At 66.2% G+C, this 114682-nt stretch carries 115 protein-coding genes and 2 tRNA genes (2 of these 117 running past the window's edge); 41 read left to right on the forward strand and 76 right to left on the reverse strand.

The window, feature by feature from the left end; translation table 11 throughout:
- A protein-coding gene (gene guaA / locus C935_RS0107585; protein WP_018861914.1) for a glutamine-hydrolyzing GMP synthase crosses the window boundary here: on the reverse strand, positions 1-520 show its beginning. 1058 nt of this gene lie to the left of the window's left edge; the window shows 520 of its 1578 coding nt (coding positions 1-520); it begins with the start codon at positions 518-520; its stop codon lies beyond the left edge, outside the window.
- Between the two features lie 62 nt (positions 521-582).
- A complete protein-coding gene (gene guaB / locus C935_RS0107590) occupies positions 583-2043 on the reverse strand; it encodes an IMP dehydrogenase (RefSeq protein ID WP_018861915.1) in 1461 nt (486 codons plus the stop codon).
- A 201-nt stretch (positions 2044-2244) separates the two neighbouring features.
- Here guaB and C935_RS0107595 point away from each other — a divergent pair, with 201 nt between their 5' ends.
- On the forward strand, positions 2245-3000 hold the full coding sequence (locus tag C935_RS0107595; protein ID WP_018861916.1) for a DUF4197 domain-containing protein: 756 nt from the start codon (positions 2245-2247) through the stop codon (positions 2998-3000).
- Between the two features lie 37 nt (positions 3001-3037).
- Entirely contained in the window at positions 3038-4453 is a 1416-nt protein-coding gene (gene xseA / locus C935_RS0107600; protein ID WP_018861917.1) for an exodeoxyribonuclease VII large subunit, read from the forward strand.
- 9 nt (positions 4454-4462) lie between these two features.
- Here xseA and gltX read toward each other — a convergent pair whose 3' ends face one another.
- Complete coding sequence (gltX, locus tag C935_RS0107605; protein WP_018861918.1) at positions 4463-5890, reverse strand: glutamate--tRNA ligase; 1428 nt, start codon at positions 5888-5890, stop codon at positions 4463-4465.
- 510 nt (positions 5891-6400) lie between these two features.
- On the opposite strand from gltX, the gene C935_RS0107610 reads away from it, so the two are divergent.
- Complete coding sequence (locus C935_RS0107610) at positions 6401-6916, forward strand: peptidylprolyl isomerase (RefSeq protein WP_018861919.1); 516 nt, start codon at positions 6401-6403, stop codon at positions 6914-6916.
- An 8-nt stretch (positions 6917-6924) separates the two neighbouring features.
- Positions 6925-7680, forward strand: coding sequence for a UDP-2,3-diacylglucosamine diphosphatase (locus C935_RS0107615; RefSeq protein ID WP_018861920.1), 756 nt, complete (start codon positions 6925-6927; stop codon positions 7678-7680).
- Between the two features lie 925 nt (positions 7681-8605).
- Here C935_RS0107615 and C935_RS0107620 read toward each other — a convergent pair.
- From C935_RS0107620 to rnr, 16 genes are all read right to left on the reverse strand, one after another.
- Positions 8606-9442: a ferritin-like domain-containing protein gene (locus C935_RS0107620; protein WP_018861921.1), complete on the reverse strand. Its 837-nt coding sequence runs from the start codon at positions 9440-9442 to the stop codon at positions 8606-8608.
- A 29-nt stretch (positions 9443-9471) separates the two neighbouring features.
- A complete protein-coding gene (locus tag C935_RS0107625) occupies positions 9472-11058 on the reverse strand; it encodes a multicopper oxidase family protein (protein ID WP_018861922.1) in 1587 nt (528 codons plus the stop codon).
- Positions 11055-13562: a heavy metal translocating P-type ATPase gene (locus C935_RS0107630; protein WP_018861923.1), complete on the reverse strand. Its 2508-nt coding sequence runs from the start codon at positions 13560-13562 to the stop codon at positions 11055-11057. The genes C935_RS0107625 and C935_RS0107630 overlap by 4 nt, the downstream gene beginning before the upstream one ends.
- 12 nt (positions 13563-13574) lie before the next feature.
- Positions 13575-13706, reverse strand: a complete 132-nt coding sequence (locus C935_RS13430) for a hypothetical protein (RefSeq protein WP_018861924.1) — start codon at positions 13704-13706, stop codon at positions 13575-13577.
- Positions 13707-13823: 117 nt separating this feature from the next.
- A complete protein-coding gene (locus C935_RS0107640; RefSeq protein ID WP_018861925.1) occupies positions 13824-14192 on the reverse strand; it encodes a hypothetical protein in 369 nt (122 codons plus the stop codon).
- A gap of 160 nt (positions 14193-14352) precedes the next feature.
- The gene (cls, locus tag C935_RS0107645) at positions 14353-15825 is read right to left on the reverse strand and encodes a cardiolipin synthase (protein WP_018861926.1); all 1473 of its coding nucleotides are present in this window, start codon (positions 15823-15825) and stop codon (positions 14353-14355) included.
- A 27-nt stretch (positions 15826-15852) separates the two neighbouring features.
- Positions 15853-17088, reverse strand: a complete 1236-nt coding sequence (locus C935_RS0107650; RefSeq protein WP_018861927.1) for an O-succinylhomoserine sulfhydrylase — start codon at positions 17086-17088, stop codon at positions 15853-15855.
- 333 nt (positions 17089-17421) lie between these two features.
- Positions 17422-18531 (reverse strand): alanine racemase, encoded by a 1110-nt coding sequence (gene alr, locus C935_RS0107655; protein WP_018861928.1) that lies wholly within the window; start codon positions 18529-18531, stop codon positions 17422-17424.
- Between the two features lie 8 nt (positions 18532-18539).
- A complete protein-coding gene (gene dnaB / locus C935_RS0107660) occupies positions 18540-19901 on the reverse strand; it encodes a replicative DNA helicase (RefSeq protein ID WP_018861929.1) in 1362 nt (453 codons plus the stop codon).
- A gap of 85 nt (positions 19902-19986) precedes the next feature.
- A complete protein-coding gene (gene rplI / locus C935_RS0107665) occupies positions 19987-20436 on the reverse strand; it encodes a 50S ribosomal protein L9 (RefSeq protein WP_018861930.1) in 450 nt (149 codons plus the stop codon).
- Between the two features lie 67 nt (positions 20437-20503).
- A complete protein-coding gene (locus C935_RS0107670; RefSeq protein WP_018861931.1) occupies positions 20504-21451 on the reverse strand; it encodes a hypothetical protein in 948 nt (315 codons plus the stop codon).
- Positions 21452-21482: 31 nt separating this feature from the next.
- Positions 21483-21707 (reverse strand): 30S ribosomal protein S18, encoded by a 225-nt coding sequence (gene rpsR, locus C935_RS0107675; protein WP_012983300.1) that lies wholly within the window; start codon positions 21705-21707, stop codon positions 21483-21485.
- Positions 21708-21749: 42 nt separating this feature from the next.
- On the reverse strand, positions 21750-22154 hold the full coding sequence (rpsF, locus tag C935_RS0107680) for a 30S ribosomal protein S6 (protein ID WP_012983301.1): 405 nt from the start codon (positions 22152-22154) through the stop codon (positions 21750-21752).
- 166 nt (positions 22155-22320) lie between these two features.
- The gene (locus tag C935_RS0107685) at positions 22321-22836 is read right to left on the reverse strand and encodes a cytochrome c (protein ID WP_018861932.1); all 516 of its coding nucleotides are present in this window, start codon (positions 22834-22836) and stop codon (positions 22321-22323) included.
- Between the two features lie 404 nt (positions 22837-23240).
- The gene (gene rlmB, locus C935_RS0107695) at positions 23241-23996 is read right to left on the reverse strand and encodes a 23S rRNA (guanosine(2251)-2'-O)-methyltransferase RlmB (RefSeq protein WP_018861934.1); all 756 of its coding nucleotides are present in this window, start codon (positions 23994-23996) and stop codon (positions 23241-23243) included.
- Between the two features lie 11 nt (positions 23997-24007).
- On the reverse strand, positions 24008-26488 hold the full coding sequence (rnr, locus tag C935_RS0107700; protein ID WP_018861935.1) for a ribonuclease R: 2481 nt from the start codon (positions 26486-26488) through the stop codon (positions 24008-24010).
- 241 nt (positions 26489-26729) lie between these two features.
- Between rnr and C935_RS0107705 the strand changes: the two genes are divergently transcribed.
- Positions 26730-26816, forward strand: a tRNA-Leu gene (locus C935_RS0107705).
- A gap of 134 nt (positions 26817-26950) precedes the next feature.
- Here the strand turns inward: C935_RS0107705 and C935_RS0107710 are convergent.
- From C935_RS0107710 to rpoE, 18 genes are all read right to left on the reverse strand, one after another.
- Entirely contained in the window at positions 26951-28246 is a 1296-nt protein-coding gene (locus C935_RS0107710) for an adenylosuccinate synthase (protein WP_018861936.1), read from the reverse strand.
- Between the two features lie 4 nt (positions 28247-28250).
- Positions 28251-29435, reverse strand: a complete 1185-nt coding sequence (locus tag C935_RS0107715; protein WP_018861937.1) for an ATP phosphoribosyltransferase regulatory subunit — start codon at positions 29433-29435, stop codon at positions 28251-28253.
- 129 nt (positions 29436-29564) lie between these two features.
- Complete coding sequence (gene hflC / locus C935_RS0107720; protein WP_018861938.1) at positions 29565-30449, reverse strand: protease modulator HflC; 885 nt, start codon at positions 30447-30449, stop codon at positions 29565-29567.
- Positions 30449-31669 (reverse strand): FtsH protease activity modulator HflK, encoded by a 1221-nt coding sequence (hflK, locus tag C935_RS0107725; RefSeq protein ID WP_018861939.1) that lies wholly within the window; start codon positions 31667-31669, stop codon positions 30449-30451. The genes hflC and hflK overlap by 1 nt, the downstream gene beginning before the upstream one ends.
- Before the next feature lie 124 nt (positions 31670-31793).
- Positions 31794-32174 (reverse strand): holo-ACP synthase, encoded by a 381-nt coding sequence (acpS, locus tag C935_RS0107730; RefSeq protein WP_018868424.1) that lies wholly within the window; start codon positions 32172-32174, stop codon positions 31794-31796.
- A gap of 7 nt (positions 32175-32181) precedes the next feature.
- Positions 32182-32949, reverse strand: a complete 768-nt coding sequence (locus C935_RS0107735) for a pyridoxine 5'-phosphate synthase (protein ID WP_018861941.1) — start codon at positions 32947-32949, stop codon at positions 32182-32184.
- Positions 32950-32985: 36 nt separating this feature from the next.
- Positions 32986-33645, reverse strand: a complete 660-nt coding sequence (locus C935_RS0107740; protein WP_018861942.1) for a DNA repair protein RecO — start codon at positions 33643-33645, stop codon at positions 32986-32988.
- Between the two features lie 16 nt (positions 33646-33661).
- Positions 33662-34573: a GTPase Era gene (gene era, locus C935_RS0107745; RefSeq protein WP_018861943.1), complete on the reverse strand. Its 912-nt coding sequence runs from the start codon at positions 34571-34573 to the stop codon at positions 33662-33664.
- A gap of 5 nt (positions 34574-34578) precedes the next feature.
- Entirely contained in the window at positions 34579-35289 is a 711-nt protein-coding gene (gene rnc / locus C935_RS0107750) for a ribonuclease III (protein WP_018861944.1), read from the reverse strand.
- Positions 35290-35314: 25 nt separating this feature from the next.
- Entirely contained in the window at positions 35315-35671 is a 357-nt protein-coding gene (locus C935_RS0107755; protein ID WP_018861945.1) for a DUF4845 domain-containing protein, read from the reverse strand.
- A gap of 79 nt (positions 35672-35750) precedes the next feature.
- Entirely contained in the window at positions 35751-36521 is a 771-nt protein-coding gene (gene lepB, locus C935_RS0107760) for a signal peptidase I (protein ID WP_018861946.1), read from the reverse strand.
- A gap of 48 nt (positions 36522-36569) precedes the next feature.
- Complete coding sequence (lepA, locus tag C935_RS0107765; protein ID WP_018861947.1) at positions 36570-38375, reverse strand: translation elongation factor 4; 1806 nt, start codon at positions 38373-38375, stop codon at positions 36570-36572.
- Positions 38372-38611, reverse strand: a complete 240-nt coding sequence (locus tag C935_RS0107770) for a glutaredoxin family protein (protein WP_026278721.1) — start codon at positions 38609-38611, stop codon at positions 38372-38374. The genes lepA and C935_RS0107770 overlap by 4 nt, the downstream gene beginning before the upstream one ends.
- Before the next feature lie 49 nt (positions 38612-38660).
- Positions 38661-40079, reverse strand: a complete 1419-nt coding sequence (locus C935_RS0107775; RefSeq protein ID WP_018861949.1) for a DegQ family serine endoprotease — start codon at positions 40077-40079, stop codon at positions 38661-38663.
- Between the two features lie 92 nt (positions 40080-40171).
- Positions 40172-40651, reverse strand: coding sequence for a SoxR reducing system RseC family protein (locus C935_RS0107780; RefSeq protein WP_018861950.1), 480 nt, complete (start codon positions 40649-40651; stop codon positions 40172-40174).
- 5 nt (positions 40652-40656) lie between these two features.
- On the reverse strand, positions 40657-41640 hold the full coding sequence (locus C935_RS0107785) for a MucB/RseB C-terminal domain-containing protein (protein ID WP_018861951.1): 984 nt from the start codon (positions 41638-41640) through the stop codon (positions 40657-40659).
- A 6-nt stretch (positions 41641-41646) separates the two neighbouring features.
- A complete protein-coding gene (locus C935_RS0107790) occupies positions 41647-42216 on the reverse strand; it encodes a sigma-E factor negative regulatory protein (RefSeq protein ID WP_018861952.1) in 570 nt (189 codons plus the stop codon).
- Positions 42217-42227: 11 nt separating this feature from the next.
- Positions 42228-42809, reverse strand: a complete 582-nt coding sequence (gene rpoE, locus C935_RS0107795; protein ID WP_018861953.1) for an RNA polymerase sigma factor RpoE — start codon at positions 42807-42809, stop codon at positions 42228-42230.
- Between the two features lie 144 nt (positions 42810-42953).
- Between rpoE and nadB the strand changes: the two genes are divergently transcribed.
- The gene (gene nadB, locus C935_RS0107800; RefSeq protein ID WP_018861954.1) at positions 42954-44594 is read left to right on the forward strand and encodes an L-aspartate oxidase; all 1641 of its coding nucleotides are present in this window, start codon (positions 42954-42956) and stop codon (positions 44592-44594) included.
- A gap of 357 nt (positions 44595-44951) precedes the next feature.
- Here the strand turns inward: nadB and C935_RS0107805 are convergent, their stop codons facing one another.
- The 3 genes from C935_RS0107805 to C935_RS0107815 all read right to left on the reverse strand — a co-directional run bounded on the left by C935_RS0107805 (position 44952) and on the right by C935_RS0107815 (position 47353).
- Positions 44952-45680: a ferredoxin--NADP reductase gene (locus tag C935_RS0107805; RefSeq protein ID WP_018861955.1), complete on the reverse strand. Its 729-nt coding sequence runs from the start codon at positions 45678-45680 to the stop codon at positions 44952-44954.
- The gene (gene mazG, locus C935_RS0107810; protein WP_026278722.1) at positions 45677-46504 is read right to left on the reverse strand and encodes a nucleoside triphosphate pyrophosphohydrolase; all 828 of its coding nucleotides are present in this window, start codon (positions 46502-46504) and stop codon (positions 45677-45679) included. The genes C935_RS0107805 and mazG overlap by 4 nt, the downstream gene beginning before the upstream one ends.
- Positions 46505-46600: 96 nt before the next feature.
- Positions 46601-47353 (reverse strand): MBL fold metallo-hydrolase, encoded by a 753-nt coding sequence (locus C935_RS0107815; RefSeq protein ID WP_018861957.1) that lies wholly within the window; start codon positions 47351-47353, stop codon positions 46601-46603.
- A 221-nt stretch (positions 47354-47574) separates the two neighbouring features.
- Here C935_RS0107815 and C935_RS0107820 point away from each other — a divergent pair, with 221 nt between their 5' ends.
- From C935_RS0107820 to lipA, 6 genes are all read left to right on the forward strand, one after another.
- A complete protein-coding gene (locus tag C935_RS0107820; RefSeq protein ID WP_017925704.1) occupies positions 47575-47814 on the forward strand; it encodes a BolA family protein in 240 nt (79 codons plus the stop codon).
- Positions 47815-47827: 13 nt separating this feature from the next.
- Positions 47828-48232, forward strand: a complete 405-nt coding sequence (locus tag C935_RS0107825; RefSeq protein WP_018861958.1) for a hypothetical protein — start codon at positions 47828-47830, stop codon at positions 48230-48232.
- The gene (locus tag C935_RS0107830) at positions 48229-48813 is read left to right on the forward strand and encodes a hypothetical protein (RefSeq protein ID WP_018861959.1); all 585 of its coding nucleotides are present in this window, start codon (positions 48229-48231) and stop codon (positions 48811-48813) included. The genes C935_RS0107825 and C935_RS0107830 overlap by 4 nt, the downstream gene beginning before the upstream one ends.
- A 95-nt stretch (positions 48814-48908) precedes the next feature.
- Positions 48909-50120 (forward strand): HDOD domain-containing protein, encoded by a 1212-nt coding sequence (locus C935_RS0107835; protein ID WP_018861960.1) that lies wholly within the window; start codon positions 48909-48911, stop codon positions 50118-50120.
- 13 nt (positions 50121-50133) lie between these two features.
- On the forward strand, positions 50134-51333 hold the full coding sequence (locus C935_RS0107840; RefSeq protein ID WP_018861961.1) for an HDOD domain-containing protein: 1200 nt from the start codon (positions 50134-50136) through the stop codon (positions 51331-51333).
- Positions 51334-51398: 65 nt separating this feature from the next.
- On the forward strand, positions 51399-52355 hold the full coding sequence (lipA, locus tag C935_RS0107845) for a lipoyl synthase (RefSeq protein WP_018861962.1): 957 nt from the start codon (positions 51399-51401) through the stop codon (positions 52353-52355).
- Between the two features lie 876 nt (positions 52356-53231).
- On the opposite strand, the gene lipB is transcribed toward lipA, so the two are convergent.
- The 9 genes from lipB to ppa form a co-directional block, all read right to left on the reverse strand.
- On the reverse strand, positions 53232-53945 hold the full coding sequence (lipB, locus tag C935_RS0107850) for a lipoyl(octanoyl) transferase LipB (protein WP_018861963.1): 714 nt from the start codon (positions 53943-53945) through the stop codon (positions 53232-53234).
- Complete coding sequence (locus C935_RS0107855; RefSeq protein ID WP_018861964.1) at positions 53942-54211, reverse strand: YbeD family protein; 270 nt, start codon at positions 54209-54211, stop codon at positions 53942-53944. The genes lipB and C935_RS0107855 overlap by 4 nt, the downstream gene beginning before the upstream one ends.
- Positions 54208-55092, reverse strand: coding sequence for a D-amino acid aminotransferase (locus C935_RS0107860; RefSeq protein WP_018861965.1), 885 nt, complete (start codon positions 55090-55092; stop codon positions 54208-54210). Before C935_RS0107860 ends, C935_RS0107855 begins: the two co-directional genes overlap by 4 nt.
- Before the next feature lie 12 nt (positions 55093-55104).
- Positions 55105-56352: a serine hydrolase gene (locus tag C935_RS0107865; RefSeq protein ID WP_018861966.1), complete on the reverse strand. Its 1248-nt coding sequence runs from the start codon at positions 56350-56352 to the stop codon at positions 55105-55107.
- Between the two features lie 107 nt (positions 56353-56459).
- Positions 56460-57464 (reverse strand): septal ring lytic transglycosylase RlpA family protein, encoded by a 1005-nt coding sequence (locus C935_RS0107870; protein WP_026278723.1) that lies wholly within the window; start codon positions 57462-57464, stop codon positions 56460-56462.
- A complete protein-coding gene (gene mltB, locus C935_RS0107875) occupies positions 57421-58446 on the reverse strand; it encodes a lytic murein transglycosylase B (protein WP_018861968.1) in 1026 nt (341 codons plus the stop codon). Before mltB ends, C935_RS0107870 begins: the two co-directional genes overlap by 44 nt.
- Complete coding sequence (rodA, locus tag C935_RS0107880; protein WP_018861969.1) at positions 58443-59561, reverse strand: rod shape-determining protein RodA; 1119 nt, start codon at positions 59559-59561, stop codon at positions 58443-58445. The genes mltB and rodA overlap by 4 nt, the downstream gene beginning before the upstream one ends.
- A complete protein-coding gene (gene mrdA, locus C935_RS0107885) occupies positions 59558-61438 on the reverse strand; it encodes a penicillin-binding protein 2 (protein WP_018861970.1) in 1881 nt (626 codons plus the stop codon). The genes rodA and mrdA overlap by 4 nt, the downstream gene beginning before the upstream one ends.
- A gap of 101 nt (positions 61439-61539) precedes the next feature.
- Positions 61540-62076: an inorganic diphosphatase gene (gene ppa / locus C935_RS0107890; protein WP_018861971.1), complete on the reverse strand. Its 537-nt coding sequence runs from the start codon at positions 62074-62076 to the stop codon at positions 61540-61542.
- Positions 62077-62338: 262 nt separating this feature from the next.
- Here ppa and C935_RS0107895 point away from each other — a divergent pair, with 262 nt between their 5' ends.
- The 8 genes from C935_RS0107895 to C935_RS0107930 are packed head-to-tail and all read left to right on the forward strand — an operon-like array spanning position 62339 to position 70785.
- Positions 62339-62986, forward strand: coding sequence for an adenylate kinase (locus C935_RS0107895; protein WP_018861972.1), 648 nt, complete (start codon positions 62339-62341; stop codon positions 62984-62986).
- Between the two features lie 36 nt (positions 62987-63022).
- The gene (locus tag C935_RS0107900; RefSeq protein WP_026278724.1) at positions 63023-65278 is read left to right on the forward strand and encodes an LPS-assembly protein LptD; all 2256 of its coding nucleotides are present in this window, start codon (positions 63023-63025) and stop codon (positions 65276-65278) included.
- Positions 65262-66689 carry a peptidylprolyl isomerase gene (locus C935_RS0107905; protein ID WP_018868418.1) on the forward strand — a complete coding sequence of 476 codons (1428 nt, stop codon included), beginning with the start codon at positions 65262-65264 and terminating at the stop codon, positions 66687-66689. Before C935_RS0107900 ends, C935_RS0107905 begins: the two co-directional genes overlap by 17 nt.
- Positions 66655-67719: a 4-hydroxythreonine-4-phosphate dehydrogenase PdxA gene (pdxA, locus tag C935_RS0107910; protein WP_018861975.1), complete on the forward strand. Its 1065-nt coding sequence runs from the start codon at positions 66655-66657 to the stop codon at positions 67717-67719. Before C935_RS0107905 ends, pdxA begins: the two co-directional genes overlap by 35 nt.
- A complete protein-coding gene (rsmA, locus tag C935_RS0107915) occupies positions 67712-68503 on the forward strand; it encodes a 16S rRNA (adenine(1518)-N(6)/adenine(1519)-N(6))-dimethyltransferase RsmA (RefSeq protein ID WP_018861976.1) in 792 nt (263 codons plus the stop codon). The genes pdxA and rsmA overlap by 8 nt, the downstream gene beginning before the upstream one ends.
- A 40-nt stretch (positions 68504-68543) precedes the next feature.
- Complete coding sequence (locus C935_RS0107920; RefSeq protein WP_018861977.1) at positions 68544-69521, forward strand: ROK family protein; 978 nt, start codon at positions 68544-68546, stop codon at positions 69519-69521.
- A gap of 34 nt (positions 69522-69555) precedes the next feature.
- Positions 69556-69948, forward strand: coding sequence for a Co2+/Mg2+ efflux protein ApaG (apaG, locus tag C935_RS0107925; RefSeq protein ID WP_018861978.1), 393 nt, complete (start codon positions 69556-69558; stop codon positions 69946-69948).
- A gap of 9 nt (positions 69949-69957) precedes the next feature.
- Positions 69958-70785, forward strand: coding sequence for a symmetrical bis(5'-nucleosyl)-tetraphosphatase (locus tag C935_RS0107930; protein ID WP_018861979.1), 828 nt, complete (start codon positions 69958-69960; stop codon positions 70783-70785).
- A 4-nt stretch (positions 70786-70789) separates the two neighbouring features.
- Here the strand turns inward: C935_RS0107930 and pmbA are convergent, their stop codons facing one another.
- From pmbA to C935_RS0107980, 10 genes are all read right to left on the reverse strand, one after another.
- A complete protein-coding gene (gene pmbA, locus C935_RS0107935; protein WP_018861980.1) occupies positions 70790-72163 on the reverse strand; it encodes a metalloprotease PmbA in 1374 nt (457 codons plus the stop codon).
- A gap of 86 nt (positions 72164-72249) precedes the next feature.
- Positions 72250-72513 carry a hypothetical protein gene (locus C935_RS0107940; protein WP_018861981.1) on the reverse strand — a complete coding sequence of 88 codons (264 nt, stop codon included), beginning with the start codon at positions 72511-72513 and terminating at the stop codon, positions 72250-72252.
- A gap of 35 nt (positions 72514-72548) precedes the next feature.
- Positions 72549-73991, reverse strand: a complete 1443-nt coding sequence (gene tldD, locus C935_RS0107945) for a metalloprotease TldD (protein WP_018861982.1) — start codon at positions 73989-73991, stop codon at positions 72549-72551.
- 115 nt (positions 73992-74106) lie between these two features.
- A complete protein-coding gene (locus C935_RS0107950; RefSeq protein ID WP_026278725.1) occupies positions 74107-74937 on the reverse strand; it encodes a carbon-nitrogen hydrolase family protein in 831 nt (276 codons plus the stop codon).
- Between the two features lie 11 nt (positions 74938-74948).
- Positions 74949-78851 carry a YhdP family protein gene (locus C935_RS0107955; protein WP_026278726.1) on the reverse strand — a complete coding sequence of 1301 codons (3903 nt, stop codon included), beginning with the start codon at positions 78849-78851 and terminating at the stop codon, positions 74949-74951.
- Between the two features lie 138 nt (positions 78852-78989).
- Positions 78990-80492 carry a ribonuclease G gene (gene rng, locus C935_RS0107960; protein ID WP_018861985.1) on the reverse strand — a complete coding sequence of 501 codons (1503 nt, stop codon included), beginning with the start codon at positions 80490-80492 and terminating at the stop codon, positions 78990-78992.
- An 81-nt stretch (positions 80493-80573) separates the two neighbouring features.
- Complete coding sequence (locus C935_RS0107965) at positions 80574-81692, reverse strand: AI-2E family transporter (RefSeq protein ID WP_018861986.1); 1119 nt, start codon at positions 81690-81692, stop codon at positions 80574-80576.
- Complete coding sequence (locus C935_RS0107970) at positions 81689-82177, reverse strand: hypothetical protein (RefSeq protein WP_018861987.1); 489 nt, start codon at positions 82175-82177, stop codon at positions 81689-81691. Before C935_RS0107970 ends, C935_RS0107965 begins: the two co-directional genes overlap by 4 nt.
- A 2-nt stretch (positions 82178-82179) precedes the next feature.
- Positions 82180-82923 carry a type 1 glutamine amidotransferase gene (locus tag C935_RS0107975; protein ID WP_018861988.1) on the reverse strand — a complete coding sequence of 248 codons (744 nt, stop codon included), beginning with the start codon at positions 82921-82923 and terminating at the stop codon, positions 82180-82182.
- Entirely contained in the window at positions 82920-83879 is a 960-nt protein-coding gene (locus C935_RS0107980; RefSeq protein WP_018861989.1) for a LysR family transcriptional regulator, read from the reverse strand. Before C935_RS0107980 ends, C935_RS0107975 begins: the two co-directional genes overlap by 4 nt.
- Positions 83880-84106: 227 nt before the next feature.
- On the opposite strand from C935_RS0107980, the gene C935_RS0107985 reads away from it, so the two are divergent.
- From C935_RS0107985 to rpmG, 3 genes are all read left to right on the forward strand, one after another.
- Entirely contained in the window at positions 84107-85843 is a 1737-nt protein-coding gene (locus C935_RS0107985; protein ID WP_018861990.1) for a bifunctional diguanylate cyclase/phosphodiesterase, read from the forward strand.
- Positions 85844-85917: 74 nt separating this feature from the next.
- Entirely contained in the window at positions 85918-86154 is a 237-nt protein-coding gene (rpmB, locus tag C935_RS0107990; protein ID WP_012983361.1) for a 50S ribosomal protein L28, read from the forward strand.
- A gap of 10 nt (positions 86155-86164) precedes the next feature.
- On the forward strand, positions 86165-86335 hold the full coding sequence (rpmG, locus tag C935_RS0107995) for a 50S ribosomal protein L33 (RefSeq protein WP_012983362.1): 171 nt from the start codon (positions 86165-86167) through the stop codon (positions 86333-86335).
- A gap of 89 nt (positions 86336-86424) precedes the next feature.
- On the opposite strand, the gene C935_RS0108000 is transcribed toward rpmG, so the two are convergent.
- Positions 86425-86658, reverse strand: coding sequence for a hypothetical protein (locus tag C935_RS0108000; RefSeq protein ID WP_018861991.1), 234 nt, complete (start codon positions 86656-86658; stop codon positions 86425-86427).
- Positions 86659-86732: 74 nt separating this feature from the next.
- Here C935_RS0108000 and C935_RS0108005 point away from each other — a divergent pair, with 74 nt between their 5' ends.
- Genes C935_RS0108005 through mutM form a run of 3 tightly spaced genes read left to right on the forward strand, consistent with a single transcriptional unit; the run spans position 86733 to position 89703 of the window.
- Positions 86733-87947: an EAL and HDOD domain-containing protein gene (locus tag C935_RS0108005; protein ID WP_018861992.1), complete on the forward strand. Its 1215-nt coding sequence runs from the start codon at positions 86733-86735 to the stop codon at positions 87945-87947.
- 3 nt (positions 87948-87950) lie between these two features.
- Entirely contained in the window at positions 87951-88895 is a 945-nt protein-coding gene (locus C935_RS0108010) for a hypothetical protein (RefSeq protein ID WP_026278728.1), read from the forward strand.
- A complete protein-coding gene (gene mutM, locus C935_RS0108015) occupies positions 88888-89703 on the forward strand; it encodes a bifunctional DNA-formamidopyrimidine glycosylase/DNA-(apurinic or apyrimidinic site) lyase (protein WP_018861994.1) in 816 nt (271 codons plus the stop codon). Before C935_RS0108010 ends, mutM begins: the two co-directional genes overlap by 8 nt.
- A gap of 11 nt (positions 89704-89714) precedes the next feature.
- Here the strand turns inward: mutM and spoT are convergent, their stop codons facing one another.
- The 5 genes from spoT to ispB form a co-directional block, all read right to left on the reverse strand.
- Positions 89715-91886 carry a bifunctional GTP diphosphokinase/guanosine-3',5'-bis pyrophosphate 3'-pyrophosphohydrolase gene (gene spoT / locus C935_RS0108020; protein ID WP_018861995.1) on the reverse strand — a complete coding sequence of 724 codons (2172 nt, stop codon included), beginning with the start codon at positions 91884-91886 and terminating at the stop codon, positions 89715-89717.
- Positions 91887-91899: 13 nt separating this feature from the next.
- Positions 91900-92175 carry a DNA-directed RNA polymerase subunit omega gene (gene rpoZ, locus C935_RS0108025; protein ID WP_018861996.1) on the reverse strand — a complete coding sequence of 92 codons (276 nt, stop codon included), beginning with the start codon at positions 92173-92175 and terminating at the stop codon, positions 91900-91902.
- Between the two features lie 34 nt (positions 92176-92209).
- Positions 92210-92860, reverse strand: a complete 651-nt coding sequence (gene gmk / locus C935_RS0108030; RefSeq protein ID WP_012983369.1) for a guanylate kinase — start codon at positions 92858-92860, stop codon at positions 92210-92212.
- Positions 92861-92945: 85 nt separating this feature from the next.
- Positions 92946-93022 (reverse strand) — tRNA-Pro (locus C935_RS0108035).
- A gap of 83 nt (positions 93023-93105) precedes the next feature.
- Positions 93106-94074, reverse strand: a complete 969-nt coding sequence (ispB, locus tag C935_RS0108040; protein ID WP_018861997.1) for an octaprenyl diphosphate synthase — start codon at positions 94072-94074, stop codon at positions 93106-93108.
- A 187-nt stretch (positions 94075-94261) separates the two neighbouring features.
- Between ispB and rplU the strand changes: the two genes are divergently transcribed.
- The 8 genes from rplU to C935_RS0108080 all read left to right on the forward strand — a co-directional run bounded on the left by rplU (position 94262) and on the right by C935_RS0108080 (position 100243).
- Positions 94262-94573 carry a 50S ribosomal protein L21 gene (rplU, locus tag C935_RS0108045; protein WP_012983371.1) on the forward strand — a complete coding sequence of 104 codons (312 nt, stop codon included), beginning with the start codon at positions 94262-94264 and terminating at the stop codon, positions 94571-94573.
- A 33-nt stretch (positions 94574-94606) separates the two neighbouring features.
- A complete protein-coding gene (rpmA, locus tag C935_RS0108050) occupies positions 94607-94867 on the forward strand; it encodes a 50S ribosomal protein L27 (RefSeq protein ID WP_017925741.1) in 261 nt (86 codons plus the stop codon).
- Positions 94868-94955: 88 nt separating this feature from the next.
- The gene (gene cgtA, locus C935_RS0108055) at positions 94956-96023 is read left to right on the forward strand and encodes an Obg family GTPase CgtA (protein ID WP_018861998.1); all 1068 of its coding nucleotides are present in this window, start codon (positions 94956-94958) and stop codon (positions 96021-96023) included.
- Positions 96020-97150 carry a glutamate 5-kinase gene (proB, locus tag C935_RS0108060; protein WP_018861999.1) on the forward strand — a complete coding sequence of 377 codons (1131 nt, stop codon included), beginning with the start codon at positions 96020-96022 and terminating at the stop codon, positions 97148-97150. Before cgtA ends, proB begins: the two co-directional genes overlap by 4 nt.
- Positions 97151-97236: 86 nt before the next feature.
- The gene (locus tag C935_RS0108065; protein WP_018862000.1) at positions 97237-97626 is read left to right on the forward strand and encodes a RidA family protein; all 390 of its coding nucleotides are present in this window, start codon (positions 97237-97239) and stop codon (positions 97624-97626) included.
- Between the two features lies 1 nt (position 97627).
- The gene (recG, locus tag C935_RS0108070) at positions 97628-99709 is read left to right on the forward strand and encodes an ATP-dependent DNA helicase RecG (protein ID WP_255349366.1); all 2082 of its coding nucleotides are present in this window, start codon (positions 97628-97630) and stop codon (positions 99707-99709) included.
- Between the two features lie 63 nt (positions 99710-99772).
- A complete protein-coding gene (locus C935_RS0108075; RefSeq protein ID WP_018862002.1) occupies positions 99773-100030 on the forward strand; it encodes a GlsB/YeaQ/YmgE family stress response membrane protein in 258 nt (85 codons plus the stop codon).
- Positions 100031-100054: 24 nt separating this feature from the next.
- Positions 100055-100243 carry a DUF3185 family protein gene (locus C935_RS0108080; protein WP_018862003.1) on the forward strand — a complete coding sequence of 63 codons (189 nt, stop codon included), beginning with the start codon at positions 100055-100057 and terminating at the stop codon, positions 100241-100243.
- 49 nt (positions 100244-100292) lie between these two features.
- On the opposite strand, the gene C935_RS0108085 is transcribed toward C935_RS0108080, so the two are convergent.
- Positions 100293-101252 (reverse strand): matrixin family metalloprotease, encoded by a 960-nt coding sequence (locus C935_RS0108085; protein WP_018862004.1) that lies wholly within the window; start codon positions 101250-101252, stop codon positions 100293-100295.
- A gap of 118 nt (positions 101253-101370) precedes the next feature.
- On the opposite strand from C935_RS0108085, the gene C935_RS0108090 reads away from it, so the two are divergent.
- Positions 101371-101811: a DUF3617 family protein gene (locus C935_RS0108090; RefSeq protein ID WP_018862005.1), complete on the forward strand. Its 441-nt coding sequence runs from the start codon at positions 101371-101373 to the stop codon at positions 101809-101811.
- A 44-nt stretch (positions 101812-101855) separates the two neighbouring features.
- Here the strand turns inward: C935_RS0108090 and ruvA are convergent, their stop codons facing one another.
- The 6 genes from ruvA to C935_RS0108120 form a co-directional block, all read right to left on the reverse strand.
- A complete protein-coding gene (gene ruvA, locus C935_RS0108095; RefSeq protein ID WP_018862006.1) occupies positions 101856-102461 on the reverse strand; it encodes a Holliday junction branch migration protein RuvA in 606 nt (201 codons plus the stop codon).
- Positions 102458-102973, reverse strand: a complete 516-nt coding sequence (ruvC, locus tag C935_RS0108100; RefSeq protein WP_018862007.1) for a crossover junction endodeoxyribonuclease RuvC — start codon at positions 102971-102973, stop codon at positions 102458-102460. Before ruvC ends, ruvA begins: the two co-directional genes overlap by 4 nt.
- A gap of 20 nt (positions 102974-102993) precedes the next feature.
- Positions 102994-103731 carry a YebC/PmpR family DNA-binding transcriptional regulator gene (locus C935_RS0108105; RefSeq protein WP_018862008.1) on the reverse strand — a complete coding sequence of 246 codons (738 nt, stop codon included), beginning with the start codon at positions 103729-103731 and terminating at the stop codon, positions 102994-102996.
- 146 nt (positions 103732-103877) lie between these two features.
- Positions 103878-104432: a DJ-1 family glyoxalase III gene (locus C935_RS0108110; protein WP_018862009.1), complete on the reverse strand. Its 555-nt coding sequence runs from the start codon at positions 104430-104432 to the stop codon at positions 103878-103880.
- Between the two features lie 12 nt (positions 104433-104444).
- Positions 104445-105731 carry a S41 family peptidase gene (locus tag C935_RS0108115; RefSeq protein WP_018862010.1) on the reverse strand — a complete coding sequence of 429 codons (1287 nt, stop codon included), beginning with the start codon at positions 105729-105731 and terminating at the stop codon, positions 104445-104447.
- 141 nt (positions 105732-105872) lie between these two features.
- Positions 105873-107072 (reverse strand): murein hydrolase activator EnvC, encoded by a 1200-nt coding sequence (locus tag C935_RS0108120; RefSeq protein ID WP_038040426.1) that lies wholly within the window; start codon positions 107070-107072, stop codon positions 105873-105875.
- Between the two features lie 77 nt (positions 107073-107149).
- On the opposite strand from C935_RS0108120, the gene C935_RS0108125 reads away from it, so the two are divergent.
- From C935_RS0108125 to C935_RS0108150, 6 genes are all read left to right on the forward strand, one after another.
- Complete coding sequence (locus tag C935_RS0108125) at positions 107150-107485, forward strand: helix-turn-helix transcriptional regulator (protein ID WP_018862012.1); 336 nt, start codon at positions 107150-107152, stop codon at positions 107483-107485.
- 17 nt (positions 107486-107502) lie between these two features.
- Entirely contained in the window at positions 107503-107931 is a 429-nt protein-coding gene (locus C935_RS0108130) for a rhodanese-like domain-containing protein (protein ID WP_018862013.1), read from the forward strand.
- On the forward strand, positions 107931-108209 hold the full coding sequence (locus C935_RS0108135; protein WP_018862014.1) for a glutaredoxin domain-containing protein: 279 nt from the start codon (positions 107931-107933) through the stop codon (positions 108207-108209). The genes C935_RS0108130 and C935_RS0108135 overlap by 1 nt, the downstream gene beginning before the upstream one ends.
- 101 nt (positions 108210-108310) lie before the next feature.
- Positions 108311-108847, forward strand: coding sequence for a protein-export chaperone SecB (gene secB / locus C935_RS0108140; protein ID WP_018862015.1), 537 nt, complete (start codon positions 108311-108313; stop codon positions 108845-108847).
- 16 nt (positions 108848-108863) lie between these two features.
- Positions 108864-109862, forward strand: coding sequence for an NAD(P)H-dependent glycerol-3-phosphate dehydrogenase (locus C935_RS0108145; protein ID WP_018862016.1), 999 nt, complete (start codon positions 108864-108866; stop codon positions 109860-109862).
- A gap of 106 nt (positions 109863-109968) precedes the next feature.
- Entirely contained in the window at positions 109969-110547 is a 579-nt protein-coding gene (locus C935_RS0108150; RefSeq protein WP_018862017.1) for a TM2 domain-containing protein, read from the forward strand.
- Between the two features lie 40 nt (positions 110548-110587).
- Here the strand turns inward: C935_RS0108150 and C935_RS0108155 are convergent, their stop codons facing one another.
- The 4 genes from C935_RS0108155 to C935_RS0108170 all read right to left on the reverse strand — a co-directional run.
- Positions 110588-110878: a hypothetical protein gene (locus C935_RS0108155; protein ID WP_018862018.1), complete on the reverse strand. Its 291-nt coding sequence runs from the start codon at positions 110876-110878 to the stop codon at positions 110588-110590.
- A gap of 113 nt (positions 110879-110991) precedes the next feature.
- Complete coding sequence (locus tag C935_RS0108160; RefSeq protein ID WP_018862019.1) at positions 110992-112665, reverse strand: BCCT family transporter; 1674 nt, start codon at positions 112663-112665, stop codon at positions 110992-110994.
- Between the two features lie 27 nt (positions 112666-112692).
- Positions 112693-113856 (reverse strand): putative zinc-binding metallopeptidase, encoded by a 1164-nt coding sequence (locus tag C935_RS0108165; RefSeq protein WP_018862020.1) that lies wholly within the window; start codon positions 113854-113856, stop codon positions 112693-112695.
- A 102-nt stretch (positions 113857-113958) separates the two neighbouring features.
- Positions 113959-114682, reverse strand: partial view of a triacylglycerol lipase gene (locus C935_RS0108170; protein ID WP_026278730.1) — the 3' portion only. The gene runs 545 nt beyond the window's last position; only the last 724 of its 1269 coding nucleotides appear in the window; its start codon lies beyond the right edge, outside the window — the gene reads right to left on this strand; its stop codon occupies positions 113959-113961.

A 114682-nucleotide genomic window follows, 5' to 3' on the forward strand; every position in this document is an offset into this window, starting at 1 on the left:
CGCGATCCGGGTCGGCCATACCGGCGATCGGCGCGGAATCGGTGGAGGCCATCAGGCGAAAGCCCTCCGGCAGTTCGGTCACGTGGTCGCCATGCGACATCCACACGTCCAGCAGGCCGTAGCCCTCCGGTGTGGTGTGATCCTCGATGTCGCGCAACAGCGGCGTATGGCCGCGGGCGCGCACCTGGGCATAGCCAAACTCGCGGCGTTCGGACGGCTCGACTCGGCCACCCAGCTGCGCGGCCATGGTCTGCATGCCGTAGCAGATTCCCAGCACCGGCGAACCCAGCTCGAACACCGCATCCTCGGCGCGTGGCGGGTGGTCAACATTCACCGACTCCGGGCCGCCGGACAGAATGATACCGGTGGCGTTGAACGCGCGAATGTCCGCCGCCGGCATGTCCCAGGCGTGCACCTCGGAGTAGACCCCGGCCTCGCGTACGCGACGGGCGATCAGCTGGGTGTACTGGGAGCCGAAATCCAGCACCAGAATGCGGTGGGCGTGAAGATCCTGGGTCATGAGGTCATCCGGTATCCCGGCCGGACGGCCGGGGGGCTGTCGGGGATCCGGCCGGGGCCGGGTCAGTCCATTCGGTAATTCGGGGCTTCCTTGGTGATCGCCACGTCGTGCACATGGCTCTCGCGCATGCCGGCGGCGGTCACGCGCACGAAGTGCGGCTTGCTGCGCATCTCATCGATGTCATGTGCGCCAACATAACCCATGGACGAACGCAGCCCACCCATCAGCTGGTAGATGATCGCGACGATCGAGCCCTTGTACGGCACGCGGCCCTCGATACCCTCGGGCACGAACTTGTCCGCCGAACTGTTGGGGTCCTGGAAATAGCGATCCGAGGAGCCCTGCTGCATCGCACCCAGGGAGCCCATGCCGCGATAGATCTTGTAGGAGCGTCCCTGGTAGAGCTCGACCTCGCCCGGGGCCTCCTCGGTCCCGGCGAACATCGAACCCAGCATCACGCAGTTGGCGCCAGCGGCGATGGCCTTGGCCAGGTCGCCGGAGAAGCGCACCCCGCCGTCGGCGATCATCGGCACGCCGGTGCCCTTCAGCGCCTCGGCCACATCCGAGATCGCCGTGATCTGCGGAACGCCCACGCCGGCCACGATACGGGTGGTGCAGATCGACCCTGGCCCGATCCCGACCTTCACACCGTCGGCGCCGGCCGCCACCAGGTCCTTCGCAGCGGCGGCGGTGGCGATGTTGCCGCCGATCACCTGCACGTCCGGATAGTGCTTCTTCACCCAGGCCACGCGATCCAGCACGCCCTGCGAGTGACCGTGAGCGGTATCCACCACCAAGACGTCCACCCCGGCCTCGACCAGCGCGGCCACCCGCTCGTCGGTACCGGCGCCCACGCCAACCGCCGCGCCCACGCGCAGTCGGCCGCGATCGTCCTTGCAGGCGTTCGGGTGTTCAGTGGACTTCTGGATGTCCTTAACGGTGATCATCCCGCGCAGCTGGAAGTCGTCGTTAACCACCAGCACCTTCTCGATGCGGTGCTTGTGCAGCAGCTCCAGCACGTGGGCCCTTTCCGCGCCCTCGGGAACGGTCACCAGGCGCTCGCGCGGGGTCATGATCTCGGTGACCGGGGCTTCCATGCGGGTCTCGAAGCGCAGGTCGCGGGACGTCACGATGCCGACCAGGTCATTGCCGTCCACCACCGGCACCCCGGAGATGTGATTGGCCTGGGTCAGCTCCACGACCTCGCCGATCGTCGCGCTCGGGCCGATCGTGATCGGTTCGCTGATCACCCCGCTCTCGTACTTCTTGACCTGCTGGACCTCGGCGGCCTGGGCCTCGAACGACATGTTCTTGTGCACGATCCCGAGCCCGCCTTCCTGCGCCATGGCGATCGCCAGACGCGCCTCGGTCACCGTATCCATCGCGGCGGAGACGACCGGCGCGCTCAACTGGATCTCGCGGGTGATGTTCGTGGTCAGATCGACATCGCGGGGGACGACGTTCGAATGCCCCGGGATCAGCAGCACGTCATCGAAGGTCAGGGCTTCACCGAGTATCCGCATGCATCGCTCCAGGACAGTCCAGCCGGGGAAAGAATCGATTCTTCTCCCGGCATGATAAATAGCCGGTCAGTATAAATTTTCCGGCCACCTCCCGACAAGCAGACCGGGCAAGCACCGTGCATCCCGACCGGCAGCACGGCAGACGCAACGTCAGCGCCCTGCTACGATGGCTATCCTCGTTTCAAGCCACCGAGCCCGTTCATGCCCCGCCTGAGCCGCCGCCGCCTGCTTGCCCTGATGCTTGCGCCCGGATTGATGGCGGTCACCGCGGCACCGGTGGCCCGCGCCAGTTGGTGGCCCTTCAGCCCGGAGGTACTGCGTTCGCTGACCCGCCGCCCCGACGCCTCGGATCTCAGTACGGCCGAGATCATCGAGGCAGTACACGAGGCCTTGATCATCGCCTCTCATTCGGCCACGGAGACCCTGGCCCAGCGCAACGGCTTCTTCGGCAACCCGGACGTACGCATCCCGCTACCGGAGGTGCTCGCGACCGCTCGGCGCTCGCTGGACCGCATCGGCATGGCAACGCCGCTGACCCAGCTTGAGGAGGGGATGAACCGGGCCGCCGAGGCCGCCATACCCGAGGCCCGCGAGCCGCTGGTGCGGGCCGTGTTCGCGCTGGATCTGGACAACGCCCGCGAAATCCTGGTCGGCGATGACGACGCCGCCACCCGGCATCTCGAATACCACGCACGCGTCGGCATCACCGAGGCCATGCGCCCGGCCATCCAGCAGAGTCTGGAGCAGGTACAGGCCCTGGACACCTACGGCGAGCTGAAGGAACGCATGCGCGACATCCCCTTCCTCTCACGCGTGCGCTTCGACCCGGTCGAGCACGTCTTGGAGCATGCGATGGACGGCCTATTCTTCATGCTGGCCGAGGAGGAGGCCCGCCTGCGCGCCAATCCGCAGGGACGCGGCACCGATGTCTTGCACCGCGTGTTCCGGCGCCAGTAGCCCCTTGCCACGCACATCCTTAGAAAAACACTGATTCATGAGCGACGCCCCCGTACTGACCGTCACCGAACTCAACCAGTGCGCGGACGGCCTGCTGCGCGACGGCCTGGGCCGGGTACGCGTGGAGGGAGAGGTCTCCAACCTGCGCCAGTACGCCTCCGGCCACCAGTACTTCTCGCTGAAAGACGAGAACAGCTCGGTGAGCTGCGTGCTCTTTCGCGGCAATGCCCGCAACGCCGCCCGCTTCGCCGATGGCGACGCCGTGCAGATCCAGGGCCGCGCCGGGATCTATGCCGCACGCGGCCAGTTCCAGATCATCGTCGAGCAGCTGCAGCCGGCCGGCGAGGGCCAGCTCCTGGCGGCCTTCCAGCGCCTGAAGGAAAAGCTCGCCGCCGAGGGCCTGTTCGACCCCGGCCGGAAGAAGCCCCTCCCCGCCTGGACCCATCGCCTCGGCGTAATCACCTCCACCCAGGGCGATGTGCGGCACGATATCGAACGCACCCTGGCGCGGCGCTTCCCGCTGCTGCTGCCCTTCACCCTCTACCCCACCGCGGTACAGGGCGCGCAGGCCGCCAGCCAGATCGTCGCGGCCCTGGAGCAGGCCGCCCGCGAGGGCGCCGTAGACGTGATCATCCTCGCGCGCGGCGGCGGTTCGCTGGAGGACCTGCAGGCGTTCAACGAGGAGAGCGTGGCCCGCGCCATCGCGGCCTCGCCGATCCCGGTCGTGACGGGTGTCGGGCACGAGACCGACACCACCATTGCGGACTTCGTCGCCGACCTGCGCGCCTCCACACCAACCGCGGCCGCCGAGGCGGTCAGCCCGGATGGCGCCACCCTGCGCCACCGGATCGAACGGGCGCGCGACCGGATGACTACACTCGCGGCCCAGCGCGTTTCCCAGCACCGGCAGACGCTGAACGCCCTGTGGACCCGACTCGAACGGCGCCACCCGCGCCAGCTGATGGAACGCAACGCGCAGCGCCTGGACGACCAGAACGAGCGCCTGCAACGCGCCTGGCAGCGCCGGCACGAGCAGGCCGGCCAGCGCCTGCAGCATCTACGCCTGCGCCTGGCCGGGGCCTCGCCCGGCAACCGCATCGCCTCCGCGCGAATGCGCCTTGACCACCTGCACCAGCGTCTCGCGCGCGCCGCCCCGGCACACGACATCCCCACGCACCGCGAACGCCTCGCGCGCCTGCACCGGGATCTCGAATACCAGATGCGCCAGGCGCTGACGATCCGCCAGCAGCGGCTGCAGGCGACCCAGCGCCAGCTGAACGCCCTCGGCCCCCAGGCGGTCCTGGAACGCGGCTATGCGATCCTGCAGACGGAAGAAGGACAGGTCCTGCGCGACGCCGCGCGCACCGAGATCGGCGCGCCGCTGAAGGCCCGCCTGGCTCGCGGCGCACTGGAACTGAAGGTGACGGCGACGAAATCGCCCGAGGGAGACTGAAAAAGCGCTTCAGCCCGCCTGTTCGAGCGCGACCTGCAGGCGCGCACGTACACGCTCGCGCCCCAGATACTCGAAGATACGCGGCAGCTCGGGCCCATGCGTCTGGCCGGACAGCGCTGCGCGCAGCGGCATGAACAGCTTGCGTCCCTTCGCACCCGTCGCCGCGCTGACGGCCTTTGCCAGAGCCGGGAAATCCTCGGCCTCGTCCAGGGCGTCCAGGGCGGCACGGTAGAAATCCGCGCCCGCCTGCTGCAGCTCGGCGGCGGCTGTCTCGCTCACCGGCGCCGGATCGGTCGCAAAGGCCTCCACCCAGATCCGGGCGTCCTCGGCACGGGTGATGTTGTCGCGCAACAGCCCCGCCAGTGCCGGGCGCTGGTCCTCTGACACCTGCCCGAACACATCGAAGTCCTCGAGATAGGCCAGCAGGTCGGCATCGGACAGCTGGCGCAGGGCCTCGGTCTGCCAGTGTTCCAGCTGCTGCGCATCGTGGCGCGCGGCGCTGTGACCAATGCGCTCCGGGCTGAACCCGGCCGCGAGTTCCTGCGCACTCAGTAACTCGTCCGACTCGTAGCGATGCCCGAGGCGTGCCAGGTGATTAAGGATCGCGAGCGGCAAGTAACCCGCACTACGCAGATCCTCCACGCTGGCCGAGCCATTGCGCTTGGACAGCGGTGCACCGTCGTGCCCCATTACCAGCGGCAGATGGTGATAGGCCGGCGCCGCCAGCCCCAGCGCCTCCAGCAGCAGCATCTGGCGCGGGGTGTTGGCGATATGGTCCTCGCCGCGCACCACGTCGGTTACGCCCATCAGGGCATCGTCGATCGCATTGGAGAAGAAGAAGGCGGGTGTGCCGTCGGAGCGACGGATCACGAAATCGCCGATCTCGTCGGTGCGAAAGCTCACCGGCCCGCGCACCCCGTCCTCGAAACGGACCGTGCGGCCCAGCGGCACACGAAAGCGCAGGGTCGGTTTCTGCCCTTCGGCCGCGCGCCGCTCGGCCTCTTCCACGCTCAGATGGGCACAGGTCCCCGGGTAGCGCGGCGGCTTGCCCTGGGCGCGCATGCGCTTGCGCCCCCGTTCCAGCTCGGCGGGCGAACAGAAGCAGGGGTAGGCCTGACCGGCATCGATCAACTGCTGGTAATACCCATCGAAGATCCCGCCACGTTCGGACTGGGCATACGGTCCGGCATCGCCACCGGCGTCAACGCCCTCGTCCCAGTCCAGCTTCAGCCAGCGCAGGTCGCGCATCAGCGCGGCCACGAACTCCGGGCGCGAGCGCTCGGCGTCGGTGTCCTCGATCCGCAGCAGAAAATGCCCGCCGCGCGAGCGGGCGAACAGCGCGCTGAACAACGCGGTGCGCACGTTGCCCAGATGGAGGAGCCCCGTGGGACTGGGCGCGAAACGGGTCTTGGTCGGCGGTGTCGTCATCGCGCGCATGGTAGCGGAGCACCTCGCGGGCCACCAGCCGGGCTGGCCGTGGCCCTAGGGAGACGCTGATTGAATCGCACGTCCGCGTTGGTGCCCCCTGTTTTCCGAGACAAGGCGCGTTGTGCAGCGGGTAGTGGTTCTACCCGCCCGTTGCTGATTGATTCGGGGCGCAACGCAGGATCGGGGAACAGGGGGCACCAACCCCACAAGCCATTGAAAGCAGGGGCTCGGCCGTCCGTTGTTGATCAAAAACGGGCGCGGGAACGGCGTTGCGGTTCCCTTGTGCAGAATGACTGCACGGCAGTCGCCGCGCCTTGTTCGCACGCAAAAGCGACTTGAGCGCGGACGCGCGATTCAATCAGCGTCTCCCTAGCAGCGTTGCTGGCAGGCACCCCGCCTGCCGGGTACCATGGCCGCCCGACATTCATCCGGAGGGCCAGTCCCGTGCAGCAATCCCGTTTCCGGCTTGGCATTGTGCTGGCCACCGCCCTTCTTGCCCTACTGCTTTCAGGAGCCCCCATGGCCGATACCAATCCGCAGGTCGCGATCGAAACCAACCATGGCCGCATCGTGCTGGAACTCAACGCCGAAGCCGCCCCGGAGACGGTCGCCAACTTCCTGTCCTACGTGGATGACGGCTTCTACGACGGTACGATCTTTCACCGCGTGATCCCGGGCTTCATGGTCCAGGGCGGCGGCTTCGACAAGAACATGAGCCAGAAGTCCGCCGGCGAACCGATCCGCAACGAGGCGGACAATGGCCTGAAGAATGAAGTCGGTGCGATCTCGATGGCCCGCACCCAGGATCCGCACTCGGCCACCGCGCAGTTCTTCATCAACGTGAACGACAACGACTTCCTTAACCACACGGCCCCGAATGCGCAGGGCTGGGGTTATGCGGTGTTCGGCAAGGTGACCGAGGGCATGGACGTCGTGCGCCAGATCGAGTCCGTGCCCACCGGGCGTTCCGGCATGCACCAGGATGTGCCGCAGGAGCCGGTCGTGATGGAAAGCGTGAAACGCGTCGAGGACTGAGCCACCCCGTGGCTTCGAGCGCGCCGGCCCTGGTCATTTCCGACCTGCATCTGGATCGCGAGCCCGGCCCCCTGCTGGAGGCCGCACTCGCCTTCCTGGAGGGACCGGCGCGCGGTGCCTCGGCGCTGTACATCCTCGGCGACCTGTTCGAATACTGGGTCGGCGATGACGCCGGATTCCCGGCCGCCGAACAGCTGGCCAACGCCCTCAAGTCACTCGATATCCCGGTCGTCTTCATCCATGGCAACCGGGATTTTCTCGTGGGCCCGGACTATGCCACGCGCGCCGGGATGCAGCTGGCGCCCGAGCCGCTGCACGCGGCCCTGCCCTGCGGGCCCGCCGTGCTGCTGCATGGCGATTCCCTGTGCACCGACGACACCGAGCACATGGCCTTTCGCCAGCAGGTACGCGGCGGCGAATGGCAGCGGGCCTTCCTGGCCCAGCCGCTGGAGGAACGCATCCGGCAGGCCGAGTCCATGCGCGCCACCAGTCGTGACAACAGCCGGATAAAGGCCGACGCCATCATGGACGTGAATGCGAACGCCGTGGCGGATACCTTCCGCGACGCCGATGTCCCGCTGATGATCCATGGCCACACCCACCGCCCCGCGATCCACGACCTGACGGTCGACGGTCAGCCCCGCCAGCGCTGCGTCCTCCCGGCCTGGGACGAGCACCCGGGCTATCTGGAGGTCGCGGCGACCGGCCCCGTCCTGCGCGAGTTGGACGGCTCGCCCTACCCCGCGCACCTGCTGCACGCCTGAACCACGCGCTTCGCGCCGTTGTACGGCTGGGCCTGGTTCGTCGTCGGTGTTTATGGTGGGTTCGTCGGACTACCTACCTTGTTGTGGCTGGCCCTGGTTCGGCATCCGGTGTTTACGGTGCCTTCGGTCCGCCGCCTGCCAGGCGCTGTCTCGCCAGCGCGCCGCGAGGTACTTCTTTGCTCGTGCAAAGAAGTACCCAAGAAACACGCCCGACTGCCGCGACCCCGGCCCGCATAGCGGGCCGGGGTTTCCCTCGCTCCGAGACTTTTCGCGGGCGGCGCTGAAACTCGCTGCGCTACGCTCCGCTCAGACAGTCAGCGCCTCTCTTCCCGCGAAAATCCTCTCCACTCGGCGCGACGACAACGGGGGTGAAGGTCCAAACAACGGCTGTCCCAGCGACGTAGCACATAGATGGAGGCTGGGTTTTCCGACATCTTAGGCACGCGCGGCCTTCGGCCATGGCGTGCCGCGCCCGCCAGCGGGCGCCAAACCCCATCGTAGGATGCCGATGAGCGCAGCGAATCGCATCAGGGTTGCCCCGACGTCGGACCGGTGCATTTTGCTGCGCTCAACCGCACCCTATGGCGTTGGAGCCAAGCATAAGCGCGGGGAGGCCTTCTGTTTTGACCTTCCTCCCCCGTATGAAGCCCCTTGCGGAAGGGTCCTCGGGACGGAAGAGAGGCGCTGACTGTCTGAGCGAAGCGTAGCGTAGCGAGTTTCAGCGCCGCCGGCCCGAGGGCCCTGGAGCAAGGTTCCCGGGCGGAATCTGGGTGCCCTTCTTTGGGTACTTTCTTGGGCAAGCAAGAAAGTACCTCGCGGCGCGCTGGCGAGACAGCGCAGGCAGGCGGCCGGACGAAGCCATCGTAAACACCGGATGCCGAACCAGGTCCAGCCACAGAACGGCACAGAGCCGATCCACTGGAGTCTAGGGCGATGGTTCGCCGATGGCCTGGGCCTCCAGTTGCGCCATCTCGGTATCGGTGAAGCCGGCGGCGCGGCGGGCGGCGTGGGCGAAGGGCGGGCGTACGCGGCCGGGCATGTACTCGGCCAGCAGCTCGAGGAAGAGCGGCTCGGGATCGAGTCCGCGTGCATCGGCCAGCTCGCGGAACCAGCGCGTGCCAATCGCCACGTGGGCGACCTCCTCGCGCTGGATGATCTCGAGAAGCGCCACGGTCACGTGATCGCCCGCCGCCGTCAGGCGCTCGATCATGCCCGGGGTCACGTCCAGCCCGCGCGCCTCCAGCACGCGCGGCACCAGAGCCATACGGATCATCACGTCGTGGTCGGTCGCGAGTGCGGCCTCCCACAGCCCATTGTGGGCCGGCAAGTCGCCGTAGTCCGCCCCCAGCTCGTTGAGCCGCGCACGCAACAGCTGGAAATGGCGCGCCTCCTCGGCCGCCACCTGCAGCCAGTCGCTGACAAAGGGTGCCGGCATGTCGCGAAAGCGATAGACGGCGTCCAGCGCCAGGTTGATCGCGTTGAACTCGATATGCGCGACGGCATGCACCAGGGCCACCCGCCCGGCCGTGGTGTGCAGCCCGCGCCGCGGCAGCTCGCGCGGATGCACGAGCACCGGACGCTCGGGGCGCCCGGGCACCTCCAGGCGCCGCGGGGGTGGCGCCGCTTCCGGTGCCGTCGCGCCGGACCACCAGGCGTCCATCAGCGTCAGCACCTGCTCGCACTTGGCCTCCGGGTCGGATTCCAGCAGGGCGGCCTGGGCCACCCGGTAGAGGTCCGCCTCCGGTCGCGGTGTCGTCTTCATGGATCTCCCTGTACGTGCAGGCGTGCCCCTCAGGCACGCACGCGGACGTTCACCATCATGTCGTTGTCCTCGTGCTCCAGGTTGTGGCAGTGGAACACGTAGAGCTGGTCGCCATCGTAATCGTGCGTGAAGTCGATGGCGATGCGCACGGTCTCGCCGGGCCACAGCAGGACCGTGTCCTTCCAGCCGAGATCCGCGACCGTGAGCCCGTCGTCGTTGACCGCCTGTTCGCGCACGAAGTCCGGGCCACCGGAGCGCGACAGCACCTGGAACGAGAAACCATGGATATGCATTGGGTGCGGCATGCTGTGGTCCGCATTGCGGATGACCCACACCTCCTGCGTATTGGCATCCACCTCGATCGGCACCCGGTCCGGGTCATAGACCTCGCCGTTGATGCGCCATTGCATCGGGGCCATGTCCAGGCGGATGTCCCGCTCCCTGGCATCGGTGACGTCGATGGGCTCGATCCGTGACAGGCGCTCGGGCACCCGGGCAGTCACGGCCTCGCCCTCGCGGACGACGAATTCGAGCAGCGCGAGCGGGTCGCCGTCGTGCATCGCGCCGCCCATCATCCGGCCCATGCCACCGCCGCCCATGCCTCCTCCAATGCCACCGCGGCCCATCATGCCGCCGCCGGCCATCGGGTCGAATTCGAGGCTGTGCAGTTCCACCCGGTCGCCCCCGGCAAAGGCCGCGAAGTCGACCAGCACCTCCAGACGCTCGCCCGGTGACAGGAAGGCCTCTTTCACCTCCCGGGGCGACTCCAGCAGACCCGCGTCCGTGCCGATGACCTGGAACGGGACCACGTCGCCATCGGCCCGCAGGGCGAGGCGATAGATCCGGGCGGTGGATCCGTTCAGCAGGCGCAGGCGATGGATGCGACGCTCGACCTCGTGGCTGGCGGACGGTGTCATGTTCACCAGCACCTCGTCCCCGAGATACCCCATCATCCCCTGCATCGGATTCGGCCGGTACACCAGATGCCCGAGCCGGTCGAAGCGCTTGTCCTGCAGCACCAGCGGCAGATCGGTGCTGCCCAGCTCCAGATCCAGTGCCTCGTTCAGAGCGTCGTTGTCGTCATCCCCGACCAGCAGGAAGCTGGCCAGCCCCTGGTGGGCCTGGCGCGCGGTCCGGTGGTGGGCATGGGTGTGATACCAGTAGGTACCGCCGCGGTTGGTCACCTTGAAGCGGTATTCGTACTGCTCCCCGGGGTCGACCGTATGGATCGGGTGGCCGTCCTCCCGTCCCGGCACATGCAGGCCGTGCCAGTGGATGATGGTGCCCTCGTCGAGCTGGTTGTCCAGGGTCACGTCCAGTTCGTCACCCGTACGCAGCAGCAGGATCGGATTCTGATAGTCGGCGCCGTTCACCTGCGTGCGGTACCACAGGAATGGGGTCTCGCTACGGCCCGGCACCGGCAACCACCCCTGTTCGGCCACCAAGGTGAACGGCGCATCGGGCGCCAGTACTGCAAACGGCCCGTCACTCCCGGGCAGGAACAGCGTATTGTCGAAACGCGGGGCGGAGACCGCATGGTTGAACAGGGTCCAGCCGCCAAACGTGGTGACCACGGGCAGCGCCGCGGCCAGCCCGAGAAACTGACGTCGTTTCATGATTGTTCTCCTTTGGGCATGCTGCGGCGCAGCAGAATGGAGTTGCCGATCACCGAGAGCGAGCTGGCGGTCATCGCGATCACGCCGATCATCGGGTGCAGCAGACCGACCGCGGCGATGGGGATCGCGGCGGTGTTGTAGCCCCAGGCCCAGAACAGGTTCTGCACGATCTTGCGGAACGTCATGCGCGAGAGTTGCACGGCCTCGACGACCTTGGTCAGCTCGCCACGCACCAGAGTGACGTCGGCGGCCTCGATGGCCACGTCCGCCCCGGCCCCGATCGCGATGCCCACGTTTGCCTGCTGCAGCGCAGGGGCATCGTTGATGCCGTCACCGACCATCGCCACGTGATCACCGTACTCGGCCTGCAGTTCGCGGATCGCCTCGACCTTGCCCTCCGGCAGCACGCCGGCGCGGACCTCGTCGATCCCGACCTGCGCGGCCACGGCCTTGGCGGTGCGCTCGTTGTCGCCGGTCACCATCACGCAGCGGATGCCGAGGGCATGCAACTGTTCGATGGCGGCCTGTGACTCTTCCTTGAGCGTGTCGGCGACCGCGACGATGCCGGCCGGTCGATCGCCAATGGCCACCAGCATCGCGGTCTTGCCGGCATCCTCGAGCTGCCGCAGCGATTCCAGAAGGCCGGACGGATCCAGGCCATGTTCCTCCAGCAGCCGCTCGCTGCCCACCAGAACGCGTTCTCCGTCGAGGCGGGCCTCCACCCCGCGCGCGGTGTGCGACTGGAACTGTTCGACCTCGGCGATCGCCAGTTCCTGGTCGCGCGCGCCCTGCACAATGGCCTCGGCCAGCGGGTGCGCGGAGCCGGCCTCCACGGCCGCGGCCGCGCGCAGCACGCGCGACTCGTCAAAGTCCTCGGACGCGATCACGTCGGTCAGTGCCGGCTGCCCGCGGGTGATGGTGCCGGTCTTGTCGAGCACGATCACGCGGATGTCCTTCAGCGTCTGGATCGCGGCGCCCGACCGGATCAGCACGCCGCGCTCGGCCCCCATGCCGGAGCCCACCATCAGGGCGGTGGGCGTGGCCAGCCCCAGCGCACAGGGACAAGCAATGACCAGCACGGCAATGGCCGCGAGGATGGCCAGCACGATCGGCGGCCGCTCCGAGTCGACCCAAGGCAGGAACCCCTCGCCCCAGATCAGGATCGGCTGCAGCGCCCCGGAGAACGCCAGCCAGGCCGCGAACGCCGCCAGCGCGATGACCAGCACCGCCGGCACGAAGCGCGCAGTGATGCGGTCCGCCAGCTCCTGCACCGGCACCCGCGAACCCTGCGCCTCGTTCACCAGACGGATCACCTGCGACAGGAAGGTGTCGGCCCCCACGCGGGTCGCACGCACCTTCAGCCGCCCCTGCTGGTTCAGGGTCGCGCCGAGCACGGTATCGCCCTCGCCCTTGTCCACCGGTACCGACTCGCCGGTGGCGATGGATTCGTCTACGGTGCTCTCGCCAGAGACCACCTCGCCATCGGTGGGGACCTTTTCGCCCGGGCGCACGATCATCACCTCGCCCACCTGCAGCGATTTCACCGGCACCTCGACCTCTTCGCCATCACGTTCGACCCGGGCCGTCTTCGCGCCCAGATCCAGCAGCTTGCGGATCGCAGAGGAGGCTTCGCCCTTGGCGCGGTACTCCAGGTACCGCCCGAGCATGTGGAAGGCCATGATGGTCGCGGCCATCTCGATGAACGAGGTCATCGGATAGACGAAGCCGATCAGCCCGATCAGATAGGGCGGCAGCGAGCCCATGGAAATCAGCACGTCCATGTTGAGGCTGCCGCTTTTCAGCGCGCGCCAGGACGAACGGTGGGTCGCCGCACCGCCCGCCATGAACACCACCGGGAAGGCCAGCACGGCGATGATCAGGAGATAGCCGGGGATCTCCTGCCAGAACATGTGCGGCATCATCAGCACCATGATCGCGATGGTCGGGATCATCGCGATCCACAGCCGGCGCCAGGCCTGCTTCAGGTAGGCGGCGTCGATCTCGGCGTCGTCCGCCTCGCTGCCGGCCTCCTCGGTCTCCACCGCCGCCACGTCATATCCGGCCCCCTCGACCGCGGCGCGCAGGGCCTCGGCGTCGGGGCCTCCGGGACCGGGTTCCACGGTCACACGGTGATCGCCGATGTTGGTGCTCACCGCCTGGATGCCGTCCAGCTTCTCGATCGCACCGCGCACAATCCCCGCGCAGTGATCCGAACCCATGCCGGGTACCACCAGACGCACCGCACCGGCACCGCCCGCCGCGCCCTCGACCTGAGCAACATCGTAGCCGGCCCCTTCCACGGCGGCCCGCAACCCCTGCGGGTCCACCTGCTCGGGATCGTATCCCACGGTGACCCGGTGGCGGGCGATATTGGTCCCCACCGACGCCACGCCCGGCATCTTCTCCAGCGCCGCGCGCACAATCCCCGCGCAATGGTCCGACCCCATACCGGGGACGATCACTACTGCCTCGCGGGCATCCGCTGGCTTCGTTTCCGTCGTCATTGCACGATTCCTTTAGCGATTGCTGAACAGATATTTGATCAGGGCCGCGATCCCGAGGATCAGCAGCACCAGAATCAGGAGACCAATCCAGCCATGGCCGAAGCCGAGGCCCGTCATCCAGCCAAAACCTTGTTCATGCATCATGGTGTAGTCCTCCCGGGGACAGAGTGAAAAACGCAGTGCGCGTAGTGCGCGTAAAGACGCATTGCACGGGTGGTCCACGACCACCCGGCGCCGGGCGGAACCCCGGCCAGGGAGGAATCAGAGCGGTGGGCGCAGATCCGGTGCTGCAGGGATACCGGGGCCCATGGCCACGGGAAGGGAGGCAAGAACGGGTGCCGCCGCGGTGACCGGCGTACCGGCGGGCGAAGGCAGGGCCGAGATCCCGCAGACGCCACAGACCGCGCAGGGCATCTCGCAGGCCGAAGGCTCGGCCTGGATCACGAGGTCCGAGGAAGGGTCCAACGACACGGGTTCCGAAAGCGATCCGGTACCCTGGTCCGGGCAGTGGCCCGCCGCCGTCATGCCACCGCGGGCATCGCCGTGCATCATCCCCGCACCGGCGATCGGCGCCAGCAACAAGGCGGCGACGATCAACAGGTTCAGCAGATGGTGCAGGGCTCGCGACACGGCAGGCCTCTAAGCGGCATGTTCTGTGCAAGTCTAGCACTGGCGCTGCGCCTGCACATGACACAGATCAAGCCTACCGGTCACTGCCTTGAACGCTAGTTGAAATCCCTCATTAGATTGTCCCCGCGTAGGCCGAGGACAACCTTGTGAGACGCCACATCTACAGCACCGGCGCCAGCAGATAGGCAGCCCGCGCGGCCACGCGGCGCCACAGCGGCAGGTCGTCCACGTCCTGCCGGGTCATCTCGCGCGAGCGGGCGAAATCGGCCTCGAACATGCGCGCCGTCTCGTGGGCAAACCCCGGGTCCATCACCAGCGCGGTGACCTCGAAATTCAGCCGGAACGAACGGTTGTCCAGGTTCACGGTCCCCACCGCCGCGCCCATGTCGTCCACCACGAAGGCCTTGCCGTGCAGGAAGCCCTCCTGATAGCGGTAGACGCGCACGCCGGCGTCCAGCAGCGGGCCCAGGAAAGCGTAGGCCGCATGCGTGGTCAACGGGTTGTCGGTGACCTCGGGGATCAGCACGCGCACGTCGACGCCACTGAGCGCGGCCAGCTTGAGCATGCCCTGCACACCCTCGTCCGGCACGAAGTACGGGCTGGCGATCCAGATGCGTCGCTCGGCCGCGTGGATCGCCTGCTGCATCATCAGGCTGGCGGTCTCGAACTCGTCGGCCGGGCCGGAGGGCAGGATCAGCACCGGGACACCATCGTCCGCCATGGTTGCCGGCTGCCATTCCAGCTCCGGGATCTCTTCGGTGGCCCAGTGCCAGTCCTCCAGGAAAACCGACTGCAGGGCCAGGGCGGACGGCCCCTCGATACGCAGGTGGGTGTCGCGCCAGGGCCCGATCTTCGGGTCCCGCCCGAGGTACTCGTCCCCCACGTTCAGGCCACCGACCCAGCCCTGTTCGCCATCGGCCACCACGATCTTGCGGTGGTTGCGGAAATTCAGCTGAAAGCGATTGCCCCGCCCGCGGGTGGAGTGGAAGTGCTGCACATGCACCCCCGCCTCGCGCAGGGTGTCCAGATAGTTCCCGGGCAGACGGTAGCTGCCGATCTCGTCATACAGGAAGTAGACCTCGACCCCGTCCTGCGCCCGCTCCACCAGCCGCCGCTGGAGTTCGCGCCCGATCGCGTCGTCGCGCACGATATAGAACTGCACCAGCAGGTAGCGCTCGGCCTCCTCGATCCCCTGAAAGATACTGTCGAAGGTCGCTTCGCCATCCACCAGGAGCTCGACCTCGTTGCCGTGCAGGAACGGCCAGCGGGCGAGCCGCTGTACGCCGTCCAGGTGCTTGCTCGGCTCTTGTGCGATGTACTGGTGCGACCACAGCTCCTCGGTCTTCGGCTGCAGGGCCCGAGCCAGGCTGGAATCCTCGTCGCGGCGCGCCACCACGTAGCCGCGAAACTCGCTGGCGCCGAATACCCAGTAGGCCGGGACGGCCACATAGGGGACGGTGTTGAGCGACACGATCCAGGCCACCGCGCCCTGCGGCGTCCGGGTGGACATCAGCGCATCCAGCGACGACAGGAATCCCAGCAGGTGGAAGCCAATAACAACCGTCAGCAGGATCCGCCAGCGCGGGCGTCGCCGCGGCTTCGGATGGACATCACCGGATCTAGGATTGGACATACCCGTGCGGTCGATCCGGCTCCGGCGTCAGAGCGCGTCGAGCCCGCGGGCCAGGTCGCGCTGGATGTCGGCGACCGCCTCCAGCCCCACGGCAACCCGCACCAGGGCCTCGGTAATGCCCTGGGCCTCGCGCTTGTCCGGGTCCACGCGGCCGTGGGTGGTGGTGGCCGGGTGCGTGATGGTGCTCTTGGTATCGCCCAGATTCGCAGTGATCGACAGGAACCTCGTGGCGTCGATCACCGACCAGGCGGCCTCGCGTCCGCCGGCGACCTCGAAGCTCAGCACGCCGCCGAACCCGCATTGCTGGCGCTTCGCGATCGCGTGCTGCGGATGGTCCGCCAGCCCCGGATAATGCACCGCGGTGACCTTCGGGTGGGCCTGTAGCCACTGCGCCAGGGTCAGGGCGTTGTCGCTGTGGGCGCGCATGCGCAGGGCCAGGGTCTCCAGCCCCTTCAGGAACACCCAGGCGTTGAACGGCGACAGCGTCGGGCCGGCCGTGCGCAGGAAGCCGTAGACGTCCTTTCCGACGCGCTCGGCGTCGCCCACCACCGCGCCGCCCAGGCAGCGGCCCTGACCGTCGAGGAACTTGGTCGCCGAGTGGATGATGATGTCGGCGCCCAGATCCAGCGGACGCTGCAGGATCGGCGTGCAGAAGCAGTTGTCCACCGCCAGCAGCGCGTCATGCCGATGCGCGATCTCCGCCAGCGCGGCGATGTCCACCACCTCGCCCAGCGGGTTGGACGGCGTCTCGCAGAAATACAGCCGGGTGTTCGGCTGTGTGGCGGCCTCCCAGGCCTCGAGGTTCGACAACTCGACGTAGGTGACCTCCACGCCGAAACGGCCGAGGTAATTGTTGAACAGCACGGTCGTCGTGCCGAACACCGAACGCGAGCAGACCACGTGATCGCCGGCCTTCAACAGCCCCATCATGGTCGCGAGGATCGCGGACATGCCGGAAGCGGTGGCCACGCAGGCCTCGCCCCCCTCCAGCGCGGCCAGTCGGTCCTGGAAGGTGCGCACGGTCGGGTTGGTGAAGCGCGAGTAGATGTTGCCGGGGACCTCCCCACCGAAGCGCGCGGCGGCCTCCGCGGCCGAACCGAACACGAAGCTGGAGGTCGGGAAGATCGCCTCGGAGTGCTCGCCCTCCGGCGTGCGCTGGTAGCCATGCCGGATGGCCACGGTCTGCGGGTCGTAGTCCCGAGGGTCGAAAGGATCCCCGTCGAAAGGCGCGGGGTCGAACGGGTCGTGATCGAAGTCGGTCATCGCGGCATCCTAGGGAAACACTGATTAATGTACACGCTCGCTGCTTCGTCGCTTTTGCGTGCGAACAAGGCGCGGTGACTGCCATGCAGTCATTCTGCACAAGGGAACCGCAACGCCGTTCCCGCGCCCGTTGTTATCAAAAACGGGCGACCGAGCCCCTGCTTTCAATGATTTGTGGGGTTAGCACCCCAGGTTCCCCGATCCTGCGTTGCGGCCCTTGCCGGTAGAACCACTACCGGCTGCGCACCGCGCCTGCTCTCGGAAAATCTGGGGTGCCAACGCGAGTGTATACATTAATCAGTGTTTCCCTGGAATCCGGGATGCGACAGTGTATCAGCGCGCCGGCTGCAGGCGGTCCGCCACGCGCGTCAGCAGCTCGTAGCTGATGGTGCCCGCCGCGCGCGCGACCCGTTCCACCGGCAGCCCTTCGCCCCACAGCGTGGCAAGATCACCGACCCCGGCCTGGGGGCAATCCGTCAGGTCCACCGCCAGCATGTCCATGGACACGCGTCCGATCAACGGGCAGATCCGGTCGCGCACCCGCACGGGCGTGCCGGAGGGGGCGTGGCGCGGATAACCATCGGCGTAGCCCATGGCCACGATGCCGGCGCGACCGGGCGCATCGGCGGTCCAGGTCGCGCCGTAGCCAACCATGCTGCCCGGCTCCAAGGGCTGGATCGCGATGATTGGGGCCTGCACGGTCATCGCCGGACGCAGGTCGGCCTGTGGCCCTTCCGGCGGGGCATCTGCGGGGACCGAGGCCGGATGGGCCCCGTAGAGCATGATCCCGGGTCGCGCCCAGCAGACGCGCTCGGGGTCCAGACCCGGCGCACGCCCCCAGCCCGCGAACAGCGCCGCGGAGTTGGCCACGCTGGCCTGGCCCGGCAGGGGCGACACGGCGGCAGCGAACCCCTCCAGCTGCCGGGCGTTCTGCGGGTGTTCGGGCTCGTCCGCGCAGGCCAGGTGGGTCATCCAGTGCACACCCCAGGACCCGTGCCCGGCCGCGCGCAGGCGGCGGGCCACGCCTTCGGCATCCGGCGGGCCGAAGCCGAGACGGTTCATGCCGGTGTTGAGCTTGACCCATACGGTGGGGAGCCGGACCGGGACCGCATCCAGGTGATCGAGCTGGGCAGTCTCGTGAATCACCGGCTCCAGGCGCAGCTGGTGGCAGGCACGCAGCTCGCCCACATCGTGCGGCCCCTGCAGCACCAGCAGTGGGCCGTCAAAGCCCGCCTCGCGCAGCGCCCGGGCCTCGCCGATTTGCGAGACGGCCAGCCCGTCGCTGGCCCCCGCCAGCACCTCGGCCGCCCACAGCAGGCCGTGGCCGTAGCCTTCGGCCTTGATCACGGTCCACATGGAGACACCCGGTGCGAGGCCGCGCGCCACGGCCAGGTTGTGCCGCAGGGCCTCGGGATGGAGCTGGATGCTGGCCGCGCGTCTCACGCCCTGCCTCAGGCCTGACCGATCTCGCCGTAGACATCGGGGGCGTAGTTCTCGAAGCGGGTGAACTGCCCGCGGAAGGTCAGGCGCACCGTGCCGATCGGGCCGTTACGCTGCTTGGCAATGATGATCTCGGCTGTGCCCTTGTCCGGCGATTCTTCGTTGTAGACCTCGTCCCGGTAGACGAAGGCGATGATGTCCGCGTCCTGTTCGATGGCCCCGGATTCGCGCAGGTCGGACATCACCGGGCGCTTGTTCGGGCGCTGTTCCAGCGAACGGTTGAGCTGGGAGAGCGCGATCATCGGCACGTTCAGCTCCTTGGCCAGGGCCTTCAACGAACGCGAGATCTCGGAGATCTCGTGGGCACGGCTCTCGCCACTGCCGGGAAACTGCATCAACTGTAGATAGTCGACCACGATCAGCTTGAGCCCCTTGTGCTCGCGCATCAGCCGACGCGTACGGGCACGCAGCTCGGTGGGTGACAGTGCCGGGGTGTCGTCGATAAAAAGCGGCGCCGAGGACAACATCTGTACCGCGCTGGTCAGCCGCGGCCAGTCGCCGTCCTCCAGGCGACCGGAACGCAGCTTCTGCTGGTTGATCCGCCCCATCGACGAGAGCAGACGCATCGCCAGCTGCTCGCCGGGCATCTCCATGGAAAAGATCGCCACCGGTTCCGCGTTCTTCATCGCCACGTACTCGGCGATGTTCATCGCGAACGAGGTCTTGCCCATCGAGGGTCGGCCAGCGACGATCACCAGGTCACCGGGGTTAAGCCCGGAGGTCAGGCGGTCCAGGTCGTCATATCCGGTGGCGACCCCGGTGATCGGGTTCTGGGTCTCGTAGAGATGCTCGATCTGCTCGACCGCGGCGGTCAGCAGCGGCTTCATACCACGAAAGCCCTGGGACCCGCGCGCGCCCTGCTCGGCGATGCGGAAAACCTTCTGCTCCGCCAGATCCAGGAGTTCCTTGGATTCCCGGCCATCGGGGACAAAGGCCGAGTCGGCGATCTCGGTGCCCACCGAAATCAGGGAGCGCAGGATGGAGCGCTCGCGAACGATATCCGCGTAGGCAACGATGTTGGCGGCACTCGGGGTTTCGGACGCCAGGCGCCCGAGATAGGCCATGCCGCCCGCGTCCTCCAGCTCGGAGGTGCGCTCGAGCTGCTCCGAGACGGTCACCATGTCGAACGGGGCGTTGCGTTCGGCCAGGGCGGCCACCGCCCGGAAGATCAGGCGATGGTCGTGGCGATAGAAATCTTCATCGGTAATGCGGTCCGCCACCCGGTCCCAGGCGGCGTTGTCCAGCATCAGCCCGCCGAGGACCGACTGTTCGGCCTCCTCGGAATGCGGCGGGATGCGCGGATTCGGCGTCATGGGCCGGTTCATGCCCGGGGGCACCCGAACCGGCCGGCCTGCCGGGCATCAGCGACCTGCGGCCACTCTCCCGACATGGAGAGGATCACTCCTCGCCGATGACCACGACGTGGATCTCGACGTCCACGCCCGAGTGCAGGTGCAGCCCCACCTCGAACTCGCCAGTGGTGCGCAGCGGGCCTTCCGGCATGCGCACTTCCTTCTTCTCCACGTCGGTACCCTTGGCGGTCAGGGCATCGGCGATATCGGCGGGGCCGATGGAACCGAACAGCTTGCCCTCGCCACCGGCCTTCGCGGTGATTTCCAGCACGGTGCCTTCCAGCTGTGCCTTGCGCGCCTCGGCAGCAGCCAGCGCCTCGGCGGCAGCCTTTTCCAGCTCCGCACGGCGAGCCTCGAACTCGGCAATGTTCTCCGCGGTGGCGAACTTGGCCTTGCCCTGCGGCAGCAGGTAGTTGCGGGCGAAGCCGGAGCGCACGTTCACGCGGTCACCCAGACCACCCAGGTTATCGATTTTTTCCAGCAGAATGACTTCCATCTTCGGTATTCCTGTAACGTTGGGTCAGCCCCAAAACGAGGCATTTTACACCGGTCGCGGACCGGCCTCACGAATTGTTGTCACCGCCCGGTCCGTCACCCGGACCCTTGCGCTCGCCCAGCGCGCCCAGACGCGAGCGGATGTCCGCCCAGGCATCGATCACCCCGATCGTCGCCAGCAGCAGAAACACCTGGGGCAGGGCCAGCACCATCAGCACATACATGCCTACCAGCCAGAAGCTGCTCATGTTCTGGTGATGCGTCAGCGCATGCACCAGCGCGATCCCCTGGAGGAAGAACAGCACCCCCAGGATGAACGCCAGCTCGGTGGCCAGCGGCACCGGACCGAGATGCCCGATCAGCCCCAGCGCGACGGTCACGCCGCTCATGGCGCGACCGAACTGCAGTGCCCGGAACTCCTCGCCAAACGCCCCCGGGTTGTACAGAAGCGCCTGCCAATAGCGGCCGATCAGCAGACTCAGCGTCAGGCTCAGCAGCACAATCCCGGCGAAAAGCCCCGTCAGGTAGGGCGCCGCACGGCGCAGCGCGGCCTCCAGTTCCTGCGGCCCGGTATCCGTACCCTCGACCAGCGGTCCCAGCAGGGCCATGCCCGCCTCGGACCAGGCCGTCTGCACGTCCGGTACCAGGGCATGCACTGCCAGCACGCCGAGCCCGGCGACCATCGCGCCGGCCTTCAGCGTCATGCGCCAGGACACCGTACGGCGCAGGACCTCGGCCAGCAGGACCACAGGTGCCCACTGCACAAACCCCGCGGCCACGCCCGCCATCGGCGGGGCCTCCGGGATCAGCACGAACATCGCGGCCCCGAGCACCAGCGCCGACAGCGCGGCGACGAGCAGAGCCTGCCCCAGGCCGACACGCAGACCGACCAGTGCAATCAGGGCACTGCTGACGATCGCGATCGGCGGCAGGAAGAGCCCCGCAACGCCAAAACCGGAGACCGCACCCACGGCGCGGCCCCGGCTTTTCATCGCGAATTCGGCCAGTACACGCATGGCCGTGCGTCCGGGCGAACCGGAGCGCGGATCAGTGGTTGTCGCTGTACGGCAGCAGCGCGAGGTAGCGCGCGCGCTTCACGGCCGTGGCCAGCTGGCGCTGATACTTCGCGCTGGTACCGGTGACGCGGCTGGGCACGATCTTGCCGGTCTCGGTTACAAAACCCTTCAGCAGGTTCAGGTCCTTGTAATCGATGTAATCGATGCCTTCGGCGGTGAACTTGCAGTATTTGCGACGACGCGGGAAACGGGCCATTTCAGATCTCCTTCGAAAATTCGGTCAACGGACGGGCGGGGCTTACTCGGCGGAGGCCGAGTCGTCGGAGGCGGCCTGGCCACCTTCGTCGTCACGCTCGCGGCGACGGCCCTTGGCACCTTCCTCTTCCTGGCCCTTGGCCAGCGGGGAGGTTTCGGTGACGGCCTCTTCCATGCGCATGGCCAGGTGGCGCAGCACGGCATCGTTGAACCGGAAGGCACTGACCAGTTCTTCCAGCGCCTCTTCCGAGGCCTCGATGTTCATCAGCACGTAGTGGGCCTTGACCAGCTTCTGGATCGGGTAGGCCAGCTGACGACGGCCCCAGTCTTCCAGACGGTGGATCTTGCCCTCGTGACCTTCGACCAGGCCCTTGTAGCGCTCGATCATCGCCGGGACCTGCTCGCTCTGGTCCGGGTGGACCAGGAACACAACTTCGTAATGACGCATTTTCGACTCCTTGCGGGTATCAGCCTCCCGTCCACGCGGTGAGGCAAGGATGCCGCCCGCCGGAAAAACCGGCAGACGGAAAGGCGCGATACCTTAAACGAACTGGGCTGCGGCAACAAGCCCGATGGCCCTCGCCGGCAGCACCGCGCCACGCGCGGCGGTGGGCTCACTCCTCGTTCACCGGCCACTCGTCGTCCGGGATGATCCCGTCGTCGCGCTGCTCGTGCCGCACCCAGGCGACGATATCCGCCACATCCTGGTGATCCAGCCCGGGGACCGGCGGCATGTCGCCATACTCCCAGTGGTGCGCGATCACCCCGCGCTCGACCGCGATGAAGAACGTGACATCGGCATGATGGGACGGCTCGTAGATCCGGTGGATCAGCGCGGGCCCCTGCTCGGTACCGCGGGCATCGGCGCCATGACACTCCGCACAGCTCTGTGCGAAGCGCTCCCGCCCGACCTGTGGATCCCCCACCAGTTCGATATTAATGCCCTGGATGGGATAGGGCGCGCGCTCCTGCTGTGCCGCATCCGAGGCTTCATCGCCACATCCCGCGAGGACCAGGCTCAGCCCCACGACCACGGTGGCCAGGGTGGACCGGGTGATAATGAACGCTCCTCTTCCCGCGCCCTTCCGGTCAAGCGCCGGGTGCGGACGGCCCGCCAGGGCACGGACCATGGTTCGGTTTTTCTTTGGCATGTTGAATCCCTCTCACTCGAAAACGAAAACGGATGCCCGCCAGGACATCCTGGACGCACAACGCGTCAGGTCTTCGGCGGGGGATTGGGGGGTTCGGCGGGCGTTCTCGCGCTCAAAGGCCCAAACACTGCGGTTGCCGCCAATGGGCCGGAGACCACGGACGGGCTGACGGACGGAGGCGCCACGCAACAGCCATGACCGAGGCATTCGGCCGTCTCCGAGCCATGCTCACCGTGGAGGTCCACACACAACACGCCCGAATCGCTATCGTTCATGGTCGCCGCCGCGGCTGGCTGCACGAAGGCGAGAACCAGGGCCACCACCAAGGCCAACAGCAACCGCCACTGCACTGAACCGGATCGCACGCACATTCCAGGAGCATATCAGCGCTGACGCTGACGCCGGACCTCGAACAGCGTGATACCGGTCGCCACCGAGACGTTCAGACTCTCCACCGTGCCAGCCATCGGGATCCTGGCGAGATGATCGCAGGCCTCGCGGGTCAGGCGCCGCATGCCCTCGCCCTCGGCCCCCATCACGATCGCGGTCGGCGGCCGCAGATCCACCGCATAGAGGTCCTCGCGCGCGGCACCGTCCAGGCCCACGGTCCACATGCCGGCCTCCTTCAATGCCGCCAGGGTCCGCGCGAGGTTGCCGACGGCGACCACCGGCACGGTTTCCGCCGCGCCCGAGGCGACCTTGATCGCCGCCGGCGTGAGCGCCGCGCTGTGGTGTCGGGGTGTCACGATCGCACCCGCGCCGGCCGCGTCCGCGGTGCGCAGGCAGGCGCCCAGGTTGTGCGGATCGGTCACCCCGTCCAGCACCAGCACGAGGTCCAGCCCGTCCTGTACCCGCCGGACCAGGGTCTTTTCCTCCATCACCGGGCGCGGGGCGCAATGCACGATCACGCCCTGATGCTGGAAACCGGGGTGGTGCTGGTCGAGCTTGTCGCGCCCCGCCCGCTCGATCGAAATCCCGCACGCCTGAGCCTGCTCCAGCAAATGAGCCAGCGCCGGCTCCAGGGTGCCGCTCGCCAGCTGGAGCAGACGCACGCGTTCCGGGGCATGCTGCAGCACGGCGGCGACCGCGTGGATCCCGCCGAAGGACTCACCGCGAGGTCCCTTGCCGCCCTTGCCCATCGCTCAGGTTCCTAGGAGGAGCTGGACGAACGGCGCCGCCGACCACGACGACGCCGGCCGGACTTGCCGCCGGGCTCGCCACCGGCGCCGGACGACGTCTCCGAAGTGTCGGCGGCCGGGGCCTCGGCCGAGGATTCAGCAGCGGACTCCGGCGACCTGCCGCGACCGCGCCCACCGCGACGGCGGCGCTTCTTCTTCGGCGGGGCATCGTCCTGGCCCTGCTCGGGCGCGGCCTCCGGCGCCGGCTGCACGGCCTCGGCGTCCTTGCGTTTGCGGCCACGGCCGCCCTTCTTCTTCGGCGCGGCCTGGGCTTTCGGCTCTTCGGCCAGCGCCAGATCGATCTTGCGATCGTCCAGGCTGACACGCACGACCTGCACACGCACCTCGTCGCCAATACGGAACACGCGACCGCCGCGTTCGCCGGTCAGCGTGTGGCGCGACGGCTCGAAGTGGTAGAAGTCGTTATCGAGTGCGGTCACATGCACCAGGCCCTCGATGTAGACATCCTTGATCTCGACGAACAGCCCGAACCCGGTCACCCCGGAGACCACGCCGTCAAAGGTCTCGCCGACCTTGTCCTGCATGTATTCGGCCTTGAGCCAGGCGACCGCGTCGCGCGTGGCGTCGTCCGCACGGCGCTCCGCCATGGAGCAGTGCTCGCCGAGCGATTCCATGTCGTTGTGCGAATACGGAAAGCCCTTGTTGCTGCCCTTGCGCAGCACATGGCGGATTCCGCGATGCACCAGCAGGTCCGGGTAGCGCCGGATCGGCGAGGTGAAGTGGGCGTAGTCATCCAGCGCCAGCCCGAAGTGGCCGTCCAGTTCCGGGGCGTACACCGCCTGACTCAGCGAGCGCAGCAGCACGGTCTGGATCAGCTGCTGATCGGGGCGCTTCTTCGCCGCCTTCAGCACCTCGGTGTAGTCGCGGGGGCTCGGTTCACTGCCCCCGCCGAGCGTCAGGCCCACGCCATTGAGGAAGTCGCGCAGGTCGTCGACCTTGTCCGTCGGCGGCTGGTCATGGATGCGGTAGAGCGCCGGCACCTTGTGCTTCTTGAGAAAGCGCGCGGCCGCCACATTGGCCATGATCATGCATTCCTCGACCATGCGATGCGCGTCGTTGCGCTCGGTCGGCACGATCTGCTCGATCTTGCGGTCCTCGCCGAACAGGATCTTGGTCTCGGTGGTATCGAAATCGATCGCCCCGCGGCGGTTGCGCGCGGCGTGCAGCGCCTTGAAGACCTCGTGCAGGACCTCCAAATGAGGCATCACGTGGGCGTTCCGCTCGCGCAGGGCCGTGTCCCCGTCGAGCATCGCCGCGACGTCCTCGTAGATCAGGCGCGCATGCGAGCGGATCAAGCCTTCGTGGAAGCGATAGTTCTTCAGCGCGCCACGGGCACCGATCTCCATCTCGCAGACCATGCTCAGCCGGTCCACGTTCGGGTTCAGCGAACACAGCCCGTTGGACAGGACCTCCGGCAGCATCGGGATCACGTTGTTCGGGAAATACACCGAGGTTCCGCGCGTACGTGCCTCGCGATCCAGCGCCGCATCCCGCTCGACATAGTGCGACACATCCGCGATGGCCACCCACAGCCGCCAGCCCTTGCCGTCGCGCTCGCAATACAGCGCATCGTCAAAGTCGCGCGCGTCGTCGCCGTCGATGGTCACGAACGGCTTCTCGCGCAGATCCAGGCGGCCCTTCTTGGCCTTTTCGCTGACCTCGGCGCCCAGCTCGTCGGCCGCCGCGGTCACCTCTTCCGGCCACTCGTGCGGCAGACCGTGGGCACGGATCGCGATATCGATCTCCATACCGGGCGCCATGTGCTCGCCCAGCACCTCGATCACATCGCCGCGCAGGCGTGCAGTGCGCGACGCGGACTCGCGGATGCGTACCACCACGATCTGGTCGTCACCGGCCTCGCCCAGCCCGTCGGGCGGCACGAGGATGTCGTGCGTAATGCGCTTGTTGTCCGGGGTCAGGGTGCCCACCCCGTCCTCGATGCGCAGGCGCCCGACCACCTGGGTGGTGTTGTGCTCGAGCACCTCGACGATGCCGCCCTCGCGGCGACCACGACGATCCACGCCCATGACCCGCGCCAGTACACGGTCGCCATGGAACACCCCACGCATCTGGCGCGGCGAGAGGAACAGATCGTCGTCCTGTTCATCCGGCACCAGAAAGCCGAAGCCGTCCGGGTGCCCGATCACGCGACCGCGAATCAGGTCTTCCTGGTTGACCGGGAGATAGGCGCCTCGGCGGTTGCAAAGGGCCTGGCCATCGCGCTCCATCGCCTTCAGGCGGCGGCGCAGGGCCTCGAGACGGTCGTCGTCGGCAATCTCCAGCCGCTCGGCGATCTCGTCATAGGACAGGGGGTTGTCGGCTTCCTGCAGGAGCCCGAGGATGAACTCGCGGCTGGGGATGGGATTGTCGTACTTCTGCGCCTCGCGCTCGAAATTGGGATCGGCCGGCGCCTTGCTTCTTTTTCTTGGCATTCAAACAACTCGTTGGATGATTCGGTGGCTGCCGGCGCAGAGCCGGCAACACAAGCAACCTATTATGCGGCATGTGAAGATTCGCTGCCGGAGCTTCCGGACAGCAACACGCGACGCCGATCGCGCGTTCGCATCCGTCACCGGCTTCCCGCTGACGGACGTTGACAGGCCTCTGGCCGCGCACTATATTGCGCGCTCCTGAAGCGCAGGATCCGGTTTCTTACCGGCGCTCCGACCTCGTGCCGAGGTGGCGGAATTGGTAGACGCGCTAGCTTCAGGTGCTAGTGAGCGAAAGCTCGTGGAGGTTCAAGTCCTCTCCTCGGCACCATTTCTCTGCTTCCCGAATCCCCGAAACGAAAGCACCCTCGCCAACCATCCAGTTGGATCATGGCGCCCTCGCGCATGCGGCCCGGACCAGCCCGCACCATATGCCGGGACAACTCCCGGGGCGACAGCCCGTGATCAGCGATCGAAAGGATCCCGCATCACCAGCGTCTCGTCACGATCCGGCCCGGTGGAGATCATGTCGATCGGGACACCCACTACGTCCGACAGGCGCTCCAGATAATCCCGCGCGGCCGGCGGCAGTTTGTCGTACTCGCGTATCCCCACGGTGGATTCCTGCCAGCCCGGCATCTCCTCGTAGATCGGCTTGCAGGCTGCATAGGCCTCGGCCCCGGACGGCGGCACCTCGCGACGCTCGCCATCACAGTCATAGCCGACACAGATCTGCACGCTCTCGAGTCCGTCCAGCACATCCAGCTTGGTCATGCACAGGCCGCTGATGCTGTTGATCGCGACCGCACGCTTGAGCGCGACCGCATCGAACCAGCCACAGCGTCGGGCACGGCCGGTAGTGGAACCAAACTCGTTGCCCCGGGTGGCCAGGTGCTCGCCCATGTTGTCGAACAGCTCGGTCGGGAACGGCCCCGCCCCGACACGGGTCGTGTAGGCCTTGGTAATCCCCAGCACGTAGTCGATGTCACGCGGACCGACGCCGGAGCCCGTCGAGGCGCCGCCGGCGGTGGTGTTGGACGAGGTGACGAACGGGTAGGTCCCGTGGTCGATATCCAGCAAAGTGCCCTGCGCACCCTCGAACATCACGTCCTTGCCCTGTGCACGCAACTCGTGCAGCCGCCCGGCCACGTCCGCCACCATCGGCTGCAGCCGCTCGGCGTGCGCCAGGCACTGCTCCAGCACCTCCTGCTGGTCGATGGTCGGGGCCTTGAAATAATGCTTCAGGGCGAAGTTGTGGTAATCCATCACCTCGCCCAGCTTGGCGGCCAGACGTTCGCGATGAAACAGGTCGTCCAGGCGCAGGCCGCGACGCGCGACCTTGTCTTCGTAGGCGGGTCCGATCCCACGCCCGGTCGTCCCGATCGCGGCCTTGCCGCGCGCCTTCTCGCGCGCGTGGTCCAGTGCCACGTGGTAGGGCAGGATCAGCTGGCATGCATCCGACAGGCGCAGTCTGTCGGCCACCGGCACATCCTTGGCCTCCAGTTCCTCCATCTCGGTAATCAGGGCTTCGGGCGAGAGCACGACACCGTTGCCGATCATGCACTCCACACCCGTGCGCAGGATCCCCGACGGAATCAGGTGCAGCACGGTCTTTTCGCCACCAATCACCAGCGTGTGCCCGGCATTGTGCCCGCCTTGAAAGCGCACGACAGCGGCTGCGTCCTCGGTCAGGCGATCGACGATTTTACCCTTGCCCTCGTCACCCCATTGACTGCCCAGTACGACTACGAAACGTCCCATCGGCTCAGTACTCCACTACCGTCCAGGCCCCGTCGCGCAACTGCAGGCACGCATCGGCGGGGGATTCATTGGTTTGCCCTTCCAGATCGCGCACCACACGATTACCGCGCGCACGCAGATCGGCGATGGCGGCCTCCATGGCCACGTCACCGGAGGCCGGCGCGCGCACCGTGCGGCGCGGCACTGGCGGCGCCAGATCGGCCCGGCGCAGCAACTCGCGCAGATCCGTGCTGAATCCGGTCGCGGCACGAGCCCGGCCAAAGACACGGCCGATGTCGTTATAGCGTCCGCCACGTGCGATCGCCTGCCCGGAACCCGGAACAAACACCGCGAACACCAGCCCCGTATGGTAGGCGTAACCACGCAATTCGCCGAGATCGACGTGGAGATCCACATTCGGCTGCGTCGCCTCCAGGCGCTCGGCCACTGCCTGAAGATGATCCAGCGCCGCACCCACCTCGGCCGGTGCGCCGTCCAGGGCCTCGCGCGCGGTCGCGATCACGCCGGCGTCACCATTGAGATCCACCAGCGCACGCAACCGCCGGCAGACGGCCGCATTCATGCCTTCTGCCTCCCATGCTTCGAGGGTCTCTTCGATCTCGGGGACGCTCTTGCGCTGCAACTGGTCGAAGAAGGCCTCCTCGCGTGCGTTGTCCAGACCGGCCTCTCGGGCCAACGCGCGATAGATGCCGACGTGCCCCAGGTCCATGCTGGGTTCGTAAACCCCGCAAACCTCGAGCGTCGCCAGCATCAGACGGATGATCTCGAGATCGGAATCCAGTCCGTCATGGCCAAACAGCTCCGCCCCGGCCTGCAGGGGGCTGCGCGATCCGGACCACTCGTCTGCACGCGTGCGCAGCGTACTCCCGACATAGCAAAGGCGGTTGGGTGCCTCGACCTTCAGACGATGGGCGTCGATGCGTGCCACCTGCGGGGTCAAGTCCGCGCGCACCCCCATCAGCCGACCGTTCATCTGGTCGGTCAGCTTGAAGGTCTGCAGATCCAGCGCGTGGCCCGCGCCCACCAGCAAGGACTCCAGGTATTCCGCCAGCGGCGGCATTACCAGGTCATAGCCCCAGGTGTCGAACTGATCCAGCACCCGGCGCCGCAGGCCCTCCAGGTGCCGCGCAGCGTCCGGCAGCGCCTCGTCGAGGCCATCCGGCAATAGCCAGCGGTTGATCTCGGTCATCTCGTCCCTGCCTTGTCCTTGTGTCACCCGGTAGACAGCAGTGCCCGGCATGACTCGGGCCCGGAAGACCGGGCCCGAGTCAAACGGTCATCACGCACCGGACACCTGCGATGGCGCCCGGCCCCGGTGTTAGCGGGTCGGCAGCGGTTCCGGCCGCTCCCCGCCCGGGGCGTTAAAGAACTGGAAGAACTCCGAATTCGGCTCCAGGATAAAGGTGCTCTTCTCGCCGCTCATGCTGTTGCGGTAGGCGATCAGGCTCCGGTAGAAGCGGAAGAACTCCTCGTCCTCGCCGAACGAGCGGCCCAGCGTCTCGGTCGCGCGCGCGTCACCGGCACCCCGGATCTCCTCGGAGTCGCGGTAGGCATTCGCGAGGATGACCGTGCGGTCACGGTCGGCACGCGAGCGAATACGTTCGGCCTCCTCCTGACCGCGGGCACGGAAATCCTGCGCCACGCGCTCACGCTCGGCACGCATACGCTCGTACACCGACTCGGAGACCTCGTCCGGCAGATCCATCCGGCGCACACGCACGTCCACCAGATTGATCCCCAGCTCCAGCGCTGTCTCCAGCGCCGTCTGGCGCACCGCGCCCAGGATCTCGAGGCGCTCGCCGGCGACGACTTCCTGCAGTTCGTACCGCGCGAACTCGTTACGCATCCCGTCGCGCAGGATCTGCGCGAGGCGCTCCTCGGCCAGACGTTCGTCACCGCGGGTCGAGCGGTAGAACTGGCCGACATCGTCGATCCGCCACTTGGCATAGAAGTCGACGATGATGTTCTTTGCCTCGGAGGTCAGGAACCGATCCGGCGGGATGTTCAGCGTCATGATCCGGGCGTCGAACTTCTCGACGTTCTGGATCAGCGGAAACTTGAAGTGAAGACCGGGCTCGGGGTCGACCTGGCGGATCTCGCCCAGGGCAAACTTGATCACGCGCTCGCGCTCGTCGACGGTGTAGGTCGACAGCGCCACCACGATCCCGATGACAACAACGGCGATACCGGCTATGCGTAGCATTAGCGCACCTCCCGCGAGCGCTGGGCCGCCGGATCGCGGCTACCCAGTCGATTGACACCTGACCCAGTAGTGGCGCCCAGGCCACCGCGGCTGGTATCGATGGGTTGCGGGGTCGGCATCTCACCCGAGTTGGTGCGGGTGCCGGTGCCGCGGAACAGCTGATCCAGCGGCAGCATCATCAGGTTGTTGCTGCTGCCCACGTCGAGCATGACCTTGCGCGAATCCTCGAGCACGGCCTCGACGGCCTCCAGGTACAGACGGTCGCGGGTCACTTCCGGGTACTCCTGGTATTCGACCAGCAACTGGTCGAAGCGGGAGGCATCACCCTCGGCCTGGGCGATCACCTGATCGCGATAGGCCTCGGCCTCTTCGATGATACGGGCCGCCTGACCACGGGCCCGCGGGATCACACCGTTGGCGTAGGCCTCGGCCTCGTTACGGAAGCGGACCTCGTCCTCGCGAGCACGGATGGCATCGGCAAAGGCCTCCTGCACCGGCTCCGGCGGCTGGGCCTGCTGCATGGACACGGCGGTCACCGTCACCCCGGCCCCATAGGCATCCAGACTCTCCTGCATCACCACGCGCGCGGAGGATGCAATCTCCCCACGCCCTTGACCGAGGATGAAGTCCAGATTGGAACGTCCCACGCGCTCGCGAATCGCCGATTCCATCACGTGGTTCACGGTGGAGTCCGGGTTGCGCACGTTAAAGAGGAAGTCAACCAGGTCAAGGATCCGGTACTGCACCGCGATATCAATATCGATGATGTTCTCGTCCCCGGTCAGCATCAGCGCGCGGTGCTCGATGGTCCGCACGTTATCCACGTTGACGATCTCGATGCGCTCGATCGGATACGGCAGATGCCAGCCGGGTCCGGGGTTCTTCACTTCCTGGAAGGCGCCAAAACGCAGCACCACGCCGCGCTCGCCCTCGGAGATGATATGGAATCCGGAGGCCAGCCAGACCACCAGGGCGATGATCAGCCCGAGGCTGACCAGGGCCTGGGTACCACGACCCATGCCACCACCGGAGCTTCCCCCGGAGCCACCGTCGCCACCACCGCCGAAGATCCCGTTCAGCTGGCGCGACAGCTTGCGCATCATTTCTTCCAGATCGGGGGGCTGGTTGCCCCCGCCGCCACCGCTACCACCGCCGCGCTGGCCACCGCCGCCCCCACTCCAGGGGTCGCGGTTACTATTTCCCGGTTCGTTCCAGGGCATGGACTGGACTCCGTCACTCGCTCAGGGCTGACACCATCCGTTCACCCGACACGGATGGGCATAAGGGGCCACATTCTAGGGAGCCGCCCCCACCCGGGCAACCACGCCCGGAGGGAAAAGCGGGTTACTCGTTGCCTTCGATAACCACAAAGGCCTGCGCATACTCGCGCTCGTCGCTAATACTGAGGTGGATGACGCTCACCCCGAGCCGCTCGGCGGTCGATTGCGCGCGGCCTCCCAGCACAAACTCGGGGCGGCCGCGGGCGTCATGGATCACCCCCGCCTCGGACAGTGCCATGTCCGCACCAACCCCGCACCCCAGCGCCTTGGCCAGGGCCTCTTTGGCGGCGAAGCGCCGGGCCAGAAACCCTCCCGGTTGCTCCAGCGGCAAATCCGCACGTTCCACAGGGTGCAGGATACGCTCTGCCAGTCGGTGACCGTGACGATCCCACATGCCTTGCATGCGTGCCACCTGGACGAGGTCGGTTCCGATCCCCAGGATCATGTAGCGATCACACCGGGTACTGGCCGACCGGCAGGCCGGCGCGGGCGGCATCCATCAGCCCGCGCATATGACTGACTGCCTCGGGCAGGCCGGTGAACAACGCGCGCGCCACGATGGAATGCCCGATATTGAGTTCGTGGAACACCGGGTTGGCCGCGATCGGGCGCACGTTGTCGTAATCCAGACCGTGACCCGCATTGATCACCAGCCCAATGGCCTGGCCCGCAGCGGCGGCCTCGTTAATCCCGACGAGCAGGCGTTCACGCTCGGCCGCCTCGCGGGCATTGGCATAGGCCCCCGTATGCAGCTCCACCACCGGGGCCCCGATCGCGACGGCCGCTTCCAGTTGGCGAACATCCGGTTCCACAAACAGCGAGACATCGATCCCGGCCGCGGTCAGCGGGGCGACAAAATCGCGCAACCGCTCGAGTTGCCCGGCCGCGTCCAGCCCACCCTCGGTAGTCAGTTCCTCGCGTTTTTCCGGCACAATGCAGCAGGCCTCGGGCCGCAGTTTCAGTGCGATGGCCTGCATGCCTTCCGTAGCCGCCATTTCGAGATTCATCGGGACGGTCAGGCGCGGCTTGATACCAAACACGTCATCGTCCTGTATGTGACGGCGGTCCTCGCGCAGGTGCAGGGTGATCGAATCCGCTCCGCTCGCCTCGGCCAGGCGCACCGCCTGCATCAGATCCGGATACGGCGTGTGGCGGGCCTGCCGGATCGTGGCGATGTGGTCGAGGTTGACCCCCAGCTTGAGCGATACGGGATGCGACATGATGCGAGTGGCCTTCGTTATGGATCAGGACGTGGGCTACAGCAACGCCCGCGTGCGTAGCGCGCGGCCGGCCAGGTGGTGGTCGATCAGGGCACGCATAAAGTCACGTGCCGAGCGGGCATGATTATCCGGGACCTCCTGCTCCAAGGCCAGCGCCCGCAAGACCTCCCCGGCGACGGCGCCCGCACGACCCGGCTGTGTGGGTTCAAGCCCCCTCTCGGGCTCGTAGCGATACCAGACACCGGACTCAAGGTCGGCAGAATCCAGATGTTCCAGCCCGGAATCGATCGGCAACAGCAGCGCCCACTCGGCGCGGCGCAGCACCACGTCCGCGCGCTCCCGGGCCGCCAGCCGCGCGTAAGCCGTCAACAGGGCCGGCAGCGCCTCGGGGATCGGGGCCTCGCGCGGGTAAAGACGCAGCACGAGTTCGTTCAGGTACAAACCGCAGACCAAAGCCCGCCCGGTCAGCGGAAAGACCCTCTGCTGCTCCGCCACCTGCAGCGTGGGGAGCTCGCCACGGCCGCGCCAGGCCAGATCGAGCAGCACAAAGGGCTGTACCGACCCCGCCTTGCCCCGCACCACCGCCGCCACACGCCCGGCCTCGCCGGTCAGCAGTTCCAGTACACGGCTGTTTTCGCGCAGGGCGCGTGCATGCAGGACCACACCCTGGGTAACCGCCGTCGCCGCGCCACTCATGCGCGCCGCAGAGCCTTCACCGGGGTTCTTCGATGCCCAGCTCGCGCAGGGCGCGCGGGTTCCGGGTCCAGTCCGCCTCGACGCGCACCGTCAGGCGCAGCATGACCTTGCGTCCCAGCAATTCCTCCAGCTGCAGGCGCGCCGCCTGTCCGATGCGCTTCAGACGCTGACCGCCCTTGCCGATCACGATCCCTTTCTGGCTGTCGCGCTCGACCAGGATGACCGCGTCGATATGCGTGGTCCTTGGCTCGTCGGCCCACTGCTCCACGCGCACCGCCACCGAGTACGGAACCTCCTGTCCCAGGCTCTCCAGCAGGGACTCGCGGATCATCTCCTCGGCGCGAAAGCGCTCCGGGCGATCGGACAACTGCTCGGGGTCGTAGAGGAAGGGGCCCGTGGGCAGATGCACCCGAATCTCGTCGATCAGGCCCCCGACGTTGGAACCCGTCTTCGCCGACAGCGGCACGACACCGGCATAGGGCATCGCTTCCATCCGCGCCGCGATAAACGGCAGCAATTCTTCTTTTTCCCGCGCCCGGTCGACCTTGTTGATGACCAGTAGCGCAGGCCGTTCGGACTGGCGAATCAGCTGTTCGATGCGCTCGTCGCCCTCGCCAAAGCGTTCCGCCTCGACGAGGAAACACACCAGGTCGGCGTCGGCCAGGGCCTGGCTGGCCGTGCGGTTCAGTACCCGGTTCACCAGACGCGTGCGTTCGGTGTCGATCCCCGGGGTGTCCATCAGCACGATCTGGTCGTCCCCCTCGGTCACGATGCCGAGGATGCGATTGCGCGTGGTGTGGGGACGCCGCGTGGTGGCCGCCAGCTTCTCGCCCACCAGGCGGTTCATTAGCGTGGTCTTGCCAACATTCGGGCGCCCGACCAGGGCGACCAGACCACAACGGGTCCCGAAATCGGGGGTGCTCTCCATGTCGCTCACTGCTCCTGGGCCTGCTGCTGCAACCGCCGCAGCGCCGCCTCGGCCGCGGCCTGCTCCGCGCGGCGTCGCGACGAACCCTCGCCCCGCTGTCCCCAGCCCTGTGTGGGTAAATGCACGGAGACGGTAAAGCGGCGCTCGTGATCGGGGCCCACCACATCCAGCACCTCGTAGACAGGCAGTTCCGCGTTGCGGCCCTGCAGCTGTTCCTGCAGCCGGGTCTTCGGGTCCTTCAGGGATTCGGCCGAGGGGAGGTTCCTCAGGCGCTCGGAATATAGAGCCAGGGTGAAGTCACGGGCGGCCTGCATACCCGCCTCGCGATAGGTTACGCCGATCAGTGCCTCGACCGCATCGGCCAGGATGGAGTCGCGCCGCTGCCCCCCGCTCTTGCGCTCGCCCTGGCCGAGATTGAGCATCCCCTCGAGCCCCGATTCGCGGGCCAGGGCCGCCAGCGACTCGCGGTTGACCAGGGCCGCGCGCAGGCGGGTGAGGTCCCCCTCTGGCGCGTCCGGCAACTGCTCGTAAAGGGCATCGGCTATAACCAGCCCCAGGACCGCATCGCCCAGAAACTCCAGGCGCTCGTTGTTACGCCCGCCGGCACTGCGATGGGTCAGGGCCTGGCGGATGCCCTCGCCCTCGCGCACAGCCTTCGGCAGCAGATCGCGAAAATCGCGACTCGCGGCAGACCCTTGCAGATGGTGTTCCGACAATCCCACGGTGACTCGTACGAACAGCCTAAGGCGCCAGGGTTTCGCTGCGGGAGAAGCGCGCGACCACATCCACGTTGCCCAGAAACTCGCGGCGGACTTCGTACTCCAGATGCATTTGCCTGCGATCGCCGCTCTCCGTCACGGAGAAGTCATCCTCCTCGATCCCGTCATATACCGAGTTGATCTGGAACCGGCGATTCATCTCGCGCCACAGCTCGCGTTCGCTCTTGTCGGCCGCACCTGGCTGAGCCGCGACGTCCTGCATGATAGAGCGCACAGTGAGGTACTGGGTGTACTGCGTACCCATCTTGATCACGAAGGTCCCGACCAGCAGGGCCAGCAGGATCAGGGCCATCACCGTCAGGGCTCCCGCCCCGCGCATGGAATGTCTGGAATGCTGCATCGCGCTACCCCTTGGTTGCCTGCGCCCCGCGGAACGCGCTAGGGAAACGAAAGTTTCCCTAACGAATCGCCTGGCCAATCCGCGAAAAGTCCCTGTGCCCTTCATTGTAATCCCAATGCAACCAGATAAAGAGGGCACGCCCCACCAGCAGGTCCTCGGAGACAAAGCCCCAGGTCCGGCTGTCATTGGAATTGTCGCGATTGTCGCCGACCATAAAGTAATGACCCTCGGGCACGGTCACCGAACCATCCAGACTCGGGCGCTCCTCGCGCATCAGCGTCGTGTAGGTGCGTCCGTCGAGCGTTTCCTCGTACAGCGACGCCCCCGACATGACTTCCCCGGAGCCCTCGCCCTCGAAGGTTCCCACACGCTCGGCCGACTGCGCCTCGCCGTTGACATACAGCACACGATCACGGAACTCGATGGTATCTCCCGGCAGCCCGATTACCCGCTTGATGTAGTCCTCTTGCGGGTTGCGCGGGTACTTGAACACCACGACCTCGCCACGTTCGGGCTCGCCCATGTCAAAGACCTTGGTACGCGTAACCGGCAAACGGATCCCGTAGGAGAACTTGTTCACCATGATGAAGTCGCCCACCAGCAGGGTCGGCATCATGGATCCCGACGGGATGCGAAACGGCTCGGCCACGAACGAGCGCAGCACCAGCACGATCAGCAACACCGGGAAGAATGATCGCGAGTAGTCCACGAACCACGGCATGCGCGCCTGGCGCTCGGGGCTCAGCCGCCGCCGCAGGAGCACCCAGCCCAGCCAGATCAGGCCCGTTGCGGCCGTGGCCAGTACCAGGATCAGTTCCAGATTCGCCATGTATTGTCCTCATCACCGCCTTGCGGCGTGCCCGCTCCGACCCGGGCGTTATTTGTCGTCGCCGACCGACAGCACCGCCAGGAAGGCCTCCTGCGGCACATCCACCTTGCCAATCGACTTCATGCGTTTCTTGCCGGCCTTCTGCTTCTCCAGCAGCTTGCGCTTGCGCGAGACGTCGCCACCGTAGCACTTGGCCAGCACGTTCTTGCGCATCGCCTTGACCGTGGAACGCGCGATGATCTTCGAGCCGATCGCCGCCTGGATCGCCACCTCGTACATCTGACGCGGGATGATCTTGGCCATGCGCTCGGTCAGTTCGCGACCGCGCGACTCCGCATGGTCACGATGCACGATCCCGGACAAGGCATCCACCCGCTCGCCGTTGATCAGGATATCCACGCGCACCAGCGGAGCGGCCTGGAAGCGCCGCGGCTGGTAGTCGAACGAGGCGTAGCCGCGGGTTGCGGACTTCAGCCGGTCAAAGAAGTCCAGCATCACCTCGGACATCGGCAGTTCATAGGACAACTGCACCTGACGCCCCAGATACTGCATCTTCGTCTGTACCCCGCGCTTCTCGATGCACAGGGTGATCACCGCGCCCACATAGTCCTGCGGCACGAGGATGTTGGCCTCGATGATCGGCTCCCGAATTTCGGCGATCTCGTTGCTCGGCGGCAGCCCGGAGGGGTTGTGCACCATGACCACCTCGCCGTCGCTCTTTTCCACCTCGTAGACCACCGTGGGTGCGGTGGTAATCAGGTCGAGGTCGTACTCGCGCTCTAGGCGCTCCTGCACAATCTCCATGTGCAGCATACCCAGGAAGCCACAGCGAAAGCCGAAGCCCAGCGCCTGCGAGGTCTCCGGTTCGAAGGACAGCGCCGCATCGTTCAGGCGCAGCTTGTCCAGCGCCTCGCGCAAATCGTTGAAGTCGTCCGCGCTGACCGGGAACAGCCCGGCGAACACCCGTGGCTGGATCTCCTGGAATCCCGGCACCGGCTCGTCGGCCGGGTTGTTGAAGTCGGTGAAGGTATCCCCGACCTTGGCCCCGGAGATGTCCTTGATGGTCGCGATCAGATAGCCGACCTCGCCGACCTCCAGGGTCTCGCGGTCCACCGGTTTGGGCGTAAACACACCGACCCGGCTGACCTCGTGGGCGCGTCCGACGGACATTGCCTTGATCTTCTGGCCTGCATAAAAGCGCCCGGCCTTGACTCGCACCAGCGCGACCACGCCCAAGTAGTTGTCGTACCAGGAGTCGATCACCAGCGCCTTGGGCGCTGCCTCGGCATCCCCCTCCGGCGGCGGGATGCGGCGCACGATCTCCTCCAGCAGCTCGGCGATGCCCTCGCCGGTCTTGGCGGAGACCCGCATGGCGTCGGTGGCCTCGATACCGATCACGTCCTCGATCTCGGCCGCCACGCGGTCGGGTTCGGCCGCCGGCAGGTCGATCTTGTTCAGCACCGGGACGACCTCGAGCCCCTGGTCAATCGCGGTGTAACAGTTGGCCACACTCTGCGCCTCCACGCCCTGCGACGCATCGACCACCAGCAGCGCGCCCTCGCAGGCATACAGCGAACGTGACACCTCGTAGGAAAAGTCCACATGCCCCGGGGTATCGATGAAGTTCAGCTGGTAACGCTGGCCGTCCTGGGCGTCGTAGAACAGCGAGACGCTCTGTGCCTTGATGGTGATCCCGCGCTCGCGCTCCAGGTCCATCGAGTCCAGCACCTGCTCGGACATCTCGCGCTCGGTAAGGCCATGGCAGCCCTGGATCAGGCGGTCGGCCAGCGTGGACTTGCCGTGGTCGATATGCGCGATGATGGAAAAATTACGGGTCAGGCGAGTTTCGGTCATGCAGGGGCCAGTAGGTCCAGCAGTGCCTTTCGGTCGAGGAAATGGCAGCAAAGAATGTCGCCGTCGACCGCAAGCACCGGGACCTTCGCGTTGAAACGCGCGCGCAGGTCCGGGTCCTCGTCGATGTCGACGACCTCGAGGACGAAAGTATAACGGCTTTTGAGGGCCGAAAGCTCTGTGAGCATCTGCTCGCAGAGCCCGCAGCCCTCGCGGTGATACAGCGTCAGCGTCCGCATCATGATCGCCGCTGCCCGGGCGCTGGGCGCCCGGACCGGGGCACGATCATCATTCAGACGGGATGCGCAGGGCGATAAAGGTCGGGTTGCCGTCGCGCTGGATCAGGACCGGCACCGTACGCCCGGCACCGGCGGCCTCGATCTGCTCTTCCAGCTCTTCCAGCGAATCCACCGAGTGACGACCGAACTGCACGATTACATCACCCGGGCGAATGCCGGAGGAACGCGCCGGATTGCCCGTCACCTCGGTCACCACCAGTCCGCCGTCCAGACCCAGCTCCTCGGCCTGGGCGGCATCCAGCGGTTCCAGATGCATCCCGAGCAGGCTTTGCGGCTTGGCAGGATCTTCCTGCTCCGGCTGGCGGCCGCCGCGCTCCGCCGCGATATCGTCCGGCAGGCGTTCGATCTCGACCGTAATGGTCCGGGTTTCCTCGCCTCGGCGAATCTCCACCTCGGCCTCGGTGCCGACCGGCGTCCGCCCCACAATCGGCGGCAGGGCGGAGGAGTTCGGGACCTCGATGCCATTGAACTTGAGGATCACATCCCCGGTCTCGAAGCCGGCCTTCTCTGCCGGGCTGTCCGACTGCACCCGGGCAACCAGAGCGCCGCTGGGCTTGTCCATGCCGAACGACTCGGCCAGATCACGCGTCACTTCCTGGATCAACACGCCCAGCCAGCCGCGGGTGACCTCGCCGTGCTCGCGCAGTTGCGTGACGACATCCTCGACCATCTCGATCGGCACCGCGAACGACAGCCCCATGAAGCCACCGGTCCGGCTGTAGATCTGGGCGTTGATGCCCACGACCTTGCCGTCCAGGTTCAACAGCGGACCACCGGAATTACCCGGATTGATCGCGACATCGGTCTGGATGAACGGGACGTAGTTTTCAGTCGGAAGGTTGCGCCCCTTGGCGCTGACGATCCCGGCCGTCACGGAATGGTCGAAGCCGAACGGCGAGCCGATCGCCAGCACCCACTCGCCGACCTTGAGGTCATCCGACGAACCCAGCTCCAGCGTAGGCAGGTCGTCGGCGTCGATCTTCAGCAGGGCCACGTCGCTTTGCGGGTCCTTGCCAACCACCTCGGCATCGAAAACGCGCCGGTCGGAGAGATGGACGACGACCTCGGAGGCCCCCTCCACGACGTGGTTCGCCGTGATGATGTAGCCATCCTCGGTGTAGATGAAGCCAGAACCCAGCGAGCTGCGCTCGGGCATACGGCCTTCACCGCCCTCGCCTCGGCCGCCGCCCGGAGGCGCGCCGAAGAAACGCTCGAACAGATCCTCGAACGGAGAGCCCTCGAAATCGGGGTGCCCGCCCGTCTGGCCACCCTCGCGCTCTCGCGTGGTGGAGATATTGACCACCGCCGGGCTGTGTTCCTCCGCAAGCGGCACGAAGTCCGGCAGCATGCGCGCCGAGGCCGGCAGGGAAAAGGCGAAAAGGATCAGCCCCAGCAGGGCCCATTGCATCGGTCGCGTCATGGTTAAAACCGCTTTTGTTCGTGCGTTCATGCTCTAGAAAATCCGCGCCGGGACAAGTTCCCGGCGGTCACATTCATTGGTCAATCGGGCGCGGGCGACCTCGCACTCACAACGCCTGTATCGGTCTCGCGCCGCAGGAACACCGGCGCCAGATCCGGCGCGCGGTGGCGCATCCAGTAACGCACGCCGCCCAGGCCGAGCACGAAACCGGCCACACCCGCCAGCAGCAGCCAGCCCTCGCCGAGTAACGGCCATATCCACATCAACAGGCCTGGCACCACGACCAAGCCCAGCAATGGCAGCAGATACATCGCGAGGGCACCGGAGACAAGCGCCTGGTCCCGAATCCCGATAATCACGCGGTCGCCTGCGCGGAGCTGGCCAGGGTGACCGATGGTCACCTCCACGGCCTTGCGCCCCAGCACCTCCGACAGCACACCACTGCCACAGCCAGTACGGGCCGAACAGCTGCCACAGGTGGACTGGCGCTCGATCCGCACGCGCGCGCTGTGCGCCTCGGCCGAGAGCACCACACCCTGTTCCTCGATCCAGTGCGCCACGGGTATTAGTCGCCCGCGGCGTCCCGATAGGAGACCGCATCCAGCACCTGCTGGACCGTCGTATGGGGCACATCACCCACCGCCGTAACCTGATGCCCCGCCATCACCCGCGCGGCGGCATGGGTGGCGCCGGCACGGGTCGTACCCTCGAAACTTTTGTCACCATCCGCCGGTTCCACGTAGACCGACACCGAGGCCAGGCCATCACTCAGCACGAAATGGCGCGAGACCTCGTCTCCGTTGCCAAGCGAACGCTCGCTGGCGGCCACCGCCTGAAAGCCCGAGGGCAATTCACCGAACTTCCAGCCACCCAGACCATTGTCTTCGTCCCACTGGGGCTTCTTGTGGCCACGGTCGGCGCGTACCTCGATAAATTCGGCCTGGTCGGTCGTCGGCTCAAGCTCACTCTCGGCGATTTCGGCAGACAGTTCGAGATCGGTGAAGGCAAGACGTTCGAGCAGTTTCCCGCTCGGATCGTACAACTCGCTCAACAGCGGGAGGGCGCTTTCCAAGTGGAGACAGTAGCGATGACTGTAGCGCAGAGTGTCGCGTGCACGCGCTAGAACCAGGGTGCAGGAGTAACCGGCCACACGATCCAGGCCCTGGACCTTCAGGGCATAGAGGTCGTGTTCTTTGAGCAGGGAAACCGGCGCGCCGGCAGGGCCCAACGGCGACTGCGCACCGTCGCCCGAGGCGCCACGCGCTCCCTTGATTGCACTCAGGCGGTCCACCGATCGGACAATCTCGCGCTCGGCGCCCGTAAGGGTCTCCAGACGTTCGCGATAGCCACCATCCTCGGCGATGTGCACCACGCGAATGGTGTCGATGCGGTCATCGCGCTGCAGAACGAAGGTGCCCTGATAGCTCTCCGCATGCAGGCTTGTCGTCATGCGCTCAAGCCATTCCAGCGGCGAGGCCTCGTCCGCCAGGGTCTGCGCCGGAAGGCAGAGGGCGGTTGCGGCCAGAACGAGCGGCAGCCCACGCCACATGGCGTATTACTCGTCGCTGACCGAGTAGCGTACGCGTCCCAGGGCCGAAGAGCCCGGGCCGGTCAGTTCGGCATGGTTCTCGAGGTAGCGGGCGAACCGCGGATCCAGAGACTCGCCAACCTCCGTCTGCGCCGAATCTTCGGCACTGGCCCGGGAGCTGGCCGTTTGCACGTCGCCTGCGGCTGCCGGGGTGCCGCTTTCCACGGCCACCGGGGTCGCATCCTGACCGGGGCGATCCCCCAGCATCTGCATGCCGACCAGCGTGACCATCGCCACGGCCGCGGCCACACCCGTACCGGCTACCGGCTTCAGCCAGCGCGGCGACTCGCGCCGGGGCACGCCCTGCAAGGCGGGTTCGTCCGCCAGGGCCGTTCGAATGTCATCCATGAAATGTGCGGGGGCCGTGTTGCGCAGCCCGCCGCGGAGACTGTCACCGATCAGGTGATAGCGTTCCCACTGACTGCGATCTTCTTCGGATTTGACCAGTTCGTCGATCAGGCGCCGCGTCTCGAAGTCATCCGTTTCTCCGTCTACGAGGGCGGATAGACGTTCACTCTTGGTGACTTGTTCTTTCATGGTGCTTCTCGTCATTCGTCGTCTAACAAAGGACGCAAGGTCCGGTCGATGGCCTCGCGGGCCCGGAAGATGCGCGACCGTACGGTACCGATCGGACATCCCATCGTCTGCGCGATTTCTTCGTAACTCAGTCCCTCGATCTCGCGCAGCGTAATCGCCATGCGAAGGTCGTCGGGCAGTTTCTCGATGGTGCGCTGCACCGCGCCTTCTATCTCCTCGGACAAGAGCTCCCCCTCCGGGGTTGCATTGTCCTTGAGAGCGGAGTCCCCGCTCATCTGTTCCGCATCCTGCGCATCGACTTCGGCCTCGGGCCGCCGCCGTCCCTGGGAAACCAGATAGTTCTTGGCCGTATTGATGGCGATACGGTAGAGCCAGGTATAGAACGCACTCTCGCCGCGAAAGTTCGCCAGTCCCTTGTAAGCCTTGATGAAGGCCTCCTGGGACACATCCAGGGCAGCAGCCTGATCATGCACATAGCGCCCGACCAGGTTCACGATCTTGTGCTGGTACTTCAGCACCAGAATGTCGAAAGCCGCCTTGTCGCCGTTTTGTACGCGTTTGACCAGGGCCTCGTCGGAAGCCTTCTCGCTCATGCGGGGGCTCCCGCGACGACGCCGGTCTCCGGTAATCTATGGTGCATGGACCGCCTGACTCGCATTAAGTTCGCTTTCCGCACAACACTGTTGCGAAAGGGCCACGATTTGCTCGGGCAACAAGCGCAGCACGTTACCTGAGCCATGGAAACAGTACAACAACCTCGCCTGGCCGACGTACTGGTGATCGGGAGCGGCGCAGCGGGACTCTCGGCCGCCCTGCATCTGGCCCCGTATCGCCGCGTGACGGTGATCAGCAAGGGCCCGGTGGACGAGGGCTCGACCCGCTATGCCCAGGGCGGAATCTCCGCCGTTCTCGACCGCGCCGACTCGTTCGATGCCCATATCGCCGACACCCTGGATGCAGGAGCCGACCTGTGCGATCCGGACGCCGTGCGCCGCACCGTGGCCGCCGGCCCCGAGGCGATCCAGTGGCTGCTGAACCTCGGTGTGCCGTTCACCCGCGAGGCCCTGGAGGGGCGCAGCCGCCTGCACCTGACCCGCGAGGGGGGCCACAGCGCCCGGCGCGTCGCCCATGCCGCCGACGCCACCGGCCGCGCAATCGAGGATGCGCTTGTAAAGAGCGCCTCCGGGCAGGCCAGCATCGAGGTCTTCGAGCGCCACGTGGCGGTGGACCTGATCACCCAGCCCGTGGACGGCACCCGGCGCGTGGTGGGCGCCTATGTGCAGGACGCCAAGACCCGCGAGGTGGAGACCATTCTCGCCCCGACCGTAATCCTGGCGACCGGTGGCGCGAGCAAGGTCTATCTGTACAGCTCCAACCCCGACGGCGCCACCGGCGACGGCATCGCGATGGCCTGGCGGGCCGGCTGCCGCATCGCGAACATGGAGTTCATGCAGTTCCATCCGACCTGCCTGTTCCACCCGCGCGCCAAGTCGTTCCTGATCTCCGAGGCGGTACGTGGCGAGGGCGGGCTGCTGTTGCTCCCCGACGGCGAACGCTTCATGCCGCGCTTTGACGAGCGCGCGGAACTGGCCCCGCGCGACATCGTCGCCCGCGCGGTCGACCACGAGATGAAACGCCTCGGCCTGGATCACGTGAACCTGGATATCAGTCACAAACCGGCGGAGTTCATCCGCGAGCACTTCCCGACGATCTACGAGCGCTGCCTGCAGTTCGGCTTCGACATGACCCGCGAACCGCTGCCGGTGGTGCCGGCCGCGCACTACACCTGTGGCGGTGTGATGGTGAACCACTTCGGCCAGACCGACCTGCCCGGCCTGTACGCGGCCGGCGAGGTCTCCTACACGGGCCTGCACGGGGCCAACCGCATGGCCAGCAACTCGCTGCTGGAGTGCCTGGTCTACGCCCGCGGAGCCGCCGAGCACATCCTGTCGCAGACCGATCTGCCCGCTCCGGAGCAACTCACGGCACCGCCCGCCTGGGACGAGTCACGCGTTACGGAATCCGAGGAAGAGGTCGTGGTCGCCCACGACTGGGACGAACTGCGCCGCCTGATGTGGGACTACGTGGGCATCGTGCGCACCCGCGAGCGCCTGCACCGTGCCGAGCGCCGCATCCGCATCCTGCAGGAAGAGATCCACGAGTATTACAGCCACTTCCGCATCTCGCCGGACCTGCTCGAGCTGCGCAACCTGGCGATGGTTGCGGAGATCATCGTGACCAGCGCCCTGTCCCGCAAGGAAAGCCGCGGGCTGCATTTTATCCGCGACTACCCGGAGACCGACCCGGCCCTGGATGGACAGCCGACGATCCTGGCCCCGGACAACGCTCTGCGCCCGGGCGACAGCCGTCGACCGTAACCTGCTCTCCCCAGTAGCAGCACGGCCAGCGCGCTAAGGGAGACGCTGATTGGATCGCACGTCCGCGTTGGTGCCCCCTGTTTTCCGAGACAAGGCGCATCGTGCAGCGGGTAGTGGTTCTACCCGCCCGTTGCTGATTGATTCGGGGCGCAACGCAGGATCGGGGAACAGGGGGCACCAACCCCACAAGACATTGGAAGCAGGGGCTCGGCCGCCCGTTGTTGATCAAAAACGGGCGCGCTCACAGCGTTGCGGCTCCCTTGTGCAGAATCGCTGCACGGCAGTCACCGCGCCTTGTTCGCACGCAAAAGCGACTCGAGCGCGGACGCGCGATTAAATCAGTGTCTCCCTAAGGCATTACCACCACTTCTCGTATTTGAGCTGCGTCTCGGGGATCCCCCATTCGGCCAGCAGCGTGGCCATGTCCTCGATGAACTCGCGCGAACCGCAGAAATAGAACAGGGCATCGCGCGGCAGCTTCAGCGACTCCAGCAGCTCGTGGCTGATGCGCCCGGTGTGCCCCAGCCAGTCTTCGGCCTCGCGCGTTACCGTGAGGGTTATGTCGATGTTCTCGGCCTTGGCCAGGTGCGCCAGTTCGTCCGGGAACAGCATCTCGTCCTGGTGCGCGACGCTGTAGACGAGATGGGCGTAGACGTCCGGCATGCCGTCATTGACCGCGCGCAGAATGCTGAACAGTGGCGTGACGCCGATCCCCGCGCCCAGCAGCACGACGTTCTGCGCCATGCCCGGCTCGAAGAAGAAGCTGCCCTGCCCGGGGGTGATGTAGACCGTATCCCCCTCGCACGCGGTGGTGTGCAGGTAGTGCGTGGCGTGATGGTGATCGGCGTACTTGATCGCGAGCTGCAGCCGCCCGTCATCGCGCGGCGCGGAGACCACCGAGTAGCCCCCGACAAACGGCTTGCCGGCAGCCTGCGGGATCACCAGATCCAGCCACTGCCCGGCCTTGCTGGAAAAACGCGCCGGGTCGGCCGACAGGGTAAAGACCTTGATCAGCGGCGTGACGGGTTCGATCGCCTCGATCCGGGCCGGCATGAAGTGTTCGGGCAGTTCAACGGCGTGTGTCATTTGGGGTCCGTGCTAGTGTCGCGTTCGCGCCGCCGGGCCTCCTGGTAGAGGGCCTCCTGGGCGTCGAAATCCAGCTGTTCAAGGGCCTGCCCCTGCTCGCGGGCCAGGGCCTCCATGGTACGAAAGCGCGCCTCGAACTTGCGCGTAGTCCCGCGCAGCGCGCCTTCCGGCTCCACTCCCAGATGACGCGCCCAGTTGGTCACGGCAAACAACAGATCGCCGATCTCCTCGGCCACGCGGTCGGGATCGGCGTCGCCGGCCAACTCCTCGTGGACCTCGTCCAGTTCCTCGTGGATCTTCTCCAGCACCGGAGCCGGCTCATCCCAGTCGAAGCCCAGCCGGGCCGCGCGGCGCTGGGTTTTGGCGGCACGAGCCAGGGCCGGCATCGCCAGCGGGATGTCGTCCATCGCGCTGTGGTGGTCGCGGGCGGCGCGCTCCTCGGCCTTCGCCGATTCCCAGGCCGCCTCGCGGGCGGCATCATCCGCGTACTCGGCATCGGCGAATACATGCGGGTGGCGCCGCACCAGCTTGTCGCCGATCGCACGGGCGATGGCGTCGAGATCAAAGCGCCCGGCCTCCTCCGCGATCCGTGCCTGGAAGACCACCTGAAACAGAAGATCGCCCAGCTCGTCGCGCAGCTCACGAGTGGCTGCCTCGCTGCCATCGTCGCGAGCGATCGCGTCGGCCAGCTCGAAGGCCTCCTCCAGCGTGTGGGGCACGATGGTCTGGGCGGTCTGCTCCCGATCCCAGGCACAGCCCTGCTCGGGATCACGCAGGCGCGCCATGATCGCGCGCAGGCGCTCCACGGGATTGGTATTCCTCATGAGGGCGGAGTGTAAGGGGTCCAGTGGGCGGGCAAAACCGCCTGCCACACTCCGATGCCAGTGCCGGGGCCGTGCAATCGGCCCCGACACCCTCGATCAGCCCTGCTGGTCCGGTTCGCAGAGACGCTTCTTCTCGTCGGGCAGGTTGTCCGGGCAGATCCCGCAGCCCTCGTTGCCGGGCAGCGCCCAGTCAATCTTCTTCGGATACGGCAGATCCATCTCCTCCATGATCTTGACGAACTCGGCCTCGGGCTTGTTCTTGCCCAGGCGCGGGTTGCGCATCTTCTCCTGCCCGATGGTGGTGATCTGACGCTCTTCGTAATCGTGGCACGGATACACCAGCGTCTCGTCCGGCAGGGTAAAGAACTTGTCGTGGATCGACCGGTACAGGGTCTTGGCGTCACCTGACTGGAAGTCGGTGCGGCCACAGGCCTCGATCAGCAGGGCATCGCCGGAGAACAGCATCTTCAGCCCGACATGATCCATCAGAAAGGCGTGATGGGTATCGGTATGCCCGGGGGTGTAGAGGGGGTTAATCACCAGATTCCCCAACTGGAAAGGTTCGCCCTCGCGCAGGCCGACGTCGCGGCAAGGCAGCTCGTCCAGCGCCGGGCCGGCCAGCTGGCAGCCCGTCCTCTCGCGCAGCATCTTGCCCCCCGTGATGTGGTCGGCGTGGATATGCGTCTCGATGGCGTAGTCGAGGCTCAGTCCCATCTCCTGCAACACACGCAGATCGCGGTCCACAGTCTCGATGACCGGATCGATCAGGGCGGTCTTGCCCGTGTCCGGGCAGCTCAGCAGATAGGTATAGGTGGACGATTCTTCTTCGAACAGCTGCTTGAAAATCATGCGATGTCCTCCGTGAGCGCCAGGCGCTTTTCAATCGGTTGGCTCGATGCTAACCGGCGGTCAGCCGATGCACCAAGCCGGCACACTGGACGCGCGCCCTTGTCCGTTTCGGAGCCCCTGGACCGCCACAAGTTCCCCTCTGGGAAAGGCCCCACCCTTCTGTCATGACACGCCACTGGCTATCATGCGTCCTTCGCCGACACAGACACCAAGGACCCATCATGGAAGCCAATCAAGTGGCCGAGCTCATTCGTGCCGGCCTGCCGGAGGCCGAAAAGGTCGAGGTCACCGGGGGCGAGGGCAAGTTCGAGGCCCTGGTCGTCAGCCCGCAATTCGCCGGAATGAACAAGGTCAAGAAGCACCAAACCGTCTACGCCACGGTGCGTGACCAGATCGACTCCGGCGAGGTCCACGCACTGTCCATCCGCGCCCTGACGCCGGAAGAAGCCGCAGGCGCCTGAGCACCGCGCCGGGATGCTCTCGCCCAAGGGCCGCGAGGAGATCGAGCGCCTGCTGGAGGGCGGCCTGGTTCACGACTGGGGCGAGGCCGAGACGACGCTGCGCAATGTCACGCGCATGCTGTTGACCACGCGCCCGGACCTGCTCCGTCTGTACTTCAGCCCCGAGGCGTGGGAACAGATTACTGCCTGGCCGCAGAAAAAGGCCGCCAACGCGATCATCGCCGCATTGCGTACCGGCGTGGTCGACGCCCTCGGGCGGCCGGCCATCGCCAACCGCGAACAGGCCCGTTTCTACTTGCTCTGCTTTCAGGACGACCTCGCCGAACGGGTGGACGCCTGGTGCCGCGAGCACCCTGAGGAATGTCCGCGTCGCAGCCGCGCACGAACCCAAACCCTCCCTGGCGACTCCGAGCCATGACCCCCGATGTTCTCGAATGCGGTCAGCCCGCGATTGAAGGACCGCTGCGCCAGCTGCTAGGACGCTACGGGCTGAAACTGGTCATGCACCCGCCGGGCGCGGCGCTGCCCGGAACCTGGTGGGGCGAACCCGAGGCGGGGATCATCGGGCATACCGTACATGTCCGCCCCGACACACCGCTGCACTCGGCGCTGCACGAAGCCAGCCACCTGATCTGTATGGAACCGCAGCGCCGCGCGACACTGCATACCAATGCCGGGGGCGACGACCTGGAGGAGTGCGGGGTTTGCTACCTGCAGATTCTGCTGGCCGATGCCCTGCCCGGAGTGGGTCGCGAACGCCTGATGCGGGACATGGACGCCTGGGGCTACAGCTTCCGTCTGGGTTCGACCGCGCGCTGGTTTGACGAGGACGCCGACGATGCACGGGTCTTCCTCCGCTCCGAGGGGCTGATCGACTCGCGCGAGCGGCTTTCATTCGCCTGTCGCGGGGCCCTCGAGACTGCGCGGGATGCTACACTGAGATCCACGTCACAAGACGCGACTCCCCCGGAAAACGCCAGCCAGGATCCAATGCGGTGATTGCGCTGCCGGGCACAGCGCGCCGGGCAATCACGAACCCACTGGCCACCCTCCCGGGCTGGGGATCAATGGAAACACAGGCAACGGAACCGCTCATGGACACGACGACCATCGACAGTCTGCTCCAGGAAATGGATCTCACCGCGCACCTGTCGGAGTCCGCCCGCGCAGAACTCGCCCAGGCATGCGCCAGCCCGGAGCTGCCCGCCGGTAAGCGACTGCGTCCACAGGACGTTGCCGACCGGCACCTGTTCCTGCTGAGCGGCCAGCTGGTACGTGTCAGCGGCGGTACGCCATCCCGCATTACCGTTGGCGATGGCAACGGCGAGCCACCACTGCAGATGTTCGACGGTGGGGCCGGCCAGCAGGACTTCATCATTACCGAGAAGCCCTGCCGCATGCTGGAGGTACCCACTGCGGCGCTGGAGCAGGCCCACAGTGCTTCGCTGGTGATGCACGACACCGAGTTGGACGACACGGAAGGCGCCTTTTTTGGCGAGTTGTACGACCTGATTACCAGCAATCGTCTGGAGCTGCCGACCATGCCCGAGGTCGCTCTGCGCATCCAGGAACTGACCCGAGATCCGGATGCGGACATCGACAAGCTGACCGATGTCATCCAGCGCGACGGGACCATCGCGGGTGCCCTGTTGCATGCCACGAACAGTCCGCTGTTCCGCGGGTCCCAGCAGATCCAGTCGGTACGCGACGCGGTCACTCGCCTGGGCTTTCGCAACACCCGCATGCTGGCGATGAACATGGCCATGCGACAAGCCTTCAAGGCACGTCACGCCGCCACACGCAATGCCATGGAGGCAGTCTGGCAACACGGGGTATTGCAGTCGGCCTATGCCTACCTTGTGGCCGACTCCCTGAAGCTGCTGGACCGAGAACGAGCGCTGCTCGCCGGCCTGGTCGCCGGCATCGGGGCCGTCCCGATCATCCAGTTCATCGAGGTACGCGAAGACCACCCGGATCCCGAGCGCATCGCTCGCCTGGTTCGCCGCCTGCGCAACCTCGCCGGGGTCCTGGTCATCAACTACTGGGACCTGGGCGGAGACCTGGTCAACGTCGCCGAACACAGTAGCGACTGGGGCTACCGACCCGCGGAGCCCGACTACGCCAGTATCGCGCTGGTCGCCCAGTACGCTGCCTTGCAGGCGGAGGGCGAGGAACTGCCGCCACCGTCCGAGGTCAAGGCTTTCGAACTCCTGGGCATCGATGCCCCCGCCCCCAGGGAACCGATTGCGTTCCTGGAGGCCCGCTCCGAGGATCTAGCGGAGTTGCAGAAACTGTTCGATATGTGAGGCTGAAGCGCCGGTGCTCGAGGAACGTCTTCCACAACTGGTCCCGTTTACCGATCTCGGAGAACGGGCGCGCCAGAAGCTCCTGCAGCACGCGAGCACCCTGGATATCACGCCCGGTCTCAAGCTGCATGCACGCGACGAACGGCGCTACCTGATCTTTCTTCTCGAAGGCCGGCTCATCCTGTCCGACGACGGCCACACGGTAATGCTCAAGAGCGGCAGTCCGGAATCCCTGCACCCGGTATTCGATGAGCGCGACTATCACAGCCATGCCATCGTAGCGAGCCGCGGCCGCATCGCGCTGTTCGACCGCAAGGTCTACGAGAATTTGATCGACGGGGCGCACGAAGGGGTCGAGGTAAGCGAGATCGAACTCTCCGACCTCGAGGGCGAATTGTTCACCAGCATCTACACCCACGCGTTCTCCGGCGAACTGGAACTGCCCCAACTGCCCGAGGTCGCGCTGCACCTGCAAGCGGCGCTGAAGGACCCGGACGTCGACATCGAGCGAGTCACCCGGATCATCGAAGAAGACCCCAGCGTCGCCGCGCGCCTGCTGTCGGTGGCCAACAGTCCGGCGATGGGGAGCCAGCGCGAGGTCTCGCGACTGGGGGATGCCGTTTCCCGCCTTGGCCTGGAACGTACACGACAACTGGTGATGGCCCTGGCCGCACACCAGGTGTTCATTCACCACGACAGTCCCTACCACCGGTTGCTGGAACGCCTGTGGCGCCGTTCGGCCCGTATCGCGGCCATCAGCTGTGTACTGGCCGACCAGAGCGAGGCCGTGGATCCGCAGAAGGCCCTGCTGGCAGGCCTGCTCCATCGGGTCGGCGCTTTGCCCATCATCGGTGAAGTCGCCCGCAACCACCCCGATCGCAGTGCCGAAGACATCGAACGCATCCTCTACCGTCTGGAAGGCCTGATCGGCGAACTGGTTGCTCAACAGTGGGGCCTGGCTTCCGATATCATGGAAGTTATTCGCGATTCCGGTGGCCCGGAAACCGCTACGGCAGCACCCCTGACCGACATCGTGCGCATCGCACGCAGCGCCTGCACGCGCGATGGCGATAACGCCCTTGCGGACCGGACGCCACTGGCCGAGTTGAACGCCGTGCCACGATTCGGCTTCGTACTCGACGACAACGGGCAGTTACCTGCAATCGACACGGCCCGCCGCGAGATTGACGCGCTGATCCGCGAAGTCGCCTGACCCCGATCGCGCCGCCACCGCCCCCGATAGGGCGGAGCGACCGCAACCCATTCAGGGAAGACCCTATGACCACTCGAACCCGACCCCAACCTGGCGAAAAGCAACGCGCCGCCGACAAGGTCGCGCGCATCCCGGTCAAGATCAGCCCGACCGAGCGCCCACAGCGCAAGCCGAAGTGGATCCGCGCCCAGAGCCAGGCGCGGCCCGAGGTGCAGCGCATCAAGCGCATCCTGCGCGAGCAGAAGCTGCACACCGTCTGCGAAGAGGCGAGCTGCCCGAACCTCGGCGAATGTTTCGCCCATGGCACCGCCACCTTCATGATCATGGGCGACATCTGCACCCGCCGCTGCCCGTTCTGCGACGTCGCCCACGGCCGCCCCGAGGCCCTCGACCCGGACGAGCCTCGCCACCTGGCGAAGACCATCCAGGCGCTGGGCCTGAAGTATGTGGTCATCACCTCCGTGGACCGCGACGACCTGCGTGACGGTGGTGCCGGCCACTTCGTGGAGTGCATCCGCGAGGTCCGCACGCTGAATCCGAACACGAAGATCGAGATCCTGGTACCCGACTTCCGCGGCCGCATGGACCGCGCGTTGGAGATCATGCACCAGGCCCCGCCAGACGTCTTCAATCACAACCTCGAGACGATCCCGCGGCTTTACCGCGAGGCGCGCCCCGGTGCCGATTATCAGTGGTCGCTGGAGCTGCTGAAGCGCTTCCGCGAACAGCACCCGGGGGTGCCGACCAAGTCCGGTTTGATGCTCGGTTTGGGCGAGACCCGTGAGGAACTGCTGGAGGTCCTGGCAGACCTGCGCGAACACGGCTGCGACATGCTGACCCTGGGCCAGTACCTGCAGCCCTCGCGTCATCACCTGCCGGTCACGCGCTTCCTGACACCCGAGGAGTTCGACGAGCTCGGCGAGGCCGCGCGCGAAATGGGCTTCAAGCAGGTGGCCAGCGGGCCTATGGTGCGCTCCTCCTACCACGCCGACCTCCAGGCACAGGGACTCGAAACCGCCTGATCAGCCCCGCGCCCCTCCCCTAGGGCGTTGCCCCGCGCCCTGAGGCTGGCCCTGGTTCGGCATCTGGAGTTTACGGTGCCTTCGACTGACTGCCTGCCTGCGCTCACTCGCGAGCGCGCCGCGCCCGTTTTGATCAACAACTGGCTTTCTTGCTTGCCCAAGAAAGTACCCGTCGAGGCGCACCCGGATTCCGCCCGGGAACCTTGCTCCAGGGCCCTCGGGCCGGCGGCGCTGAAACTCGCTGCGCCTTCGGCTTCGCTCAGACAGTCAGCGCCCCCGTTTCTATTTTGAATCGTCCGTCCCGAGGACCCTTCCGCAAGGGGCTTCATACGGGGGGATAAGGTCAAGACAACGGCTGGCCTGACGTTCGTGCCAGTGGATGGAGGTGGGTATTCGGACATCTTGGCACGCGCGGCCTGCGGCCCTGGCGTGCCGCGCCCGCAAGCGGGCGCCAGACCCCATGTAGGATGCGGATGAGCGCAGCGAATCGCATCAGGGGTTACCCCGGCGTTGGAACGGTGCGTTTCGCTGCACTCAACGCACCCTACAGCTCGGGATTTAGACAGGTGCAGGAACACCGGCGGTTTTGACCTACCCTCCCGATATGAGCCCCTTGTGGAGGGCGTGACAGGCCGGACGATTCAAAATAGACACGGGGCGCTGACTGTCTGAGCGAAGCGAGTTTCAGCGCCGCCGGCCTGGCGCGTCCGGAGCAAGGTCCCCGGGCGAATCCCGGGCGTGTTTCTTGGTTCCTTCTTTGCACGAGCAAAGAAGCCCGTTTTTGATTAACAACTGGCGAGGCGCGCTGGCGAGACAGCGCAGGCAGGCGGCAGGCCGAAGCCAACGTAAACTCCAGATGTTGAACCAGGCCCAGCCTCAGGGTACGGGGCAATGACCCAGCGCCAGCACCCGGACGAGCTCGGGCGGCAAAGACGGTTCATGCCGGATGCTCGCGGCATCGGCGGGAAACAGCTGTTCGGCGAGATGGGCGAGCAGCTGCTCGCGGACGCGGGTGGCGTCCAGCGGGCCGAGCAGATGCTGCATGGAGGTCGCGGCGAGACCAGGATAGCCACAGGGGTTCATGCGCTGAAACGGCGCCAGATTCGGGGCGATGTTCAGCGCCAGCCCATGGATGCTGCGTCCTTGCCGGATGCGCAGGCCCAGCGCCGCAATCTTGGCACCGTCGACATACACCCCCGGCGCCTTCTCCCGGCGCTGCGCGTGGATGCCCCATTGCGCGAGCGTATCGATCAGCGCCTGCTCCAGCACCTCGACCAGGCGCCGGACCCCAACCCCCAGCCGCGGCAGGTCCACCAGCGTGTAGACGACCAGTTGCCCGGGGCCATGCCAGGTCACCTGCCCCCCGCGATCGATCGCCACCACCGGCGTCGCGCCGGGGTCCAGCAGATGCTCGGGGCGGCCATTACGGCCCTGGGTAAAAACGGGGGGGTGTTCGACGCACCAGAACTCGTCCGGACGGGTCGCATCGCGCTCCCGGGCCTGGAGCTGCATCGCCTGCCAGACGGGTACATAGGGCTGCACACCCAGCAGACGGACCACGGGCCCGCCGGGAACGAGCGGGCCGTTCACAGGATCATGCGGACCCGGTCACAACGCCCCAGGGCCCGATAAAGGTCATCGAGCTGAGCCTGGCTGGTCGCGGTGAACGTGATGGTGATGCCGAGGAAGCGCCCGCCACTGGAGGCGCGTTGCTGGATCACGGCATCGTCGGGGTCCGGCACATGCTCGGCCACGCAGGCCTCCACGGCCTCCAGGAGTTCCGGGTGGGAGTCCCCCATCACCTTGATCGGAAAGCGGCAGGGGAACTCGATCAGGCTTTCGCGCTTGTCCGTCATGCACACCCCTTGACCGCCGCTCGGGACTGCCTTGCCGTGGCCTTCTCCTGCTGGTAGGCAGCATGAACCGACTTCCAGGCCGGTCCGGGTGTCCCGAGTCCCACCGGCTGGCCATCAAGGCGGCAGACAGGCAGGACCTCCTTTGTGGAACTGGTCAGCCAGATCTCGTCGGCGGCGCGCAACTCGGATTCGGACAGGGCCCGCTCCATGACCTGAAGGCCGCACTGGGCGGCAAGACGCAGGACCAGGGCCCTTGTCACACCCGGCAACAGCGATGGCGCCAGCGGCGGTGTCACCAGCGTGCCGTCGACCAGCGCGAACACATTGCTGGCCGCACCCTCGGTCACCTGCCCGTCGTGCAGCAGAATGGCCTCGACCGCATCCTGGTCACGCGCATCCTGGCGCGCAAGCACATTCGCCAGGAGCGTCGTGGCCTTGATGTCACAACGGGCCCAGCGCGTGTCGGATCCCGTTACCACCGCAACCCCGGACTGGCGGATCGTGTCCGGCAGTGGCGCGATCGGGTTCGCCATGGCAAAAACCGTTGGCGCCCCGCTGGCAGGAAAGGCATGGTCACGCGGGGCAACGCCCCGCGTGACTTGCAGATACAGGCCGAGATCGGCGGCCTCGTCACCCTCGTTGCGCCGGACGAGCTCCTCCAGCATGGCCCGCCACTGGTCGAGCGACAGCGGCGTCTCAAGACGAATGGCGTCCAGCGAACGCTGCAACCGTTGCAGGTGTTCCCTCAACAGAAACAGCTGCCCGCCGTAGCTGGGGATCACCTCGTAGACCGAGTCCCCGAACAGAAACCCGCGATCCAGCGGCGAGATGCGCACGGATTCAAGCGGTATGAACTCGCCATTGAAATACGCAATGCCCACACTCGCCCCGGCTCAGAACGGCCAGACCGAGCGCAGCGACAGGGCAGCACCGTCCCACAGGCGACGCACCAGGCCGCCCTCCTCGACCTCTTCAAGGGCAACCACGGGCTGTTGCCCGATCAACTCGCCATTCAGACGGGCATGCACCTCGCCCACTGCGGCCCCTGCGGCCAGCGGCGCTTCCAGCGGCTGATTCAGTTCCATCGTGGCCTCGAGGCCGTCACCACGACCCGGCGGCACGATCACCCAGAAGTCCTCGGCGACCCCGACGGAAACCTCGCTATTCGTACCGCGATAGACGCGCGGGCTGCCCAGCTGCGTACCCGCCTCGAACAAGCGCTGCGGCTCGGTAAAGCGCATGCCCCAGTTGACCAGGGCCTGCGACTCGTTGGCCCGACGAGTACCGCCCTCCTGGTGATTGGAGGCCTCGATGCCCAGCACCACGGCAACCAGGCGGCGATCGTTGCGCTTCGCCGACGAAACCAGATTGTAGCCAGCCGCGGAGGTCCAGCCTGTCTTCAGGCCATCGAACCCGGCATCGCGCCACAGCAGCATGTTGCGATTGCTCTGCGAGATGTCGTTGTATTCGAACGAGCGCTCGCTGTAGTAGCCATAAAGGTCAGGGAAATCGCGAATCAATGCCCGCGCCAGCAGCGCCATGTCCTGCGCGGAGGTGGACTGCTCCTCGTCGGACGGCAAGCCGTGCGAGTTGGTGAAATACGAGTTCATCATCCCGAGTTCACGCGCCTGGCTGTTCATCATGTCAACGAACGCGCCCTCGGAACCCGCCACGGCCTCGGCCAGCGCGGTGGAGGCGTCATTCCCGGACTGAATAATCATCCCGCGCAGCAGGTCCTCGACCTCCACCTCGTCGCCAACCTCGATGAACATGCGCGATGCGCCCCGCATACCCGTGCGCCAGGCCCGCTCGCTGATGGTGACCGTGTCCTCCAGTCCCAAACGCCCGTCACGGATCTCGCCAAACACGACATAGGCCGTCATCAGCTTGGTCAGGCTGGCGGGCTCGCGGTCCACATCCGGCTCGCGCGAGGCCAGCAGCAGACCGGAGTCGAAATCCATCAGCGCATAGCTTTTCGCCGTCACGTCAGAGGGCGGGCTCGGGACCCCGCTCGGCATGCCCCCGCCACTCCCGGGTACCGGCAGTGGTTCGTCCGCAATCACCGGCATTGCGGCAACACACGCAGCCAGGGACAGAGTCATCAGGACGCGGCGGGCAAACGTATGGAGAGGGGCGGTCATGGTATTTAGAGGCCTCCTGTAGAGATGGCTAACGATAGCAGACCGAACCCGCGCAGATGAACGCACACAGGCCGGTCGGCATGAACAAAAGACAAGGAACCGCGGAGTCAGTCGTCGACGATGCGATAGTCGACATGGGCGGCCTCCTGCAGGCGCTCGGTTGCCTCCTGCAACTCGACCTCTTCCAGCGGACCGATACGCACCCGGTGCAGATCCGCCTGCGCGTCGCGTTCCAGCGTGGAAATCTCGACCGACTCGAACCCCAGGGCCTGCAGATCCCGCTGAATCTCCTCCGCCGTTCGGCGCTCGGAAAATGCCCCGACCTGTACCCAACGGCCGTTGCTCGCGGGCACCTCCGAGGCATTCGACTCGGTGGCGGTCGGGGCGTCATCAGACGATGCCGGGGTTGAGCTTGTGTTGACACCCTCGCCAGCATCGGCCAGCTCGATGGGTTCCGGCGCTGGCGAGCGCGGCTCGGCCACACGAGGAGGGTCCACGTCATCCGGTCCCACTGCACGGATCCGCACCGGCGCCACACCGGCATCGGTCATGTCCAGCCGATGGGCGGCCGCATAGGAGAGGTCGATAATGCGGTCGTCCACGAAGGGCCCGCGATCATTAACCCGCACAATCACGCGGCGGTCATTCTCCAGGTTCACGACCTCGACATAGGTGGGCAGCGGCAGCGTCTTGTGGGCCGCCGTCATCGCGTACATGTCGTAGGGTTCGCCACTGGATGTGCGCCGGCCGTGGAATTTGGTCCCGTACCAGGAGGCCAGTCCCTCTTCCTCGAACCCGGTGCTGGTACGCAGGGTGCGGTAGCGCTTCCCGAACACTTCGTATTCGGCCGGATTCCCGTAGCGACTCGGAGGCTCGTCCTTCGGCACGGCATCGGGAATCAGCGCCAGATCCTGCGGGATGTCATCCGGATCCGGATAGGCGTCAAACGCCGCATCGCCCAGCGGGCGGTCCGGATCGGCCTTGCGATCGGGGGCGGACGAACAACCCGCCAGCATCAGCGCGCACGACACCGCCAGCGCGGCGGCCGCCGCGCCAAGCCGGCAGCGGTTACTCGGCAAAGGCCTCGGCCAGCTGGTGGACAGCCATCGCATACAGCGGGCTCCGGTTGTAACGCGTGATCACATAGAAATTGGGATACCCCAGATAGTACTCGTAGCCGTCCTCGCCCTCGAGACGAATAAACGAGTACTTCCCGTCCTCGGCCACGGACTCGTCGGGATAAATGCCGTGCTCGGCAAGTTCGTCGAGGTCGAAGCGCGCCTGGAAATTGCGGCTGATCAGTTCCTCGTGAGCATCACCCTCGACCCGGGCACGCGCCACCACCGGCTCGCCGGTGCGCCAGCCATGCTCGCGGAAGTAGTTGGCCACGCTGCCGATCGCATCCGGCCAGGAATTGAGCAGATCGCGGCGGCCATCCCCGTCGAAGTCCACCGCATAGTGGCGATAGCTCGACGAGATGAACTGTCCGCGCCCCATGGCTCCGGCGTAGGAACCCCGTGTTTCGCGGACATCCAGATCCTCCTCCTGCACCAGGGTCAGGAACTGGCCCAGCTCACTGCGGAAGAAATCCGCACGCGGCGGGTAGTCAAAGCCCAGCGTGACCAGCGCGTCGAACACGCGGAAGCCCCCGGTGTTGCGCCCGTAGTTGGTCTCCACGCCAATGATCGCGGTGATCAGCGCCTGCTCGACACCGAAAGCCTCCTCGGCCCGGGCGAGCGTCTCGGCCTGCTCCTCCATGAAGCGCTCGCCACGCTCGATGCGCAGGTCGTTCACGAAAATCGGGCGATAGTCCTTCCAGGGTCGCGCCTCGGCGGGCGCCGAGATCAGGTCGAGGATGCGCTGCTGAGGATCGGCCTCGGCAAACAGGCCCTCCAGTTCGTCGCGATCCATGCCCGCCTCGACTTGTTCGTCGATAAAGGCCTGGACCTCCTCGCGCTCCAGGTAAGGCGGGTCGCCGGCGCGAAACTCGGACCCCGAGACGTTCGACAGGGAGCAGGCCCCCAGTGACATGATCAAACCGGCCTGCAGGAGGACGGAACGAAGGGTGCCCAGGGGGCGGAGGTTCAGGGTCATCGATTCACCAGGCGCTTTTGCGACGCGATGCTCATGAGAATACCGAAGGCGACCATAAGCGTCACCAATGATGTACCGCCGTAGCTCACCAGCGGAAGCGGCACGCCAACCACGGGCAGAAGCCCCGTCACCATGGCGATATTGACCGCCATGTAGACGGCGAAGGTCAGCGCCAGGCTGCCGCCCAGCAAACGGGCGAAGCGATCCTGGGCCAGGGCAGAGATCCACAGCCCGCGCGCCACGATCGCAAAATACAGCAACAACAGGAGCGCGACACCGATAAACCCGAATTCCTCGGCATATACCGCAAAAATGAAATCCGTGGAACGCTCCGGCAGAAAATCGAGATGCGACTGCGTACCGTTCAACCAGCCCTTGCCGTACAGCCCGCCGGAGCCGATCGCGATCTTGGACTGGATAATGTGATAGCCCGCCCCCAGCGGATCCGACTCCGGATTGAACAGTGTCAGCACCCGCTGGCGCTGGTAATCGTGCATCTGTAGCCACAACGCCGGAATCGCGGCGGCCGCGGCCAGCCCGAGCCCGACAAACCAGCGCCAGCTCAGCCCTGCCAGGAAGATCACCAGAAAACCCGCGGCGCCTACCAGCATCGCGGTCCCCAGATCCGGCTGACGCATGATCAGGAACACGGGCACCAGGATCAGCGGCACCGTCACCAGCAGGTCGCGAAAACGCGGGCGATCATTACGCGTCGACAGGTACCACGCGACCATCATTGGCACGGCAAGCTTCATGATCTCCGACGGCTGAAAGCGCATGAAGCCGAGATCCAGCCAGCGCCTTGCGCCCTTGCCAATCTCGCCCGCCACCATTACCGCCAGCAACAACGCAATTCCGGCCACGAACAGCCACGGCGCCAGGGACCGCAGGGTACGCACGGGGATTTGCGCGACCATCACCATCGCGGCCACCCCCAGTCCGATACGCATGGTCTGCCGCTCCAGCGCAATCATGCTCTCGCCGGAGGCACTGAACAGCACTGCCAGACCGACCAGCAGGAGGATGCCAATCAGCACCAGCAGCACGCCATCCAGGCGCAGGCGCCCCAGCAGCCACTGGCCCAGCGGCATCTCGCGCCCCGTCACGCTGATCATTCGTCCTCCGACACGTCGAGCGTCATTCCAGCATCACCCTTCAGGAAGGCGTCCATCACCTCGCGGGCCACCGGCGCGGCCACACGACCACCCGACCCCCCATGCTCGACCAGCACGGCCACCGCAATCTGTGGATCATCCGCGGGCGCATAGCCGACGAACAGGGCGTGATCCCACAGATGCCGGGGCAGCTCGTCCTCATCGTATTCCTCGTCCTGCCCCAGCCCGAAGACCTGCGAAGTGCCGGTCTTGCCCGCGATGCGATAATTCGTCGGCGGGCGGCTGCCAATCGAGCCCCAGGCAGTGCCATGCCTCGCATGCACGGCTTCGATCAGCGACTCGTGAATCGTGTCCCAGTGTTCCGGGGCTGTATGCACCGGCTCGCGGGGTTGCGGCAGCAACCGTTCGAGCTCGCCGTTGCCATTGTCCATCGACTGCAGCAGGCGCGGCTGAATGCGCTGTCCGCGCCCGGCCAGGGTCGCCGTGAAATCCGCCATCTGCATCGGCGTCGACAGCATGTAGCCCTGGCCAATCGCCGTAATCAGCGTCTCGCCGGGGAACCAGACCTGGTCATGTGTGGCCCGCTTCCAGTCGCGGCTTGGAAGGATGCCCGCGCGCTCGCCCGTCGCATCGATACCGACTCGCTGCCCGATGCCGAAGGCCCCCAGCATCGGCACCATCCGGTCGATCCCCATCGTATGCGCAAGATCGTAAAAATACACGTCGGAGGAGACCGCGATGGCGCGCGACATGTCGACCCAGCCATGCCCTTCCCTGCGCCAGTCGCGGTAGCGGCGCTCGTGGCCGGGGATCTGAAAGTATCCGCGCGCGAACATACGCCGATCAGCGGTGGTGATTCCTTCGTCCAGCGCCGCCAGCCCCACGAGGGGCTTGATCGTGGAGCCCGGCGGGTACTGCCCCGTCAGGGCGCGGTTGAACAACGGGCGCGAAGGATCGGATTGCAGATCGGAAAAATCGGCCTGGGAGATCCCGCGCACGAACATCTCGGGATCGAACCCCGGAGCACTGACCAGCGCCAGGACCTCTCCGTTATTGGGATCCAGCGCGACGATCGCCCCCTCGCGCCCGGCCAGGGAACGATACGCGGCTCGCTGCAGATCCGCGTCGATGGTCAGGGTGAGGTCGGTCCCTGGCTCCGGTGGCGTTACCGACAGCTCGCGGATGACCCGGCCCTGGGCATTGACCTCCACCTGGCGGTACCCCGGACGACCGTGCAGCAGGTCCTCGTAGTAACGCTCGATGCCGATCTTGCCAATGTGCGAGCTGCCGGCGTAGGCACGCGGATCGACCCGTGCCAGATCCTGCTGGTTGATGCGCCCCACATAGCCGACCACATGAGAAAATTCCTTGCCGAGCGGATAGAAGCGCATCGGGCGGGCCTCAATCTCCACGCCCGGCAACTCGTGTCGCGATACCGCGATCCTGGCCACCGTGGTGTCATCGAGACCAGCCTTGAGCAGGACCGGCTGAAAGGGGCGACGCTGACGAACACCGCGACGGAAGCGTTCGACGTCCGCCTCCGACAGCTCGACAAAATCGTGCAGCCGCTCCAGGAGTTCGTCCAGGTCACCGGCCTGCTCGACCGTCACTTCCAGCTGGTAGGAGGCGCGGTTGCCCGCCAGCAACTGACCATTGCGATCCCGGATCACGCCACGGCTGGGCGCAATCGGCTCCACCCGCAGGCGGTTGTTTTCCGACAGCGTGGTGAAATGAGAATGCGCGCCGACCTGGAGCCCCGACAGGCGCCAGCCGATCAGCAGCAGGACTGCGGCAAGCAGAACCAGCGCCAGCAGGATCCGTACGACAAACCGCTGCTGGTCCTGTTGTTCCTGCCCGTAATCATCGCGCCTGGCCATATTAGAGAACCGCCGCCACCCGCGACGCAGACACGGCCGCTGGGCATACCGACAAAAAAGGGGCCATCCGCGCCACGCGCCGCAGCCGGGCCGCTACCGCGTCAAATCTTGCTCTTCTGGTAACGCTTGTAGCTGGCAACAATCTCCGCCTTGGCGGCCTCGGCGTCCGCCCAGCCTTCCACCTTGACCCATTTGCCCTTCTCCAGCTCCTTGTAACGCTCGAAGAAGTGCTTGATCGAATCCAGCAATTCCTTTGGCACATCTTCCGGGCCCTGGAATCGTTCGGATTGCGAGCACAGCTTGCTCACCGGAACCGCCAGGATCTTCGCGTCCACCCCAGCCTCGTCGGTCATCTTCAGCATACCAATCGGGCGCGAGCGCACGACCGATCCCGGCAGCAGCGGCACCGGGGTAATCACCAGCACGTCCACCGGATCGTTGTCTTCCGACTCCGTGTTCGGGATGAATCCGTAGTTGCACGGATAGAACATCGCGACCGCCATGAAGCGATCGACCACCAGAGCCCCGCTGTCCTTGTCCATCTCGTACTTGACGGGCTGGCCCTGGGTGGGGATCTCGATCACCACGTTGATGTCGTGGGGGAGATCCTTGCCGGCTTCGATCTGGTTGAGGTCCATACTTGATTATATTCCGGTTGTTTTGAAGAGCGGGGGATTATACAGGGGAGAGCGCCCGCATTGGCACCCGTCACCGGCAGGCCAGGGACCCACGGGCTGTATCGCGCGGTTGCGGCCGATTACCCTCAGGCGGTATAAGACCGCGCTCGGGAAACGGTTTGTGCAGGGTCTGCGCAAATCTTCTTCGATGGCCATTCACCGTGCCGTCCCGCAACCGGCTTGTGCTGCGGTTCGGCGATGCACCGGGGAGCAGGAGTCAGTCATGCGTATCGTCCTGATGGGCGCGCCGGGGTGCGGCAAGGGTACCCAGGCCAAGAAGATGGTCGCCACCTTCGGCATCCCCCAGATCTCCACCGGCGACCTGCTGCGCGCCGCGATCGCCGCCCGGACCGAGCTGGGCAGGCAGGTCGAAAGCGCGATGGACGCTGGCCAGCTGGTACCAGACGATCTGGTCCTGGGGCTGATCCACGACCGGCTGCAAGAACCCGACGCGCAAGAGGGCTTCATCCTCGACGGCTTCCCGCGCAACGTGGCCCAGGCCGAGGCGCTGGACACCATGCTCGAGGATCTCGGCGCGCCGCTGGACCAGGCCATCCAGATCGACGTGCCCTTCGAGGAGTTGAAACAGCGCCTGACGGGCCGTGTCTCCTGCGGCGACTGCGGGGCCGTGTTCAACACCCGTACCTTTCCCCCCAAGCAGGAAGGCGTGTGCGATCTATGCGGCGGCGAACTCGTACACCGTGCCGATGACACCGAGAAAACGGTCGTCAACCGCCTGAAGGTCTACGAGGAACAGACTCAGCCGCTGATCGAATACTACTCGCGTCGCGATCTGCTCAGGCACGTGAATGGCACCCGCGACATCGCGTTGATCTTTGACGAAATCCGCCAGTTGCTGGGTAAACACTGATCCAGAATGATCAGTGTTTACCCAGGCTGAATCCACATCATGCCCCCGCCTGCCGGCCCTGCAAACCCGCTGTACCGCCGGGCAACCGCGCGGGCCGTGATTGTGTTGGCGATTGGTGCCATCGCCATGACAGCACAGGCCGAATTCGAACGGCTGGAACGTCCTCCTGGCTGCGAGTTCGCGCCCGACATGGAGTGGCCCGAGCGCCGCGAGCTCGCGGCCGAGATCACCGAGATCGACGCCGATCATGTTCGACGCGACGGCGAACATATCAGCGCGTGGGGCAACGTCCAGCTCTATGAAAAAGGCCGGCGCCTGGATACCGAGTTCCTGGAGTATGACCGCGCGACGGGACTGGCCCGCACCGAGGGTGACACCCGCATGTTCGACGGTGACCTGCTGCTGCACACCGACGGCGGCGAATACCGGCTGGACGAGGAAACCGGCGAATTCCGGCGCATCGACTATCTGGTGCAGTCCGTGCCCGCGCGCGGCAGCGCCGGGGTGGGCATCCAGCTCGCGCCGCACCTGCACGAATTCGAGGACGCCGAATACACCACCTGCCCGATCGACAACGACAGCTGGTGGCTGCGCACGCGTGATCTGGAGCTGGACCGCGAACGCGGGATCGGCGTTGCCCGCAACGCACGCATCGATTTCAAGGGCGTGCCCATCGCCTACACGCCGTATATCCACTTCCCGCTGGACGACCGCCGCCAGAGCGGCTTCCTGCTGCCCAGCGCCGGGGTCAGCTCACGCCACGGGGTCGATATCAGCACACCCTGGTACTGGAACATTGCGCCGAACTACGACGCCACCTTCACGCCGCGGGTGATGTCGGATCGCGGGGTCAAGCTCGGCACCGAGTTTCGCTACCTGCAGCCCCGCCACGAGGGCGTAGCCGATATTCGATACCTGCCGAGCGACCGTGAGTTCGGCGACGACCGGCACTACGTACAGTGGTTTCACCAGAGCCGGCTGACCTCGGACCTGCGCTTTCGGCTGGACGCCGCCGATGCCTCCGACAGCGAGTATTTCCGCGACTTCGGTGGCGCGGACCGCTACTCCGGTAGCACCCCCTATCTGCGCCGCCGAGCCGATCTGACCTATAGCCAACCGGCCTACCGTCTGCGCACCCGGATCGAGGACTACCAGATCGTCGATCCCGAATTGCGCGCCCAGCGCGAACCCTACCAGCGACTGCCGCAGATCACCCTGGAGGCAGGCGAGTATCTGGGCCGCGGGCTGGCCTGGGACCTGGACACCGAGCTGGTACGCTTCGAGCGCAGCGAGGGGGACTCGCTGGAGCCCCTGGGGACACGTTTCGACCTGAACCCTACGGCCTCCTGGCGCTACGATACCGGCGGCTTCTTCTTCGAGCCCCGCGCCGGCGTGCGCTATACGCACTACGAGCTGGACCGCCGGGGCGAACCTGGTCCCGAATCGATCAGCCGCACCGTCCCCCGGGCCTCGATCGACACCGGGCTGGTCTTCGAGCGTCCAATCCAGAACGGACGTCGTTTGCAGACCCTGGAGCCCCGCATCTTCTATGGCTATGTCCCGTTCGTCGACCAGACCGATATCCCGGTCTTCGACACCGGCGAGGCGGACTTCAGCTTCGACAACCTGTTCAGTCTGGACCGCTTCGTCGGCGCCGACCGGGTCGGGGATACCCACCAGCTGACCACCGCGCTGACCACCCGCATCTTCGACGAGCAGACCGGCCAGGAACGGATGAGTCTGTCGGCGGGCCAGATCCGTTACTTCGAGGACCGCGAGGTCCGCCGCGACCCGCAGGGCGACCCGTTGACCGAGTCCCGCTCCGATCTCGCCGTGGAGGGCCGCGTACACATCGGCGATGCCTGGAGCGGTCGTGGCTCCATCCTGTACAACCAGGACGAAGGCGAGACCACCCTCACAGCGCTGTCGGTCAGCTACAGCCCGGGCGCGCGCGCCCGCATCAACCTGGGATATCGTCAGCGCGAGGCTGGCGACCGTTCCATCGACCAAACTGATGTCTCGGTGCTTTGGCCGGTCACCCCTCGTATTGATGCGATCGGGCGCTGGAATTACAGCCTGCAGGAGGAGCGTGATCTCGAACTTCTGGCCGGCCTTCAGTATCGTAGTTGCTGCTATGGCATCCGAGTGGTCGCCCGCCGCGCCTACGACTTCGACGAGACCTACGACAACTCGATTTATTTCCAACTCACGCTGGACGGACTCGGACGCTTCGACTCCGGCGTGGATTCGCTTTTGAGCGAGGGTATAGCCGGATATGACGCACTCCCCTGACCAACACCGCCGAGCCTTCTGGCTCCCGCTACTGGGCGCCGTGCTCATGGGCCTCGGCCTGTCTGCGCAGGCGCAGGTCCCCGGCGGCGAACAGCCCGAGGACGCCGTCGAGGCCCCGGTGACCCCGGGTGCCGCCTCCGAGGCCGGCGCGCCCGCCGCGCCCATCACGCCACCGGAGGGGGATCAGTTCACCGACCGCATCCTGGTGGTGGTCGGCGACGACGTGGTGACCCAGCGCGAACTGGTCGAGCGCATGAACCTGGTCGCCCAGCAGATGATGGAGCGCGGAACCCGCCCGCCGGATCGCGACACCCTCGCCCGGCAGGTCATGGAGCGCCTGATCGTCGAACGCGTTCAACTGCAGGAGGCCGAGCGGGTCGGTATCAACATCGACGAGATGACCCTGAACCGGGCGATGGAGAACATCGCGCGCGAGAACCGCATGACCCTGCCGCAGCTGCGCCAGGCCCTGCTGCAGGACGGTGTCGACTTCAACGCCTTCCGTGAGCAGATCCGCAACGAGCTGACGGTCAACCAGTTGCAGCGCCGCCAGGTCGACAACCAGATTCGCGTCAGCGATCAGGAAATCGCGGATCTGATCGCCTCGGAAAGCGGCGCCATTGACCGCGGCGTGCGCTATCGTATCGCGCACATCCAGGTCTCGCTGCCGCGCGGTGCGGACTCCAGCCAGATCGCCACCGCCCGCGAAAAGGCCCGCGAACTGCGCCAGCGGGTCCGCGAGGGCGACGATTTCGCCAGCGTGGCAATCGCCGAATCCGACGCGCCGGATGCCCTGGAGGGCGGCGACCTCGGCTGGCGTACGGCCGGCGAGATCCCCTCCGTATTTGCCCGTGAAATCGCGCTGATGCGGACCGGCGAGATCAGCGACGTGCTGCGCTCGCCAAACGGCTTCCACATCATGAAGCTCGTCGACCGCGAAGGGGGTGACCAGACCCGCGTCCGTCAGACGCAGGTACGCCATATCCTGATCAGCCCGGACCAGGTCCGTACCGCAGAAGAGGCCCGCCGCCAGGCTGAATCGCTGTACAACCGCATCCGCGAGGGCAGTGACTTCGAGGCACTGGCACGCGCGAACTCCGACGACCCCGGCTCCGCCGCCCAGGGCGGCCAGCTCGGCTGGATCAGCCCCGGCGAGCTGGTGCCCGAGTTCGAGGAGGCGATGAACGCCCTGCAACCGGGCGAGATCAGCGAGCCGGTGGAGAGCCAGTTTGGCTGGCACATCATCGAGGTCCTCGACCACCGCGAGGTCGATACCTCGCGCGAGCAGATCCGTGCCCGTGCCCGCGAGATCCTGCAAAACCGCAAGCGCGAGGAAGAGATCGAGCTGTGGATGCGGCGTCTGCGCGACGAGGCCTATGTCGAGTACCGCGTTGACGGCTTCGACTCCTGACGCCCGGGCGCCGGATGTAATCCCGCGTCTGGCACTGACCGCCGGCGAGCCGGCCGGGATCGGGCCGGATCTGCTGATTGCCCTGGCCCACGAGCCTGGCGGTGGCGCCCAGCGCGTTGCCATTGGCGACCCGGATCTGCTCGAGCAACGGGCGCAGCAACTGGGCCAGCCGATCCACTTGACCCCCTTCGACCCCGAACGACCGCGCTCTGCCACGGCGCGCGGCACCCTGGAAATCGTCGCGGTCCCGGCAGGCGGCCCGGTGCAGACCGGCATCCTCGACCCCCGGCACGCCGAGGGCGTGCTGGCGATGCTTGCCGCCGCCGCCGATGGCTGTCTCGATGGCACCTTCGATGCGATGGTCACCGGTCCGGTGCACAAAGGCGTGATCAACCGCGCGGGCATCCCCTTCAGTGGGCATACCGAGTGGCTGGCCGAACGCGCCGGCGCGCCAATGCCCGTGATGATGCTGGCCACCGAATCCCTGAGGGTCGCGCTGGTAACCACGCACCTGTCCCTGCGCGATGTCCCCGATGCGATCACGCCGGAGCGGATCGAGGCGGTCACCCAGGTACTCCACCACGACCTGGTCGAGGATTTCGGGATCGAGCAGCCGCGCATTGGCGTGTGCGGGCTGAACCCCCACGCCGGCGAAGACGGTGTGTTGGGTCACGAGGAGATCGAGGTCATCACCCCGACGCTTGACCGTCTGCGGGGCGAAGGCCTGGACCTGCGCGGGCCACTGCCCGCCGACACTGCATTCACACCGCGCGCACTTGCCGAGGTCGACGCGGTACTGGCGATGTATCACGACCAGGGGCTCCCGGTGCTCAAACATGCGGGTTTCGGACATGCCGTCAACGTGACCCTCGGGCTGCCCTTTGTCCGCACCTCGGTCGATCACGGCACGGCCCTCGACCTGGCCGGCAGTGGTCGCGCCGAGGTTGGCAGCTTCCTCGCGGCCGAGAGCCTGGCGCGCGAACTCGCCCGCCATCGATTGCAGGAACAGGCCGCACACGCCCATGGGTAGCGCGCTGCCGCCGATCCGCAAGCGGTTCGGCCAGAACTTCCTGCATGACCAGGCCGTGCTCGCGCGCATCGTCGGAGCGATCGCCCCGCACCCCGACGACCCGGTGCTCGAGATCGGCCCCGGCCGTGGGGCCCTGACAGGGGCCCTGCTGGAGCGTTTGGACCGTCTGGTCGCGGTGGAGATCGACCGTGACCTGGCGGCCGGCCTGCAGGCCGCATTTGCCCCGGAGCGCCTGGATCTCCATGTGGGCGATGCCCTGGATCTGGACCTGCAAAGCCTCGGCCCGACACCACAGGGTGGCTGGCGCGTCGTGGGCAACCTGCCCTACAACATCTCGACCCCCCTGCTGTTCCATCTGCTCGATCAGATGGATGCCATCCGCGACATGCATTTCCTGCTGCAGCGCGAGGTGGTCGAACGCATGACCGCCGCTCCTGGCAGCAAGACCTATGGCCGACTGACGGTCATGCTCGCAGCACGCGCCCAGGCCCAGTCCCTGTTTGGAGTCCCTCCCGGCGCCTTCCACCCGCCGCCGAAGGTCCACTCCGCGATCGTACGCATCACGCCACTGGAGGCGCCGCTGGTGGACAACGCGCTATACCCGGTGTTTGCAAAGGTCGTCAACCAGGCCTTCTCCAACCGCCGCAAGACGCTTCGACGAGGACTGTCCGGGCTGGCAGACACCTCCACCATCGAGGCCGCACAACTCGACCCGGGTGCCCGCCCGGAAACCGTGGATGTCCACGGCTTCGCGGGCCTGGCGCGACTGATCGCTCCAAACTGATCTGCCACGCCAGCGGACCGTGATCCGCTATGATGGGCCCATGGACTTCATCGTGGCCGACATCGGAGGGACCCGCACCCGGGTCGCACGCGCCCGCCACAACGGCACGCACTGGTCGCTGCATGATATCCACCGCTATCCCAGCCGTGACTTTCCGGACCTTGGTCACATCCTCGAGGCCTGGCGAGCCGAGGTCGCTCCGCGCGAGCCTCTGGCGGCCGCCGGCCTGGCCCTCGCCGGCCCCGTGCAGGGGAGTCGGGCCCGCGCGACCAACCTCGACTGGCCCGAACTGGATGCGCGTGCCCTCGAACAGACCCTGGACATACCCGTAGCCCTGATCAACGATTTCGCCGCGGTCGGCGCCTGCCTGGATGCCCTGGAACCGGGAGACCGAATCACCCTCCAGAACGCGACAGCCGATGCAGACGGAATGCGCCTGGTGGTGGGGGCCGGCACGGGTCTAGGGACCTGCCTGGTCGGCCCGCCCCGGCAGCCTGCCATTCATCCCGGAGAAGGAGGTCACGCGCGCTTTTCACCCGCCGATGCAGAAGAGGCGGCGCTCGCGGCGTTCGTTAGCGCCGAGGAAGGGCTTTGCACCCGCGAACACCTGCTCAGCGGCCGCGGCATTGCGCGCATCGCACGCTTCGAGCTGACACGCCGGGACGATGGCGCGCTGGCACGGGCCTTGACCGCGGCCGACCCGGCCGCCGCAATCAGTGATCTGGCCGATGACGGCCGCGCGGCGGCCCTCGCCGTCGTCCAGCGTTTCGTGACGATCTATGCGGGACAACTGGCCGATATGGCCCTTACCGCGCTGCCCACCGGCGGGTTGTACCTGGCCGGCGGAATCGCCCCGCGCTGGGCCGATTACTTCCAGGACACGACGTTTCTGCGGGCCCTGCATAATCGCCCACCGATGACCCACTTGCTTGAGCGTCTGCCTGTGTCCCTTATCATGCACCCTGAACCCGGCCTGCTGGGCGCTGCCGTCAGCGCCTGGCGGCAGGGGAAACACTGATCTCAGTGTTTCCCCCACAAGGAGCCGCAAACGAATGAATTCGCCCCACACAACCGAAGAGCACGCAATCGAGATCGAGGTCGCCACGGCCTACGTCGAGGACCAGTCGGAACCCGATGACGACCGCTACGTGTTCGCCTATCACATCACGATCCGCAACTCCGGCGCGCTGACCGTGCAACTGCTGAACCGCCACTGGATCATCCGCGATGGCCGCGACCAGACGCAGGAAGTGCGCGGCGAAGGCGTGGTGGGCGAACAGCCGCGCATCGAGCCCGGCGACAGCTTCGAATACACCAGCGGCACGGTGATCGAGACACCCGTCGGCACCATGGAGGGCAGCTACGGCATGCAGGACGAACGCGGCAACACCTTCGAGGCTCCGATCCCGCCCTTCACGCTCTCCGTACCCCGCACGCTTCACTAGGCCGGCCCCATGGCCCTTTACGCCGTCGGTGACCTCCAGGGCTGCCTGGATCCGCTGGAACGCCTGCTGGAGCAGGTTCGTTTTGACCCCGCCACGGATCACCTGTGGCTGGTGGGCGACCTGGTCAACCGGGGACCGGACTCGCTTGGCTGCCTGCACTACGTACGCGCCCTGGGCGATGCTGCAACGGCCGTGCTCGGCAATCACGACCTGCACCTGCTGGCCACTGCCGAGGGCGTGCGCACGCCCGGGAACAAGGACACCCTGCAACCCGTGCTGGATGCCCCGGATGCCGCCGAACTCCTGGAGTGGCTGACACAGCGCCCCCTGCTGCACACGGATTCCGACACTGGCTGGACCCTGGTGCACGCCGGCATCCCGCCGGGCTGGGATCTCGAGACCGCGCAGACCGAGGCCCGGCGGGTGGAGGCCGAACTGCGCGATGACGCGCGACGCCACGCCCTGTTCGAAGTGATGTATGGCGACGAGCCCGCCCATTGGGACCCGGAGCTAGCCGGGTATGATCGCCTTCGTTACACGATCAACTCCTTTACCCGCATGCGCTATCTGATGCCCGATGGCGGTCTGGAATTCGCGGGCAACGGGCCACCGGAAGACGCCCCGGAGACACTGATACCGTGGTTTGCCTGGCCGCGACGCCCGAGTCACGGTTCGCCCCTTGTGTTCGGTCACTGGGCCGCCCTCGGCCACCGCCGGGGAGCCGACTGGCTGTCACTGGACAGTGGCTGCGTCTGGGGCAGGACGATGACGATCGCGCGCCTTGACCAGACCCGCGACCCCTATCAGGTACCAATCTGGCAGGCGGCTTGCGGTTAGGGAGTCAGTCGCCGGCGACGGTCATCGACTCGACCAGGATAGAACCGGTGTGGATGTTGCCCCGGCGGTCCACATCGGTCCCCACCGCGACGATGCGCTGGTAGATGTCTTTCAGATTGCCGGCGATGGTGATCTCTTCCACCGGGTACTGAATCTCGCCATTCTCCACCCAGAAGCCGGCGGCGCCGCGCGAGTAGTCACCAGTTACCGCGTTTACGCCCTGGCCGATCAGTTCGGTCACCAGAAAGCCCGTGTCCATCTTGGCCAGCAAGGCGGCAAAGTCCCGCTCGCCCGGCTTGACGGTCACGTTACGCGCGCCGCCTGCGTTACCGGTGCTCTCCAGCCCCAGGCGCCGGGCGGCATAGCTGTCCAGGGTATAGCTCTGCAGTACGCCATCGGCCACCAGGGGGCGGTTGCGCGTACGCACGCCCTCGCCGTCGAACGGAGCGCTGCCAAGCGCGCGCGGCGTCAGCGGGCGTTCCTCGATCTGCATCCAGTCGGGGAATACGGGCTCCCCGACCGCATTCAGCAGGAACGAGCTGTGGCGATACTGTGCGGGGCCGGAGATCGCGCGGGTAAAGCTGCCGATCAGCGTGCGCGCCATCTCCGGGACAAACAGCACCGGGCAGCTGCGCGTGGAGAGCTTGCGCCCGCCCAGACGCCGGACGGTACGCTCGGCGGCCTGACGCCCGATGGCCTCGCAGGCGTCGAGGTCCGCCGAGTGGCGGGCCACGGTGTAGGCATAGTCACGCTGCATGCCGGCGTCGTCGCGCGCCACCAGGGCACAGGACATCGCGTGACGCGTGCTGCGATACCCGCTCATGAAGCCCTGCGAGTCGCCGAGAAAGGCGATCGCCCGGCGGGTACTGACACTCGCACCCTCGGAGTTCTCGATCCGCGAATCGGCGGCAAAGCCCGCGGCCTCGATCGCGCGCGCGAGTTCGGTCGCCTGCTCCGCATCGCAGTCCCAGGGGTGATCGAGGTCCAGGTCATCCCACTCCCCGGCCTTGAGCGCGGGATCGGGCATCCCGGCATGGGGGTCCGGCTCGGTGTAGCGCGCGATGCGGCAGGCGGCCTCGACCGTATCCAGCAAGGCCTGCTCGCTGAAATCAGTGGTCGAGGCGGCCCCCTTCGACTGGCCGAAGTAGGCAATCAGCGACAGGCTCTGATCGCGTTCGTACTCCAGCGTCTCGATCTCGCCCTTGCGCACGGAGAGCTCCAGCCCGACGCTGTGGCTGACCACCGCCTGCACACCCGAAGCCCCCTGCGCGCGGGCCGCGTCCAGAGTCCGCTGGACGCGATCCTGCAGGGAGTCGGCGGAATGGGACAGGGCCTGGATCTCGCGATCCGGCGCCATGCGTTCGGGGGATGTGCTCATACAGACGTCCGTTTGCAATCAGATCAACAGTATCGGCGAGCCGGGTGCATCCCGGCCCGCCGTGGTGCGTAAAGCCCCGCGGGGCTTCAGGAGGGGCGGCCCGTGTGCTTGTGTACGGCGCCAACGTTACCCCAGCGTTCCAGGTCCTCGACGTGCACGCCGACCCAGTAGAGCTTGCCAACGCTGTCACGGGTCCAGCCACCGACCAGTTCCTGGCCCGCACCCAGCTCGACGTGATCGGCGAAATGCTCGGCCCGTTCGCGGTCGCGGAAGACATGCCACTGCACGATCTTGTCGTGGCCATGTCCCTCGGGCAGGGAATGTTCCTGATCCAGAAAATCCAGCTTCATCTAAGCCTCCTTGTCGCTGCTCGGGCACCCGGCCTTCAGGCGGCCTGGGTGCCACCCACGGTCATGCCGTCGATACGCAGGGTGGGCTGCCCCACTCCCACCGGCACGCCTTGTCCTTCCTTGCCACAGGTCCCCACTCCGGGGTCCAGGCGCATGTCGTTGCCCACCATCGAGACGCGGGTCAGCACGTCCGGGCCGTTGCCGATCAGGGTCGCGCCCTTGACCGGGTAGGTCACCTTGCCCTTCTCGACGCGATAGGCCTCGGAAGCGGAGAAGACAAACTTGCCGGAGGTGATATCCACCTGCCCGCCGCCGAAGTTGACCGCATACAGGCCGTCCTCCACCGAGGCGAGGATCTCCTCCGGGTCGGCCTCGCCGCCCAGCATGTAGGTGTTGGTCATGCGCGGCATCGGCAGGTGGGCGTAGGACTCGCGCCGGCCGTTGCCGGTCGACTGGACGCCCGTCAGCCGTGCGTTCATTTCGTCCTGCATGTAGCCGCGCAGGGTGCCGTCCTCGATCAGTACGGTCTGCTGCGTCGCGGTGCCCTCGTCGTCCACGTTCAGCGAACCGCGGCGCCCTTCCAGGGTGCCGTCGTCGACGATGGTGATGCCCTTTGCAGCCACCTGCTCGCCGATGCGCCCAGAGAAGGCCGAGGTCCCCTTGCGGTTGAAATCGCCCTCCAGGCCGTGGCCAATCGCCTCGTGCAGCAGCACACCGGGCCAGCCGGGGCCCAGCACAACCTTCATCGTACCGGCCGGTGCGTCACGCGCCTCCAGATTCACCAGGGCCTGACGCACCGCCTCGCGGGCATAGCCGGCCGCGCGGTCGTTCTCGAGGAAGTAGCGGTAACCGAAGCGGCCGCCGCCCCCGGAGGTGCCGGACTCGCGGCGATCGCCCTGCTGGGCGATCACCTGAACGCTCAGGCGGACCAGCGGGCGCACATCGGTAGTCAGTTCGCCGCGGGCATTCAGCACAAGGACCACCTCGTGTACCCCGGACAGGGAACACATCACCTGGGTCACGCGCGGGTCGGCAGCGCGCGCCGCGGCGTCCACTTCCTTTAGCAGATCGATCTTGGACTGCTCGTCCAGCGAGTCCATCGGATTCTCCGGGGCGTACAGCGCCGGACGCGAGGGCGCGCGGCTCGCGACCGCGATCCGTCCGCTCTGGCCCGCATCGGCGATGCTGCGCGCGGTCCGGGCCGCATCCAGCAGTGCCGGCATCGCGATGTCGTCGGAATAGGCGAAACCCGTCTGTTCGCCGCGCACCACGCGAATGCCCACCCCGCGCTCGATGTTGAAGCTGGCCGACTTGACGATGCCGTCCTCCAGCGACCAGCCCTCCTGGCAGGCAAACTGGAAGTAGCAGTCGCCCCCGTCCACACCGCGGCCGAAGGTGGTACCGAGCAGGGTGGTCAGCTCGTGGTCACCCAGGCCGGCCGGGTCGAGCAGGGTTTGTTGGGCAAGGCTGTCGATCATGGAATCCTCGTGGTTCGGGAAGACGTTCAGTATGGAGCTTGGGGTCCACGCCGGGCTTTCAAGCCCGTGCGCCACGCGGTTATGCCAGGCAGTCGTGCCTGCCCGGACAGACGTACTAAACGGTCCCCGGGCAAGCCAGACGCCGGTGATCGATGGTCGGAAATACCGTGCGGATACGTTCGACCTGGGCATGATCCAGATCGGCCAGCAGCACACCCGGGTTGCGCTGTAGCTGATTCACAACCCGCCCCCAGGGGTCGACCAGTGCGCTGTGCCCATGGGTCTCGCGACCATTCACGTGAAACCCGCCCTGGGCCGCCGAGAGCATGTAATACTGGTTTTCGATTGCGCGTGCACGCAGCAGGACATCCCAGTGGGCCTGGCCGGTCTGCGCGGTAAACGCCGCCGGCAGCGCAACCCAGTCAGCGCCCTGATCGAGCAGGGCCCGAAACAGCTCCGGGAAGCGCAGGTCATAGCAAATCGCGAGCCCCATACGCCCCACCGGGGTATCCACGACGACCACCTGTTCGCCACGCTCGAACACCTTCGATTCGGTGTAGGCCTCGCTGCTGTCTGGCAGTTGCACATCAAACAGGTGAATCTTGTCGTAGCGCGTCACCTGCTGACCCTGGTCGTCGAACACCAGGCAGGCGGAACGTACGCGCTGGCCTCCTTCGGTTTGCAGAGGCACGGTCCCGCCGACAATCCACAATCCCAGGCGGCGCGCCTGCTCGGCGAGAAAGGCTTGCAGGGGCCCTGCCCCGTCCGCCACCTCGGCGATGCCCAGGATGTCCGGCTCCTGCATCCCCATGAACGCGAAATTCTCCGGCAGCACCGCCAGGCACGCCCCCTTGTCCGCGGCCTCCTGCAGCAGACGCTTGGCCTCCAGCAGATTTGCCTGGGGCTGGGGCCCGGAGGCCATCTGTATTGCCGCTACCTGTGTCATCGGTACATCCGCTAGTCGTCGTTGTCAGTGGCGGGCTGAACCAGGGTCTGCACCTCCGGGTCGTCCCACGGACCGGTCACGCGATATTCCACGCGAGCCGCCTCTTCGATTTGATCCCCAATTCCCAGCACTCGTTCCGCCAACAGTACCACCACCCCGGTTACCGGACCGCCGACCAGGGCTCCGACGATCGGCAATGCCGTACGCAGGCTCGGGACGACCACGATATGGTGGTCATAATCCCGTGCGATCAAACCGGTGCGGCCACTCAGACGCACGCGCGCGGACGGGCCCCGCATCTCCATGTCGGGGACGTGCAGATTGCCATCTTGCAGCGTCGCCGTCGCGTCCAGCCGGTCGAACGAAAGCCCTTCCGTGAACACGTCACGGAAATCGAGACGCAGACGCCGGGGCAGCACATCCAGACTCACCAGCCCCAGCAGGCGCCCCGCTCCCGGCTCCACATCCGCCAGACGGCCATCTTCCAGTTCCAGTTCCATCGTGCCGGCCAGTAACGCCAGGCGCGGTGCATACAGCGGGCCAGCCCAGGACAGGTCCAGTCGACCCTCGCCCTCGCCACCCACCAGTGCGCGGGAAAACCGGGCCGACTCCAGGGCCCCGCCCCAGTCACCCCCCGACAAGCGGACATCCAGACGCGTATCGGGGCGTCCGTCGGCAAGCACATGCCAATGGCCGCTGGCTGTCGCCTGCAGATCTCCATCCGGCCCACGGGCCCGCAGGCTGTCCACCCGCAGGCCCTGGTCCACCGGTTCCAGCGCCAGGTGCACATCGGCCAGGCGGTACTCCCCCACTTGCAGCCGGTCGAGGATCAGGTCCACCCCCGGCCACTCCCGCGGATCGTCCAGCCCCCCTTCCTCTACGGCCTGCACGGTGGTGTCCGTCTGCGGCTCGCCGTCGAAATCCATGTCTTCGAGCACCAGGTGACGCAGACGCGCCTGCCAGCGGTCACGCCCATCAGCCGACGACCGCCAGGCAGCACTGCCCGCCAGCCAGGAAGACCGGGCCTCCAGGTCCCAGCCATCATCACGACGCTGCCCCTGAAGACGCGTCCCCGGGATCTCCCACTCGCCCCAGCGGATACGATCGCGCACGTCCAGCTCGATTCGTTGCAGGCCGAGCCCGCCATTGCCATCCGCGGCTTCCACATCGCCCAGGTCCACGTCTCGCGCCCAGGGTGCCTCGGCCAGAGCCTCCAGCCAGGGCTGAACCTCCAGCTCCGGCAACCGCGCCCGCACCGACAGTCCCTCGCCGGGGAGCGGGAGCAGCGTTGCCTCCGGGATCCCGATCTCCAGCGCCATGGCCTGCACCGCCATGCCCGCAGCGGCGGTGTGCGGATCCACTCCCCTCGCGGCCGGATCGTCCGGCGCCTGGGTTGGGCTCAGGCGCAGGTGGGCCCGCAATGTCTCGCCCAGCCGGACATGCCCGATGCCCGCTCGGCTGTGACCGAACGGGAGCGTCACCTCCAGCGGACGCCGCTCATCAGGGGATTTGCCGATGGGACTGGGCCAGTCGATCCCGACTCCGACCAGATCCGAACTCAAATCAAGGCGCACACCATCGATCGCATCCCCCAGCCGCAGGGTCACGTCCCAGGTCGCGTGCCCGTCCAGGTAGGGCTGCAGAGTGGGTATTTCCTCCAGCCACGGTTCCAGCGGCTGGGGACCATACGCCCGGATACTGGCCTCCTCGCCATTCAACGGCCAGTCGGCACTGAGGTTGATCCACTCCCCATGGACGCGCGCCTGCACGTCGTCAGCCCATACCCGGTCGTGGGTATCAAAATGCACCGAACCTTCCACGGCCTCGAACCCGGTCGGCCAGTCGGCCACCTCGGCCCGCGTGCTCAACAAATCCAGCCGTCCCTGTACACGGACGTCCTGCAGGCGGTCCTCGTCAAGCGGCAGGGTAATACCCAAGGCCAGGCGCGTAGCCCCCTCCAGTGTGGCGGCATCGCGAATCTCGGCGGCATCCTCCATCAGCCCGGCCTGACGCAGATACAGCATGAGGTCCTGTGCGGTGCCGTCGGCCGTGCCTTCGATCTCCAGGACCGGGTTGTCCATCATGTCGTCGATCCGCACTTCCGTCCCGTGGACAGCCGTGTCGAGGATGCGTCCGGAGACATCGGTCGCACGGAAACTTGCATTGTGGAACAGCAACCTCCCACGCAAATCCTCCGCCACCGGCCAGCCGGGCTCATAGTCAAGCAGACCTTCCTCGATGTCCGCCCACAGATCGAACACCCCCTCCTGATCGGTAAACGGAAAGTCACGGCCTCGGCCCCGATAGACCATGCCGCCCCCGCTGGAGACCCCGGTCTGGATGCTCTCGGCCAGCCACTGGTAGGTATTGGACGGTAACAGGTGGACCGGCAGATAACGCTGGGTGTAGTCACCATCGGCACGCAGGATATCCAGCGCCAGGTCCACACGCGGACCCGACTCGTGCCCGTCAAACAACAACCGCATGCGGCCCCGCGCCGCTGCGTGTTCGTTGGCGACATCGAGGCCCTCTCCAGCAATACGCCAGTCACCGGCCTCGTTGCGCTCGGCACGCAGCCGTCCGCGCACCGTCTCGATCCACAGAGGGTCGTCGAACAACGCCGGCATTTCGAAGCGCACATTGCGGCTGTCGAGATCGAGCTCCAGCCCCCCTTCGCGCCAGGCCAGCTCCCCGTCGACCCCCTGCACACCGGGTCCGTAGTTACCCGAATGCCATTGCATATCGCGCAATTCCGCCCGCCCCTCATCCGGCTCCAGGCGCTCCCCGTCGTGACGTGCCCGCACCCAGGCATCAGCGAGCCGACCCCGCGGCCGCACCTCGCGCAGCGGGTCAGCCAGTTCGGGGGCCCGCTGTTCCACCAGGAACAGCAGGGGTGCATACGGTTCCACTTCCAGATCTCGCGCCGCGAGTTCCAGTTCGTCGACAATCAGGGCGTCGGGTTCCCCCTTGAGGGTGTAGCGCAGACGCACGTCACCCGAACCCGGACGGGTGGCGGTCCAGTTGGATTCGTGGGCGGCGCCGCGCACCCGCCAGTCGAAACGATGACCAAAGGCGCCCCCCGGCTCGCCCCCGGCTCCGTCCAGCTGGGTGTCGTGTTCGCCGCGCAGCGCGACCACACGGCCATCGTCAATCTCGCCCCAAAGACGCAGCGCAGTCGTGCCGGGAGGCGGCTCCCAGCCCAGGCGCACCAGCCAGGGAGACCAGGCCCCCAGTGCCACCGGTTCGGTGTCGAGGAAGAAACGCCCGTCGCGCATGGTCGCATCGGGAACCTCCACCCCCAGGATGAAGTCCCCATCGGCCGCGCCCTGCATAGCGCCATCGAGGAACAGTCGCAGCCGACCCCGGGCATCCGACCGTACGGCCAGACGCCGCACATCCAGGACTGACTCCAGGCCCGCCCCGCGGTCCTCCCATGTGATACGCACCTCACTGGCCTCGAGATCCGGCCAGCGCTCCACCGGGATCTCCAGCAAGGCACCATCGCCCAGGCCAACCTCGTACCCGTGTACGTGAATCGCACCATCGGCCTCGCGGACGACCCGGACCTCGGTGCCGGCGACCTCGACCTGCATTGAAGGATAGCGGCTGCGAAGTGATGCGCCGGCACTCAGTGACAGACGCAGGCGTTCGAGGTGTAGCGGCTCCTCGCCAGACAGGTCGACGCTCACCCCCCGCGCGACCAGCGCCGGGGACCAGCCGGACCAGCCCAGATCGATCTCGTCCGTGCGTACGGGATAGCCCAGTTGCTCGCTGGCCGTTGACTCCACCCAATAATCAAGCCCGTCCCAGTGGGCCACGGTCAGGCGCAGGGCCAGCACAGCGAGCGCGGCCAGTGCGACCAGCAGCAGGAGCACGCCTAGAACAATCCGGACTGAGTGTGACAGAACTCTCATTTCAGCCCCGGCCAGTCGCAACCCTGCCGGCCCGGTGTGCCGGGACCCCCGCGTTGTCTGGGCCCGCGCATCGATGTCACGCCGTCCGTATCCTCCTCCGTACCTGGCTGGGCGATCGTTTACCCAGCGTTTCCCTGACTAGACGAAAACCACGTCGAACTGCTCCTGGGTATATAGCGTCTCCACCTGGAAACGGATCGGGATACCGACAAAGCTCTGCAGCTCCGCCAGACTGGCCGATTCCTCGTCCAGTAGCAGGTCGATCACGTTCTGCGAGGCGAGCACGCGCAGTTCGCGCGCGTCGTACTGTCGTACTTCGCGCAGGATCTCGCGAAACAGCTCGTAGCAAACGGTCTCGGCCGACTTCAGATAGCCGCGCCCCGCACAAGTTGGACACGGCTCGCACAGCTGGTGTTCCAGGCTCTCGCGTGTGCGCTTGCGCGTCATCTCGACCAGCCCCAGCGGCGAGACATCGCAGATCTGCGTCTTTACGTGATCGCGCTCCAGCGCCTTCTCCAGCGCACGGATCACCTGACGCTTGTGCTCGTCGTCCTGCATGTCGATGAAATCGATGATGATGATCCCGCCGAGATTGCGCAGACGCAGCTGGCGCCCGATCGACTGGGCCGCCTCGAGATTGGTCTTGAAGATCGTCTCTTCGAGCTTGCGATGGCCAACGAAGCCGCCAGTGTTGATATCCACCGTGGTCATCGCCTCGGTCTGATCGAAGATCAGGTAGCCCCCGGACTTCAGTTCGACCTTGCGCTCCAGAGCCCGCTGGATCTCTTCCTCGACATTGAACAAATCGAAGATCGGACGCTCGCCGGGGTAGTGCTCGATCCGCCCAACCAGCTCCGGCAGGTACTGTGCGACGAACTCGCACACCTTCTGGTAGGTCTCGCGCGAGTCGATGCGGATGCGCTCGATCTCCACCCCGACCATGTCGCGCAGGATGCGCAGCACCAGCGGCAGGTCAGCGTAAACCTCCTCTCCGGCGCCAGCCTCGGAAGCCGCGATCTGGATGCTGTCCCAGACCTTCTTGAGAAAGGCGGTGTCGTTTTCCAGCGCCTCGTCATCCACCAGCTCCGCCGCGGTGCGCACGATAAACCCGTGCTGCGGGGCGATCTCGTCGCGCAGGGCCTCCACCTTCTCGCGCAGGCGGCTGCGCGAACCGTCATCCTCGATACGCGTGGACACACCCACATTGCTCTGATTCGGCATCAGCACGAGGTGGCGCGACGGCACGGTGATGTAGGTCGTCAGCCGGGCGCCCTTGGAGCCCAGCGGGTCCTTGATCACCTGAACCAGCACATCCTGGCCCTCGCGCAGCAGCTCGCGGATGGTCTCCGCACGGCCGGACCCGTTTCCGTTCCCGTTGCCCTGTCCATTGCCATCGAGCTCTTCGCGCTCCACCGGGGCCACGTCCGAGGCGTGCAGAAAGGCCGTACGCTCAAGGCCAATGTCCACGAACGCCGCGTCCATACCCGGCAGCACGCGCACAACACGGCCCTTGTAGATGTTGCCGACGATCCCGCGCCGACGGGCTCGTTCCAGATGCAGTTCGGTCAGAACGCCATTCTCGACCAGGGCCACGCGGCTTTCCTGGGGGGTCACGTTCATCAGGATTTCGGTACCGGTCATGCTGGGTTTTTCTTCTTGTTGTTGTGAATGTGCAAGCCGAGCCAGACTCCCGCGCGAACGCGGAACGCCGGGCTGGCAGGGCTACTTCGGTGCGGCTTCGGTGGGTTCGGCCGTCGCAGTCGGTGGCTCGGCCTCGGGCCTCGTATCGAGCTTGTCGGTGCGCGGCCAGGACTTGATCACCGCGTGCACCAGGGTCGCCAGCGGGATCGCAAAGAACACGCCCCAAAGCCCCCAGATACCCCCGAACACGAACACTGCCGCGATGATTGCGACCGGATGCAGATTGACCACCTCAGAGAACAGCAGTGGCACGAGTACATTGCCGTCCAGGAACTGGATCACCCCGTAGGCGATCAGCAGCCATGCAAACTCGCTGGACAGCCCGAATTGGAAGTAGGCCACCGCGGCGACCGGAATGGTCACCACGGCCGCACCGATGTACGGGATGATCACCGAGATGCCAACCATGAACGACAGCAGCACGGCGTATTCCAGGCCGAACCAGTTGAAGGTCAGAAAGCTCACGGCCCAGACAATCAGGATCTCGATGAACTTGCCGCGCACATAGCTGGCGATCTTCACGTTGACCTCGCGCCACACCTGGCTGGCCAGGTGCGAGTCGCGCGGCATGAAGCTGCGCACCCAGTCGAGAATCAGGTCGCGGTCCTTCAGCATGAAGAACACCATCAGCGGCACCACGATCAGGTAGATCACGACATCCACCAGATGCCGGGCACCGGCCAGCGAGAACGAGACCACGCGTTGTCCGAGCATGGTGGCCTCGGCCTGAATGGCGCCCATCAGGTCGCGCACCTGCTCGTCGGTGATCAGCTGCGGATAGCGCTCGGGCAACTGCAGGAGCAGGGCCTGACCCTCGCGGATCATGCCCGGCAGTTCGCGTACCAGTTGCGTCACCTGGGCCGACATCAACGGCACGACGCTGAACAGCGCGGCCACCGTCAGCGCCAGGAACGCGATCAGCACGATCGTCACGGCCAGCAGGCGCGGAATATGCAGACGTATCAGCTTCTGCACCGCCCCCTCCAGCAGGTAGGCGATGATCAGTGAGGCCAGAAGCGGGGCGAGAATGCGCCCGGCAAAGATAATGATCAGGAACCCCGCCAGCAGCAGGAAGGCCAGGATCACCACCTGGGGATCGGTGAAGTGTCGGCGATACCACTCGCGCAGGACGTCGATCATCGAGGCCCGTCCCCCTCCGCGTCCGTGCTCGCCTCGGCGGACCCGCCCTGGCGCGTCGGGTCTTCGGCCACCACCTTTTCGTAGTGGGCCTGGAACACGACCTCCAGCTCGTCAATCACCTCCACCGCGGGACGCCCCTGCATTACATGCTGGGCCATCAGCGCCGAGGTCTCGTTGAGCAGCCTGGAACGATCCAGCATGTGGTAGGTCGCCGACAGCCGCCGCATGGCCTTGATCACCGATTCGCTCTCCGGGCGCGGGATCGGCGCAGGATCGGGCACCGGTTCCGGCGTCGGGGCCGGCGACTGCTGCTCAAGAAAGCGCGCGAATTTCAGCAGGCTGTCCTGATCCTCGGACGACAGGCGCGCCGCGATCTCGGCCAACTCCCGCGCCGGGTCGTCCTTTTTCTTCTTGTCACGGGCGGCCAGGGCAGAGGCGACATCGCCCCCGCCCAGTCCACCCGGATCGCCCATCGGCGGGAGCATCGCTAGTCGTTCTCGATGTTCAGGCTGAACACGGGCATCTTGCGGCGCTCCTGCATCAAGCCAAGTTCCTTGACCAGGGCGACGATCACGTCCTCGGTGACCTTCTGCATTTCGCCCCACTCCATGCGCGCCTCGCCCAGCAACTCGCCCATGTTCGGCGGCGGGTTGTGCTTGGCCTCCATGATGATGTCTTCCAGCATGCCCGGCTTCATTTCCGGCCGGAACAGCAACCCATAGGTCAGCTTGTCCGGCCGGATCGCCAGCCAGTCACCATCGTCGTCCACCAGAACCGGTTCCACCCCCTCCGGGAGATCCACGCGGCCGTTGACCAGCTGCAGCACACGGCGTCCGTCCAGGGCCTCGGCCAGATCGTCGCCCTCGCCGGCCGCGGTCTTGTGCGCGGTCACGAAACGGGCTCGGTACATCGGGTCCTCATACGCGGTCCCGCCGGCCTGCTCGGCCACCAGCAATCCGCCCATGCCCAGCCCGACGACCGGGCGCTGCGAACGGCGGAAGATATCGATCAGGGCCAGCTCGTCGGGGACCTGCGGGTTCTCCTCGTGGTCCGCGGTCGGCCAGGCGCCCCCCAGCAACCACAGACCATCAAACTGGGCCGCCGACCCGGGGAGGTCCTGGCCGACAAAGGGCCGGTAGTAGGAAAAGCCGATATCGCGCTTCTCGAGCTGTGACTCGATCAGGCCGAGAAACTCGGAGTAACTGTGCTGCACTACGCAGTAATTCTTCATGTCGCGTCTTCTATTCGCTTGGGTTTGGTATTCGCGGTTTCACCCTCGGCCACGCCGGGCCCCAGGCCCGTGCAGTAGCCGCGCAGGAACTGCATCAACACCTCCAGCGTCGGTACGCGGAACTGCTGGCGTGCATGCACCAGCGAGATTGGGCGCTCCAGCGGCGGGTCCAGCGGGATGGCCGCCAGCTCGCCCAGCGCCAGTTCCTTGGCAACCACGGCCTCGGACAGCACCGACACGCCCACGCCCGCCGCCACGGCGCCCTTGATGGCCTCCGGGCTGCCCAGTTCCATGCACCCGCGCAGGGTGTTGCGGTCGTAACCGGACCGCCCAAGGTACTCCATGATAACCTCGCGGGTCCCGGAACCCTCCTCGCGGCATATGAATGGCTGCTCGACGAACTCCGCGACCCGCACGCTCTTGCGCCCGGCCAGCGCATGTTCCGGGGGCACGATCAGCCGCAACTGATCCACCGTGCAGGGCTGCACCAGCAGGGTCCGATGGCTCACCGGCGCCTCGACAATGCCCAGATCGACACTGCCCTCCTCGACCATCGCGACGACATTTTCGGTGTTCCCGACACGCAGGCGGATGCCGATATCCGGGTGCGCGCGCCGGAAGGCCCCGAGCAGAGCCGGCAGCATGTATTCGGCCACCGTCATGCTCGCGCCGATCACGATCGCCCCGCCGTCCGCGCCCTTGAGTTCGCGCAGTGCGGCCTCCAGCTCGCCATAGGTATCGAAGATACGCTCGGCATAACGCTGCACCAGGCGCCCGGCCTCGGTCAGGGTCACCCGGTTGTGGTTGCGGTCGAACAGCCGCGTCTCCAGCTGTTCCTCCAGCTGGCGGACCTGGAAGGTGACCGCCGGCTGGGTCATGTGCAGGACCTCGGCCGCCCGCGTGAAGGACAGCAAACGCGCTACCGTTAGAAAGACCTGCAAACGTCGATCGGCCATGCACCACTCCGCAACCCCGTACCCCCTGGCATGCTACCAAGCCGCCAGCAAGCGTGACAGCCGGGCGAAGGCCGGACCCAACCGCTCGGTGACGCTTGACGGACGCACTTTCCGCTCAAGGCTGGCAGCAAAACGGCAGGTGCTGGTAGCAAGAATGCGTAAAGCTACTAGAATGAGTCTATAGACAAGGAAGAACCACGGAACTCATGCCATAAAAAGGAACGCACATGGAGCGGCTATCGGAGTTCGATCGACCGTGGCGTCCCGAATCCTGGCTGGGAGTGACCGGTGCCTGGTGCCTGGCCGGTGTGGGGCTGATCCTGATCCTGATGGCCGGCGTCACGCTGCTGGTCTATCAGACTGGCGGAACCAGTACCTCCTATCTCAACTTCATACTGATCCCGGTACTGCTGGGCGCCGCACTGATGGGCCTGTGGGGCGGGCTGGCGTTCGGGCTGCTGGCCGGATTGCTGCTGGGGCCGTTCATGCCCCTGAATGTCGACGAAGGCATCGCGCAACCGGCCGCCAACTGGATGACTCGAGCGGGAATCTATCTGGTGCTTGGCGGGTTCAGCGGCTGGCTGTTTTCCCAGCTGCGCCGGCACGCGAACCGCCTGATTGACCAAGCCTATCTCAATCCTGTTACGGCACTGCCCAATCGCGAATCGCTGGAACAGAAAATCCACCAGTTGATGGCCCAAGCCCAGAGCGCAGACCAGCCCGCTACCCGGGTATTCGTCGTCAGCCTGCAGATGGACAGCTATCCGGACACGATCGGTGTCCTGGGCTTTGCCGCGGAACGACCGTTGCTGAAGAGTATCGCCGAACGACTGCAGGCGGTTGCCGGGCCTGCGAATGCCCTCGTTTATCACATCCACGACGATCACTTCGCCCTGATGCTGCCTCACAGCAGCCGGCCGGAATGCCTGGCCACCACGCAAAAGGCCGTGGAGGCACTGCAGTCCCCGTTCGAGGTGCTGGGGCTGCAGGTGTACCTGGGGGCGCACGCCGGGGTGTCGTCGTTTCCATTCCACGAACAGGACGACCCGCAACGGCTGCTGACCAAGGCGTGGATCGCCATGCACGAGGCCAGCCAGTCCGGGCGTCGCTACCGCACCTACGACCGACGCAGCAACGATGCCAGCCGCCATAGCGTGGAATTGCTGGGCGAGTTGCAGGACGCCCTGGAGCGGGATCAGCTCCGGCTGCATTACCAGCCCAAGATCAACCTTCTGCGCGGCGAAGTGTGCGGCTTCGAGGCCCTGCTGCGCTGGGAACACCCGCAGCGAGGTCAGGTCCCGCCCGGTCAGTTCATCGCGCAGACCGAACGCACGGGCCTCATCCATCCCGTGACGCTCCAGGTACTGGATCTGGCGATCGCCGACCTTCTTGCCTTTCGCGCGCAGGGAATCCTGGCGCCCGTCAGCATCAATGTCTCGGCACGCAACTTCCTCAATCCCGACTTTGCACAAACCATCATCGATCGGATGGAGACCGCCGGCCTGCCGGCCAGCTCGCTGGAGATCGAGTTTACCGAGACGGCCCTTATGGCCGACCCCGACGAGGTGATCGGTGCATTGCGGCGCCTGAACGGACAGGGGTTGGCGCTTTCCATCGATGATTTCGGCACCGGATATTCGTCCCTTTCCTATCTGAAAAGCCTGCCGGTCACGACCCTGAAGATTGATCAAACCTTCGTGTCCCAAATGGCCACACAGCGAGTGGACGAGCAGATTACCCGCGCGGCAACCGGTCTCGCTCACGACCTCGGTCTGAAGGTGGTGGCCGAGGGCGTGGAGGACGAGCAGACCCTCGCAATGCTGCGCGAGCTGGGCTGCGACGACGCCCAGGGCTTCGGGATCGCCCGCCCCATGCCCTTCGACGAGGCACTGTCCTGGGCGCGCCAGTACTCCCCTGCGCCTGCCCAGGACAGCCCGGTCGCCACAGGCCACCGCGATCGCTGACGATCTTGCACCCGGCGGGCGACTGGGCTATGATCCGCCGTCTTTTGCTAGACCCAATTTCCGGAGTCCCCGAGATGGCCCGAGTATGTCAGGTGACCGGCAAGCGCCCGGCGACCGGTAACAACGTGTCCCACGCCCACCGCAAGACGCGGCGGCGTTTCCTGCCCAATCTGCACACCCACCGCTTCTGGGTGGAGAGCGAGAACCGCTTCGTGCGGCTGCGTGTGAGCAGCAAGGGCATGCGGATCATCGACAAGCTGGGCATCGATGCAGTGCTCGCGGACTGCCGCGCCCGCGGCGAAAAGGTGTAAGGAGCTCTCCATGGCAGCGAAAAGCGCACGCGACAAGATCCGCCTGGTGTCCTCCGCCGGCACCGGCCATTTCTACACTACGTCGAAAAACAAGCGGAACATGCCCGAAAAGATGGAGATCAAGAAGTTCGATCCCGTCATCCGCAAGCACGTGATGTACAAGGAAGCCAAGATCAAGTAGCCATTGCCCGGCGCGAGATCGTCTGAATACAGACAAGAAAAGCCCGGCATTGCCGGGCTTTTTGTTACTGGAAACAACCTGTTGCCCCGTCACGGCCCGGAATCACCCTGGTCCCGTCGCCCCTCCACATCGCCGCTTTCAGCCACGGACTCGGCCCAGCGAACCATCATCCGTCCCCAGCTATGGGCAGTTGACGGGTCCAAGTCAAGCTTGGTATAGCGACCTCCATCACGGATAATAATCCTCAGGAGAGGGATTCCCGAGTCGTGCAGTATCTGCCGCAGCTCCACGACCTCGCCGAACGGCGCCTCAATCGACTCCATGATGTGTTCGCTCTCTCCCGGGCCAGCCACGTGCAGATCATGGCTGCCTACCCCCTCTACTGGCAAACGCAAGCATGCACCCAATTTTTGTCGGTCGGCAACCCATCTTCGACGCCCACGAACAGCTGGTGGGTTTCGAGCTCCTTTTTCGCGCGGGAAACTATAACGAGGCCACCATCACCGATGGCGACCAGGCCACATCAGACCTGCTGCGCAGCGCGTTCGTGGATATCGGGCTTCCCCACCTGGTGGGCCAGCACCTGGCCTTCGTCAACCTGACGCGCTCCTTTCTGGACAACGAGGTCATCACCGCACTCCCCCCCGATCAGGTCGTACTGGAACTCCTGGAGGACATCGAGATCGACGACGAGGTCGTAGCGGCCGTTCAGCGGCTTAAGAGCGCGGGATTTCGCATCGCGCTCGACGACTACCAGTTCCAGGACCACCATTCCGACCTTGTTGAACTGGTCGACATCGTAAAGCTGGATATCCTGACGATGACCCACGAGGCACTGGCCCGGGAGGTCCATGGCCTGAGGCAGTTCGGTGTCGAGCTGCTGGCGGAGAAGGTGGAAACGGCCGAACAGTACCAGTACTGCCAGACGCTGGGCTTTCGCTACTACCAGGGCTACCACCTGTCACACCCGCATGTGATCGAAGGCCAGCGCCTGGAGAGCCTGGAACTGGCGCTATTGCGCCTGTTGCAGACCTTGCAGCAGGTCGACCCGGAACCCCGTGAGCTGGAGCGTCTGATCAGCGCTGAACCCGGCCTCATGGTTCAGATTCTGCGCATTGCCAACAGCCCCAGCTATCGCGGTGCACAGCCCACTGAAGACCTGTATCAGGCGATCCTCCGCCTCGGCCAGGGGCGCATCCGGCGCATGGCCATGTTGATGATCCTCCACGGTGCGACCGGCCCTTCGACCGGAGTTGAACAGGTAATGATCCGTGCCCGCATGGGCATGCTCCTGGCGCGGACCCAGGGCCTGCCCGAGGCGGAGTGCGAACGTTATTTCACCTTGGGGATGCTTTCGGGCCTGGATCGAGTGCTGGGCGTCCCCCTGCGCCGCATCCTGAACGACCTGCACCTGTCACCGGAGATGGAGCAGGCCCTGCTCGAACAGCGCGGACCACTGGCGCCCTGGCTCCAGACGATCGAGGCCTTCGAAGGACCGGCCGCACCCCCGCCCGCGGAACAATCCCCGGTCGCACCACAGGTTGCCAGCCGACTCTATCTGGAAGCGGTACGCTGGACGGAGGACCTACTCGATTCGCTGTCCAGGACGTAATTGATGGCACCCCACCTCCATAGCCGGCTCGGTTCCCCCGTGACGACGCCTCAGGATGGCCTGCATGTACGGCTGGAGGGGCCCGCCAGCGTTTCTGCCGAGGGCGGCCAGCTACGGATCGTTCCGGGGCTCGAGCCCCTCGCCCCGGACCTCTACGTCGAGCGCTGGTGGGGAGAGGGCCCGGCTCGGTCCATGGACGCCAGCCCCCTGCATCTGCTGGAATTTGACGATGTCCTGTTTGCCGCCTGGCAGGGACCGGACCAGCCCCTGCGGGACCAAACGCAGCAGGCCTACGATCAGTTGCTGCGGGCCTGCCGGGAACGCGGCTTCGAACATCCAGCGCGCATCTGGAATTACTTTTCCGACATCCACGGCGACGAGCAGGACCGGGAGCGTTACCAGGCCTTCTGCGTCGGCCGCGCCGAGGCCCTGGAAGCACTTGAGGTCCCGCTGGGCAGCATGCCCGCAGCCACCGCCATCGGAACCCGCAAGTCGGGACTTTTCGTCTATCTCATTGCCACGCGGAGTCCGGCACAAGCGATCGAGAATCCACGCCAGGTCAGCGCCTATCACTACCCCAAGCGCTACAGCCCGAAGAGCCCGACCTTTGCCCGCGCCACTTTGCTGCAGGCCGAGCAGGGGCCCATGCTGATGGTCTCCGGGACGGCCAGCATCGTCGGCCACGAGAGCCGCCACGCGGAGGACGTGGTCGCACAGGCGCGCGAGACGGTACGCAACCTGCATGCCCTGCATGACGCGGCGGGGCGCGAACTACCCGGCCCTGCCTGGTTGCGGGTCTACCTGCGGCATCCGGAGGACCGCGCCGCAGTTGCGGCCGTAATTGCCGAGCAATACAAGGCAATGAATCCAGGCCCTGTCGTTCAATGGGTTCGGGGCGACATCTGCCGGCCGGAACTCCTGCTCGAGATCGAGGGCGTGCATGCCTGAGTTGCCCGAGGTCGAGACCACCCGACGCGGCCTGTCACCCCTTCTTGAAGGACAAACCATCAGCCGGCTCGAGGTACGCGATGGACGCCTGCGCTGGCCGGTGCCACAGGCGCTGCCGGCACAACTGGCCGGCGCCCGCATCATTGAACTGACACGACGCGCCAAGTATCTGCTACTGCGCACCGATCGTGGCGGGATGCTCCTCCATCTCGGGATGTCCGGCTCGCTGCGCCACTGCACCCCCGACGTCCCGCTGCGTGCACACGACCACCTGGTCCTGCACCTGGCGAACGGATCGCAGGTGCGCTTTCATGATCCACGCCGCTTCGGGTGCTGCCTGCCGCTGCCGGAGACCGGCGAGGCACACTCCCTGCTGGCCGGCCTGGGGCCGGAACCCCTGGATGCCAAATTTGACGGCGACTACCTGTTCCGCCGCAGCCGCGGGCGCCGGGGTCCGGTCAAAGCCTTCATCATGGATCAGGATATCGTGGTCGGCGTGGGCAACATCTATGCGACCGAGGCGCTGTTCCTGGCCGGGATCCGTCCGGGGCGGGCCGCCGGGCGCGTGACCCGGGCGGAATATGGACGACTGGCCGGATTCATCCGCACGGTGCTGGGAGCGGCGATCGAACAAGGCGGCACGACCCTGCGCGACTTCCTGCGCGAGGACGGGACCCACGGGTATTTTCGCCAGTCACTGCGGGTCTACGGACGCGCCGGAGAGCCGTGCCTGGAGTGTGCGACGCCGCTGCGCAACCGACGTATCGGGCAGCGAGCCTCGGCGTACTGCCCAACCTGCCAGCGTTAGAGAGGCGCTGGCTAGCCGCGCTGACGCGCGATACGCAGCACATCCGGCAGGCGCCGCAGGCCGCGCATGATCTGGGCCAGGTGCTGGCGATCGCTGACAGTCAGCAGGAAGGTCATCGCGGTGGAGTGGCCGTCCTGCTCGTTGAACGAGATGTGCTCGATATTCGAGCCGTGATCGGCGATCACGGCCGCCATGTCGGCCAGCGCACCGCGCCGGTTGGCGGTGCGAGTGCGCACCGCCGCAGTGAACTGGAGCTCCGGCTCGTGCGACCACTCCAGCGCAATCGTCTTGTCAGCACGATCCCGGCTCTCGTGCAGCACGTTGCGGCAGCTCTCCCGGTGCACGACCAACCCGCGACCCGCACTCAACTGGCCGAGGATCGGGTCACCCGGGATCGGGTGGCAGCAGCGTGCGTAGTTCAGCACCAGTCCCTCGGTGCCCTTGACCGCCAGGGTGGTCTGGGAGGTGCTGTCAGCGTCCGCGTTCTCCTTGCCCACCATCTGACGGGCCACGAGCGAGGCCATGCGGTTGCCCAGGCCAATATCCGCCAGCAGGCCGTCCACATCCTGTAACTGCATCGCGTCGAGTAGCTGATCCAGGCGGGCCGGCGAGATCTGCTTGAGCGAGGTATCCAGCGCGCTCAGGGCCTTCTCCAGCAGTCGCTCGCCGAGGGCGCGGGCCTCGTCCGCCTGCATCGACTTCAGGCAATGGCGGATGCCCGAACGGGCCTTTCCGGTGACGACGAAAGACAGCCAGGCGGGGTTGGGGCGCGCACCGGGGGCGGTGACGATTTCCACCGTCTGGCCGCTTTGCAGACGCACCGAAAGCGGCGCCAGCTGGCGATCGATCTTCGCAGCCACACAGCGGTTGCCGACATCGGAGTGCACCGCGTAGGCAAAGTCGATCGGGGTCGCATCGCGCGGCAGTACCAGGATGTCGCCCTCGGGGGTGAAGGTGTAGACTTCGTCCGGGAACAGATCGACCTTCACGTTCTCCAGGAACTCGATGGAGTTACCGACGCTGTTCTGGATCTCCAGTACATCCTTCAGCCACTCGCGGGCCCGGCTCTGCGCGGTACGCGCGGACTCACCCCCGGCCTTGTACTGCCAGTGCGCGGCGATCCCGCTCTCGGCCACGCGATCCATCTCGGTGGAGCGAATCTGGATCTCGATCGGGATGGCCTGCGGCCCGAACAGGATGGTGTGCAGCGACTGGTAGCCGTTCGACTTGGGAATCGCAATGTAGTCCTTGAAGCGCCCCGGCACCGGCTTGTAGAGATTGTGCACCACGCCCAGCGAACGATAGCAGGTATCGACATCGTCGACGATGATGCGGATGGCGAAGACGTCGAACACCTCCTCGAACGAGTGGTGCTTGTCGCGCATCTTGCGATAGATGCTGTACAGGCTCTTTTCGCGCCCGGAGATGCGTCCGACGATCCCGGCCGCCTCCATGCGCGAGCAGATCGCCTGCTCGATGTTCTTCATCGGCTCGCGCCGGTTGCCCCCGGCCCGCTGCACGGCGCGCTCCAGGACCGCGGCGCGCCAGGGGTGCTTGGCGGAAAACCCGAGCTGCTCCAGCTCACGGCGGATCGCGTTCATCCCCAGGCGCTGGGCGATCGGCGCATAGATCTCCAGGGTTTCCTTGGCGATGCGGCGGCGCTTGTCCGGGCGCATCACGCCCAGGGTGCGCATGTTGTGCAGGCGGTCGGCTAGCTTGATCAGGATCACCCGGATATCGCGGGTGATCGCCAGCATCATTTTGCGGAAGTTCTCCGCCTGTGCCTCGGCCTTGGACTGGAACTGCAGGTGGGTGAGCTTGGAGACGCCGTCGACCAGCTCGGCCACCTCCTCGCCGAACTCGGCGTGAATACGGTCCTTGCTGGTGGCGGTGTCCTCCATGACATCGTGGAGGATCGCGGCGCAGATGGCCTTGTGGTCCATCCGCATCTCGGCCATGGTCCGGGCCACGGCCAGGGGATGGTAGATGTACGGCTCGCCGGTCTTGCGGGTCTGGCCTTCGTGGGCCTCCGCGCCCAGAAGATAGGCGCGATAGACCTCCTCGACTTCGTCCGGCTCGAGGTAGGCCTCAAGCTCGGAACACAGATCGCTGATCAGGAATCGGGTCGAGTCACCGGGAACCGGCGTTGCGGCCCCGGGCGCGGCTGGCTGCCCAGCGGCCATGAGTTATCGACTCCTAGCGTTCGTCGGCTTCCAGCTGCTCCAGATGGCGGATCGTGCTGAAGTCCAGCATCTGGTTCTGGGGCCGTTCATCGTGCTCGTCGAACACCTCGGTGCCGACCAGCCCGTCGGCAATCTCGCGCAGGGCGATGACCGTGGGCTTGTCGTTGTCCTCGGATACGCGAGGCTCCTTGCCGTGTGCGATATGACGGGCCCGGCGGGCCGCCATCAGCACCAGTTCGAAGCGATTGTCCACTTTTTCGAGGCAGTCCTCGACGGTGACGCGTGCCATGGGTACTCCGGTTATGAGTCGTTAATACTGCATGTTACGCCGTGCCCGGCGTACTCGCCAACAGATTCCGTATTGTTGATGCGGAACGAATCTCCTGCTCGACCGTACGCAGACGGTTGGAGCGGAAGATGCTGGCCAGATCACTGACCGCCCGCTCGAAGTCCGAATTGACGACCGTGTAGTCGTATTCGCGAAAATGCGTGCAATCGGACTCCGCGTCGCGCAGGCGCCGCTGGATGACCTCTTCGCTGTCCTGCCCGCGCCCGCGCAGGCGGCGTTCCAGCTCGTCGCGCGACGGCGGCAGGATGAAGATTGAATGCGCATCCGGCACCGCCGCGCGCACCTGGCGCGCACCCTGCCAGTCAATCTCCAGGATCACGTCCATGCCGGCATCCAGGCGCTCTTCGACGCTGGCGCGTGCGGTGCCATAGAAGTTGTCGAACACCTTCGCGTGTTCCAGCAGCTGGCCGTCCTCGATCATGCCGAGGAATTCCTCGGCCGAGACGAAGTGATAGTGCTCGCCGTTCACCTCGCCGGCGCGCGGCTTGCGCGTCGTATGCGAGACGGAGACCTCGACCTGCTCCACGCGCTCGAGCAAAGCGGCGACCAGGCTGGTCTTGCCTGCGCCCGATGGCGCGGAAACGATATAGAGGGTGCCGCGAACGGCCTGGGAAGTGGCGGTCATGAACGCGTCCGCAGGAGCAGAACAGGAATGGAATCATCGGCTGGCTGCCGGCCAGAAACGACCCGGCATACCAGGGAAATAGAGTTGGTCGGAGTGAAAGGATTCGAACCTTCGACCCCTGCCTCCCGAAGGCAGTGCTCTACCAAGCTGAGCTACACTCCGAACCAAGCCCGCTATTATGCCGAGCCGCCCCGGGCGTGTCCATGCCCCCGAGCGGCCGCGAATGCGCAGACCACCAGACCCGGTCAGTGATCGCGACCCACAGCGAAGCGCGCGAGGTCGATCAGGGCCTGGCGGTGTGGCGACTCCGGGAGCACGGAAACCGCTGCAATCGCCGCTTCGGTCTCCGCGCCTGCGCGCTCGCGGGCATAATCCAGGGCCCCGGTGGCGTAAACGATCTCGAGTACCGCATCCACCTGCTCGCGCCCGCCGTCCTCGATCGCCTGGCGCACCACGGTCTGCTGCGCCGGCGTACCGACCCGGATCGCCTGGATCAGCGGCAGTGTCGGCTTGCCCTCGGCCAGGTCATCACCCATGCGTTTGCCGGTCACCGCATCATCCGACGAATAGTCCAGCACGTCGTCGATCAACTGGAACGCCGTACCGAGATGCATGCCGTAACGCGCGAGGGCCTCCTCTTCGGCCTGCGACCGCTCGCCAAGGACTGCACCCAGCTGGCAGGCGGCCTCGAACAGCTTGGCCGTCTTCGACTGGATCACGTTCATGTAGCGGGCCTCGTCGACATCGGCGTCGTGGCAGTTCATCAACTGCATCACCTCGCCCTCGGCGATCACGTTGGTCGCATGGGCCAGGATCTCCATCACCCGCATCGAGCCAACCTCGACCATCATCTCGAACGCGCGCGAGTAGAGAAAATCGCCGACCAGCACCGCGGCCTCGTTGCCGAAGATGTGGTTTGCGGTCTCGTTGCCCCGACGCATCTCGGAAGCATCCACCACGTCGTCATGCAGCAGGGTTGCGGTATGGATAAACTCCACCACCGCGGCCAGCACCACCGGCTCCTCGCCCTCAACCGCGCAGGCGCGCGCCGACAGGGTCGCCAGCAAGGGCCGCAGGCGTTTGCCCCCGGAGTGGATAATGTAGTGGCCCAGCTGGTTGATCAGCACCACCGGCGAACTGAGCCGGTCACGAATGCACTGGTCAACCGCCTGCATGTCGTCTGCAGCCAGCTCTCGGATTGCGTTGATGGACATGCGGGTAGGCGCGCCGGTATGAGGAAGTTGGTAGGCGCTGGCATGCTAGGAAGGCCCCGGTGGGGTGTCAAGCGCACACCACCGCCGGGCATTGACCCGAAGGCGACTCACTGCTAGCATTTCCGCCCTTTCGCGAGACCGGCTTTGCGCTCGGTCCACACAGGTATCGCAACGGAGTCCCAGGGAAATGTACGCGATCATCGCAACAGGTGGTAAACAGTACCGCGTCGCCGAAGGTGACGTGATCCGCATCGAAAAGCTTGAGGCCGAAGCCGGCTCCGAGGTCGAGTTCGACCAGGTGCTGATGGTCGGTTCGGGCGACGATGTCCGCGTCGGGGCCCCGCTGGTCGACGGCGGCAAGGTGACCGCCAAGGTCGAGGACCATGGGCGCGCCAAGAAGGTCCATATCATGAAATTCCGGCGCCGCAAGCATTCGCAGAAGCAGATGGGGCACCGCCAGCACTACACCACCGTGCGCATCACCGGCATCGCCGGCTGACGCGCAGGCGCATTTTTTCAGGAGAACAAATCCATGGCACATAAAAAGGCAGGCGGGAGTACCCGCAACGGGCGCGATTCCGAGAGCAAACGCCTGGGCGTGAAGCGCTTTGGCGGCCAGGTCGTGCGCGCCGGCAACATCCTCGTCCGTCAGCGCGGGACGCAGTATCATCCCGGCGAGAACGTGGGTTGTGGCAAGGACCACACGCTGTTCGCGAAGGTCGACGGCGAAGTCGTGTTCAAGGTCGGTGGCCCGAACAACCGGCGCTTCGTGAGCGTGCAGCCGCAGCAGTAAGCGGACACGCCACCGGTAGCGCCAAAAGCCCCGTTCCGCGGGGCTTTTTTATTGCGCAAATCACAGACGGGAACCAGGAAGAAGCGGCATGAAGTTCATCGACGAGGCAACCATTACCGTGAAGGCCGGCGACGGCGGAAACGGCTGCGTGAGCTTTCGCCGCGAGAAGTTCATCCCGTTTGGCGGGCCAGACGGCGGTGACGGGGGCGATGGCGGCTCCGTCTGGCTGGTCGGCGACGAGGGGCTCAACACCCTGGCCGACTTCCGCTACCAGCGCCGCTTCGACGCCCAGCGCGGCGAGAACGGCATGGGGCGCCAGCGCACCGGTGCCTCCGGCGAGGACCTGGAGATTCCCGTCCCGGTTGGCACCCAGGTCCGGGACGCCGACACCGACGAGGTCCTGGGCGACATCACCCGCGACGGCGAGCGCCTGCTGGTCGCCCAGGGCGGCTTTCACGGACTCGGCAACACCCGCTACAAGTCCTCCACCAACCAGGCCCCGCGCCAGAGCAAGCCCGGCACACCGGGCGAGCTGCGAAAGCTGGCGCTGGAGCTGATGGTACTGGCCGATGTGGGACTTCTGGGCCTGCCCAATGCCGGCAAGTCCACCCTGCTCGCGCGCGCCTCGGCCGCGCGCCCGAAGATCGCCGACTACCCGTTCACTACCCTGATCCCGCAACTGGGCGTGGTGCGCATCGGGCCGACTCAAAGCTTTGTGATGGCCGACATCCCCGGCCTGATCGAGGGCGCGGCCGAGGGCGCCGGGCTGGGCACCCGCTTTCTCAAGCACCTGGCGCGCACCCGTCTGCTCCTGCACGTGGTCGATGTGGCTCCGCCCGACCCCGAGGCCGACCCGATCGCGGACATGCAAACCGCGCTGAACGAGCTCGAACGCCACAGCGACGAACTGGCCAGCCGTACCCGCTGGATCGTACTGAACAAGAAGGAACTGCTGGACGCGGATGCCCTCGAGGCCCTGATCGCGAGGGTGCGCGAGGTGACGGGCGACGAGCGCCCGGTGTTCACCATTTCCGCCGCCACCGGCGACGGGGTCGACGCGCTGATGCAGGCCGTCATGCGCCACATCGAAGCGGCGAACCAGGAGCCCGCGACGGCCCCCACGGCGACCGGCGAGGCCGGGGAGGATCGCGCGTGAACACCCGCGCCCTGCGCGAACTCCCGGCCATCCGCCGCGTGGTGGTCAAGATCGGCTCCGCGCTGATCACCGCCGATGGCGCGGGCCTGGATCGCCCGGCGCTCGAGTCCTGGGCCCACCAGATCGCCGCGCTGCGGCGCAAGGGGCTGGAGGTCATTCTGGTCTCCAGTGGCGCCGTGGCCGAGGGCATGCGCCGGCTCGGGATGAGCGAACGCCCGCACCAGCTGCATCGCCTGCAGGCTGCCGCGGCCGTGGGGCAGATGGGTCTGGTGCAGGCCTACGAGCGGGAATTCGCAAGCCACGGCCTGCACGCGGCACAGGTCCTGCTGACGCATGACGACCTCGCCGACCGCTCGCGCTATCTGAACGCCCGCTCGACCATGCAGGCCCTGCTGGAGATGGGGACCATCCCCGTGGTCAACGAGAACGACACGGTCGCCTACGAGGAGATCCGACTGGGGGACAACGATACCCTGGCGGCCCTGGTCGCCAATCTCGTGGTCGCCGAGCTGCTGCTGATCCTGACCGACCAGGACGGCCTGTTCGACCGTGACCCGCGCCAGCACGCCGACGCGGAGCTGATCCACGAGGGTCGCGCCACGGATGCCGAACTGCACCGCTTCGTGGCCGCCGATTTCGGGCGCCTGGGGCGCGGCGGCATGGCCACCAAGCTCAAGGCCGCGGAGCGCGCCGCGCGCTCCGGTACGCATACCGTGATCGCCTCCGGACGAGAGGCGCAGGTGATCGGCCGCGTACTCAAGAACGAACGTCTGGGCACCTGGCTCAAGCCCGACCGCGAGCCGCTGGCCGCGCGCAAGCGCTGGCTGGCCGACCAGCTGCATTCGCGCGGCGAGCTCCTGCTGGATGCCGGCGCCGCGCGCGTATTGCGCGAGTCGGGCCGCAGCCTGCTGCCGGTGGGCGTGGTGGGCCTGCGCGGCGACTTTCGCCGCGGCGAGGTCGTGACCTGCGTCGACCCGGACGGCCGCCCGGTCGCACGCGGACTGACCAACTACGCCTCCAGCGAGGTGGAACGCATCCGCGGCCTGCGCGCGGACCATATCGAGGCGGAGCTCGGCTACCTCCTGGAACCCGAGCTCATTCACCGCGACAATCTCGTTCTCTTGTAGGCGCAACGTCCCGGCGATCCCGCCACCCGAACCAATGAGGTAAGGTGCCCGCATCCCGAATCACCGACCCGAGCCAAGGAGCCCGCATGTCGCGCGAAATCATCCAGACCGAAAACGCCCCGGCCGCGATCGGCCCCTACTCCCAGGCCGTGCGTGCCGGCGACACCCTGTACCTGTCCGGCCAGATCCCGCTGGACCCGGCCACGATGGAGCTGGTCGACGGCGGCATCGAAGACCAGATCCGCCGCGTGTTCGACAACCTGAAGGCCGTGCTGGAGGCCGCCGATGCGGATTTCTCCGACATCGCCAAGCTGAACATCTTCCTGATCGACCTGACCCACTTCCCGCTGGTCAACAAGATCATGAGCGAGGTCTTCGCCGAGCCGTACCCGGCGCGCGCCGCGATCGGCGTGGCCGCCCTGCCCAAGGGCGCGCAGGTGGAGATGGACGCCATCGCCTGGTGCCCGCGCGGCTGATCTGCGCGCAGCGACCGCGGTGGACCTGCAGGCACCACTGACGGGGTTCAAGGGCGTCGGCCCCGCGGTGGCCGAGCGCCTGGCACGCCTGGGCCTGGAACAGGCCCGGGACCTCCTCCTGCACCTGCCGCTGCGTTTCGAGGACCGTACCCGGCTGACCCCGATCCGCGCCCTGCGCCCGGGGCTCCCCGCCCTGTTCGAGGGCCGGGTCACCCATGCCGAGGTCGTCCATCGCCGCCGGCGCATGCTGGTCGTCACGCTGGAAGAAGACGGCGCGTCCATCCTGCTGCGGTTCTTCCATTTCGGCAGTGGCCAGCAACACCGCCTGAGCCCGGGCACGCGCATTCGCGCCTTTGGCGAACCGCGAGGCATGCCCGGCGCGATGGAGTGCGTGCACCCGGAACTGCAGGTGGTGGGCACGAAACCGCCTACCCTGGAAACCCACCTGACCCCGATCTACCCGACCACCGAGGGCATCTCGCAGAAGCTCCTGCGCCAACTGGTCACCGAGGTCCTGCCAACGACCGGGCAACTGCCCGACCTGCTCCCGGAACTGAGCGAACGCCAACTACCCGGGCTGCACACGGCCCTGCAACAGCTGCACCACCCCCCTGCGCGGGCCGAGGCCCTGGATGCACTGGACACCGCCGAGCAGCGCGGGCCCGCACGCACCCGCCTGGCACTGGAGGAGTTGACCGCCCACCAGCTCGCCCGCATGGAACAAAGCCGCACCCCGCAGGATGCGCGCCGCGCGCCGGTCATCCGCCCCGAGGGCGTACTGTGGCGACAACTGCGCGACCAGCTCCCGTTCAAGCCCACCGGCGCACAGGACCGCGTGATCCACGAGGTGCGCGAGGACCTGGCTCGCCCGATCCCGATGAACCGGCTGGTGCAGGGCGACGTCGGCTCTGGCAAGACCCTGGTCGCAGTCGCGGCCGCCCTTGCGGCGGTGGAAGCCGGCCATCAGGTCGCATTCATGGCCCCCACCGAGCTGCTCGCCCGCCAGCACGGGCGCAATCTCGCCCAGTGGCTGGAACCGCTGGGCGTGTCGGTGGCGTGGCTGGGCGGGCGCCAGACCGCCAACGAACGGGGCCAGTTGCTTTCCGAGCTGGCCAATGGTCAGCGCCAGGTCGCGATCGGCACCCACGCCCTGTTCCAGGAGGAGGTCCGCTTCCACCGCCTGGGGCTGGCGATCATCGACGAGCAGCACCGCTTTGGCGTGCATCAGCGTATGGCCCTGCGCGACAAGGGTAACGGCCAGATGCCGCACCAGCTGATCATGACCGCAACGCCGATCCCGCGCACCCTGGCCATGGCCCTGTACGCCGACCTGGACAGCTCGGTCATCGACGAGCGCCCACCGGGCCGAACACCCGTGCGCACCGCGCTGATCAGCCACGAGCGCCGCGACGAAGTGATCGAGCGCATCCGCGCGGCCTGCGGCTCCGGCACCCAGGCCTACTGGGTCTGCCCGCTGGTGGAGGAATCGGAACAACTCGAGGCGGAATCCGCCGAGGCCACCGCCGAGCGGCTGTGCGAGGCGCTGCCGGAACTGAGAATCGGGCTGGCCCACGGGCGCATGAAGGGGTCCGAACGCGATACGGTGATGGAACGCTTTCGCGCGGGCGCTCTCGATCTGCTGGTCGCAACCACGGTGATCGAGGTCGGCGTGGATGTCCCCAACGCCAGCCTGATGATCATCGAGAACGCCGAGCGCATGGGCCTGTCGCAACTGCACCAGTTGCGCGGCCGTGTCGGGCGCGGCAACACCGCCTCCGCCTGCGTGCTGCTCTACCGCCCGCCGCTGGGCGAGACCGCCCGCGAGCGCCTCGAGGCGATGCGCCGCACCAACGACGGTTTCGAGATCGCGGAGGTGGACCTCCGGTTGCGGGGCCCTGGCGAGCTGCTGGGCACGCGCCAGACGGGCGACCGCAGCTTCCGCGTGGCCGACTGGTCGCGCGATCAGGACCTGCTGGAGGAGGCCACGGAGCTGGCCCTGCGCGTGCGCGAGGACCCGCCGCGCGCCGCGGCCCTGATCGAGCGCTGGCTGGGCGGCGCCACGCGCTATGCCACCGTCGGCTGAATCAGGGCCGCACGGAACGCCCGCCCCGATCATCCATCAGACAAGAGAGCAAAGGAGTACTCAATGCCCGTTGAATCACTGTTATTGCTGCTGCTGATCGGCGGCATTGCCGGCTGGCTCGCGGGCTTGCTGGTCCACGGCGCCGGCCAGGGCATCCTGCTGAACATCGTGATCGGAGTAATCGGGGCGGTGCTGGGCGGCTGGCTGTTTACCCAGCTGGGGGTGCCGACGGCCGGCCTGGTCGGGACCCTGGTGGCGGCCACGGTGGGGGCGATCCTGCTACTGGCGCTGCTGCGTCTGATCGCACCACGCAAGTGGTAAACAAATCGCATGGAGGGAGACGCGATGATCCAGATCCTCGGCATTGTCCTGCTGGTCGGCGGCCTGATCGCGGCCATCGTCGGACTGCAGGACAGCTTCGGCCTGCGTGAACGGGCGGCGCGCCTGTTTCTTGGCCGCTTCACCCAGCGCACGCTTGCCCTGCTGATCGGAGGTATCACCTCGGCCGTACTGGGGCTGTTCCTGCTCTTCTGAACACCCGCCACCATCGATTCCAAACACCGCGACACGGTCCACCGGTCTTTCACGGCATCGCGAGTTCGACCCCACAAGATTCCTCGAGCGCGGTCCGATCGGCCGCCGCCAGATTCTCGCGCCCCGCATTCGCCGGCCCCAGCTCCGCGTGCATGACCGCGGCGGGATCATCGACATGGCCGATCCCCAGCGCATGCCCCAACTCGTGCGCCAGCGTCAGGCGCAGCTCGTCAAAGTCGCTCGCCTTGTAAACCGTAATGCTGCGGCGATTCCCCTGCTGCTGATAAACCGCCATATCGAACCCGGTGCCGGCGGCGGCCGCCCGGTTGAAATCATCAACCTGTTCATTGAAGGCCGCGATCTCGTGCTCCAGTTTACGACCGGCCGCGTTCAGATCTGCCCGGCGATCCTCCAGCCCGCGGCGGCGTTCCTCCAGTCGCTCGTGCTCCTCACGCAGCTCCCGCGCCTCCTGCTCCAGACGCTCGCGGGCCTGCGCACTGCGCTCCCCGCGGCCCGCGTTCCACTCGGCGACCCGGCCTTCATGCGCGCGGCGGCGCTCGTCGAACCCGCGCACGCGGCGTTCGTACAGTTCGACGTCGGCGTTTAGCGCCGAGCGATGGCGATCCAGGCGTTCCCGAGCACCGTCGATATCCTCCTGTGCCTGATCCAGCTGCGCGCGCGAGCGCTCTCGCGCCATGGCGCCGGCCTGACGTTCGTCGAACACCAGTCGCACGGCCATCCCTTCACCGTCGCGCGCGGTGAACAACCGTTCTTCGGTATGGGTCTCCCACATTGCCACGGCGGCATCGAGTGCGCGGCGCACTTCGTCGGGCTCCAGCTCGAAACGCGGGTCGATCTCGCCCAGATGCATCTCCACCGGAATCTCACAGCCGGGCGCGGCCGGGTGCCCCCCGCCCGCCAGGAAATCGCGCGGATCGCCGTCCAGCAGCACGGCCCCGCCCAGCAGCACGGCACCCGCACCGCCCAACACCCATATCGGTATGGCCATGCATCCCCTCCGAGATCCCCAACCGCAACATGCCACCAATCAGAGACATTCGCCAATTTGCTCCCCTGCAGACGCCGAGGCACCATGAACCACACACATTTCGCAGGGAGAGCCCATCATGATGCCTCGTTCCAGCCTTTACAGCCTGCTGGCCGCCGTCCCGTTCGCGTTCCTGCCACTGGTGGCCCAGGCCGAAAAACCGAACATCCAGCCGGGCGAATGGGAGTACACCAACACCACCACGATGGAAGGTGCCCACCAGATGCCGGAGCAGACCGAAACCTACACCGAGTGCGTAACCGAGGAGGATCTCGCGCGCGGCGAGGAGATGATCGAGGCGCCCGAGGGCTGTAGTGTGGACAGTATGGACATGCGCGCGGACGGCGTGGACTACACCATGACATGCACTGACCCCGACGGCACCAGCATGGACATGGAGGGCTCGATGCAGTTCATGGGGGATCGCGCCGAGGGCGAGATGCGCAGCGAGATCGACTCGCCGATGGGCCCGATGTCCGTGCGCATCACCGTTGACGGCCAGCGCATCGGCGACTGCTAGGGGCCACCTCCCGCCCCCGGCCCGGGTGATACCGGGTCGGGTACTCAGCGCTTCACGGTGGAACGCAGCGCCAGGCGCACGAGGGTCTCCACCGAATCCGCCTGATCGCGAACGGCAGCGACCATCTTCTCCGCATTGGCTCGCGGATAACCCAGCGACTCGAGCGCCGCCATCGCCTCCCCGTCCATCGCGGCGCCGGGGGCATCCGCTGCGCCACCCGCAACACCCGGCGTGGCCGCGAACCCCATCTCGACCAACCGCTCGCCCAGCTCCAGCACCACCCGTTCGGCCGTGCGCTTGCCGATCCCCGGGACCTTGGCCAGCCCGGCGACGTCACCGCCGCTGATCAGGCCAGCCAGCTCGTCACCCGCATAGGTCGAGAGCATCGCCAACGCAAGCTTGGCTCCAATCCCGTTAACCCGGATCAGGCGCCGGAACAGATCGCGGTCGCGCCTGTGCATGAACCCGAATAGCTGGTGTGCATCTTCGCGCACCACGAGGTGCGTGGTCAGGACCACGGTGGCGCCCGGTTCCGGCAGGGCCGCCAGCGTGGAGAGCGGGGCCTCGACCTCGTAACCCACGCCCCCTGCATCAATGACCACACCATTCACCTCGCGGCTGACGAGCGTCCCCTCCAGCCGGGCAATCATGGGCGCCCCCCGATCACGGCCGAGGCGGATCCCGCCAGACGCGCCTGGTGCTGGGCGGTATGGGCGTGGCACAGCGCGACGGCGAGGGCATCGGCGGCATCGCTGCTGGCCGGCTCGGTCAGGCGTAACAGTTGCTGCATCATGTGCTGGACCTGCTCCTTGTCCGCGCTGCCCACGCCGACCACGGCCATCTTGATCGCACGCGGGGCATATTCATGTACCGGGAGCCCGGCCTGGGTTGCCGCGCAGATGGCAGCCCCCCGGGCATGCCCCAACTTGATCGCCGACTGCGCATTGCGGGCGACGAACACCGTCTCGATCGCCAGCACGTCGGGTCTGAGCTCGTCGATCACCTCGACCACGCCGGCGAAGATCTCGCCCAGGCGTTCGGGAAACCCCTTGGCACTCGGGCGGATCACGCCATGGCCGCAGGAACGGCCCTTCCCCCTGACGTACTCGATCACCGCAAAGCCGGTGATCCGCGAGCCGGGATCGATACCGAGGATACGCATCCGCTTTTCCGGGGCTCGCGCTACTGCCCCACGCCTTCCGGGAAGTCGGCGTTGGTGTAGACGTTCTGCACGTCATCCAGGTCGTCCAGCATCTCCAGGAGCTTCAGCACGGTCTCGGCGGTGTCCCCATCCAGCGGCGACAGGGTCTCGGGCCGCCAGGTGACCTCCGAGTTCTCCGGCTCCAGCCCCCTGTCCAGCAGGGCCTGGCGCACATCCTGGTAGGTATCGGGTTCAGTGATGACCTCGATCGCGCCGTCCTCCTCAACCTGCACGTCCTCGGCCCCACCCTCGAGCGCGGCCTCCATGACCGTCTCGTCGTCCAGTCCAGGCGCGAAGCGAATCACGCCTTTGTTCTGGAACAGGTAGGCCACCGAGCCGTCGGTCCCCAGGTTGCCGCCCATCTTGGAGAAAGCGTGGCGCACCTCGGCTACCGTCCGGTTGCGATTGTCGGTCATGCAGTCGACCAGGATCGCCGCGCCGCCCGGGCCATAGCCCTCGTAGCGGATCTCCTCCATCGCATCGCCATCGGTCTCGCCCGCACCGCGCTTGGCCGCGCGCTCGATGGTATCCCGCGTCATGTTGGCGGCAAGCGCCTTGTCGATCGCCAGGCGCAGACGCGGATTGGTCTCGGGATCGGACCCGCCCTGACGGGCGGCGACGGTAATCTCGCGAATCAGCTTGGTAAAGAGTTTGCCGCGCTTGGCGTCCTGGGCGTTCTTGCGATGCTGGATATTCGCCCACTTGCTGTGGCCTGCCATTCGGTCCCGACTCCTTGTGCTGGGTTCGTTGGGCGCGGCCAGGCGACCGCGAGACCCGCACAGTCTAATCGACTGAGGCCGCCGGGTTCATGCAAAGGCACGAAAGGATGCTTGATGGGGTAGCGCGGGGGCCGAACTGGCCGACGTCAGGGACGCAGCAACGGTCCCTCGACGGCCTCACGGGCTTCGCGCCCGGCCAGTTGCTCAATCAGGGTCAGCGCAAAATCCATCGCCGCACCGGGACCTCGGCCGGTAATGATGTGACCGTCGACTTCCACGAGGTCCCCGGTCGAACGGATGCCCGATTCGTCCAGCGCTCCGGTGAACGAGGTCACGCGACGCCCTTCCAGCACACCCGCCTGCGCCAGCGCCTTGGGCCCGGCGCAGACCGCGCCCAGCCAGCCGTCGCGCTCCGCCTGGGCCCGCAGCATGGCCTGCACGCGTGGATCGTCGCGCAGGTGATCGGCCCCCGGCAGGCCGCCGGGCAGCACGATCAGGTCGAAGGCCTCGTCCTGAACGGCATCGAGTGTGGTATCCGGCTGGATCACCGTCCCGCGGGAACAACGCACGGGGCCCGGCTCAAGCCCGGCGACCGTTACCTCGAAGCGCGCGCGACGCAACAGATCGATGATGGTGACGGCCTCCAGCTCCTCAGCCCCGGCCGCCAGCGGCACCAGTACGCGGGGATGTTCCTGCGTCATGGCCACCTCCGATCAGCGCTGGCTGTAGATGTTCAGACCCTTGAGCAGATTCAGGGCCTCGCTCAAACCGTAGTCACGCTCGGCCAGACTCTCGCCATTGTCGTCATCGTCTTCCGGCATATCCTCGCCCTGCAGCTCGCGCTGCATACGCGCCTGGGCGTCGCGCTCGTCTTCACCTTCGGCACGCGTGACCGTCAGGTTTTCCAGCCGGATATCGGGTGCTACGCCCTCTTCCTCGATGTTGCGCCCATCCGGCGTGAAATAACGCGCCGTGGTCAACTTGATACCGGTATTTTCGGTCAGCGGCAGGATCGTCTGCACCGAACCCTTGCCAAAGGTGTTCTGGCCCATGACGACCGCTCGATTGTGATCCTGGAGCGCACCGGCCACGATCTCCGAGGCCGAGGCCGAGCCCCGGTTCACCAGCACAACCATCGGGGCACCGCCGAGCACGTCACCCGGGGAGGCCTGATAGCGGAACTGTGAATCCTCCAGTCGGCCCTCGGTATAGACAATCAGCCCGTCCTCAAGGAAGGCATCGGACACACCCACCGCGCCATTCAGGATGCCGCCCGGGTTGTTGCGCAGATCCAGCACGAGCCCGCGCAGATCGCCCTTTTCCTTCAATTCTTCGACCGCCCGCACGACATCGCGCGCGGTGCGCTGCTGGAAATTGCTGATGCGCAGGTAACCGTAACCGTCTTCAAGGATCTCGGAGCGCACGCTCTGGACCTGGATACGGTCGCGCGTCAGGGTGACCTCCTTCGGTTGGTCCTCGCCCTCGCGGACGATGGTCAGGGTAATGTCGGAGCCCTTCTCGCCCCGCATCTTGGAGACGGCATCGGACAGCGTCATGCCCTGCACGGATTCGCCGTCCAGGCGAATGATCAAGTCACCCGCCTGGATGCCGGCCTTGCTCGCCGGGGTGTCATCGATCGGGGCAATGACCTTGACGAAGCCATCCTCCATGCCGACCTCGATCCCCAGGCCGCCGAACTCGCCGGAGGTGCCAACCTGCATGTCCTCGAAGTCCTGTTCGTCCAGGTAGGCCGAATGCGGATCCAGCCCGGACAGCATCCCCTTGATGGCGTTGTCCAGCAGCTCCTTGTCGTCCACCTCGGTGACGTAATTGCGCTTGATGCGCATGTACACCTCGGTGAACCGCTGCAGGTCCTCCACCGGCAAGGCATTCTTCGCGCCATTCTCGCGATCGGCGTACACCGCCACCGAGACGCTGAGCATGACGCCGACCACCAAACCCACCACCAGGGCGTACCCGGTGCGACAAGACTTCTTCATTACCAATCCTCTAGAAACGGAGGTATTCGACGCGACGATGGTAGCACCGCGAATCTGACCCATGCCTGAACGCCCGACTGCGTCTGCTGTTTTCGCCCGACAAATGTTTCAAATCTGCTCACGATTTTTTCGTGACGCTCGTCATTGAGATAGCCACCAGTCCTCAGGGTTCAACGGATCGCCATTTCGCCGAATCTCGAAATACAGGCCCGGGGCGATGGCCTCGCGGCCCGCGCCGGCCAGAGCCATGCGCGTTCCCCCTTCGACCTCCTCACCCTCCGCAACCAGGATTTCCTCAAGATTGCTGTACAGCGTCAGGTAGCCGTCCCCATGGTCGAGGATGACCAGAAAGCCGTACCCCTGCATCCAGTCAGCGTAGACCACGCGCCCGAAGTGGACCGCATGGACAGCCTCGCCGTTATCGACCTCCAGCACGGTCCCGCGCCAGCGTGACTGGAGGCTGCTGCCACGCGGCTCGTTGAAACGTCGAACCACCGAGCCATCCGCAGGCATGGGGAGTTCGCCCTGGAGTTCGGAAAATCCCACGTCCGAGCGTACGGGTGCCCGTTCGGGCGGAGGATCACCCCGAGCCGCACGTTCCTCCCGCTCGGCCGCGTCGCGCTCCACCTCGCGAATCAGTTCCTCCAGCGTCTCTGCGTTGCGCTCCAGCCGCGCCAGTTCCAGCGCCTCGTCCTCGATCGCGCGCTCCAGTTCGTCCATGGCCGCGCGCTGACGATCTTCTTCGCGTTCGAGATCGGCGACCACCGCGCGCAGATCCTCCTCCTGTTCGGCCAGCACCGCCTGTTCACGCTCCAGGTCATCGCGCGCGGCGCGCAACACCGCGAGCTGCTCGCCGAGGGCCGCCAGCGCCTCGGCCCGCGCCTCGCGCAGGCGCGCGGCGATCTCCGGGTGCAATCGACTCAGTTCGCCCTCCCCCCCCGCACCCGGGATGCGTCCGGGGTGCCGGTCGCGCTGCCACTGATCGCGGAGCAGGCGCCCCGCCTGCACCCGCTCCTCGCGCAGGCGCTCCTCTTCCTGCGCGACGCGTGCCTCGTGCTCGGCGATCACCTCGGCCTGCTGCTCGCGCTCGGCCTCCAGCTCGCGCAGTTCGCGCCGCGACTCGCTGCTACCCCGCGCGGCACGCTCGAGTTCCTCCTCCAGACGCTGGAGTGCCGCCTGGCGCTCCTCCTGGCTGCGCTCCAGATCACGGATCGCCTCCAGCGTCTCCTCCAGCTCGGCCTCCGGCTCGAATGCCAGCAGACTGCCCCAGGGAACGATCAAAAACCCCACCAGAACAAGCAGTAAGGGGTATCGGGAAGTCAAGATTGCGCAAATTCGCATATCGGGGTACGTTTAGGTACTTATATTCTCACCCGGTTACGGGCCTGCTGTTTCGCAAAACAATAAAGAGGCATGCCGTGAGCAACGAAGCGGTCGAAGAAGAAAAGATGGTCGAAGACGAACTAATGTCTCAGGACGAGGACATCGAGCGGGCCTCGCGCTCGCTCAAAGCCATGTCCCACCCCCTGCGGCTCAAGATCCTCTGCATTCTCGGCGATCGCGAGATCAGCGTACAGGAAATCGTCGATCAGGTCGGGACCTCGCAGAGCAACATTTCGCAGCATCTGGGCATCCTGCGCGACAAAGGCATCCTGGCCACACGCAAGGATGCGAACCGCGTCTACTACCGGGTGGGGGACTCCCGCACGCTGCGCCTGATCGGTATGATGCAGGACGTTTTCTGCAGCTCCTGACCAACGCGGCGCCCTGAATGCTCGAAAGACTCCCTGAATTCCTGTCCAATCACCCGATCCTGACCGGTGCCCTGCTCGCGGTTGTCGGGATGATCCTGTTCACCGAATTCCGCCGCCTGACGCGCAAGTATCGGACCCTGTCGCCGAACGAAGCGGTGCGCGTGATCAACCAGGACGACAGCCTGGTGCTGGACGTGCGCGAGGACAACGAAATCGCCTCCGGTCGCATAGGCGGCGCCAAGCATATCCCGGCGGGCAGCCTGCAAAAGCGCATGGATGACATCGCCAAGTACAAGGACAAGCCGGTGGTGGTGTACTGCCGCAGCGGCAACCGTTCCGCGATGGCCGCCTCGCAGCTGACCTCTGCGGGCTTTCAGGATGTTGTGAACCTCCAGGGCGGCATCCAGGCCTGGCAGTCCGCGGGCCTGCCGATCAAGAAGAAGTAATGCGCTTCGAGGTCTATGGCACGGTCCGCTGTCCATTCTGTCTGCTGGCCCGCCGGCTGCTGATCCATCGCGGTTATTCCTTTGACGATTTCCCGGTGGATCGCGAACCCGGGGCTCGCGCGGAAATGGAGCAACGGGCCGGACGCCACTCGGTGCCGCAGATCTTCCTTGGCGAGACTCACATCGGCGGGTATGACGAGCTGCAGGCACTGGATCATTCCGGCGACCTGCACCGAATGGCCGAAGCGGCAGGCGTCCAGCGCACCAGCGATGCCTGAGCCCCACACGCGGTAGCGATACCCACCCGCTCCTATCCAGCGCCGCATTCCTTTACGATTCCCCGACACGAACCTCACTTCTCACGACTCGGAACAACACCATGGCTGAAGAAACCTCCAAGAACAGCGGTAACAGTGCCGGCGCACAGGGCGATAGTCAGGACAACCCCGGCTTCTCCATCCAGAAGGTGTTCATCAAGGACATCTCGTTTGAATCGCCGGATGCCCCCGAGGTCTTCCTCAACGAATGGAAGGGCGAGACCAACATTCAGCTGAACACCAACGCCCGCCCGATTCGCGAAGAGGAAGGCGTGTTCGAGGTCGAACTGAAGCTGACCGTGACCACCGAATCCAACGGCAAGACCGCCTATCTGGTCGAGATCAACCAGGCCGGGGTCTTCATCGTGCGGGGCTTCCCGCGCGACCAGCTCAACCAGCTGCTGGGCTCGTACTGCCCGAACCTGCTGTTCCCGTTCGCGCGCGAAACCGTCGCCGACCTGGTACTCAAGGGCGGTTTCCCGCAACTGCTGCTGCAGCCGGTCAACTTCGAAGCGCTGTACCAGCAGCACCTGGAAGACCAGAAGAAGGCGTCCGGCGAATCGCAGACGGCCTCGCCGGAGTCGACCTCACAGGCCTGATCCGGAACTCGCACCCGTGCACATCGCACTCCTTGGTGGCGGCTCCTGGGGCACCGCGCTGGCGATTCATGCAGCGCGACTGCACCAGGACGTCGTGCTCTGGGTCCGCAAGCACGAGACGGCCGACCGGCTGAACCACGAGCGCGAGAATGCCCGTTATCTACCCGGCATCCCGTTCCCGGAGCATCTCTCCATCAGTGCCGACCCCGACGTCGTCGACGCCGCGGATCTGGTGCTGATCGCGGTCCCGTCCGGGGCCTTCCGCGAGACCCTGCGCTGGTTGCAGCCACATCTGCGTGCGGAGCAGACGGTCGCCTGGGCCACCAAGGGGCTTGAGACCTCCAGCGGAGCCTGGCTGCACGAGATCGCCGAGGAAGAACTGGGCACCGGCTTCCCGCCCGCATTGATCTCCGGGCCGTCCTTCGCCGCCGAGGTGGCACGGGGCCAACCGACTGCGCTGACGGCCGCATCACACGACGACCGTTGCATGGACCGACTGGCGGAGGCCCTGCACGGCGAGGCCCTGCGCATCTATCGCAACCCCGACGTGATCGGTGTGGAACTGGGCGGCGCGCTGAAGAATGTTCTCGCCGTCGCGACCGGGATCGCGGACGGAGCGGGCTACGGTGCCAATGCCCGTGCCGCGCTGATGACCCGTGGGCTGGCCGAGATGCAGCGCCTGGGCGCGGCAGTCGGTGCCCACCCGGGCACGCTGACCGGGCTGTCCGGTCTGGGCGACCTGATCCTCACCTGTACCGACGACCAGTCACGCAACCGCCGTCTGGGCCGCCTGCTGGGGCAGGGCTACGACCTGGAGACGGCCCGCGCCCGCATCGGCCAGTCGGTCGAGGGGGTGGAAACCGCGCGACAGATCAACGCCCGCGCCAGGACCCTGTCGGTGGACATGCCCATCTGCGCGGAGGTCCACGCCGTGCTCTATCAGGATCGTCCCGTGCGCGAGGCCGCGCGCCGCCTGCTGGAGCGCGACCCGGCACACGAGAACCCCTCCACCTAAGGGACCCCTGCCGCGCCCGGTAACCCCGAGCCGAACCCGCGCAATCGCACCTGCGCGCATGGTTCGTTACCGTGCACGGACGATTATCCACAGCTGGGAGGCACCCATGCGCAAGGCGTGGAAGGAACTGGATCTCGAGGGCGGCGGCCTGCAGGCAATCAACGCGAAGCTCGCGGCCGAGATGCGCGCGCGCCCACCCGCCTACATCGCCTGGATCCTGTTTCCGCTTGGACTGCACCGTTTTTATCTGCGCGAGCCCCTGGGCGCCACGGGCTATATTGGCCTGAGCGTGGTGACCCTGGTCGTGGCCTGGCTTCTGGCTGGCTGGTGGTGGTTAATCCCGGCGGGTGTCATGGCCGGCTGGGCCGCTATTGATCTGGTCTGGATCGACCGCCGCGTGACGGACTACAACAAGGAACTGCGCAAGCAGGTGTTCCTGCGCAAGGGCCACAGGCCGCCGCAGGACTATCGCGGCCGCTACACCAGCGACGAGGACGCCCAGCGCGAACTGGCCGAATACCAGTCGATCAAGGAAGGCGAGCGCGCCGGACACCCAGGTCCTGCCGGAGCGAACGATCGTGACCGCGACGTGGGCGGCAAGCGCCGCATGCCAAGCTTCAACGAGCAGGAAGCGATGCTGCGCCAGATGCGTTCACGCAAGAAGGACGGGGCCGGGGACGACTAGTCCACGGCCTCGCGCCCGCACGCGCGGAGCCCGACGGTTCTCAATTATCGCCGGGGCGCCAGACGCCACTGGCCTCCTGCTGCGGCGGCGGGGCGGCCTGCTTGCGACTCTCCACATCCACGAACACCGACTCGGTGAACTGCGAGAGCTGCTGGAGATACTCCTTGCGTTCGTTCACCGACTCCGGCATCTGCGCCACCAGAAAGCCGGTAATCGCGCTTAGATACTGAACGGCCACGATGGGCTGCTGGGCCTTGGGATCGGTTTCGACCAGCACGTCCTGGATCTTCTGGATCAGGTCGCCGGACAGCTGCAGGGTATCGTCGCTCATGGTGTTCTCTCGGTTATCAAGTTTCCGCATAGGCTAAGGCAAGAGGACCACGCCCAAAAAGTGAACGCAAAGCTGGCGGGACTTTCCACCCCGCCACGCGAGACGCCCAATCATCACCACGGCCTTGACGGGGGCTCTCGGTCTGCTTTGTCATCGTCCGCGCCGGATTCCGGGGCATCGTCCTCCGCGTCGTAGTCCTCGTTCATGCGATCCGGTGGCACCTGCCAGGGCTCGCTGGGCAGGATCGTCCGCTCGCCCGGCCGTGGTGCCCAGCGCTCCTGTTCCAGTCCCCGGATCAACCCCACGATCATCATCAGGATCACCATCGAGAATGGCAGCGCGGCGAGGATCACCGCGCTTTGCAGCACCTCCAGACCGCCAGCCAGCAACAAGACCGCCGTGATTAGGCCGATCAGGGCACCCCAGATGGCCAGGTGCCGCTTGCGATGGACGGTGGAGCCGTGCGCCAGCAGGGTATTGATCACGACAATCCCGGCGTTCGCGGAGGTCAACAAATATGTCGCGATCAGGATGGTGATCAACCCACCTCCGATCTTGGCCACCAGCCACGGCTCCAGCGTATCCATGGTCGCGAAGGTGGCCATGGTCAGGTCCTCCGAAACCTTGTCGGCAATATCCGCGATCCCGTCGACCTCGGCATGCAGTGCAGTACCCCCCAGCATCGCCAGCCAGAAAAAGGTGATCACCGTGGGCACCAGCAACACACCCAGGACAAATTCGCGCAGCGTACGCCCGCGCGAGATACGCGCGATGAACAGCCCCACGAACGGGGCCCAGGCCAGCCACCAGCCCCAGTAGAACACCGTCCAGTCGGAGTGCCAGGGATCCGTCTGGTGGGCATGGGTGTACAGCGAAAGTCCCAGCAGGTTCTGCAAATAGCTGCCGGAGGACTGCACGAACAGCGCCAGCAGGTACTGGGTTGGCCCCCAGATCAGCAGCAGGCCCATCAGGGCCACGCTCAGCCACATGTTGGCCTGAGAAATCCGTTGCACGCCGACCTGGACACCGGTGATCACCGAGACGATGGCGATTGCCGTAAGGAGCGCCGCCAGGAACAGCTGGCCGTGCTCGCCCCCGCCGATACCCAGCGTATGCGCCAGACCGGTATCCAACTGCTGGATACCCAGCCCCAGTGTCGTCGCGATCCCGAATACCGTGGCGAGGATGGCCAGCAGATCGACGATGTCGCCGGGCCAGCCGTGGCTGTACTTTCCGATCAGCGGATGCAACGCGGAGCGCAGCGCCAGCGGCTGTCCCCTGCGAAAGCCGAAATAGGCCAGGATCAGTGCCAGCAACGCGAACACCGCCCAGGCGTTAAGGCCCCAGTGGAAATAGGTCAGCACCATGGACATATCGGCGGCCTCGGCACTCTCGCCGTTGTCCAGCAGGAATGGATTGCCCCCATAGTGGCTGAGCGGCTCGGCCACCGCCCAGAACAGAAGACCCACGCCCATACCAGCGGCAAACAGCATCGCCAGCCACGAGACGGTGGTGAACTCCGGCACTTCGTCGTCGCGCCCGAGGCGCACGTTCTTGTAGCGCCCAACCCCCAGCCAGATCACGATGACCAGAAAAAAGGCCATCGCAACCACGTAATACCACTCGAGAAAGGGTGTCAGGAAGGCACGGGTATCGAAGACGACCTGTTCGAGCTGTTCCGTGCGGTAGATCGCAAACAGCGCGATCAGTACCACCAGCAGCAATGCGACCGGGGCTACGCGCGGGTTCAGTCCCTTGAAGGGCCCTCGGGTCGCGACGTTATACATCCGCCTCCTCCGTGAAGTGCTGGGCCGTCAGACGCGATGGGCATGCAACAGTTCCCGCTCGCCGGCGGAACGATTGCCCGTGCGGAAATCCTGAATGACCCGGTGCACAAAACGCAGCTTCGCGATCGCCTCCGGGGTCAATACAAACGGATAGACATGGGCATGCCCCATGCTGCGGTTCAGGCTGTTCAGGGCCGCCGCCAGGGGTAGCCAGTGCGCGACCAGCGCGTCCGGATCGTCGGTCGCATAGGCGTTGAAATCCGACTGTCCGCCCTGAGGACCCAGCCGCGCGGCGGCGCCGACGCTGGGCGCGACATCCATGCCATAGGCGGCGGCCGTGTCCAGCGCATCCACGATATGCAGGTAGTGCGCCCAGGTCTCGGCCCAGTCCTCCCAGGGATGGGAGCTGGCATAGGCCGATACAAAGTGGTCTTGCCAATTATTCGGCGGCCCCTGCTCATAGTGCTGGCGCAAAGCCGCATCATAATCGGCCCGCTCATCCCCAAAGCATTCGCGAAAGGGCTCGTGCCAGCGCGTGTCGCGGATCAGGCGATCCCAGTAGTAATGCGCCGATTCATGGCGAAAGTGCCCGAGGATCGTGCGATAGGGCTCGGCCATCGCCTCGCGCATGCTCTCGCGCACGGCCGGATCCGCCTCCGCGATGTTCAGCGTAATCACGCCATTCGCATGCCCGGTCACCACGCCGCCGCCCTCGTGGAAATCCGGGTTCGGATCGGCCAGAAAGTTGAATGCCAGGCCAGCGGAATCCGTCTCCTTGGAGACAACCGGAAGCCCCAGACGCAGCAGGCTGTACACCAGGCGCCGTTTCTCCGTCTCCAGCCGCTCCCACAGGCGTGCATTTCCGGGCACCGTCAGATCGGGGATGGTGCGGTTCAACCGGCAGGCGCGGCAGTACGTTTCCGGGTCATCGTGGCGCACCATCCAGTTGCAGACCGCATCCACCGCATAGTGGCGGCACTGGCGATAGATCGGCCCATCCGCATCCCCCGCGACCTGCCACAACCCGCCCGGGATCGGCGCGCCGGAGGCATCCAGCGCATCCCCGGCCATTTCCAGCGCAGACAGCTCCAGACGGTCGGGCAGAAAGCCCAGCCGCCGCCCACAGCCATTGCAGTAGGTGTTGTCGAAGTAAATGACACTACCGCAGCCTTCACACTCGAACAGCTGCATTGCAACCTCCCGGAAAATGCGGTGACGCGATTTGCGGCATGCCTGTCAGCCTACGCCAAAACCACTGCATGCGTCGCGAAGATGCCCCGCCCTGCCCCCCTTTCAGAGGCCTCGCTTGAGCAGCATCTGCACCCGTTCGAGCGCCAGCGGGTCCGTCAGGATTCCCGCATGGGTGGTTTCCACACCATAGACGCTGCTTGCGATCCGCTGCACGGGTGGATACAGCATGGTCGAGAGGGGGACCACACCGTCCGTCCCTGTTCGCCCCCCGCCATCCGGACGGCGAAAACTGAACAGCAGGTGCAACTCGGTCTCCCCCGACAATTCGGACTCGAACAATCGCCGCTGGTACTCGCTACCGGGCGCCATGTCGCGCCAGACCGGGATCACCACCGGCGAGCGATCCACTCCGGACTGCGCGGCGGCGTGACCGCGCCAGGGGGTGGACAGCGCGATCATGTGCGGGATCTGCGCCGGGGCCGCGCGACGCTCGCGCTCGTGCAACAAACCCTTGGCCACCAGACCGCCCATGCTGTGCGCAACAACCGGCATGGACTCTACATCGTGGCGCAGCTCCAGCTCCTCCAGGGTTTGTACCAGATGCGTGGCAACGGTCTGCAGAGGCAGTCCCGACGGGTAGTAGTACAGCCAGGGCTGATAGCGCTCGCGATCAAGATGGTCAATCAGTTCGGCGAATCCCCGCGGCGAACCGTTCATGCCATGCACGAACAGCACCGGGACCCGGTCCGGATCGTAGGGCTCCAGGAAATAGATCCCGGCATAACCGTCCAGCATGAAGTCCAGCGGCCGCCACTGGCTCCCGCGG

It is taken from the genome of Thioalkalivibrio sp. ALJ3 (assembly GCF_000377205.1).
Lineage (GTDB): Bacteria > Pseudomonadota > Gammaproteobacteria > Ectothiorhodospirales > Ectothiorhodospiraceae > Thioalkalivibrio.

Coding starts and splice junctions, on each gene's coding strand:
- guaB (WP_018861915.1), bottom strand. CDS start 2,043: ATGCGGATACTCGGTGAAGCCCTGACCTTCGATGACGTGCTGCTGATC.
- C935_RS0107595 (WP_018861916.1), top strand. CDS start 2,245: ATGCCCCGCCTGAGCCGCCGCCGCCTGCTTGCCCTGATGCTTGCGCCC.
- xseA (WP_018861917.1), top strand. CDS start 3,038: ATGAGCGACGCCCCCGTACTGACCGTCACCGAACTCAACCAGTGCGCG.
- gltX (WP_018861918.1), bottom strand. CDS start 5,890: ATGCGCGCGATGACGACACCGCCGACCAAGACCCGTTTCGCGCCCAGT.
- C935_RS0107610 (WP_018861919.1), top strand. CDS start 6,401: ATGGCCGATACCAATCCGCAGGTCGCGATCGAAACCAACCATGGCCGC.
- C935_RS0107620 (WP_018861921.1), bottom strand. CDS start 9,442: ATGAAGACGACACCGCGACCGGAGGCGGACCTCTACCGGGTGGCCCAG.
- C935_RS0107625 (WP_018861922.1), bottom strand. CDS start 11,058: ATGAAACGACGTCAGTTTCTCGGGCTGGCCGCGGCGCTGCCCGTGGTC.
- C935_RS0107630 (WP_018861923.1), bottom strand. CDS start 13,562: ATGACGACGGAAACGAAGCCAGCGGATGCCCGCGAGGCAGTAGTGATC.
- C935_RS13430 (WP_018861924.1), bottom strand. CDS start 13,706: ATGATGCATGAACAAGGTTTTGGCTGGATGACGGGCCTCGGCTTCGGC.
- cls (WP_018861926.1), bottom strand. CDS start 15,825: ATGTCCAATCCTAGATCCGGTGATGTCCATCCGAAGCCGCGGCGACGC.
- C935_RS0107650 (WP_018861927.1), bottom strand. CDS start 17,088: ATGACCGACTTCGATCACGACCCGTTCGACCCCGCGCCTTTCGACGGG.
- dnaB (WP_018861929.1), bottom strand. CDS start 19,901: ATGACGCCGAATCCGCGCATCCCGCCGCATTCCGAGGAGGCCGAACAG.
- rplI (WP_018861930.1), bottom strand. CDS start 20,436: ATGGAAGTCATTCTGCTGGAAAAAATCGATAACCTGGGTGGTCTGGGT.
- C935_RS0107670 (WP_018861931.1), bottom strand. CDS start 21,451: ATGCGTGTACTGGCCGAATTCGCGATGAAAAGCCGGGGCCGCGCCGTG.
- rpsR (WP_012983300.1), bottom strand. CDS start 21,707: ATGGCCCGTTTCCCGCGTCGTCGCAAATACTGCAAGTTCACCGCCGAA.
- rpsF (WP_012983301.1), bottom strand. CDS start 22,154: ATGCGTCATTACGAAGTTGTGTTCCTGGTCCACCCGGACCAGAGCGAG.
- C935_RS0107685 (WP_018861932.1), bottom strand. CDS start 22,836: ATGGTCCGTGCCCTGGCGGGCCGTCCGCACCCGGCGCTTGACCGGAAG.
- rlmB (WP_018861934.1), bottom strand. CDS start 23,996: ATGGGCAAGGGCGGCAAGGGACCTCGCGGTGAGTCCTTCGGCGGGATC.
- rnr (WP_018861935.1), bottom strand. CDS start 26,488: ATGCCAAGAAAAAGAAGCAAGGCGCCGGCCGATCCCAATTTCGAGCGC.
- C935_RS0107710 (WP_018861936.1), bottom strand. CDS start 28,246: ATGGGACGTTTCGTAGTCGTACTGGGCAGTCAATGGGGTGACGAGGGC.
- C935_RS0107715 (WP_018861937.1), bottom strand. CDS start 29,435: ATGACCGAGATCAACCGCTGGCTATTGCCGGATGGCCTCGACGAGGCG.
- hflC (WP_018861938.1), bottom strand. CDS start 30,449: ATGCTACGCATAGCCGGTATCGCCGTTGTTGTCATCGGGATCGTGGTG.
- hflK (WP_018861939.1), bottom strand. CDS start 31,669: ATGCCCTGGAACGAACCGGGAAATAGTAACCGCGACCCCTGGAGTGGG.
- acpS (WP_018868424.1), bottom strand. CDS start 32,174: ATGATCCTGGGGATCGGAACCGACCTCGTCCAGGTGGCACGCATGCAA.
- C935_RS0107735 (WP_018861941.1), bottom strand. CDS start 32,949: ATGTCGCATCCCGTATCGCTCAAGCTGGGGGTCAACCTCGACCACATC.
- C935_RS0107740 (WP_018861942.1), bottom strand. CDS start 33,645: ATGAGTGGCGCGGCGACGGCGGTTACCCAGGGTGTGGTCCTGCATGCA.
- era (WP_018861943.1), bottom strand. CDS start 34,573: ATGGAGAGCACCCCCGATTTCGGGACCCGTTGTGGTCTGGTCGCCCTG.
- C935_RS0107755 (WP_018861945.1), bottom strand. CDS start 35,671: ATGCGCGGGGCGGGAGCCCTGACGGTGATGGCCCTGATCCTGCTGGCC.
- lepB (WP_018861946.1), bottom strand. CDS start 36,521: ATGGCGAATCTGGAACTGATCCTGGTACTGGCCACGGCCGCAACGGGC.
- lepA (WP_018861947.1), bottom strand. CDS start 38,375: ATGACCGAAACTCGCCTGACCCGTAATTTTTCCATCATCGCGCATATC.
- C935_RS0107770 (WP_026278721.1), bottom strand. CDS start 38,611: ATGCGGACGCTGACGCTGTATCACCGCGAGGGCTGCGGGCTCTGCGAG.
- C935_RS0107775 (WP_018861949.1), bottom strand. CDS start 40,079: ATGCAATGGGCCCTGCTGGGGCTGATCCTTTTCGCCTTTTCCCTGCCG.
- C935_RS0107785 (WP_018861951.1), bottom strand. CDS start 41,640: ATGTGGCGTGGGCTGCCGCTCGTTCTGGCCGCAACCGCCCTCTGCCTT.
- C935_RS0107790 (WP_018861952.1), bottom strand. CDS start 42,216: ATGAAAGAACAAGTCACCAAGAGTGAACGTCTATCCGCCCTCGTAGAC.
- rpoE (WP_018861953.1), bottom strand. CDS start 42,809: ATGAGCGAGAAGGCTTCCGACGAGGCCCTGGTCAAACGCGTACAAAAC.
- nadB (WP_018861954.1), top strand. CDS start 42,954: ATGGAAACAGTACAACAACCTCGCCTGGCCGACGTACTGGTGATCGGG.
- C935_RS0107805 (WP_018861955.1), bottom strand. CDS start 45,680: ATGACACACGCCGTTGAACTGCCCGAACACTTCATGCCGGCCCGGATC.
- mazG (WP_026278722.1), bottom strand. CDS start 46,504: ATGAGGAATACCAATCCCGTGGAGCGCCTGCGCGCGATCATGGCGCGC.
- C935_RS0107815 (WP_018861957.1), bottom strand. CDS start 47,353: ATGATTTTCAAGCAGCTGTTCGAAGAAGAATCGTCCACCTATACCTAT.
- C935_RS0107820 (WP_017925704.1), top strand. CDS start 47,575: ATGGAAGCCAATCAAGTGGCCGAGCTCATTCGTGCCGGCCTGCCGGAG.
- C935_RS0107825 (WP_018861958.1), top strand. CDS start 47,828: ATGCTCTCGCCCAAGGGCCGCGAGGAGATCGAGCGCCTGCTGGAGGGC.
- C935_RS0107830 (WP_018861959.1), top strand. CDS start 48,229: ATGACCCCCGATGTTCTCGAATGCGGTCAGCCCGCGATTGAAGGACCG.
- C935_RS0107835 (WP_018861960.1), top strand. CDS start 48,909: ATGGACACGACGACCATCGACAGTCTGCTCCAGGAAATGGATCTCACC.
- lipA (WP_018861962.1), top strand. CDS start 51,399: ATGACCACTCGAACCCGACCCCAACCTGGCGAAAAGCAACGCGCCGCC.
- C935_RS0107855 (WP_018861964.1), bottom strand. CDS start 54,211: ATGACGGACAAGCGCGAAAGCCTGATCGAGTTCCCCTGCCGCTTTCCG.
- C935_RS0107865 (WP_018861966.1), bottom strand. CDS start 56,352: ATGACCGCCCCTCTCCATACGTTTGCCCGCCGCGTCCTGATGACTCTG.
- C935_RS0107870 (WP_026278723.1), bottom strand. CDS start 57,464: ATGCGATGGCTGTCCACCAGCTGGCCGAGGCCTTTGCCGAGTAACCGC.
- mltB (WP_018861968.1), bottom strand. CDS start 58,446: ATGACCCTGAACCTCCGCCCCCTGGGCACCCTTCGTTCCGTCCTCCTG.
- rodA (WP_018861969.1), bottom strand. CDS start 59,561: ATGATCAGCGTGACGGGGCGCGAGATGCCGCTGGGCCAGTGGCTGCTG.
- mrdA (WP_018861970.1), bottom strand. CDS start 61,438: ATGGCCAGGCGCGATGATTACGGGCAGGAACAACAGGACCAGCAGCGG.
- ppa (WP_018861971.1), bottom strand. CDS start 62,076: ATGGACCTCAACCAGATCGAAGCCGGCAAGGATCTCCCCCACGACATC.
- C935_RS0107895 (WP_018861972.1), top strand. CDS start 62,339: ATGCGTATCGTCCTGATGGGCGCGCCGGGGTGCGGCAAGGGTACCCAG.
- C935_RS0107905 (WP_018868418.1), top strand. CDS start 65,262: ATGACGCACTCCCCTGACCAACACCGCCGAGCCTTCTGGCTCCCGCTA.
- pdxA (WP_018861975.1), top strand. CDS start 66,655: ATGTCGAGTACCGCGTTGACGGCTTCGACTCCTGACGCCCGGGCGCCG.
- rsmA (WP_018861976.1), top strand. CDS start 67,712: ATGGGTAGCGCGCTGCCGCCGATCCGCAAGCGGTTCGGCCAGAACTTC.
- C935_RS0107920 (WP_018861977.1), top strand. CDS start 68,544: ATGGACTTCATCGTGGCCGACATCGGAGGGACCCGCACCCGGGTCGCA.
- apaG (WP_018861978.1), top strand. CDS start 69,556: ATGAATTCGCCCCACACAACCGAAGAGCACGCAATCGAGATCGAGGTC.
- C935_RS0107930 (WP_018861979.1), top strand. CDS start 69,958: ATGGCCCTTTACGCCGTCGGTGACCTCCAGGGCTGCCTGGATCCGCTG.
- pmbA (WP_018861980.1), bottom strand. CDS start 72,163: ATGAGCACATCCCCCGAACGCATGGCGCCGGATCGCGAGATCCAGGCC.
- C935_RS0107940 (WP_018861981.1), bottom strand. CDS start 72,513: ATGAAGCTGGATTTTCTGGATCAGGAACATTCCCTGCCCGAGGGACAT.
- tldD (WP_018861982.1), bottom strand. CDS start 73,991: ATGATCGACAGCCTTGCCCAACAAACCCTGCTCGACCCGGCCGGCCTG.
- C935_RS0107950 (WP_026278725.1), bottom strand. CDS start 74,937: ATGACACAGGTAGCGGCAATACAGATGGCCTCCGGGCCCCAGCCCCAG.
- C935_RS0107955 (WP_026278726.1), bottom strand. CDS start 78,851: ATGAGAGTTCTGTCACACTCAGTCCGGATTGTTCTAGGCGTGCTCCTG.
- rng (WP_018861985.1), bottom strand. CDS start 80,492: ATGACCGGTACCGAAATCCTGATGAACGTGACCCCCCAGGAAAGCCGC.
- C935_RS0107965 (WP_018861986.1), bottom strand. CDS start 81,692: ATGATCGACGTCCTGCGCGAGTGGTATCGCCGACACTTCACCGATCCC.
- C935_RS0107970 (WP_018861987.1), bottom strand. CDS start 82,177: ATGCTCCCGCCGATGGGCGATCCGGGTGGACTGGGCGGGGGCGATGTC.
- C935_RS0107975 (WP_018861988.1), bottom strand. CDS start 82,923: ATGAAGAATTACTGCGTAGTGCAGCACAGTTACTCCGAGTTTCTCGGC.
- C935_RS0107980 (WP_018861989.1), bottom strand. CDS start 83,879: ATGGCCGATCGACGTTTGCAGGTCTTTCTAACGGTAGCGCGTTTGCTG.
- C935_RS0107985 (WP_018861990.1), top strand. CDS start 84,107: ATGGAGCGGCTATCGGAGTTCGATCGACCGTGGCGTCCCGAATCCTGG.
- rpmB (WP_012983361.1), top strand. CDS start 85,918: ATGGCCCGAGTATGTCAGGTGACCGGCAAGCGCCCGGCGACCGGTAAC.
- rpmG (WP_012983362.1), top strand. CDS start 86,165: ATGGCAGCGAAAAGCGCACGCGACAAGATCCGCCTGGTGTCCTCCGCC.
- C935_RS0108000 (WP_018861991.1), bottom strand. CDS start 86,658: ATGGAGTCGATTGAGGCGCCGTTCGGCGAGGTCGTGGAGCTGCGGCAG.
- C935_RS0108005 (WP_018861992.1), top strand. CDS start 86,733: ATGCACCCAATTTTTGTCGGTCGGCAACCCATCTTCGACGCCCACGAA.
- C935_RS0108010 (WP_026278728.1), top strand. CDS start 87,951: ATGGCACCCCACCTCCATAGCCGGCTCGGTTCCCCCGTGACGACGCCT.
- mutM (WP_018861994.1), top strand. CDS start 88,888: ATGCCTGAGTTGCCCGAGGTCGAGACCACCCGACGCGGCCTGTCACCC.
- spoT (WP_018861995.1), bottom strand. CDS start 91,886: ATGGCCGCTGGGCAGCCAGCCGCGCCCGGGGCCGCAACGCCGGTTCCC.
- rpoZ (WP_018861996.1), bottom strand. CDS start 92,175: ATGGCACGCGTCACCGTCGAGGACTGCCTCGAAAAAGTGGACAATCGC.
- gmk (WP_012983369.1), bottom strand. CDS start 92,860: ATGACCGCCACTTCCCAGGCCGTTCGCGGCACCCTCTATATCGTTTCC.
- ispB (WP_018861997.1), bottom strand. CDS start 94,074: ATGTCCATCAACGCAATCCGAGAGCTGGCTGCAGACGACATGCAGGCG.
- rplU (WP_012983371.1), top strand. CDS start 94,262: ATGTACGCGATCATCGCAACAGGTGGTAAACAGTACCGCGTCGCCGAA.
- rpmA (WP_017925741.1), top strand. CDS start 94,607: ATGGCACATAAAAAGGCAGGCGGGAGTACCCGCAACGGGCGCGATTCC.
- cgtA (WP_018861998.1), top strand. CDS start 94,956: ATGAAGTTCATCGACGAGGCAACCATTACCGTGAAGGCCGGCGACGGC.
- C935_RS0108065 (WP_018862000.1), top strand. CDS start 97,237: ATGTCGCGCGAAATCATCCAGACCGAAAACGCCCCGGCCGCGATCGGC.
- C935_RS0108075 (WP_018862002.1), top strand. CDS start 99,773: ATGCCCGTTGAATCACTGTTATTGCTGCTGCTGATCGGCGGCATTGCC.
- C935_RS0108080 (WP_018862003.1), top strand. CDS start 100,055: ATGATCCAGATCCTCGGCATTGTCCTGCTGGTCGGCGGCCTGATCGCG.
- C935_RS0108085 (WP_018862004.1), bottom strand. CDS start 101,252: ATGGCCATACCGATATGGGTGTTGGGCGGTGCGGGTGCCGTGCTGCTG.
- C935_RS0108090 (WP_018862005.1), top strand. CDS start 101,371: ATGATGCCTCGTTCCAGCCTTTACAGCCTGCTGGCCGCCGTCCCGTTC.
- ruvA (WP_018862006.1), bottom strand. CDS start 102,461: ATGATTGCCCGGCTGGAGGGGACGCTCGTCAGCCGCGAGGTGAATGGT.
- ruvC (WP_018862007.1), bottom strand. CDS start 102,973: ATGCGTATCCTCGGTATCGATCCCGGCTCGCGGATCACCGGCTTTGCG.
- C935_RS0108105 (WP_018862008.1), bottom strand. CDS start 103,731: ATGGCAGGCCACAGCAAGTGGGCGAATATCCAGCATCGCAAGAACGCC.
- C935_RS0108110 (WP_018862009.1), bottom strand. CDS start 104,432: ATGACGCAGGAACATCCCCGCGTACTGGTGCCGCTGGCGGCCGGGGCT.
- C935_RS0108115 (WP_018862010.1), bottom strand. CDS start 105,731: ATGAAGAAGTCTTGTCGCACCGGGTACGCCCTGGTGGTGGGTTTGGTG.
- C935_RS0108120 (WP_038040426.1), bottom strand. CDS start 107,072: ATGCGAATTTGCGCAATCTTGACTTCCCGATACCCCTTACTGCTTGTT.
- C935_RS0108130 (WP_018862013.1), top strand. CDS start 107,503: ATGCTCGAAAGACTCCCTGAATTCCTGTCCAATCACCCGATCCTGACC.
- C935_RS0108135 (WP_018862014.1), top strand. CDS start 107,931: ATGCGCTTCGAGGTCTATGGCACGGTCCGCTGTCCATTCTGTCTGCTG.
- secB (WP_018862015.1), top strand. CDS start 108,311: ATGGCTGAAGAAACCTCCAAGAACAGCGGTAACAGTGCCGGCGCACAG.
- C935_RS0108150 (WP_018862017.1), top strand. CDS start 109,969: ATGCGCAAGGCGTGGAAGGAACTGGATCTCGAGGGCGGCGGCCTGCAG.
- C935_RS0108155 (WP_018862018.1), bottom strand. CDS start 110,878: ATGAGCGACGATACCCTGCAGCTGTCCGGCGACCTGATCCAGAAGATC.
- C935_RS0108160 (WP_018862019.1), bottom strand. CDS start 112,665: ATGTATAACGTCGCGACCCGAGGGCCCTTCAAGGGACTGAACCCGCGC.
- C935_RS0108165 (WP_018862020.1), bottom strand. CDS start 113,856: ATGCAGCTGTTCGAGTGTGAAGGCTGCGGTAGTGTCATTTACTTCGAC.